Raw genomic sequence first — 115,343 nt, forward strand, 5'->3', positions numbered from 1 at the left:
TGCTTCTACATCCTAGTCTCTATCACCGTTTCGACTACTTTTGCCTAATGGATAGCTTGACAAGGGGGGGATCCAGTTCCCCCCTTATTAAGGGGGGCTAGGGGGGATCCAGAGTAGTAGCGACATAGCCAGTAAAGGAAGTGAAACAGGTCTTCAACAACCCGAAGAGAATCCTTTTTGGTTATTTTACTAGAACTATGGGCGGCTAAGTTACCTAATTTGTGAATCAGGCGAACTTTGGGAAATAGTCCGGGTTTGAGATTGTCTTTAAAGGTTTGCTCGTGGATAAGTGCGCCCAGCTTATTCTCATAGGGCGGTTTGAGATAAGCATCGTTATCGTAGAGCCAAATCACTGCTTGTTCTAGGGTGAAACGGGCATAGAAGCAACTGGCGCGGGGGGCTGAGTAAGTTAGACTTTCGGCCTGTTTGGCGTAGTTGTGGAGTTGGGGGAATTGGTTGCTGAGAAAGTCAAAGTTAGATGTCATTGTTTTGTTCTTGTTGTTTTATTACTAGAGTTCCCGAAATCGAATCAAACAATATCTTGTTTTTGTTGTAATTTGGGTATTTCGCTGGCAGGAATAACTTTTACGTTCCCTTGTTCGTCACTGATAGCAATAGATTCACCTTTTTGACGGTGGTTTTCGATGGCTTTGTCTACTGCTTGTTTAAATAGTTGACTGATTTGGTTAATATCAGAAAAATTGAGTTTATTCATAGTTACAGTTCACCTCGGAAGGCTTTTTGGAGCAGTGATTTGAAAAGGTTGTCTGAATTTTCAAGATGGTTTTGTTCTTTTATTATGTGATCACTAATCGTTTTCTTAAGAGTTAAGTATCTTTTCTGTTTATCCATCGGCGGACAAATCAGCTTAAGACGGCTTAATCCTTGGATGTTAATGTTATAATTACCTGCTGTAGTCCGAGCTTCTATTACTAGACGATAACGGAAGCTAGGAAATGAAATTATGTCACGTATAAAGCCAGGATATAATTGAGCATCTGGTTTGATTCGCGCTCTTATTAAATAAGAAGCATAGACTGCTTGTTTACCATTTGCTTCAACTAAAGCACATCTACCGATATATTCAGGATTACCGTTAGACCTTACAAATAATAAATCATCTTTTTTAAGAATCAGCTTTGATATTTCTTTTGATTCAAGTTTTGTATATTTTAGTTCATCCCAGGATAGTTTATCTCCAACAATATTTGGAATTCTCAGAACTGGAATATCTTCTTTTCTTTGTATATTGCTACACTTTGAATTTGTTCCATACTTAAGTTCTTCAATCTGCGACCCTAATTTAACTATTTCCCACCCCTTCGGATTAGTTACAGGATCGCCGAACATATCGAGGAAAGTCGAGCGCAAGAGTTCTTCTGTTAGTGCGATCGCTTCTTTTCGCTTCCGTCGGATTGAATCAGCTTTATCCAGTATGGCAGCTATGCGCTTTTGTTCTTCTAGGGGAGGAAAAGGTATTTCAATATTTTTGAATTGACCTTTAGGTAATAGGGGTAAAGTCGTAGAAGCCCCCATATGCCGAATTAACTTTTCTAATGTTCGACAGTAATAAAAAACATATCGAGGATAGAGAATATTTTTATCAGGAACTAAAGCATTTATTTGCTGATTGGTTGCTAATTCTGTACCAGAAAATCCTACTTTTCCGATAGTTGCGCCGATACAGCATATTAATGTTGACTCGGCAGGTAATATTCTAGCTTTACTTGCTCCAAGAGAGGAAAGCCACTTAGCGCTTCGGTTAATCGGTTCAGTTTTGCCAAGTTCTGTTGGACCAACGAAAGGTATAGAACCTCCGTAATATTCAGGATGTTGAGTAGAGGGAGTTGTACCTGTAACAACATTAGCTACTTTGTGAAAAGGGCATATTGACCATGAAGACGGAAATAAATATTTCATTCCAACATCCCCTCCAGCCCATCAATATCCATCCGAATCTCATATAAAAGCAATCTACTAAGCATAAAGTAACCTCCCTTTAGGAGTAGGAATATCACGCCCCAACTCCTGAGCCGTTTCGATCCATTCTTGAATTACCACCTCAGCATTAGTCACTGCTTCTACATAAGTTTGACCATCTGCCATACATCCAGGTAATTATGGCACTTCTACAATAAAAGCTTGGTCTGATTCACTCCAATAGATAATTAATTTGTAGTTAACTAACATCGCAATATCCTATAGCAGTTTTCAATTGGTTGAGGGACAAAGTTATCGGTTTTAGGGAGCAGGGAATAGGGCAAAATTTGTGTGTGCCTGATTATGCTAAAAACCGCTATACTCTTCACCTATTTAAGTGATAACGATCCCCCGTTGGTTTTTAACAAAAGGGGGACACTCACCATATTAACCACACTCCCTGCTCCCTCAAAAAAAATTTGTTACAAAATTTAAAAAATATGCTATAATATGCAAATTTTTATGCTAAACTGAAATCGTGGACAATAAAATCCACGGGAAGAGCCAGCCTTAGAGTTTTCCAAGGCCACAGGCTGGCTCTGGGTCCCCTTTACAGGAGATAACTTAATATTATGTCCCATCGCCTATACCCATGGGTGGTTGTTAGGTTGTTACGACCGATGCCACCAGTGCTTTTCGCTCGGTTCGAGAACCCTACTGATGCGAAGGGCTATATGCAGGTACTGAAACTGCTGATGCCTGGTGCCAAGTTTCTAATTTTTTTTGACCTTCAGCAATAATCATGATTGACGAACAAATTCAGAACTTGATTCTGTAGCTAACAAGCCATGGTTTTGTTTAAATTCAGCCAACAACCGAAAAAAATATTCAAAACCTACTTTTTCATCATGACAAGAAAGCATAATTAACTTAGCCCATGAGGTAACCGACTTAACCCCCAGTTTTTCCTGTAGCCAAGGTTGAAAGTCCTCATAAAATTTTGCTTCTGCTTCAGTCAACTCAATATCCATCTCACTGCGAGCAAATTCATAGCCAACTAAAAACATAAATAAATCGGTTACCGAAGGACGACCAATATACATACCAGGGCATTTTTCGATTTTTTCTAGAACATCAAATAATCCATTCATAACAACACTACTATTCACCTATTTAAGTTATAACGATGTTAATTCGTCCACAATAAACTTGCCACTAGGACAATGAAAGTCATTCAACCAAGCTTCTCTCGATAAACCCTCCCTAGATAAATTATCAAACACTTTTCCGAAAACCTCTACACCATAATGAATTCCATTTTCTGTAATTGACTCCCCTGTTCCATAGCGATCGCTGATGATAAAGACTTCATTTCGTCTTTTTGTTCTTAACCTGATAATTTTGCCTTCTACTCCATTCTGTCTTAACCACTCCATCACCGACATAGCACAACGATCGCACTCTAGCAGAGGATAACCCGCTACAATTTGACTAACACCTTGCCAAATTTCCTCTTTTGTTTTCATTCCTCAGATATTAATTACATTTTGGTTTCAATGATAAAAGAATTCAACTGTGTTGCAACTTATCCCAACATCCCCTCCAGTTCATCAAGATCTGCCCGAATTTCATCCTCAAGCGTCCGCAATTTTTCTAAAATAACCTTGGGTGGTTCATACTCCACCTCTTCATACTCAATTTCCTTGTAGCGATTGATAGATAAATCATACCCATTTGCTTTAATCTCATCCTTGGGTACAAAGAATGCCTTAGCCTTGCGATCCGACTCTTGACTGCTGTCCCGCTGCTTCCACTTCTCCAACAGATCCGGGATATCATTATCTTCCACGGGCTGACGTTTATCATCTAATGACAACCCATCAGCCTTCATGTCATAGAACCAAACAAAATCCGTGCCATCCGCCTCTACTCCAACCTTAGTAAAAATAATCACCGCTGTTGAAACACCTGCATAGGGTTTGAACACTCCAGAAGGCATAGATATCACCCCTTCTAGCTTGTGATTCTCTATTAAAATACTGCGAATCTTCTTATGAGCCTTAGATGAACCAAACAATACCCCATCAGGTACAATTACAGCAGCTTGTCCCCCAATTTTCAACAGCCGCAAAAACAAAGGTAAAAACAGTAACTCTGTCTTAGTAGTAGAAATAACTTTAGTTAAATCTTTAGCAATAGTAGACTTCTCTACCGAACCCTTAAACGGTGGATTAGCTAGAATTAAGGTAAACGCTTCTTTACGATCAGCATAATCCTCTGATAGAGAATCCCGCGCCTCAATAGACGGGTCTTCAATACCGTGTAACATCAGGTTCATGCTACCGATGCGCAGCATTGTGCCATCAAAATCAAACCCGTGGAACATCTCCTTATTAAAGTGTTCTCTGTTTCCTGGGGCATTAAGAACCTTGTTACCATCAGAATCTTCCAACTCTTGTAAGTACTCAGCAGCAGCAACCAAAAACCCCCCAGTACCACAAGCAGGGTCACAGATCACATCCCTGACTCCTGGGTTCATCAGTTCCACCATCATCTTAATAATGTGGCGGGGAGTGCGAAACTGTCCGTTAGTTCCTGCTGTAGTCAGCTTAGACAGCATATACTCATAGAGGTCGCCCTTGGTGTCCCGATCCTCCATCGGAATACTATCGATCTGAGTCACTACATTAGCCAATAATGCCGGACTAGCAATTAAAAACACGGCATCCTTCATGTGGCGAGTGTAAGCATTCCCGCCCCCAGTAGTCCCCAGAGTCTTGATAAAGGGAAATGCTTCATCCCGAACAATGGCCAACATTTCCTCTGCATCGCTCTTGTTCTTAAATTGGGACCAACGCGATTGCTGTTTGTCCTCTGGGAAAATTGGATCGTTGACTGGCTTTCCCAAACGCCTTGCTTTCTTTTCCTTCAGCAGTTCCAGGTCATCCAGACGTTTGATAAACAGTAAATAGGAAATCTGTTCGATCACAGAAAGAGGGTTGCTAATGCCATTATTCCAGAAAGTTGTCCAAAGCTTATCAACCTTGGATTTCATCTCACCTGTGATCGTCATATTATCCTTTTAATTTTGCCTAATATCCCATATTACTTGAATAAACAAGGGTTGGGCACGGGGAAACTCCGCACCCAACCCTTGTAATCCTTGCAATTGAAAATTGCGATTAAACGACAGCAGGCTCCTGCTCGGCAGACTTAACTTTACTCAAAAGCTCTTGCAATTTGTCACCCTCAATTACTTCCGTGTCCAATATTTCTTTAGCAATGGTTTCGAGCAACTCCCGATTCTCGTTCAGAATCGCTAATGCTTGTTGATGACCTGTTTCGACAATCTCTTTGACTTCATCATCAATCGCCTTAGCAGTTTCATCGCTGACATTGCGGCGGGGATTCATCATCCCATCTCCGAGAAAGCTTGACTGCTGACCTTTCTGGTAAGCTAACGGTCCGAGAACTTTACTCATGCCATAGGTGGTTACCATCTGCTCCGCTAAATCCGTAGCTCGTTGGAGGTCATTGGAAGCGCCAGTGGTAATGCTATTAAACACAATCTCTTCTGCTGCCCGTCCACCAAGTAAGGTAGCAATCTGACCTTGGAGTTCTTTCTCGTCCATTAAGAAGCGGTCTTCTGTAGGCATTTGCAAGGTGTAGCCTAGTGCTGCCATCCCCCGTGGCACAATCGAGATTTTAGCGACTTTACTTCCACCAGGCATCAAAGCACCAACTAGAGCATGACCGACTTCATGGTAAGCAACGATGGTTTTCTCTTTGTCATTGAGTACCCGGCTTTTCTTCTCTAGACCAGCCACTACTCGCTCAATCGCTTCCGCAAAGTCTGCCTGGGTTACTTTTTCTTTGCGGTTGCGGGCAGCTAACAGCGCTGCTTCATTAACCAGATTAGCAAGGTCAGCACCAGCAAAACCAGGAGTACGAGTTGCGATCGCTTTTAGATCCACATCCTCCCCCAGCTTCACTTTCTTAGCATAGATTTCTAGAATTTTCAAGCGACCGGATAAATCGGGACGGTCTACTAACACTTGTCGATCGAATCGTCCTGGTCGTAACAGAGCTGGATCTAGGGTTTCAGGGCGGTTAGTGGCTGCTAGCACAATTACCGTAGCATCACCAGCAGCAAACCCATCCATTTCCGTTAGCAACTGGTTGAGGGTTTGTTCCCGCTCATCGTTCCCACCAACAAAACCAGAACCACTAGCACGGGATTTACCAATAGCATCCAACTCATCAATGAAAATAATACAGGGAGCTTTCTTTTTGGCCTGTTCAAATAAATCCCGGACTCTGGCAGCACCAGCACCAACAAACAGTTCTACAAACTCAGATCCAGAAATACTAAAGAATGGTACACCAGCTTCCCCAGCTACTGCTTTAGCCATTAGGGTTTTACCCGTTCCAGGAGGTCCAACTAATAGCACTCCTTTTGGAATTCGTGCTCCTATGTTAGTAAACCGTTGGGGCGTTTTAAGAAAATCCACAATTTCCTGTAATTCAGTCTTGGCTTCTTCTACCCCAGCCACATCATTAAAGGTAACTTTAGTGGTATCATCTTGCACATAAACCTTAGCTTTACTCTTGCTAATAGACAAAGCACCTTGGGGTCCACCACCACCAAAACGCCCTGCAAAAAACTGCAAAATGCCAACAAAAATTAGTGGAGGTATCACCCAGCTGAGCACGATGGTAAACCAGCTTCGTTTAGGGGGAGGAGCAGCAGCAAATTCTACTCCTTTATCTTCTAACCGTTGGGGTAACTCTAGGTCATAGATTGGGGTCGTGATCAGAATTTGTCCTTGCTGTTCAGTATCAGCTTTGAGCTGATATTGGATTTGGTCTTGCCCAACATAAACCCGCGCTACCTTTCCATCTTGGACTTGGTCAATAAACAAGCTGTAGGGTACCCGAGGGATTTTCGGTCCAAAAAACCCAGGCAAGAATAAGTTAGCTACGAGAAATAAACCCCCTAAAAACAAGAGAATATTGCCAATTAGGCGAGATCGAGGGGGTTGAGGTTTGTCTTTAATACTCATAGATGCAACGTAGTCTTTGTTTAAAATCTTTTTCTTATAGAGGGTGAAAGCCCTCATTCTTAGCCTACCAGGGTAGGGTTAAAAGTTATACAAATTGTTCAAAGCAGGACTACAGATTCAGATGGGGTGATGGGGATATGAAATTGACGTGTAGCGGTGTCAGCCCTGAGAATTGGTATTAACTCTAAAATCCGTGACTTACTTGCTCAGCGGTATTCCCATCTTATTTTGAAATACCTACGATAAGTATTTTTGCTTACTAGTTGTGAAATCTTTTCTTAGTAAGGCTTCTAAAATTTAGATGGATTAGATAAGTATTTATGCTTACTAGTTATGCAATCTTTTGTTAGTAAGGCTTCTAAAATTTAGATGAGTTGATCATAGAGTGATCATATGGTCAACTCTAGGCAAAGCTTTCTATTCAGAAATAGACTTAGACGGCTTCCAACCAATCAAAGATTTGATCTAATTGATCTAATGTAATTAGTCCGTATTGCCAAAGAATCATGGGTAAAAAGTTTGGGCTTGGTTCGCCCTGGCGTAGGGCCAGGGCAATGGAAGCCCCAGGAATCTGTAACTCTTCCTGTAACCAGCGAATCAATTTAGTGAGCACTGAAGACTGCATCGACCTCTGGTTTAGGAATTGGGCAGAGAGTTGCTAGCAAAAGCATCCATGGCATAGGCCGGAGTGCGATCGCTATAGTCAGTTTCTTGACCAGTGACGGATTTAGCCAGTTTGTTGAAAGACTTACTACGCCAGTTGCGCTCATGGATGGGCTTGGTTTGCTCACCACGGAAGTAAGCTTGAGTACCAATTAGCGCCCCAGCAGTCCAACCAACAATTAACAGTGCAATTACAATAGTCATCATTTTCTCCTTTGTGTTTTTTACAAGCTTTGGGTCAAACCGTTAAAGCATTGCTTAATCTGTCAAATGCTTCAAGATTAGGAATTGGGCAGAGAGTTGCTAGCAAAAGCATCCATGGCATAGGCCGGAGTGCGATCGCTATAGTCAGTTTCTTGACCAGTGACGGATTTAGCCAGTTTGTTGAAAGACTTACTACGCCAGTTGCGCTCATGGATGGGCTTGGTTTGCTCACCACGGAAGTAAGCTTGAGTACCAATTAGCGCCGCAGCAGTCCAACCAACAATTAACAGTGAAATTACAATAGTCATCATTTTCTCCTTTGTGTTTTACGAGGTAGTGGTCAAATAAGTAACGAATGGTTTAGCTGATACCGAAGGCGGTCAAAATTAACAAGCTGACTAAGAAGCTAGCAATAGCACCTTGGGAAATATAATTACGCTGCTGTTCTACTGAAGGGAAATCTGCGTAGTAAATCTCGGTTTCAGGAGCGTAGTTGTTGAGCACTCCGGTTTCATCAACGGTGGTGTACATAGTGGACTTGGTAATGGTGTCAGTGCTGAAAGTCATTTGGTTTTTTCTCCTTTCGTCTATGTTTTACGAGGTTTGGGTCAAACCCTTAAAGCATTGCTTGATTAAAGTGTCAAATGCTTTGTTATTAGGAATTGGGCAGAGAGTTGCTAGCAAAAGCATCCATGGCATAGGCCGGAGTGCGATCGCTATAGTCAGTTTCTTGACCAGTCACGGATTTGGCCAGTTTGTTGAAAGACTCACTACGCCAGTTGCGCTCATGGATGGGTTTGGTTTGCTCACCACGGAAGTAAGCTTGAGTACCAATTAGAGCTGCAGCAGTCCAACCCACAATTAACAGTGCAATTACAATAGTCATCATTTTCTCCTTTGTGTTTTACGAGGTAGTGGTCAAATAAGTAACGAATGGTTTAGCTGATACCGAAGGCGGTCAAAATTAACAAGCTGACTAAGAAGCTAGCAATAGCACCTTGGGAAATATAATTACGCTGCTGTTCTACTGAAGGGAAATCTGCGTAGTAAATCTCGGTTTCAGGGGCGTAGTTGTTGAGCACTCCAGTTTCATCAACGGTGGTGTACATAGTGGACTTGGTAATGGTGTTAGTGCTGAAAGTCATTTGGTTTTTTCTCCTTTCGTCTTTGTGTTTTACAAGCTTTGGGTCTAACAAGTAAGGAATGGTCTTAGCTGATACCGAAGGCGGTCAAAATTAACAAGCTGACTAAGAAGCTAGCTATAGCACCTTGGGAAATATAATTACGTTGCTGTTCTGGTGAAGGGAAATCTGCGTAGTAAATCTCGGTTTCAGGAGCGTAGTTATTGAGCACTCCAGTTTCATCAACGGTGGTGTACATAGTGGACTTGGTCATGGTGTTAGTGCTGAAAGTCATTTGCTTTTTTTCTCCTTTCGTCTTTCTGTAAATAAATATAACACTTTGTAAATTTTTGTTGCAATAGCTTGACAGGGACTGGCTGTAGGGTTGACCGTACAGGTTCAGGTGTAAAAACCCGACAAAAAGGTAAAAAGCCTAAGGTGTGAATAGTAAACAGCAGTAAATAGGCGTAATTAATCCTAATTACGCCTATAAAACCAAATAATGGCTGATAATCCTTATTTATAAGTGTTTAAATCTAAGTGTTTACGTCTAAGGGTTTAAGTGTGATTGTTTAAGTTATTACTTTCGGCCTATATCTTTAGGCATAGATGGCATCCCCCCAGCCCGATCCTAGTCAGCCTTTAGATGAGGAGTTTATAGGCTGATCCGATGTGTAGCAAGATATTTGGACAGGACTGACTGGGTAATTCCTGTTGGTATAAGCAAATATTTTGGCAAAGGGGGGCAACCATCATGCCCTACCCTTTTGATTACTCCTGCAATTGATCACTCTTGTAACAGAGTCTTAGACACAATTCTGGTTTTCTTACGATCAGCTTCTGAGAGCTCTTCCCCAGTTTGCAAAATCGTAGCATTGGTTTGCAGTACCGTTGCAGCTCCTTTATCCCCCATCTGGATAGCGGTTTTTGCCGCAGTTTGTAACATGGTGGCAGCCCCAGCGCGATCGCCCTGCTGTAATTTTGTTTCCGCAATTTGAGTCTGACGGTATTTAGCTAAAGCTAGAATATGCTTCTGTACCTCAGGATTGGGAACTGGTTGATAAGCCTCCTGGAAATTCGCCTGAACTGGCACGATTTCCGAGAGTAACTCTTGGGCACCACTGGATGGGTCATCATATTTGACTTGTACATGGGCAATGGTTTGACGACCCTCTGGCATTTTACCAACATACAAGTTAGCGAGAATCACCCGTTTTGAATCAGTCATCAAGTCTCCCAAACGTACCATGAAGCGATCGCCTTGTGATTGTGCTGGCAGTTCAATCGCATCTGGTTCTACTTGGGCGATGGGTTTGAGTTCTGCTAACCGCACTTTTGGCATTAAATCCAACAACAGATAAGCATTAGTTAAGCCCACAGACTGCATGCGGTTGAACAAACGTGCAAACTCACTCAGGGCTTGCTCTGGTTCTTCAATGTAAGACAAGCTACCAGTAGCAATATCCGAAATTTTTTCCAAAATATCTTGGTTCCAGTTGGAACCGAATCCCAGACTGTTGATAGTCAAGTTATTTTCAGCAGCCAGTTCAGCTAATTTTATGCAGCTTTCATTATTTCCATGTTCGTTTTCCCCATCAGTGAGCAGAAACACCTGAGATACCGTGTCTTGTTTAGCTTTAATTAATTCTTTAACCCCTAGCTTTAGACCTTCATCAATGGCGGTACCCCCATCAGCCGCAAGTCGGTTAATCTTTCGTTTGATTTGGTCTAGGTTGCCCATCGGTTGATTGCGAACTAGCACTTTGGCTCTGTGGTCAAAGGCCACAATCGAGAGGCGGTCATCCGGTTGCAGGCGCTCAATTAACCCCACTGCTGCTTGCTTGACAGTTTCCAGGGGCTGCCCATGCATGGAGCCACTGTGGTCGAGTACCAGACACAAATTCAAGGGTACACTTCGACTAGAGGAAGCAGCGATCGCAGAAATCGCCACGGATAATTGACGCTGACTACTCGGTTGATTAGCATCAATATTAGTATCGTTAAGGGCTGGGTGCAAACCAACTTTCATTTTAGATAGCTCCTCAGGCAGCAAGGGTAATTGATAATGGGTGTAGAGGCTATCGCTCAGCATGGCTGTAGCCATTGAGCTGCTTACAATAAGCCCCAAATAAGGAAGTTTTCCCCTATGTTACAGTTTTAACCTTTAGGGGGCTAACCGACACGAAGAAAATCACGAAGAAAGTATGGCAAGCTACACTGGTTAAAGATAGTGCCATTATTGCAGCCCCAAATATCATGAAACGACCCATCCAGGCTGTTCAATCTACCTACTATGGTAGACCTGCCTACCGCACACCGCCACCAGACTTACCCTCGCTGTTGTTAAGTGAGCGGATTGTATATTTGGGTATGCCCTTGGTGAGTGCGGTAACTGAATTAATTATTGCCGAACTGCTGTATTTACAGTACGACGACCCAGACAAGCCCATTAAAATTTACATCAATTCCACCGGCACATCCCGTTACGATGGCCAACCTGTGGGTTTTGAAACCGAAGCGTTTGCCATCTGTGACACCATCAATTACATCAAGCCCCCTATCCACACCATTTGTATTGGTTCAGCCCTCGGGATGGCAGCGATGCTACTCTCCGCAGGAACTAAAGGCTGTCGGGCAAGTTTACCCAATGCCACTATTGTCCTACATCAGCCCAGGAGTTATGCCCAGGGTCAAGCCACGGATATCCAAATTCGTGCTCAAGAAGTTCTGACCAATAAGAAGACGATGCTGGATATCTTGTCTCGCAATACCGGTCAAGCCCAAGAAAAAATTGCCAAGGATATGGATCGGTTCCTTTACATGACACCTCACCAAGCCCAAGAGTATGGTCTGATCGACAGGGTGTTAGAACCTCAAGAGCTTGATACTCCAATTCCTGCTGGTATTACTTAAGTTGTAAGCATTCAGCTATCAGCTATCAGCGTGTCGCGTATCAGCTATTAGCTATCAGCTTCCCATAATCTATTAATAACTCGGAGCAAATTATGCCAATTGGTGTGCCCAAAGTTCCCTACCAGATGCCAGGAAGTCAGTATACTGAATGGATTGACATCTACAACCGTCTCTACCGGGAACGGATTATTTTTCTAGGCAAAGAGGTTGATGACGAAATCACCAACCAGATCATTGCGGTGATGCTATATCTCGACTCTGAAGATAATAGCAAAGATATTATCCTCTACATAAACTCTCCTGGTGGTTCAGTCACCGCAGGCATGGCTATTTATGACACCATGCAGCATATCAAATCCGATGTAGTAACCGTTTGTGTTGGTCTAGCTGCCTCCATGGGGTCTTTCCTGCTAGCTGCAGGTAAGAAAGGAAAACGGATAGCTTTGCCTCACTCCAGGATTATGATTCACCAACCCTCTGGGGGAACCCGTGGACAAGCTACGGATATTGAGATTGAAGCTAGAGAAATTTTGCGGATCCGCCATCAACTCAATGAAATCTACGCCCAAAATACTGGTCAAGCCCTAGAGAAAATTGAAAAAGACATGGATCGGGACTTTTTCATGTCAGCCGATGAAGCCAAGGAGTATGGCTTGATTGACCAAGTCATTGACCAGAGAGCTCTCTAGAGTTTTGGTCTGGTCAATTTGATCAGAACTTACACTGCCAAGGCGGTTATTAACCGTAATTGCACCAATTGCAGCCTTTGATTGATCATCCTCTTGGTGCCCTTTCACCCTTAGCTTTGAAAAAGTGCGGGGCCGCACCGCAAAAACTGGGTTGTAACCGTCTTGGTGGTTGACACTCCCCGCTTTAAAAAGACGGGGATTCTTAGATCTACGACCGGCCTTAAACCTCCGTGTCCAAATGGCAATATCTAAACCGAAATCCCGTCAAGACTAAGATTTTAGTTCAGTTCACGAAAGACCCAGCGGGCTAGTCTCCTTAAGCGTTCGGTTATTTTTTGAGAAGTGCCTTATCAACTCCGTTGCTTCCCTGTTTCACCTGGTTTCGGCGTGCCCCGCCGTACCGTTGTTTTCTCAAGTTGTGATCTTGCTGGGTTCACACACCGATTGTTAGTCGATGGTTGGGTTTTTAAGGAGGATTTTCCCTACCCTCCGGGCATTACTACTTTCAGGTCGGTAAGTTACGGGTCTCTCTCCCGGCTCAGCCTGCGGTTTTTCAGCCTGTACCCTATACTTCAATTATACTGTGGCGCTAATGTAGCGACAACCTCTTGATGGAAGTTTTTTTTACGGCGACTAAACTCGCTGGTCACTTTCATCCCCGATAATCGCGATGCGGGGCTTTCAGTGTTGGGATTTCTAGTAAGGGCTGTTTGATGATCTGGTGATCAAGTAGTATAAAGGGAAAAGTAGTGACATTATTGAACAGGGTACTCTATATATAGGAAACAGAGAAACAGGTAAGTCTGTCTAAACGCTTATTGATTGCTTATCCCATTGATGAATCTGGCTGATTGCTATCGCTTATTGGGTGTCGGTCCAGGAGCGAAGCAGGTTGAAGTAAAGGAGTCTTATCGGCGTCTGGCACGTCGGTATCATCCTGATATTAACCCTGGAGACAAGCTTGCCCAAGAAAAGTTTATTCGGTTTACGGAGGCTTATAAGCTTCTCCTCAGTGTTATCAAAGAGTCTGACCGTGAACCAGTATTAACCTCCGCCACTAGCTTTGGTAATCAGAGTAATCAGCCTGAGGACTCACATCCCCCAACTTCAACTTGGGTAACACCTAAGCCACCATCCGTTGAATTCAATCAACCCCTATCAGCAGTTGAACAACAGCTGAAGTGGGATTCCTATCATCAACTCCAGCAATTGCTTCGAGAGCGACGGTTGATGAGAGCGATCGCATTAGTCGAAGCCTTGGCCCAAAGAATGCCCCAAGACCCAGAAGTGCGCCAGTGGCAAGCGATCGCTTATCAAAGTTGGGCAAGACACTTGCTTAAACAGCACAAGCTCGATAAAGCTAGAAATTATCTCAGAAAAGCCCTCAAGACTGACCCCTACAATAAGTCTCTGTGTGCTCATATAGAACAGGATTTTCTTGCGATCGAGCAGATGATCTAGCTTTAATAGCATTTATCAATTGCACGAAGTACCTTGTGGTTTAGGGAGTCGGGAGTCGGGAGTCGGGAGTCGGGAGTCGGGCTAATAAAATTGACTTTACCTTATAAGTATTAGAAACGCTATAGCATTTACAAATAGGTCATGAACAATCTGGCTGATTTTTCATAACATGAAAAACTCTTCGGAGCGCTTTGCTAATGTTTCCTGTTCCCTGTTCCCTGTTCCCTATTACCTACTATTTATAAATGTTCAACCGAACATTATATACTAGCTTAATAAATATCTTTAGAGTTAGCATTCAAGTAAGGACGCTTCAGGTCAATTCCAAGCAAAGAAAAGTTGTGGAGGATAAAATTCATCCGACCTTCTGGGGAGTCGTGACCTTGTAGCCAAGCTTCTAGTAACGCATTAGCAACAATTTGGCAGCGATTCATCCCAAAATCTTCTTTAGGCGTAAATTTATAATCCGGTTCTTCTGATAGAGCCAGTCCTGGTAGCAGCTGCTTGGTAAACAGAGGCACCACTTCATCTGGAAGTTCCAGGGGTTTGTACTTTGGATGAGTAATATAGAAATTAGATTGAATCTGAACATTGTTAAGAATATCATAAAAAACATCAAACAATCCAGGTATAGAAGAATCCAGTCGTTGATTTCGTAAAGCATCCAGTAATTCCATAATCAAAACCTTAGGACTTAGGCAGGAATACGGCTAGGACAAGTGAGTTCAGAGAATTATGAACAGGTTGAAAATGTTAACGTTTTGATTAACGATTGCAGTACCACCGTTTTTAGCGATCGCGATTCGTTCTAAATCCACCTCATTACTAATGAGAAAAGGCTGGCCTGCGCCGACAAAGTCTTTGGGAATAATGCGAGGGTGTCTGTTGTCTTCGCCTCCTTCAATCTTGTCGAGCTGATATTCTGACACATCTGTCATGAAGTCCAAATCTTTGATGGAATCCATAAAGCTTTCCGAAGTTGAAAACAGAGCAGAACCAGCAGGACGCTAATTATAAATTTCCATCTCATCCATATTGAGTACTCTCCCTTTTCAAAAGGTTTAATTTGGTTGGGTAAAATTAGCTCTAGAGAATCAATCCAGTAATGACCATTATGGATAGGCATTAAACATCAGGGCAATCATATATATATCGCCCAAAGTTTAGTTATTCGTTCCGCAGCCAGTAAAGCAGTTTTTCGTCCCAGTTATAAATAGTTTTTTCCTAAACCCTAGAGGTTTGGCGAAGGATAAAGTAGACTTTGCCAATCCAGAGTAAAATCCTTCACCTATTCTTCCTGGATCAACTCTCTAGTGCCAAATTCATTGATGCAATGATTGGTTGTTGAAACCAACCTAGTTGTATGTAATTTAAGATAACTATATAAATTGCTGCTGTCTCGCCATTGTGGCGCAAAGGTTTGTTTAAGGTTAACAAGTTGAAGGTTAACAAGTTGAAGGTTAACAAGTTGAAGGTTAATCAGTTGGAGGTTGAAGGTTGAAAGTTAACCGGTTGTTCGCGTAGCGTGGCCAAAGGCCAAGGTTAAGCAGTTGAAAGTTAACCGGTTGTTTGCCCTTGGCATCCCTTGTAGGGTAGGTTGAAAATTATTCACTGTTGAGGGAACAGGGAACAGGGAACAGGGAACAGGGAACAGGGAACAGAGGGTTCACAACTGGAAGATTAGAACCTCCAACCTCCAACCTTGGCCAAAAGGCCACGCTACGCGAACAACCTGCAACCTGCAACCTGCAACCTTCAACATGCAACCTTCAACCTTCAACCTCCAACCTTCAACCTTCAACAACCTTCAACCTCCAACCTCCAACCTCCAATCCAAATAACATTAAATCTTGCAAGTTAAATCACCAGTCTTTTGGCTAAAGCGCAGGTTTTCGCCATAGTCCACCGGACAATCAATCACCGCAGGCACATCTTGAGCTAATGCTTCTTCTAGGATAGGAATCAACTGATCCACTGAATTGACACGATAGCCTTTTAGTCCCATACTTTCAGCAAATTTGACAAAATCTGGATTGCCAAAATTCACGAAGGCCGACTCACCAAAGTGATTTTGTTGCTTCCAATCAATCAAGCCATAGCCACCATCATTGAAAATCAGTGTCACAAAGGCAGTCCCTACTCTGAGTGCTGTTTCAAGTTCCTGGCAATTCATCATAAAGCCCCCATCACCAGTGACTGCCACGATATTCCGATCCGGATAAACCAGCTTAGCCGCTAGTGCTCCTGGCAAAGCAATCCCCATCGCTGCGAAACCATTAGAAATGATACAGGTATTGGGACAATCACAATGATACTGACGAGCCATCCACATCTTGTGAGCTCCTACATCAGAGATCACAATATCTTCTGGTTCCATGACTTGGCGTAGGTCATAGATCAGTTTTTGCGGCTTGATCGGAAAACCTTCATCATTAGCATACTGTTCGTAGTCCTCTCGGATTTCCGACCGAAGTTCAGCAGCGGATGGTATCGGTTTACCTTCCCGGTCTCCCTGCTTCATAATTTCCTTAAGAGAGTCAGAAATATCTCCCACTACCTCCACTAAAGGAATGTAGCTTTTATCAATTTCTGCTGGACTGGCACCGATATGAATAATGGGAATCTTGCCCTCTGGATTCCACTTTTTCGGAGAATATTCAATCAAATCATATCCCACCGCAATCACCAAATCCGATTGCTCAAAAGCACAGGTGATGTGGTCCCGTTGTTGTAATCCCAAGGTCCACAAGGCCAGGGGATGAGTATAAGGAATACACCCTTTACCCATGAAGCTATTGACCACTGGAATATTCATCCGGGTGGCAAATTCGGTTAAGGCTTCAGCAGCACCAGCACGAATTGCGCCATTACCCGCCAAGATTAGGGGATTTTTTGCCTTAGAAATTGCCACAGCTGCCTTACCCAAACTACGGAAAGACGCAAAGGTTTTTTCCCGACCATCTTTGCCTAGGGGTTGACTATTGACTGGCATAGCCGCAATGTTTTCTGGCAAATCTATGTGTACCGCTCCTGGTTTTTCGGTCTGAGCGAGTTTAAACGCTTTACGGACAATTTCTGCTGTGGTGTCAGGGCGAACAATTTGCCGGTTCCACTTAGTCACTGGAGCAAACATTGCCACCAAATCCAAGTACTGGTGGGACTCAATATGCATCCGGTCCGTTCCCACCTGACCAGTGATGGCCACTAGGGGTGCTCCATCCAAATTGGCATCAGCAACTCCAGTCATTAAGTTAGTTGCCCCTGGACCGAGGGTAGACAGGCAAACTCCAGCCTTTCCTGTCAGCCGTCCGTAAACGTCTGCCATAAAGGCTGCTCCCTGTTCATGACGAGTGGTAATAAATTTAATTGAAGAATGTCTGAGAGCTTCTAGAACATGGAGATTTTCTTCTCCAGGTAGTCCAAAAACGTACTCGACTCCTTCGTTTTCTAAGCAATGTACCAATAGTTCAGCGGTATTCATGTCACCCATATCTAATCATCCCTGGTATATAGGTTTTTGGTATCAAAATAATCTTTGATTGTAAAAAATAATTTTTAGATTTATTTTGAGATTCCTTTTTAGCTTTTTCTATTAGCTTTCGTCCATATTTGTTATTATTTCATGACAAGCGATGCAGCGCGGTCTTGGGGGTTTCCCCCATGAGCGACTGCATCAAGACAAAGATTTAGCATTTGATATCCGGTGTATGCCAATTTATCAGAAGTTAAGTGGGGTTGGGGCAATGTTAAAGTAGCTTTTGATAAGCTTTTGATAACCATGAAACAAGCAGAGTACTGAGTTGTATGGCAATTCTGGCTTCTATCTGGGTAACTTTAATAAAAGTTAACAGTAAAAAGTTGATATAAAAAAGTTAAAAATGTTACCTAAAAACTTTTTATTTTCCCCTTCACCAGCACCACAGGGATAGAGACGGATACACAGATAGCTTCACCAACAAGGTAAATTTTAAGAATAGTGCTGAGTCCTGAGTCCTGATTCCTGAGTCGGAGAATCCGTCAGTAGTAACTGTCACTGTTCAGGATTTAAATAGAATTGCTATAGGCTAATGGTTGTAAGCATTCAGCAGTCAGCCGTCAGCTGTCAGCTTATTTTATTCAAAAGTACCTCAACTAGTGTGGCACAGGCTTCGACGCTGGGACTTGACCCATAAGCACGGCTGATAGCACCTCAAGTAGCGTGCGCGTAGCGCATAGGCTGATAGCTGATAGCTGATAGCACCTCAAGCAGCGTGCGCATAGCGCATATGCTTACTAATGGTTTTAGCCTAATACCTAGAATTTTTACTTCACCCAAACAGTTTTGATGTTTACGAACTCATGTATCCCTTGAATGCTTAGTTCTCGCCCATACCCAGAACGTTTGATCCCACCGAAGGGTAAACGGGGGTCGGATTTGACTAAGCCATTGATAAAAACTGCTCCAGCTTCAAGTTCATCAATCAGCCTGGGGATTTGCTCCTCATTGGTTGTCCAGGCACTGGCTCCTAATCCAAATACTGTGGAATTGGCAAGCTTAATAGCAGCATCAATATCCGGAACTCTAAACAATAGGGCAACAGGGCCAAAAAATTCTTCGTTATCAGCTGGAGTGCCTGGTGGGAAGTCAGTTAGAATTGTGGGGGGGTAGAAGTTACCAGCGCGATCGCTTAAAGGATGGCCACCGATAAGAACCTTTGCCCCTTGTTCAATGCAGGCTTTTACCTGTTGGTCTAAGTCTCTAAGAATACCAGGGGTTGCCAACGGACCAATATCCGTATCTTCCACCATGGGATCTCCCACTTTCAGGGCTTGGAATTTTTCCAGTAGGCGTTGCTGAAATTCATCGGCTACTGCGTCCACCACAATAAACCGTTTCGCTGCAATACACGATTGACCGTTATTGAGCATTCTAGCAGTCACACCCGTAGTAGCTGCTGCTTCTAAATCGGCACTTTCTAGGACAATAAACGGGTCACTTCCCCCTAGTTCCAGGACAGTTTTCTTGATTTGTGTCCCAGCCGCAGCGGCTAAAGCGGCTCCTGCTAGCTCACTACCAGTTAGGGTGGCAGCTTTGACCCGTGGATCCTGAATTACTGGCTCTACTTGGTCAGCACCAATCAGTAAGGTCTGAAACACCCCTTCCGGAAATCCTGCTTCAGCAAAGATTTGCTCAATGGCTAAGGCGCATTGAGGCACATTAGAGGCATGTTTGAGCAACCCCACATTTCCCGCCATCAATGCTGGAGCAGCAAAACGGAAGACTTGCCAAAATGGAAAATTCCAGGGCATTACTGCTAGAATTACTCCTAGAGGTTGGTAGCGCACAAAGCTTTGGGTGGCATCGGTAGAGGCTGGGACATCTGCGAGGAATTCAGCTGCGTGTTCAGCGTAGTACCGACAAACCAAAGCACATTTTTGCGCTTCTGCGATCGCACTTTTGAGGGGTTTTCCCATCTCCGTGGTCATCAGCTCGCCGAATTTGACTCGATCCCGCTCTACAATCTCCGCCGCTGCGTTTAGCCACTCTGCTCTTTGCTCCATTGATGTTTGGCAGTATTGCTCAAACGCCTCTTGGGCAATTGCTAGCTTGGTCGCAATGGACGACGGACTCTCTGGCTCAAAGGTTTTGATGGTTTCCCCGGTTGCTGGGTTAACTGTAGCGATCCCCATGGCTTCCTCCTCCCCCCAATGGGGATAGTACTTCCAATTCTTTGATTATAACTAAGTATTTACACTATGACTTATTTTTGCCAAAATGGCTTAATAGTTTGATATACTTTTAAAAAGCGTCAACCCATTGCCCTAGAAACTACCAGTCAAGGAAGTGTTAACCTAATCTCAAGTTTTATCCTACTACCACAAAATTTATCTCACCAGTTTTTAAAACAGTTATCAACCCAATTCTATGGATTAGGGATTAGAGCTTAGGGGTTAGGGATTACAGCTTAGGGGTTAGGGATTAGAGCTTAGGGTAATGGTGTCAGGTATTAGGTATTAGTTAAAACAGGGGCATTTGATTACCTCCTTGCTAAAAAAGGCGCGCTTCATAGGCTTATCATAATACCCTTAGCCATTAAACCTAGATCCTAGAACCTTAAATTAGTAGTTTTATAATTTAGATTATACTCTGATATAGAAACTAATGACGAGAGCTAGATTGTGCCGTATTTAATTGCTAAATCAGAGCCGAATAACCAAGAAAGTTATAAATTGAGCAGTGGAGCCAATACCATAGGACGGGAAATAAATAATAGTATTACCGTAATTCATAAAAGTCTTTCCCGTCATCATGCTCAGGTCACACTCACGAATGATCGGGTTATCCTAAAAGACTTAGGTAGCCTAAATCACACGTTTGTTAATGACGCCAAAATTGACCAGTGTGAGCTCAAAGACGGAGACTTAATACGTCTGGGCAGTGTAATCTTTGAATTTGTGAGTGATGATGGCAGAATCACCCCAAATATCTTGAAGGATAATGATTCCAACTTTTCGATTGTCAGCAGGTTATCCCCAGAACAAACCCGTGTCGAAATTCAGGAATTACTGCACCATGACAGTTTAACTTATAAAGGCTCAGCCCTGAAGCTGCGAGAGCAAGATACAGGTCAACGCTCAGTAGACAAGTTAAAAATCTTATTGGAGGTGAGTAAGCAACTTTCCTCTCCCGATGAGCCTGATCACTTGTTGAGAAAAATTCTTGACCTGCTGTTCGAGATTATGAATGTAGACCGGGCAATCATCCTCATGGTTAATCAAGACACGGGAATGCTAGAGGAAAAAGCTGTCAACTCCCGAACAGGCATACCCACCCATGAGCGATTTTATAGCAAACGAATCACCAATTTCGTACACCAGAAGGGGGATGGGGTTTTAATTGCTGATGCTGCCATTGACCAACGATTCAGCAATTCCCAGTCAGTGCTCCAGCAAGAAATCCATGCCTCCATGTGCGTACCCCTAAAACCGAGAGACCAAGTGATTGGGGTATTGTATGCGGACAATCTCTCTAGAGCCAATATTTACTCTCAAGAAGACTTGGAGTTTTTGACGGCTCTGGCTAACCAAGCTGCGATCGCAATTGACAATGCTCAACTTTACCAGAAGATGCAGGAAGAAGCAGTAATGCGGAGTAAATTTGAGCTTTTCTTTCCAGAAGCTGTGAGTAAAAAGCTCAAGGAAGAAGGCCACTTGGAAATTATAGATACCGAAGTAACCGCTCTGTTTGCCGACATCAGTAAATTTACCCAAATGTCCTCTCGGATGAAGCCACGCCAAGTAATTGAGATGCTCAATGAGTACTTCCAGGTGATGGTAGAGGATATTGTGTTTAAATACGAAGGCACTTTAGAAAAATATATTGGGGATGCCTTACTGGCTGTGTGGGGAGCCCCCTATTGCCAACCAGACGATGCTGACCGAGCCGTCCAAGCTGCGATCGCAATGCAACGGGCAGTTATTCACCTGAATCAGGATTGGTTCAAGCGGCGCAATTTAGAGATTGAAATCCACATTGGACTCAATACTGGGAAAGTCGCAGCAGGTAATATCGGTTCACAGAAGCTGATTCAATACGCTACTATCGGTGACACTACCAATGTTACTAGCCGCATCTGTAGTGCTGCTCAGGAGGGAGAGATTCTAATTTCCCAAAGCACCTTCGACAAGCTGAGGGATAAAACTCTACCGTTGGAAAAAATGTCCCCGGTTAAGGTTAAAGGTAAAGACCAGCCCCTCCAACTGTACCGCCTAGGGTGGGATACTTAATTCCAGGGAAGCTAGAAAAGTTACAGGTTGAAGGTTGAAGGTTGAAGGTTGAAGGTTGAAGGTTGAAGGTTACAGGTTGAAGGTTACAGGTTACAGCTTAGAGGTTACAGCTTAGAGGTTAGAGGTTGAAGGTTACAGGTTAGAGGTTGAAGGTTAGAGGTTACAGGTTGAAGGTTACAGCTTAGAGGTTAGAGGTTAGAGGTTAGAGGTTACAGGTTACAGGTGAGTGAAGTACCCCAACCTGCTTTGGCCGTAGGCCACGCTACGCGAACGCTGAGGTTGGGGCTTCCAATTCTCAACTCAAATCAGGGACGGTCTTATTCGTCTTATCGGCAAAGCCGACGCTACGCGAACGGGTTTCCCGCGCGCGTCCCCGACGCCTCAAAAAGCTGCGCTAGAATTGGTCTTACTCAGCGTCCACAGGCAGACATCCGCCTTCTATCGATGTATAGTTTGACGACAGACTCACCTTGGAATTACAGCATCTATGGCTAACCAGCCGGGGCAAGTCTCTTCCCGGAGACGAAACCTTAGTAGAGGGTCGCCTTTATGGTTGGTCGGCTATGAATAAAAGGGTTAAAACTGTCTGATTAAGGCTCCACTCTACTTACGGTAACTTCAAACCCTGAGCTCTGAAGCGTACTTTTACACCTTTAAGGTAGCCTTTTAGTCAGTCAGGCGGGTCATCGACCAAGTTTATTATATCACGAATCGTTGTAGGTTATCGTCTCGCTATCCATCCCCACCTTTAAAGAAGGTGGGGATGGATAGCGAGTTTTGTTAAACCTTCAACCAAACAACCTTCAACCTTGGCCAAAAGGCCACGCAATCGCGTTCAACCTGCAACCAAACAACCTTACCTTCAACCTTCAACCTTGGCCAAAAGGCCACGCAATCGCGTTCAACCTTCAACCAAACAACCTTGGCCAAAAGGCCACGCAATCGCGTTCAACCTTCAACCAAACAACCAAACAACCAAACAACCATCTCGTCAGATTGGAAACGTGATAGCTCCCACACTGACCTTTCAGTTTCAGTGTGGGCAACAAGCGCCAAAGTAACTCGCTGAGTTAATTGGTCCGATGGCTACCATTGTCTGCCAGCGTACTCTTATCCAGAATCCTAACTCTTCCGCCCAAGAATTTGTAAAAGCTTTATCTCAAAAAAATCCCAATCAAAAATATGCCCAAGACTTTCAACGGCGTTTCCTGTCATCGGGTCAGTTATAAGTACTACTTTATAAGTACTATTTATAAGTACTAGTTGAGAAGTAATAATTAGTAATCCTTCAGCCATCAGTTGAGCAAGCAATTAGTAATTTGGGATTACTAATTAGTTTCTGAATTCAGCATATTCATCTTTATAAACTAACTTTCATCCATCCGATTCAGAGATTTAGCTAATATACCAATTTCGTCCTCTGAATCATGGTCAAATTCTCCACCAATATTGCCAGTACTAACTTCCTTAGCTAATTGAGCCATCTGCTTAAGAGGTTTGGTCACCGATACCTTGATGAAACGATTAATCAACAAAATGGCTACTAGTAAAAAACCAGTAATAATCCCAATCACCAATACCTGTAACTGCTTAGCCGAATTAAAGATTTTAAACGCTGGAACTGATACAATTTTAGCACCAACAATTTCATCGAGCTTCCAACCAAAACCATGCTCATCACCGTAGGTAGCAATTTGGCTAGCAGGGGCGGCTTCAGGAGTACTATGGCATCGTAAACAGCTTTTTTCAGAAATGGCGAGAGGACGGGCAACATCAAAAATTTTTCCACTAGGAAGGGAGCGAAAACCGTTTTTTTCTGTTAGCTCTGGCTGCTGTCGAAAACTCTCCACAATTTTGGTCTCGAAACTATCAGCCTTATCTCTGAGATTAGTTGGATTAAGGGTCGCTTCTTTATAGAAAAAATCACCATATTGCTCACGTTTACGTAAATTATCAAAAACTTCCCGAGCTGAATAAGCAGGTACTGTTTGAGGTAAAAATTGCTCTTCATTTTCCAGTCGCTCAGCTAATTCTGGATTCACTTGATTATTGGTATACTCCCTTACCGAACCCATAGTTTCGATCAGAATTAGGGCTTGGTCAGTTACGACTTTTTCCGCATAGCCTTTTAAAAGTTGAGACAAAACTAAGCCACCAGTCAGTACAAGTCCTATAAAAATGAATAGCAGTAGTAAGTTGAGCTTGATTCCTAAATTAAGTTTTTTTAACATTAGCCATCTCCCATAGTATCATGAGTGCCACAGCTGTTTTAGTTCTTAAGGTAATTAATTATGTTTTCCCGCCGTCTATTCTTGTTGAATCTTATATTGATTTTTACAGCTTGTAACTTACCTGATACCCCTATGCTAGGGAAATTAAGTATTGGGATCGTAAGTTACGGGGAAAGCGATCGCTTTATAGAGCCATACTCAAAGCTAATCGAATATCTTGGTGCTCGACTTAAGATGATTATAGAATTAGAACCGATTTACAACGAGCGCAGAGCACTAACTTTGATTAAGCAGAGCAAGTTGTCTATCGTGTTTGCTCCTCCTGGTTTAGCAGCCATCGCCATTGCTGAGGCACAGTACATACCAGTGCTACCTCTCGAAGGACTCAAAAAGTCACGCTCAGTGATCGTAGTCAAACTCGAAAGCCCCATCCAAGACTTGAGTGGACTAACCGGTAAAGTCATTGCTTTAGGTCAACCCGGTTCTGCCACAGGATATTATCTGCCAATCTACAATCTCTACGGTCTGACCCTAGCGGAAGTGCGTTTTGCCCCCACACCAAAACAAGTCTTAGAGTGGATTGCCTCTGAGGAGGTAGTCGCTGGAGCGTTGTCTTTAGAAGAGTTGGAACGCTACCGCCTAGACTATAGTCAAACCAGGTTCCGGATTTTATATATAGATTCTCATCAAATTCCCAGTGGTTCTATCCTGATCGGACCAACAGTGGAGAGAAATCTACAACAGGAGATCCACAAGGCACTAGAATCTGCCTCCAGCAGCATGGCAGCATCAGTAGGATACATCCCCAATGCTAAAGCACCTGATTATGATTACTTAATTGAGGTGGTTCAGAAGGTTAGACCGATTGCCGAACGGATTCAAGAAAAACCATTCCCTTTATACAGCCTTCCATTTGAGTTGTCAAACTTCCAAACAAGGTGAGAGACCGGCAGTAGCAGAAGAGAATCGATTATATTACCATTGGGGATTTTTAACAAATAATTTAGGATTGCTACATAAGCGGTTGGCAATGTGAATAGTGGCTAGGTAATCGCCTTTGCCTACTTAGCAAGTTTGCAGTTATTTAAATATAATCAGCAGGATTACCTATCTTTATTTTTAGTAAAGGTAATTGCCATCAGAATTCGCTCAATAAGATTAATGGCGGTAAATAAATAACTTATTAAGATTAGAATAATCTTTATATGATAAGAATTACATTGGGTGCATATCAATGCATGCAATTAGGCAAAAATTCTAATAAAATCTCCATAATTCCCACACTAACCGCGCCCCCGCCCCACACTACCCGCGCCCCCGCCTTAGATTTGCTAGCTTGACATAATTTATTCAACTATATTTTTTTTGAATAAAGAATTTCACTAGGAATTTACAATATCGGTATTTTTTTAAAGTTCGCTTATAGTTTATATTTTTTCCTGAACCATTACCGAGCAATATGTATCAGTAATTAGAGGAACATTGATACGGATATCGGTTATGCGAATTTACACTCCTATTGCTTTACTTACTGTTTTAACCATCTGCTTTGGGGTTAATTTACCGATGATTGCCCATGGCTCAAATTCATCAATAAACTACATTAATGATTGTCCCAGTGTAGTAGAAAAAACAGGACAAATTTTTTCTTATGGGAGAAAAGAAAACCACAAATTTGTCTCATCACCAGTAATTCCAACTACCATGATCGCCCATCGTGGTAGCGGACGTCTGTCTCTTGTGTGAGAGTCAACTGACTGGATTCAGTTTGAGGGCAGATCTGGCGGCATTTCAATCCCACTGTTGGGTACGAGTAGCGGTCTACAGTGGGAAAGTGCCAATTCAATATAGTTTACTTGTACTTGGCTTATTTTATATAATATATTGGAAAAGACATGATTAGGGTGCTTCTTAATTCGTCAATTTTCTACCAAGCAACCTCAGCTCGCTTTCTTAGATGACAGTGAGTTTGTCCTAGTGTGGAAAAATGAAAATAAATAAGCTTGATAACCAACGGAAGTAGATGTGATTGCCCCTAAGATGATCAACCAATCCGATCTGATCAAAACCCTAAGCCCCAGTGCAATGGATCAGATCATGCTATACCTGGCTTTCAGCGCCCTGCGGACTAGTGGACACCGACATGGGGCTTTTCTAGATGCAGCAGCAACCGCTGCCAAATGTGCCATCTACATGACCTATCTGGAGCAAGATGGCAATATCCGCATGACTGGGCATTTGCATCACATTGAGCCAAAGCGGGTAAAGGTCATTGTTGAGGAAGTTCGACAAGCGTTAACAGAAGGGAAACTGCTCAAGATGTTGGGGTCTCAGGAACCTCGCTATCTGATTCAGTTTCCCTATGTCTGGATGGAACACTATCCCTGGCAACCAGGGCAATCTCGTATCAATGGCACCAGCCTTGACCTGGAAGAAAAGCGCAATCTTGAGATCAAGCTGCCAGATCACCTGCCGGATGCCCAGATCATCAATTCCTTACAATTCTTTGAATTAATAGAATTTCTCCACCGGAGATCCCAAGAAGACTTACCACCAGAGCGACGTCTGCCCTTGAGTGAAGCTCTAGCTGAACACATCAAGCGTCGCTTAACCTATTCAGGAACTGTCACCAGAATCGATCACACCGGTGGCTTACCCTACTACGCTCTAACCAGTGCATATTACTCACCAGTAGATGACAAAGCCCGCACCTACACCATGATTGACGAAACAGCGCGATACTTCCGGTTAATGAGAAACTGGGCAGAGCGTCAGCCGCAAGTCATGCGAGGGTTGGAGGAACTAGATATCCCGCCAGAGAAAATCAATCAGGCCATGGAAGAGTTAGATGAAATTATCCGCCAGTGGGCAGATAGGTATCACCGGGAAGGTGGTGAACCAATGGTTCTACAGATGGTCTTTGGACCACTATCTGAATAAATTATAAAGTATGAAGTATGAAGCTATGAAGTGGAAACTTGGAAGTAGGAAGTCTCACCCTATCTCAATTTATTAAATCTATTAGTTGCTTGAGCTTGTTGTATGTTTTTCTCCTTAATGTTTCAGACTTCACGCTTAACACTTCATACTTCATTCTTCATACCTAGCTGATCCACTGCCATGCTAGAGCTAACAGCACAACAGCGATCGCACCAATCATAGTATTAATAATATTCACGACTTCATTGGTCAGCCATTCCAATTTAGATTGCAGTGTCGCACCAATCACACTCTCCAGATTGGTAGCGATGAAGGCAGCAATAACACAGAAAAATACTCCTGTTAAGTTAACCAAAGCAACGCCCCAACCGACAAATGCGATCGCAGCTGATGCAATTACTCCAGCTAGGGTTCCCTCAAGACTTACAGCTCCTTCTGTTCCCCGGGCTACTGGCTGTAAAGTAGTAATCAGGAAAGTCCGTTTGCCGTAAGCCTTACCCACCTCACTGGCAGTGGTATCGGACAGCTTAGTAGCAAAACTAGCGACATAGCCCAGTAATAATAACTCCTGGTAAGGAGCATCCACTAGTAGGGTACCCAAGGCACAAATCGCTCCAGTCAGTGCTGAACCCCAAACATTCTCTGGTCCCCTAGCACCAGAACGCTTTTCCGCAATTCCTGCCGCTTCCTTTTGCGCCATGCCAATGCGGGTGACACCAGACCCTACCAAAAAGTAAAATCCCACTACTGTGTAACCTGGCCAGTTCAGAGTACCCCAAATCAGTACCCCTAATATCCAAGCGTGGATGATTCCAGCAGGAGTGAGTAACTTTTTGGGAGCAATCCATACCATTGCCAGGAAAACTGTGTTCACTCCAACAGCAACTAGCCAAGGATTTAAATAAAGACTATCATCAAGCATAGCCAAATCGTTATATTAATAATTGGTAATTGGTAATTGTAATTGCTTCCGAGCCATTACTCCACCACTCATTCCCTATTCTCCATTATCCAAAAAACCAACAACAAAGCACACTACTAAAGTAACCGGATACCAGATTACGTCAGATTATCCTTAAATAAAGTTGAATTTCTTCAAAACCTTGGCCTTTTGGCCAAGCGATCGCTGAAAGCGGGACTTCGTCCATCGCGTTCAACCTACCCTACACCGGACCCCTGGGCAAAAACAACCTTGGCCAAAAGGCCACGCGATCGCTGAAAGCGGGACTTCGTCCATCGCGTTCAACCTACCCTACCGGAACGCCAAAGGCGAACAACCTTGGCCTTTTGGCCACGCGATCGCTGAAAGCGGGACTTCGTCCATCGCGTTCAACCTTCAAAACCTTCAACCTTCAACCTTCAACCGTCAAAACCTTCAACCGTCAAAACCTTCAACCTTCAAAACCTTCAACCTTCAAAACCTTCAACCGTCAAAACCTTCAACCTTCAAAACCTTCAACCGTCAAAACCTTCAACCTTCAAAACCTTCAACCTTCAAAACCTTCAACCGTCAAAACCTTCAACCTTCAAAACCTTCAACCCTTTTGCCTTCAAATCAAAACTTATGAAACCAGTCCTATTTCATCTCGCATTTCCCGTTACCGACATTGAGCAAACTAAAGTTTACTACGGTGATGGACTTGGTTGCGCAATCGGTAGAGAATCTCGCCATGCCGTGATTCTGAATTTATACGGTCATCAACTCGTGGCTCACCTAACCAAAGAAACCCTGACACCTCAGCGGGGTATTTATCCTCGACATTTCGGGTTGGTTTTTACATCCCTGGCTGATTGGGAAGCCTTACTTTACCGTACTCAACAAAAACAATTACCCTTCTACGACCAACCCAAGACCCGCTTTCCTGGTAAACTTACAGAGCATCGCACCTTTTTCCTCCAAGATCCATTTTATAACTTAATGGAGTTTAAGTTTTACTCTCATAGTTCAGCAATTTTTGGTGGACGTGAGTTGGCAGAAATTGGCGATCGCGTTTAAGCCAAATCCTTTTGAGGAATTCTAAAATGGGAAACACACCCAAGAAGGCTTGATCAACAGGAAGGTTTAGAAACATAGAAAAACCCCTTACTCAGCAAGGGGTTTTTTCGGCTCAGCTCACTGGAACTACTGATACCAATTCCGCTGTTTCAGGGTGGTAGTTCTGATGTTTAATCAGCTCAGGTTATGACCCTGTGCAGTATACCTTAGATAAGGTTGGGGTTGAAGCCACCCTGGGGTTGCTCCTCGATGAGCATTGGATTGGTCAATTCAGAGCCATCCAACTCCCAAACAGCAATAGTATTATCGTTGTTCCAGAGGATATCATACTGGCCGTCCTGATTTACGTCTGCAACACCCTGAATGGTCCATTCATCTAAAGGTAGTATTGATAAGGGCTGACCATCCCGTGTAATGATATTACCTTGGACTAGTTCCTTATTAGACATCTGCCATGTGGCAATGTATCCATTATCCGAGTTGTACCAGAGAATCTGCTGTTGCCCATCGCCGCTGAAGTCCGCCACAGCTTGGATTTGCCATCCAGTTGATGATGGTGCTAGTACAGGATCATCGTCTCGTGTAACAAATGCAGCATCCGCTAGTTCGTTGCCATCTATCTCCCATATGCCAACCTCTCCAGTATTCTGGTTGTGCCAGAGAATCTGATCTGGACCATCATCACCATTGAAGTTCCCGGCACCCTGGATTTGCCATCCAGTGTCTTCGGTTATCAGTAAAGGCTGACCATCCCGTTCAATGGTACCCTGATTCACCAGCTGGTCACCATCTATTGTCAAGATAGCAATCTCTCCAGTGTCTGCCTTGTAGGCGAGAATATCATCTTTGGAATCACCGTCAAAGTCAGCAAACTCTTGGATTTCCCATTCCAGGAGGTTGACCTCACCGGCATCAAGCACCATCTCGTTGATTTCCTCACCTTGCACTTGCCAGTATTGAATAGCTCCGGTTACTGTGTTCAGCAAGAACACATCTTGGTTGTCACCGTTGCCATCAAGGTCTCCACTACCTTGAATTTCGAAATTGAGATCCAATGTAGGAAGGGTAACTGTATTTACTTGCTGAGTAGCATCTATCTTCCACAGGATATTCTCTCCTGTGAGTGGATTATTCCAGACAAACCTGGTACTGTTGTCAGGAACTGACGAGGTGTCATCAGCAATGGTAATCTGAGCAAAGGTTTTGCCAACTAAGTTATAGTCCTGACTGGTGTTTAAGATCAGGTTAACCGTTTCATCACCTTCGTCGATTAGGAAATCGATTTCTGGAGTAATTTTCAGCTCGACGGAGGACTCACCAGCGGCAATAGTGACTGATCCATTGAGGGTTTCACTGTAGTCATCTGCGGTAGCAGTGCTACCAAAGGTCATGTAACTGACAGTGAGTTCTTCAGTAGTGTCCCCGGAACGAGTGATGGTTATGCTGCCTGGGTCTTGGTCTTTTTCCGCTGCCTCAAGGTCACTAGCACTGATCGTGACAATGGGGATATCATTATCAAAAATACTGGCAGTTACTAACCCAACATCCCCCAGGGGATAGTTCACAGTGTCCTCGGATCTGGTAATCTCGTGGCTGATAGTACTTTCGTGATCCCCTTCAACCTCTTGATCATCCAGCCCTCGCACTGTGATAGTTTGAAGTGTTGCCTCATTGAAGGTAAGCACTTGCTCTGAAGCAAAGGTAGTTCCATCTAAACTGATTTCAGTTTGATCATCAGCTTTGATGGTAATTTCTACTTCTCCGGTGGGATTGTTAGTTAAGGCAACAGTGTAGATACCAGTACCACCCTCAAATAGTATCGGGCTCTCACTGATAATAATCTCTGGGGTTGTGGTAACACTCTCATTATCAGTAATAGTAATCTCGGTGGATGGGATATTGAGAGTATCAGGATATTTGACCTCATCCCCAGTGCTGGTAATCTCGTAGCTGATCGTGGTGTTATGGTCACCTTCGACAACGGTGTCATCCACTGCCTGTACCGTAATGGTTGTGGCAGTAGTATCCTCTAGGGTCACCATCACTTCGTTTGAGAAGGTCTCCCCATCGAGACTGATTTCACTCTCGTCATCCGCCATAATCTTGATTTCTACTGGTCCGGCTGGCTCAGTGTCAAGAGCAATGGTATAAGTACCAGGCTCTCCCCCTTCCGTGAGACCAGAAATCTCGCTGATCAGAACTTGACCAACATCATCTGCGTCATTATCAGTAATGGTGATCTCGGTGGCTGGAATTTCGAGAGTATCAGGATATTTGGCCTCATCCTCGGTGTTAGTAATGGCGTAGCTGATGGTACTAGTGTGCTCACCTTCGGGTAAATCGTCATCCACTGCCTGTACCTTAATAGTTTTGGCAGCAGTATCCTCTAGGGTCACCATTACTTCCTTCTCGAAGGTTTCCCCATCAACACGGATTTCACTGTTATCATCCGCAGTAATGGTGATTTCTACTGGTCCAGCTGGCTCAGTGTCGAGAGCAATGGTATACTCCCCAGACTCTCCTCCTTCGGCCAGAGGGGCAATCTCGCTGATCAGAACTTGACCAGGAACAACTGCGTCATTGTCAGTAATGGTGATCTCGCTGGCTGGGATATTGAGAGTCTCAGGATATTTATCTAAATCCCCACTGCTGGTAATCTCATAGCTGATGGTGCTGGTGTGGTCAGCTTCGATAATGGTGTCATCCACTGCCTGTACCGTAATGGTTGTGGGAGTAGTATCCTCTAGGGTCACCATCACTTCTGTGGAGAATGTCTCCCCATCGAGACTGATTTCACTGTCCTCATCCGCCATAATCTTGATTTCTACTGGTCCGGCTGGCTCAGTGTCGAGAGCAATGGTATACTCCTGTGCCTCTCCACCTTCGGTTAAAGGGGAAATCTCACTGATGATAACTTGACCAGGGGTGACTGGGTCATTATCAGTAATGGTGATCTCGCTGGCTGGGATTTCGAGATTCTCAGGATATTTGGCCTCATCCCCAGTGCTGGTAATCTCGTAGCTGATGGTGCTGGTGTGGTCACCTTCGATAATGGTGTCATCTACCGCCTGTACCGTAATGGTTTTGGCAGCAGTATCCTCTAGAGTCACCATCACTTCTGTGGAGAAGGTCTCCCCATCGAGACTGATTTCACTGTTGTCATCCGCAGTAATCTTGATCTCTACAGGTCCAGCTGGCTCAGTGTCGAGAGCAATGGTATACTCCTGTGTCTCTCCCCCTTCCGTCAGAGGAGAAATCTCTGTGATTATGACTTGACCAGGAGTGGTGTCATTATCGGTAATGGTGATCTCGGTGGCTGGGATATTGAGAGTATCAGGATATTTGACCTCATCCCCGGTGTTAGTAATGGCGTAGCTGATGGTGCTGGTATGCTCACCTTCTATACTCTGGTCATCCACTGCCTGTACCGTAATGGTTTGAGCAACAGTATCACTTAGGCTGACCACCACTTCGTTGTTAAAGCTCTCTCCATCAACACTGATTTCACTGTTCTCATCCGCAGTAATGGTGATTTCTACTGGCCCATCTGGAACAGTGTCGAGAGCAATGGTATACTCCTGTGCCTCTCCCCCTTCGGTTAGAGGGGAAATCGGGGTGATTACCACTTGACCAGCAGCATCTGCGTCATTATCAGTAATGGTGATCTCGGTGGCTGGGATTTCGAGAGTATCAGGATATTTGGCTTCATCCTGAGTGTTAGTAATGGCGTAGCTGATGGTGCTGGTGTGCTCACCTTCAACAATCGTGTCATCTAGCGCCTGTACCGTAATAGTTGTGGGGTTAGTATCCTCTAGGCTCACCACTACTTCGTTCCCGAAGGTCTCCCCATCGAGACTGATTTCACTGTCTTGATCTGCAGTAACGGTAATTTCTACTGGTCCAACTGGCTCAGTGTCAAGAGCAATGGTATAAGTTCCAGGCTCTCCCGCTTCTGTCAGAGAAGAAATCTCTGTGATTAGGACTTGACCAGGAACAATTGCGTCATTATCAGTAATGGTGATCTCTGTGGATGGGATATTGAGAGTATCAGGATATTGGGCCTCATCCTGAGTGTTAGTAATGGCGTAGCTGATGGTGGTGTTATGGTCACCTTCGACAATCGTGTCATCCAGCGCCTGTACCGTAATGGTTGTGGGTGTAGTATCCTCTAGGGTAACCACTACTTCGTTATCAAAGCTCTCCCCATCAACACTGATTTCACTGTTGTCATCGGCAGTAATGGTGATTTCTACTGGTCCGGTTGGCTCAGTGTCTAGGGCAATGGTATACTCCTGTGGTTCTCCCCCTTCAGTCAGAGGAGAAATCTCTGTGATTAGGACTTGACCAGGAACAATTGCGTCATTATCAGTAATGGTGATCTCTGTGGATGGGATATTGAGAGTATCAGGATATTGGGCCTCATCCTGAGTGTTAGTAATGGCGTAGCTGATGGTGGTGTTATGGTCACCTTCGACAATCGTGTCATCCAGCGCCTGTACCGTAATGGTTGTGGGGTTAGTATCCTCTAGGGTAACCACTACTTCGTTGTCGAAGCTCTCCCCATCAACACTGATTTCACTGTTGTCATCCGCAGTAATGGTAATTTCTACTGGTCCAGTTGGCTCAGTATCGAGAGCAATGGTATAAGTTCCAGGCTCTCCTCCTTCCGTGAGAGAGGAAATCTCGCTGATTAGAACTTGACCAGCATCATCTGCGTCATTATCAGTAATGGTGATCTCGGTGACTGGGATTTCGAGAGTATCAGGATATTTGTCTGAATCCTGGGTGTTGGTAATGGCGTAGCTGATAGTGGTGTTATGGTCACCTTCGATAATCGTGTCATCCAGCGCCTGTACCGTAATGGTTGTGGGGATAGTATCCTCTAGAAGCACCACTACTTCGTTGTCGAAGGTTTGCCCATCAAGACTAATTTCACTGTTGTCATCGGCAGTAATAGTAATCTCTACAGGTCCAGCTGGCTCAGTGTCGAGAGCAATGGTATACTGTCCAAGCTCTCCCCCTTCAGCGATCGGGGAAATTTCCGTGATCAGGACTTGACCAGGAACAACTGCTTCATTATCAGTAATGGTGATCTCGGTGGATGGGATTTCGAGAGTATCAGGATATTTGTCTAAATCCTCGGTGTTAGTAATGGCGTAGCTGATGGTAGTGTTATGGTCACCTTCGACAATCGTGTCATCCAGAGCCTGTACTGTAATGGTTGTGGGGGTGGTATCCGTTAGGCTCACCACCACTTCATTGTCGAAGGTCTGCCCATCAAGACTGATTTCACTGTTGTCATCGGCAGTAATAGTGATTTCTACTGCTCCAGCTGGCTCAGTGTCGAGAGCAATGGTATACTCCTGTGTCTCTCCACCTTCAGTCAGAGGGGAAATCTCGCTGATCAGCACTTGACCAGGAGGAATGTCATTATCGGTAATATTGGTAGTGAATTCTGCAACTAAGCCAACAGCATAGCTTGGATCATCGGAAACCGTAATTTCGTGCCTGATTTGACTGCTGTGATCCTCTTCAACTTCGGCATCATCTACCACCTGCACCGTGATTTGTTTTTCCAGAGTCTCAGCGTTGAAAGTAATTTCTTGCTCCGAAGCAAACTCTTCATCATCTATCTTGATTAGACTCTGGTCATCAGCAGTGAGCTTAACCGTTACATCCCCAGTGGGTCGGGTACTTAAAGCAACTGTGTAGACTCCTTCTTGTCCCTCTTCCACAGACACAGGACCATTGATGAAGACGATTCCAGGGTCATCGTCTACAATATTGGCAGTATATGATGGTCCTTCTCCGATAGGATAGTTCTCAGAATCTTCGGTATCGGTAACTGTGTGAGAGATTGTGCTAGTGTGAACGCCTTCTACCAGAGCATCCTGAGCTGCTCGTACCGTAATGATTTGTTCAAGTGTAGTTGGGTTGAGGGTAATGATTTGCTGAGAGTTAAAGTTGGTGCCATCGAGACTAATTGTACTCTGGTCATCAGCTTGGATAGTAATTTCTACTGCTCCAGTGGGAGGAGTGTTCAAAGAAACTGTGTAAGTGCCTGAACCATTGTTTTCAGTGATCGTGATTGCCTGGCTGAAGATCAGCCCAGAGTCATTATCAGTAATATCGACAGTGACCTCTTCTGCTAGCTCGCCCAGATCATAGTCTAGGTCTTCGGAAGCAATTTCATGGCTAATTTTGCTAGTGTGGTCACCTTCGACCTGATCATCATCCAACCCCTGTACTGTAATTTCTTTCTCTAAAGTCTCAGCATTGAGGGTAATAACTTGCTCAGGGGCAAACTCTCCGTCACCCACTTTGATTAGACTCTGGTCATCGGCTGTGATAGTGACTGTTACGTCACTAGCTGGTACAGTGCTTAAGCCAATTGTGTAAGTATCTTCTTGACCTTCCTCCGCAGACAAGGTAGTTTCACTGAAAACAATCCCAGGGTTATTATCTGTAATTGTGGCACTAAAGGAGCCGCTAGTTCCTATAGGATAGTTAGTGGTATCCTCGCTATCAGTCACTTCGTGGCTGATAGTGCTGGTGTGAGTTCCTTCTACCAGACTGTCATCAACGGCTTGTACACTAATGGTTTCTTGGAGTTTTTCTGGGTTGAGAGTAATGACTTGCTCGGAGGCAAACTCCCCTTCACCTACTTTTATCTCACTATCATCATCAGCGGTCAGAGTAACAGTTACCTCTCCAGTAGGTACAGTATTTAAAGCAACTGTGTAAGTCCCTTCATCACCGCCTTCTGTGATTGCGATCGCATCACTAAAGATTAGTCCAGGGTCATTGTCAGTAATGTCGATAGTAACATCCTCGATCTCCTGGCCTAGAGGATAATTGGTGGTATCACTTGAACCAGTAATTTCATGGCTGATAGTACTGCTGTGGTCGCCTTCCACAGCGGTGTCATCAACCACCTGGACTGTGATAGTTTGCCGTGTAGTTCCTTGGAGCTGGATCGGAAGGCTAGGAGCAAAGTTTGTACCATCTGTGCTGATTCTAGTTTGTGGATCAGCGGTAATAGTGACTTCTACTGAACCACCCCCCACAGGAGGAGTGTTTAAACCAATTTCGTAATTCCCGATACCCCCTTCAGTGAGATCGAGATTACTGATAATGACTACTCCAGGCTCATCATCAGTAATCTCAGCTATAACATCTGGAATTTCCAGATCCAAGGGATAGTTTGTGTTGTCTTGGGATTCAGTAATCTCGTGGGTGATGGTGCTGTCCCGAAGACTCCTAAATTCACTATCATCCTTACCCCGCACGGTAATGGTTTGAAGGGTGAGGTCATTAAATGTAACATCTTGACTAGAAGCAAAGCTAGTACCATCAATACTGATTTCAGTCTCATCATCAGCTGTGATAGTAACTTTGACATCTCCGGTAGGCTGAGTGCTTAAACCAATTTCATAGGTATCAGTACTGCCTTCAGTGACCTGAGGAGTACCAATGATAACCACTCCGATATCATTATCAGTAATGGTGGCAGTGACGTCCTCAATGGGTGTGTTCTCATTAGAATAGTTTGTATCCGCTGAAGCAATGCTGTGGGTAATGATGCTGCTGTGAATTCCTTCCGGCGGATCATCATCTACCGCCTGCACCTTGATTTCTTTTTCCAGTGTGCTTTGGTTGAGGGTAATCACCTGCTCTGATCCAAACTCTTGACCATCAACACTGATCAGACCTTGCTGATCTGCTGTAATGGTAACCGTTACATCCTCAGTAGGCTCGGTGGTTAAACTAATGGTGTAAGTACCCTCTTCACCCTCTGAGAGAGACAAAGACTGATTGGAGATAATGACTCCAGGGGTACCATCTTTAATGTCGATAGTAGTAAACTCTGTTCCCTGTCTTTCAGGATAGTTCGGATCCACAGAATCGGTAATTTCGTGTCTGAGGGTACTGGTGTGAAGACCTTCTACATCGTCGTCTATTGTACCTCGCACCGTGACAGTGGTTGGTGTAGTGTCACTAAGTTGAATATTTCGACTGGGAGCATAGTTTATGTTATCCAGAGCAAGTTCACTTTCCCCATCTGTGGTGATAGTAACTGTTACGTCACTAGTGGGGGTAGTACTTAAAGCCACTTGATAGGTTGTCGAGTCTCCACCTTCCTCAGTGGGCTCGGTTGCTGGAGTGATGATCAGACCTGGGTCATTGTCAGTAATATTTACAATTACATCTCCAGCCTTACTGTTTACTTTATAATCTGAGTTCTCTGGAGCTTCAGTAATGGTGTGGCTGATGGTGCTAGTGTGAGCTCCTTCTACGGTTGAGTCATCTATAGGCTTGACGGTGATAGTTCTTGCCGATGTGTCACTGAATCTAACTTCTTGGCTTGCAGCAAATGTGCTACCTCCGTCAATACTGATTTCAGTCTCATCATCAGCGTTAATAGTAACTCTTACATCTCCACCAGGAGACTCTGTTAATCGAAGTGTGTACTCAACTTCATTACCCTCTTCAACAGATGAGGGAGTACTGAAATCGAAAAGGCTGGAGCTATCATCAATAATCTCAATGGTAGCGCTATCAATTGTTGTGTTTGTAGGATAATTGTCGGTATCGTCTGTAGCAGTGATTGTGTGGGTGATTGTACTTTCGTGAGGACTCCCTTCTGATGCCCCGTCATTTTCTGTAGCTTGAACTTTAATGGTTTGGGGTGTAGTATCGGTAAGGGTGATAGTTAGCTGGTCTTCAAACTCAGTTCCATCCGGCAATTTGATATCACTATCGTCATCAGAATCAAGGGTGATTGTTACGTCCCCAGTAGGATTGGTGCTTAACGCAATGGTGTATTCATTTTCGTCACCTTCTTGAATCTGACCAGTAGCTTGAGTGATGATTACCCCAGGATCATTGTCAGCAATCTTGAGAGTGACATCCCCAACCTTACCAAGTGGAAAGTTTGAACTGTTTGAATTAGTAATTTCGTGGCTAATGCTGACTTCTTGAGGTCCTGTGACATCTGAGTCTTCAGTAGCCTGCACCGTGATAGTTTTTTCAAATGTGGTGCTGTTGAGGGTTATGACTTGCTCGGAAGCAAATTCTTGGTCATCTTCTACCTTGATTAGACTCGATCCATTGGCTTTGATGGTGACTGTTATGTCTGCATCAAGCTCGTCTGCTTTAATCGTGTACGTACCTTCTTCACCCTCTGTAATAGACAACATTTGGTTATCGAAGGTGAGCAGATCTGGGTTATTGTCAGTAATCGTGGCAAAGACCTGTCTAGTTTGACCTTCAGAATATTGTCCTTGTGTTGCCTCGGACTCAGTAATGGTGTGGGTGATGGTGCTGCTGTGCAGACCTTCTAGGATGTTGTCCTCAATCCCCTGCACCGTGATATCCGTAGTGAAGTCCGTTGGGGTAAAGGTTTTTTCTGCGGAAGAGACAAAGGTGTTGCCGCCATCTAAACTAAATTGACTCTGACCATCGGTAGTTTCGATTTGGACTGTTACATCTCCATCGGGTGCGGTACTCAACCCAAATTCATAGGTACTATTTTCACCCCCTTCAATGGGTGTAGGCGTGCCTTGGATATATAGCCCTGGATCATTATCGATAATTTCAAGGCTGACACCAGTAAGTTCAGTATTTACGGGATAGTTAGTTTCGTCATCTGTGGCTGTAACAGTGTGAGTGATGGTGCCTGGGTGAACACCTTCAGGAGTGCCATCATCTATAACGCGCACCGTAACAGTTTTTGGTGTGGTGTCACTGATTACGACGGTGTCTTGGGTCGTGAACCCCTGACCATCCACATTGATTTGACTCTGCCCATCAGTTGCGAGTCTAACAGTGACCGGTCCAGTTGGGTTGGTATCTAAGGCAATAGTGTATGACTGGTCAGCACTAGTTTCAGTAAGCTGGATAGTTGTCTGTGAAAGAGTAACGTTTGCCATAGTGATTCAAAATGTTTAGTTAGTTATCTATAGCGATAGCTAGTACCAATTGCTAATTAGGGATAGCTGGATCAGAATTGGCTTCGGGTTTGGGTCAATAGGAATTGGCTAAAGGGATTTCAGACACCCACTGGTATGGGTGTTGATCTGAGTTATCCATCCTCTGGCAATACAAATGCCCGACCGGGTTTCAATTTCTCTTAAAACCTTTCCCCACTTAATTTGACCCAGCGATTTTATTCTCTTACCCTTGACCTACTACTGTTCACCGGGAAAGTACCGAACTTACTGTGGCGCTAACTAGGGATTTTACATAGACTTCTCGAAAACTTTGCGTTTATAATAAATTACTGGCTTACCCCCCTTGAAAACTGCCCCACACCCGTCAGAGACTGGAGTTGTTCAGGCATGAGCGTTTCAGAGGTGTTTTGTGAAAAAAGTTTTAGGAATCATTCTCGGTGGTGGCGCAGGAAGCCGGTTATATCCCTTAACCAAGCCCCGGGCTAAACCAGCGGTGTCATTGGCAGGCAAATACCGCTTGATCGATATTCCTGTCAGTAACTGTATTAATTCTGAGATTTACAAAATCTATGTACTAACCCAATTTAACTCAGCATCTCTCAATCGCCACATTACCCGTGCCTATAATTTCTCTGGCTTCTCAGAAGGGTTTGTTGAAATTTTACCAGCCCAAAAAACTGCGGAAAACCCAAGCTGGTTTCAGGGAACAGCAGATGCAGTTCGTCAGTATCTCTGGCTATTTGATGGCTGGGATGTTGATGAATACCTAATTTTATCAGGAGACCACCTCTACCGGATGGACTATCGGTTATTTGTCCAACGTCACCGGGATACTAGAGCGGATATTACTCTGTCGGTTGTGCCTATTGATGAGACACGGGCATCTAGCTTTGGCTTGATGCAAATTGATGATCGGGGCAAGGTGATTGACTTTCGCGAGAAACCTACAGGGGAATTGCTTAAACAAATGCAAGTGGATACTACTGTGCTTGGACTTACGCCAGAACAAGCCAGAAATAGTCCTTACATTGCTTCTATGGGAATTTATGTATTTAGTAAAGCAGTGATGAAAGAACTGCTCGAAGCTAATTCTGAGCACACAGACTTTGGTCACGAAGTTATCCCAGCTTCGATGCAAAAGTATAATATTCAAGCTTATTTATTTAATGATTATTGGCAAGATATTGGCACCATTGAGGCATTCTACAATGCTAATTTATCCCTGACTCGTCAACCTAAGCCATCCTTTAGCTTTTATCAGGAAGATGCTCCGATTTACACCAGGGCTCGTTATCTACCGCCCTCAAAGCTTTTAGACTGTCGGGTAACAGAGTCAATTATTGGGGAAGGGTGTATTCTCAAAGATTGCCGCATTAATAACTCGGTATTGGGATTGCGATCGCGAGTGGAAGCTGGAACAGTTATCGAGGACTCTTTAATTATGGGTGCTGACTACTATCAATCTTTAACAGAACGTCTATCAGCCCAAGAACAAGGCCAAGTGAGTTTAGGAATTGGTAAGGATACCGTTATTCGTCGTGCAATTATCGATAAAAATGCTTGTATCGGTAACAATGTCAAAATCTTCAACAAGGATCGTGTGGAAGAAGCCAACTGCGAAAGTGAGGGGTTTTATATTCGTAATGGCATTGTTGTAGTGATCAAAAATGCCGTAATCCCCCATGGAGCCGTGATTTAGTCCTATGGGGTGGAAAGGGTAAGCTAATCCACATCAAAATTAGCCACACTGTAAGCATATGCGCTACGCGCACGCTACTTGAGGTGCCGTCAGCTATCAGCCGTCAGCCCTTACACCCTTACCCTAGACAGGCTTAGCCTAAGGATTAGGGCTTAGACATGCTTAGGCTAGGTATTAAGTCCATTAACCATTAACCATTAACCATTAGCCATTAGCCATTAGCCTAAGACCTTGCTACCTAACACCTTGCCAAAACCGCTGAAAACACCTTTGACAGAGTATGCACCCATGTACGGAAATTGCGATCGCAGCAGTGAGGAAGAACCGAACTAAGTTTAGTTGAAAGCTTTGTTACCCTAGCGTTGAGGTAGATAAACCATAATCCAAGGGCAATAACTTACCCGTTACGATCTTAGACGATTAGGAGACACTCTTGATGGCTGCGACCGACTTCAAAGACTATTACTCCATCCTAGGAGTCAGCAAAACTGCTAGTGCTGATGACATTAAAAAGTCCTTTCGGCGTTTGGCCCGTAAGTACCACCCAGACTTGAATCCTGGGGACAAACAAGCCGAGGCTCGCTTTAAGGAAGTCAATGAAGCCTATGAAGTGTTATCTGACTCGGACAAACGCAAGAAATACGATCAATTTGGTCAGTACTGGAAGCAAGGGGGACAAGGATGGTCTGGTCGTAGTGGAGTCGGTGTTGATGTTGGTGGCTTTGATTTTAGCCAGTACGGCAGCTTTGACGAGTTCATTAATGAATTGCTGGGTCGCTTTAGCACTGGTGCCCCCGGTGGTGGGAGCAGAAGTAGTCAGAGCTACTCCTACCGTACAAGTACTTCTAGCTCTAATGGGTTTAATGATTTTGGTGGTTTTGGTGGCTATAGCAGCACGTCAGGCTTTAACAACACTACGGGAGCAAGTGCTGACCGGGAAGCAACCATTAGCCTCAGTTGGTCTGAAGCCTTTAATGGTGTCCAAAAACGTTTCAGCCTAGGTAGTGAAACTATAACTGTCAAGATTCCCCCTGGTGCCAAACCCGGTAGTCGTATTCGGGTGCGAGGCAAGGGTCAGGTCAACCCCCTGAATGGGCAAAAGGGAGATTTGTATTTAAAAGTAGAACTCAAATCTCACTCTTTCTTTGAGTTCGATGGTGAGAATCTGGTTTGCGAAGTGCCAATCACACCAGATGAAGCGGTTTTGGGTGGGTCAATCGACGTACCAACTCCAGATGGCTCTGTGAGTATGAATATTCCTGCTGGTATTCGTTCTGGTCAATCTCTGCGCCTGCGGGGTAAAGGCTGGTCTTTACCTAAGGGTGGACGTAGTGATCAGTTAGTGCGAATTACGATAGTAACTCCGAAAAACCTCACCAATCAGGAGCGGGAGTACTATGAAAAAATCCGTGAAAGTCGCCGCTTCAATCCCCGGAGTCACTTGTCCCAAGTTCGACTATGATTATATCTAGCAGTGCTCAATGGGGCTAGGGACTTTCCTCCTGGGTTCATGGGAGTAGGGAGTAGGGGTAAGACAATTGACTGTACCTCATAAGAGGGTATCGATGGCATTTAACAGTGTCTCTACTTCAGCATTTGAATTTAGGAAAGAAAATAGATGTTGAAAGCGGAGTTTTCCTAGCTGATCTAAAAGAAATTGAGCAGGTAGAGGAGCACCAAGTGCTTGACCAAGGTTATAGGCGCGAAAGGTTCTACAGTTGGGGTCGCTCAGCAGTGGCATTTGTAAACTGAGATCCTTAACAACTTGTTGGCTTTGCCTGATATCTGTACTCGTAATCATTAACACCTCAACCCCTTTCTCAGTGAAACGTTGGTAGTTCTCATTGATGTTTTTGATGTGAGGGAAGCACAGGGGACAGTAATGCTTTTCTGTGAAAATTCGGGTGAATGCCAAGATGACCGGTTGTTTACCCTGATAATCGGATAATTTGGTCTGACGGTTATTGGTAATATCTGGTAGCTCAAAATCAGGAGTCCTTGCTCCGAGTTGTAGCGCGTTAGTTGCTGGTACAGGAACAAAATTGTGGAAGAAGCGCTGATTGATTAAGCCACTAAAGTTCAGGTCTCTGAGCATCAGGGGTTCAATTGTCCTAGACAGGGAATAGTTTATGGTTACTGTTATAGTTTACCGATAGGCACCCTCAACTGTAGCTAGTTCAGGGAAAGAAGAGCGATCGCTACCCATAAACCACCAGGACTTACGAAAAACTAGACCCATCTTCCCATCAGTACCGATTCACAATTTCAATGCGTGACAGCTTATATGGATGTTGATAGAGATAAGTGTCTGTTTTTTGGTAATGGGTAATAGACATCTCCAGGAATTGCTAAGCAATTCCTGGAGATGTCTACAGAACAGTTGATTGTCTTTTCTAACCCATTGCATTTAATCCTATATAAATTCCTGCCAATCTTGAGCCTTGAATCCGGGCATCATATTCTGCTTCTATATGCTTGCGCCCTGCCTGAACCAAGTCATACCATTGCTCAGGATAAGCGACTAGGTGTTGCAAATGGCTCACTAGTCCATCCACATCTCGTTCCTCTGCGAGTAAACCTGTAACACCATCAATAATTACTTCAGGAATGTCACAGTGCTTGGTACTAACAATGGGCATTCCTGTAGCAGCCATTTCAATTAGAGATACCGGTGCGCCCCCTTCAGTATCGCCGTCACTCGCTGTGACGCTGGGGGAGAGAAAGATATGGTGCTTATAAGCCTCTTCAAATAAGACTTTATGTGGTTGATAGCCAAGCAGGCGAACTTTTGACTGGAGATTGTTCTTCTCGATAGTTGCCAGAATTTTTTTCTTTTGAGCCTGATTTCTGGCTTGACTATTGGCATCCCCAATAATAGTAATTTCTAGAGAAACCTGGTGCTGTAGTTGCCCTAGGGCTTCCAAAGCATAGGGAATTCCTTTCTTTTCAGTGAATGATGAGGCAATCAGTACCCGTAGAGGTTCAGTAGGATTCCAGACTCTGGGCTTAAAGGGAATTTCCTCGATACTAATGCCCAGATGCTGAACTTTAACTTTATCTGCTGGGCATCCTAGATTAATGATGCACTGTGCCATATGGGGGCCCTCGCAGAGAATTCTATCTACCTTGGCAAACAGTTCCTGATATCTTTTCTGCCAGTGGGGGCTACTTTTAGGCAAGGAATTAACATCCCAACCGTAGAAAGTCACTACCTGCCTAAGTCCTGCTAGCTTCGCTGCATCTAGATCTCCCCAACCAATATCACCAAAATGAGAATGCAAAATGCTTGCACCTTGCCGTTTGGCAACTTCTACTAAAAATCCCAGGTGACGGCGAAACTGTAGTTTGCGCACACCCTTATCCCAGAAATAGCGCCATTTGGAACTATCACTCAGTGTGTGGATATTGGGTAGCCAAAACTGCTCCAAATTTTCTGTGCGTTCGCAGACAATATGATTTTCTACTTCATCAGGCAAGTAGCGAACTTGGTTATACATCCAAGTTTGCGTCTGTGGTAGCCAGAAGGGATAGCTATGAATAACCTTAATTTTTCTCTTGTCCAATAGCTGAATACTCATTTATTTATTTAGCCCTACCATGACTAATAATTGCTGTATCTGTTCTCGATTGATACACCAGCTTGCCAACAGGTAAGAAATACCTCCTATAGGTATCAGTATGCCTAACACCCAGCCACTAGCTAGACCGGTGGGTAACAAAAACTTCAGCCCTACAAGCACAAGTAGCATTAGGAGACTAGCAACAAGTGGTCGCCAAAGCACTGCCCCAAAGTCACGCATCCGTAAATGAATGAGACTAAAAGGAATATTAAAACTTGGGTAACACCAAAGAAAAGACGCGATCACGTAGGCAACTGCAACCCCAACAATCCCCCATTGCAAACCGATCACGAAAGCAGTAAGTATCAATATTCCAGAAACAATTCCCCATCGAAACTGAAGGTCTGGACGACCTTTCGCCTTATAGATTGTGCCTACTGTTGTTCCCAGAGATTGCTCCATTCCTACAGGAGCCAGAATCATCAGTAGCAAAATGACAGGCTGCCACTGTGACCCAAGTAATGTCAGAACAAAGGGCTCAGCAGCTACCCAAAGACCAACCATCATTGGAAAAGAAATCAGAGCAATTAAACCGATAACTTTGAGATAGGCACTTCTAAATTTTGCATTGTCATCTTGTATTTGGGAAAATACAGGAAACATCACCCGAGCAATCACATGAGAGATATTCTGCAAGGGGTAAAGCATGATGCGATATGCCAAGGTGTAGTATCCCAAGTCTTGGCTTCCTAAAACTCGTCCAATTAGGAGGTAGTCTGCATTTCTCTTAAAATAGCGCCAGATACTAGCTGCGGTTAAATTCAAGCTGTAACTACTAACATCTTTGACCTCACTCCAATCAAAAATCATTTTTGGTCTCCAGCTAGTGGCAGCCCAAAGCATAACTGTTGTTACTGTCACTAATACTAATGATTGGTAGACCAAGCTCCATACCCCAAATCCTAGAAGAGCTGAACCAATGCCAACGAAGGAAGCAGACACGATCGCACAAATTTCTATTTTGGCTAAGGTATTGAATGCTAAATTTTTTTCTAAAATGGCTTTCTGTAAGATGCTGATACCAGAAATAAAAAAGTTCAATGAGAGGAATCTCAGAACTGAAGTGACCCTCGGTTCCTGATAAAAACTGGCAGCCAGTGGTGAGATAACAAAGATAACAAATATCCCTAAGATTCCCAAGGCTACATTGATCCAAAAGAGGCTATGCAAAAGTGCATCAGAAATATTTTTCCGCTGAATTACTGCTGATGAGGTGCCCAAATCCTTAAACAGGTCTATAAATGCGATCACAATCATCGCCATGCCCAGTAAGCCAAAATCAGAAGGTGAGAGTAGGCGGGCAAGGATAGCAGTAGTGACAAACTGCATCACCTGCCGCCCGACTTGGGACACTAAAGACCACTTTACTCCAGATGTGGCAACTCGTTTAAGGGACATTAAATCTTCCTCTGCAAAGCTCTTTGACTATTTATTCAACTTATTCAACAGATGTACGTCTCACTTAAAAATTACTACCAGCTAGGCATAATCTCTAAGAGCAGACTTGAAAAATTCAATGTTCTTTTTGTATTCATTGCTGTTTTTTAGCATTTTTTTATAAACCCAAATCCAGAAACTATCGTATATTACTTTGGAAAGATGAATGACTTTTGCTTCGACACCTATTAGAGCACAACAAGCGGCGGTATGCTTTCCATCAGCAATAAAGTATCGCCCATCAACATTAAATACTTTGATTGGTTCATAATTACCAATTTTTATTGAATTCATTTTTTCTTGATATTTTGTTTTGAGAAATGCTATATAATTATGGTTGACTTTGCGAGGTGATCGAAAATCTAATATTCCTCTATTCACTCTTTTTACATAACTAGAATCCATGACATCTTTGTTATTTTTAAGATTTTTCATTAAATCAAAATGTGGAGAGTCAACAATATTAGTGTTGACAAGAGTATGTGAGTCTTTTAATCCATCGGCACAGAGGTATAAGGATTCCAATTGTAATGATTTAATCTCGCCAACACAAAAATATTTTAATATGTCGCTTGAGAGAAGTTGGTTAAAACATTTAATACCAACTTCAGATTGATATAAGATGGAAATATCTAATTTGTAGCAGATTCCATTAACTTTATTTAAAATAACTTTATTTAAAAGCATATAATACTCCAATTATCCTCTATACTAATCCAATTCAAATTATAGAAGAAATAACCTGAACTTTTTCATGGTGAGTGGATCCATAAAATATTGCCCGAACAAAAGCATTAATAGTTCAAGTTATTTTTTATAGTTTGCTTATTTTGTTTCCGATTCAATGAGTACCTCGTAATACTTCATAGTCGATAGATAGTCACTACTTACTTTTTTAATTTTCCGAATCTCCCGTTGTGCCAAATAATCTAAAGAGACATCAAAAGCCCAGGGAAGAAGTTTAGCCACGCGGAATGAAAGATGTGACACCTTAGACAAATAACCACCGCGAACTCTACAGACTGACTTGACAGAAAAACTATTAGATATCTCATTCTTGTAGTCAAGTTCAGTTAGCACAAGCATTCCTGACGCCGAAGTCTGATTGGAGAGACTGACCTGCTCATCCATAATTAAACATCCCCCCGGAACTAGGACGCGGCGTATTTCAGATAATATTTTCTGGCAATTAGGTTCCTTGATCAGATACTGAAATACGCCACTGGAAAGGCAAGTATCAAAACTGTTATCTGGGAAAGGAATTTCTACACCATTGAAATGAATAAATTTTAAAATAGGTGACTGATGAATATCCTTTGCCACCTGAATCATGTTTTCAGATGAGTCAATTCCTGTATACTCAATTCCCAAATTTGTAATCCTAGGAGCAAATCTGCCAGTACCGCAGCCAAAATCCAAAAGTTTTTTTGATTTTTTCAACTTTTCCTGAATCAAGCGCCACTGAATCTGATCAATCAGGCGATTCTTGAAGCCTTGATTGTCAGACGGATCAATAACTGCTTGCAGAATTCCTAGTTTAGCATATGTGTCCCAATCTGTCATCGAAATGAATCTCCTATATAGAATATTTTTTGCTTACAATACGTGTTTTATCTAAGCTTGGATTTGACTGCTGCAAGAACACGGGTGATTGAATCTTCAGCAGTTACAATGGGACATGACAGAGCTTCACTTCCAAACCTTTGCTTGAATTCTTTTACTCCCTCATGCCCACCACTAGGATTAAAATCAAAGCAGTCATACTTCTGCTCACAAGCATCTTTGATGCTCTCATACATCAGAAGATTGACTGGACGAAGATGAAAGAAATCTTCCAGAGTTGCACCATGCCAATACACTACATGTTTTTTTGCGTAAAAACAGAGTATTCCAGAAACAACTTGCTCTTGATAAATTGCTAACCAAAGCTTGGTGTTAGCTGAATGTCGCTGAAAAATATCATTAAACAATTCCCATTCATATTTAGAAGAAGCCTTATCTCCCCATCGCCTCAAGGAGTCTTCGTAAACCTGATAATAATGGCTCCAATCATCGAGCGTAGAGGCTGTTTTTACTAAAAAACCGGCTTTTTTTGCCTTTTTGGTCGCAGATTTATGCCCCCTTGACCATTTCTTGTAGATAGCCTCAAACTCAACTTGCAGCTTGATGGTATGAGTTTCATCATCTTGGCTATTGATTAATCCTAGTTTCAAGGCAAGCTGATCATAAGGATTCATTCGCCAATAGAGATTACCAAGTTTGTTACTTAAAAAATCAACTAATAAATTGGCATGTTTGACATCAAGCTGATCCACACAAATCCAACCACCAAAAGTTCCTGCTGGAGAAGAAATATATTGTTTACCCAATCCTTTGAATCTTTTCTGCGATGAAAGCGGAAGCAATGCCTTTTTTCCGTCTGAGAATAAAATTAGCTTAGGCTCCGGACGCATCTTGCCCTTGGTATAAACATTCCAGATTTCTGCCCACTCTCGGGAGTGAAAGTAGGTTGCATAATCGCATTCTTGCCAAATTAAATCCCACTCATCCGCAGTGGCTGTACGGATCCTCGTAATCGAAATACTCATTTTTGTGGACTTTATAAATTTATAATTTGATGAATTTTCCTTTAACAGAAAGCTTTAAACTGCGACAAACTTTCACTCCTACAGATGTATTATTTGAGCAAATTTTTAACCGCAAAAATTACATCATTAACATCCTCATTCGTCAACTTGGCTGACAAGGGCAAACTCACTGTTTGCCTTCCAATAGCCATCGCTTTTGGATAATTTTCTGGCTGCCAACCAAAGGTTTGTTGATAGTAAGGATGTTCGGGAATACTTAGATAATGCACCCCAACCCCGATATTTTCAGCCGTCATACCATCAAGAAACTCATCCCGGCTGTGCTACTTTCGGATCAGTACCCAACCAACCTGTTTGCATACTGGCAACAACTTCCTGAATTTCTGCATCTTCGATAGCAGGAGATCGAAATACTAAGAACCATTCTTTGGGGCGAATAGGAAGAGAATTTTTGATACTAACGTTAGGAGTTATGTTTTCCAAAAACAGTAATCAGATTTGTTTATCGTGCAAAACTTGATAGACGCCGACGCAGACTGTAAAATACCTCTAGAAATCTGCTGTAGCCCTTAGGTCCGAAGAAGTGCATCAGTGCGATCGCAACACTCAAACGGATAAAGTTTAGAGAGAAGCGCATCTGAGGATAGTGTAGAAGCACTTGCTGACGATAATAATTTGCCTGTCGGTAATCACTCTCAACCGTCTGCAGAGATTTCCAAGCTAAGTTGAGGTTGGCATAACCATAGCTATGGCTTTTGAGATAAAGTAGCTCAGAGGGTACAGATTGAAAGCTTTTCTCGATGATCCTAGTCAGAGATTTTTCTACCAATTGGCAATTTTTGGACTTACTACTAGAAAGCTGTCGATAGTAAGCTAAAGGTTGCTTGATTAGAGCAAAAGGGTAATTAGCAGCAATGCGAATCCACAGATCCCAATCCTCAGCGGAGCGCAAGTTAGGGTCAAATCCTCCAGTCGTTTCAAAACAGCAACGACGTGCCATTACTGAAGAACAAGTGATGGGGTTGCACTCAAGCAGTTGCTGCCAGACATCCCCTTCTGCAGTAGGAATAAAAAATCTACCTGTAGGCTGACTGTGCTCATCTACCAAAGCAACCCAACTATGCACCAAGCCTACTTTGGGATGGTCATCGAGACAACGCACCTGTTTTTCCAGCTTGGTTGGTTCCCAGAGGTCATCAGAATCTAACAATGCAATATATTCCCCTTGAGCTTGAGCAATTCCTGTATTACGGGCTACGGATACGCCTTGGTTGGCTTGGGCAATAAATTTCACCCGTGAGTCTACTAGTTCAGCAGCCCATTGCTCAACACCATCCGAGCTACCATCGTCAACAATTAATATTTCAAAGTCAGTAAAGGTTTGCCGAAAAACACTATCCACCGTTTCCGGGAGATAGTTCATGGAATTATAGGCAGGAATAACAACAGAAACTTTTGGCATTTTGAAGTTTACATATAAGAATTAGCAATACTTTAGTTAATTGATACTGATACTAGTTTTTACTTATTAACTTTTTTGTCACAAACTTTACGAATAAATTTTGCCGATTTTCCTACAAATACAGAACTCTCATAAACATCCTTTACAACTACATAACCAGCACCAATTACAGCATTATCTCCAATCGTAATCCCACCAACCAATAATCACCACATTGGAGCCGATATCTACATTATTGCCATTTTTTTTTTCAACCGCTATAGGAACCATATGGTAATTTTTTAATTCCCAAATTATAACCAAATTATTAGCTACATTATAGTACATAAATGCCGAAACAACGAACCATATTCCATCATTTTTTTAGATATCAAATAACTTAAAGTTTAAGACTTACCCGTAGCGAAACTAGTTAAAAATAACTTGCTTGTGTTCCTCTGTAAAGAGTTATTAGTTCTGTGTATGAAAGTTTTTTATCACTCTTTTTGCCCATAAAGTAAAAACCTGATGCCGAATCAAATGTACCCGATTTATTAATTAGATAGTCGTCAAAATATTTCAACCAAAAAGATGTCAGTCTGGCAATAACCTTAATCAAACCTCTTGCCATAGGGCTCTTAACAAAACTTAAAATAAAGTATTGATATGACCAGGCTAATGCCATTCCTGGTCCACACACAGCACCACTACAAATTTCTTCAAACTTGCGGAATAAACGACGATGTCCTAAGTGAGTGAAGCGAGTAAAATCATATCTTCCTAGGTGTACTTGTTGCATAAACGGAGTTTCTGAATAAACTAAACCATCTTTTTTGAGCACTCGATGAATTTCTTCAACACAACGGGATGGATCTACAACATGTTCAAGGACAGCTTGGATTATGACTCCATCAAATGAATTATCTTTAAAAGGAATATTGTGGGCGTCAAAAATTACTGCTATACGGGAATCAAAAGCAACGTCACTTTCGATAATTTCAATGGCAGGTACTGATAACAGCTCTTCCATACCTTGACCAATCACACTACCTCCAATGATCAGTACTTTAGGAGTATCAGTCTGCTTGAGCAGAAGTTCTGTGAATTTTTTGTAATTCCTCTTACCTTTCAAATTCAGGATAATGCTAGGAATTAAATTGATGGCAATTCTTTCTAATTTTGGTTTTGGGTTAAGCTCAGCATTTTCCGGATTTATAAAATTTTTAATCTTAAATACACTAGATGATTCATTGATCAAAATTGGTTTACCCTGAACAACAGGATAAAAAGTATTGCATTATAATTTTGTACATTTAAGCTTATTTTGGTTTATTATAAGCTAGACAAGCAACAGGGACAGCCAAGCAATTATTGAGTACTTGATGATAAGTTAATTTGAGCATGATTTGTAATGTTTTGATTAGTCATGGTGTTTTATTGCTATTGGTTAAAGTCTCAACTATTTCGTGAGTGAAATAATTTGGGTCACTCCTATAAAAGCTAGAGTTACCCTGATCAAAAAGGTGTAAGCCGTGCAGGACGACTAACCGGTGCGTGACTTTCTGAAGGGGGCAGATCATCCCAATTCCAACCCACCACTGCCAACAAGGTATACCAGTAGAAAAAGAGAGTGGTATGACTCCAGATATTTTCGGTAATCATCCCCACAGGTACAGCCAGAAGAATCGCCAACATGGCCAAACACAGAGTCCCTTGTCCACTGCCAGGAGATGCCTGTCGAAATAATTGAACAAGACGCCCAACCTGAACTCCGAGGAAGACCAACCAAGTTACCAATCCTACGATTCCTCCTTCTACCAGGGCTCGAATGTAATCATTGTGGGGTTCGAGCCCATTACTACTGATCAGTTTGTTAGTTCCGAGACCATAACCAAGGATTGGGAAGTGTTTCCATTGCTCTAGGAGATAGGTCCATTGAGCCAGCCGCCAGTTGAAACTATTGCCATCTCCCTTGGACAGCAGAATTGCCTTCCAAATATCGATATCTGGATTACCCAGTGGTGTTTGAGCGATCGAGCCGAGACGTTCTTGACCAAACTCTGAGCTACCAAACAAGATGATAATACCGACAAACACAACTATGCCACCGATTAGGTTGACTATGCTCAATCTAGGGGCGATTAAAACCACAATAAAGGTACCAAGCATCATCAAACCAAATAGAGCCTTAGTACTCACATACAAAAGGGTAAGTAAACCCAGCAATAGCATCCAGATCCAGCGTGGATTTGACTGGGTTAGCCTCCAATAGGTCAGACCCATGAACAGCAATAACCAGGTTACAAAGCCGTTAGGGTGACCAATAGTCCCTTTGATGCGAGATACTTCTTCTATGCCGGTGGAGTGACCGCCGTGAGGAGCGAAAAAGGGAGGTAAAACCGAAGGCAATAACATCTGGAGCAACGCTACTGTAACTGGTAAGAGCAGAGCCCAAAACAGCCCGTAGACAACTTGCTTAGGTGGAAGCCTGTCCTTGAGTTGCATTACCAGCAAGTAGACCATTAGCCAAGAAAATAGACGTATCCACTCACGGATGCTTCCTAGCAAAAACGAAGCATCTAGCCCCAGCCCTCCCAGAGGCAAAAGTATCACCCACAAGCCTTGTAGCATCACCCAACCAGCAAAGAACCACCAAAACTTATCGGTGCGTACAGTTTGCCCCCTCAGTAACATCACTGTCACATAAAGCAAAGTCAAGCCGTCGAGTCCGATCGCAAAAGCTGCTGGTACCTGTTGATCTGAAAACGGATCGAGACAACTACGCAAGATCAATAGTCCCAGTACGGCTTGCTCAAATCGGGCAAAGAAGTAGACCATCACCGCTACTGCCACCAACCCTAAACCAAGCAAACGGGGCTGAGTACCTGCGAGTAAGCCAACGGCTAGACCAATGGGCACACCTGCCAGTCCCAGCCAAAAGGTCAGAGCAGAGGAACGATGCCAGGGGTTATGAATCTGCATGATCAACCTCCCTGGATACAAGAGCACAATTGTTGCTGGCTTCGTTGCCATGGGTCTGCCTGGATTGGGATTGAGGCTGGTAACTATAGAAGGAATCGGAATAGTACTGTCGAGTCCGATCGCTTATGCCATTGACAACAAACCCCAGTATCGGAGTGCTAGTATCTTTCAATTTCGATACTGTCTGTAGTAGGATATCTTTCTGGGTAAAGTTGGCACGTGTCACCATCACCAACCCATCACTATACCGACTCAAGGTATGGGCATCAGCAAAACTACTAACTGGTGGCGTGTCTACAATCACTAGGTCATAATGATCTCCGGCTGCTGCCAAAATAGACTTCATCACCTGTGACTGTAGGAAGGTAGCCGGACCAGAGGGCTGGTCACTACAGGTCAAAATCGAAAGGTTTGCGATCGCTGTGGGTTGCACCGCCTCGAGGCAGGTTTGATTGCTGTCCATTAAATCTTTAACCTTTGGCTGAGGGGGTAAGCCAAACAAATTGTGCTGCATTGGGTGACGCCAGTCGGCATCAATAATCAATGTCCGCCTGGAAAATCTTGCTGAAACCGCAGCCAAGTGGGAAACTACCACTGACTTACCCTCTCCGGAAACAGCACTGCTGACTACAATCAGCTGTAACCTCTTCTGAGCACGCAACTCCATGGTTGTCAGGAGCAGGCGGTAAGGCTCCATTAACCTCATATCTTCCAAGAATCCTTTCGGTTGCTCAACACTGAGTGCCTGAGCAGGTATCGTCGGTAATACCCCCAGCCTAGGCAGCTTCAGGAGTGCCTCCGCTTCCGAGCCATCGTGTAGGGTATTATCCATCACCTCCAGCAGCAGCACCATACCGACAGCTAGGGCAATTCCAGCAGCACTAGCAATCAACAGCACCACTTTTGGATTGGGTTCCTTGGGTGATGAAGGAAGTTTTGCCCGCTCAATAATTTGAATATTGTTAACTAGTTGGGTTTCTGCAATCCGTGCTTCTTCCAGTTTGTTTTGGAGGAGTTTAAGAGAGGCAATTGCTTCGTCTTGTCGGCGAACTAAGGTACCAAAGGGTTGCTGTAGAACTGGTATTTGACCAAGACGATTCTGGAGTTTAATGCGCTCAGTCTGCACCAGGTAGAGCTTCTGTTCCAGTGCCGACCGTTCTGTTTCAGCTAAAATAAACCTAGAGGTAAAGTCCTGGCTCAACTGATCAGAGGCCACATCAGCAGGGGGAATAATTTGATTAGTGAGCTGATTAGTGGGCTGATTAGTGGGCAACAGACGAGAAAGTTTTTGATTGTACAGGGTAAGGAGTTCATAGCGCTCCTGAACCAGTGATATCATCGCTGGATTCTGATCAGTTAGACGCGATCGCATTTTGGCTAACTCCCGTTCCAAGTTGACCAGCTGAGCTCGTAAGGCTTGGAGTTCTTGATCTTGACCAATGCGTCCAGCGATGTAAGCATTCTGAGTATTATTCAGACTGGTTATGGTCTGGAGTTCTTGGCTACGGGTTTTAGCGTCTTGGAGTTGAATAGACACAGCACGTTCTTGGTCTTCTAAAGTTGCTAAACTCCTGACTAAGAGTTGTGTTTGTTCCTCGGGAGAAACTAAACCAGTGGTTTGTTTAAATTTGTTTAACGCTGCTTCTGTTGCTTCCACCTCCAAACGCCGTAATGGTACTTCTTTCTCCAAAAATTCCCGCACAGCTCTAGCTTCTGACCGAATCCCTTGAGCACTTTCAGAAACCATTGCGTTAGCGACAGCATTGAGCACCGTGGTTGCCAATTCTGGATTTTGACTCTGATAGCTCAGCTCAAGAATATTGGTGGCAGGCACAATTTTTACCTTTAAATCCCTACGGAGTGTGTTTATGGTCAGTCCTTCAGGTGAACTGCCTAGTATACCAATCTGGTAAAGTGCTCCCTGAAGAACCCGTTGTGACCCCACTAGTTCTGCTTGAGTTGCGATCGGGCTAGCTTCACCGGGTGTATTAGCAGGGACTTGGCTGAGGTTGCGACCCAACTCAGACACACTCACCTTTTTATTTTCCAGCATCAGCCGTGCTTTCACTTGGTACACTGGTGGGGTAACAACCAAATAGGCCATCCCTCCACCAATTACAGATGTAAAGGTAGCAAGGGCTGCCAAAAGCCGCCGCCTTAAGGCTAATGGTAGTGATGAAAGGCTTGTCTCCATAAGGTTGACGAAACTCTGTGGTTTTACTGGTTTTTGAAAAAGGGGAGCGTGACACTGAATTTTGCATCAGACGACGACGCACAGAGTTTTTGATACAGTCTCAAGTTATCAGCAGTAATTTTGTCCCAGTTATAGTAAGTGGCTACATGGTCTTGTGCCTTCTTTGCCATATCTGCTAACTCTTGAGGTTGACGGATCGCCCTCTCTAGAGCTTGGAGACAAGAGTCTACGTCTCCTGCTCGGAACAGTAGACCTCGTTCTTGACCAATCAATTGCTGATGGGGAGGGATATCACTAGCGAGGACTGGAATCCCTTCTTGCATTGCCTCTAGCATCACCAGGGGTAATCCTTCTAAATCCGAAGGCAGAACAAACAATCCTGCGCCCCGAACAATCTCGGCTAAGGGACTTCCATGGAGTTCACCAACGAATAACACGTCTTGATTTGTGCCTGCCAAGTCATGTAGGTTGGCGATGTAGTTATGAGTGTCACTATCACCACCAGCAATCACCAGTTTCCAACCGTTAGATTTGAGCCGTTGGAAAGCTTTGATCAGTAGATCAGGTCGTTTTTCCGGTACAAGCCTGCCCAAGAACAGAATGTAACGCCCCGAGTTTAGACCTAGGAATTTACCATAGGGAAATTTGGGGTCTGACTCTGGGTAACTCCCTGGAGCATTGGGAATATTAATTGTATTCTTGCTATAGGTGTTGAGAAAGTAATTTTGGAGTGCTTGTGAGACTACGACTAACTCATGGGCAGAGTAAACCGCGTTCCTTTCCCCCAAACGAATTAAGCCACTCGACCATGCCCCCCACTTGGCTCGTTGCCAGTCCAATCCCTGACAGGTAACCACAATCTTTGCAGAAGAGGCAATTCTGGAGAGCCAGGAGAACACAGCTGGACCTAGGGCATGGAAATGAATGATATCGTAGCGTTTGCCACTGGAGATAATCGCTGCCAGGGCAGCATTAGCCAAAGCATCTATTCCTCTGAAGCGTATCGAGGGTAGAGAGATCACTCGAACACCTTTGTAGTCAGAGGATGAAAAACCGGTAGACTTGGTGTAAGACGACCGTGCAAATAGGTCTACTGAATGACCTTGGGCAACAATTCTGGGATAGAGTTCTGTGCAGTAACGTTCAATGCCACCTTGCTTAACAGGTACTCCTTTGGCTCCAATTACAGCAATTTTCATTACTTCTAGTTTTCTGTTTTACGATACTCTTCGGCAGACTAATTAAGTGGTGATGACAACCTGAGTATGTAAGTTTGACTGCTCTAAAATTTGACTGCTTTATCTTGATTCAAGGCAGCCGATTAAACAGAGATTAGGCAGACCGTTGCTGAGCACGCTTGAGCATTTGCTCATAAACACTGCTAACAACTTTGCGAGCACTATAGGGTTGAGCGGTGCGCACACAGGAGCAAGCTGGATAATGCTCTGGATGGTGCAGAACCTTGCCCAAAGCATCTGCGATCGCAACTTTGGTACGCTCCTTGCAAACAATCCCACTGTCAGCACCGAGAAATTTGGGGGTTTCACCACAATTCGTAGTCACTACAGGTGTCCCACAGGCGAGAGCCTCAAGGACAGTCAAGGGCAGTCCCTCGTAAACGCTACTCAAAACAAAGACACTACAGACACGGTATAAGTTTGCTAGTTTTTGTTGACCTACTGCTCCGAGCATAGTCACTCGGTTAGACAACCCAAGAAAGCAAATTTCACCACGGAGTTCATCTTTTAACTCCCCATCCCCAGCAATCAGTAAGTGAACATTGGGAATATATAAAGCTGCCATTGCCCGTATCAGTAACATCGGGTCTTTTTGAGGATGCAGACGACCGGCGAACAGGAGAAAACGGGTCTGTTCAGGCAAATTATGCTCCTGTGCTAGAGCTTTGCGTCTTTGTTCTCGTTCCTTTTGGTCTAGGGCATAGAACACCTCCTCATCAACGGTGTTTTTCAGGTAAGCAACACGATTTGCGATCGCTGGATAACGCTGTTGATAAAACTTAGCTGATTCAGTATTGCAGGAAAAAATTTGGCTAAATTGCTTCACCAGTAAGCGTTCGAGGGCAAAATAGCTTGCAGAAAAACGCTGCCAAAGAATGCCATTATTACCCGTTGCAGGATTCATCTGCTTGGCAATGTCATTGTGTACAAACAGCGTCTTCTCTCCAGACCAATTGAGGGCTGCTAAGCTAGGTTCGATGCGATGAAAATGCATGAAATCCGATGCCAAGCAACGACCGAACAGCGCAGTCGTATACTTCACCGTCGTGGGTATCAAGGGCCTAACATTGTCATCTTCGAGAGGAAACAAGGGCATAAATTGAATGGCTCGACCGGCTAGTTCCCCTTCTTGCCATACACCGGAAGGTGAAGCCAGGTCTCCTGTTCCCACCAACCGCACCTCGAACTCACTCGGAGCATATTTGATAAAGGAGCGGATCACGGTCTGAATCCCACCAATGCTGCTATGCCAAGGATTAAACTGATAGAAAATAGTTAAAATTAGTTTCTGCATTACTTTTAATAATAAGTACAACTGTTTGATAGTCAGTAATTTAGAGTTTATATTTCAGAGATTTTACTATCAATAATATATAGTATTATTCAATTAATTGAGGTACTTGTATGCTGAATTTTAGGGAGTAGGGAGTAGGGAGTAGGGAGTAGGGAGTAGGGAGTAGGGAGTAGGGAGTAGGAGTAATAAAATTGAATATAACTCATAAGTATGATCAACGCTATATAGCATTAATCAAATAGGGAAGGTACACTTTTTTTGATTTTATGGAACCGAAAAAAATGAATTATTGGGAGTTTTTTTAACAACCATAAATAATTGGTTAAATTTAGGTTAAACCCTGATTATAAACTACACCTTCACAACTCTAAATCCGGATAGTTTTTTGACAAGTTAACAGCTACTGAATTTAGAAAGCCCTACCACTAGTTTGTGACTTTCTCTCAACTTAAAAAAGCGTAAAATTCTTTCCAGACAAATTTTCCAGACAACACTTAACAATAGCGAAACAACCGGACATGATATTAGATCATGTCCGCTTAATTACTTACCAACCCAAATAGTCCCTGAATTTTTGGTAATGGGTAATAGGGAATTGGTAATTGTCAACTACTTTGTCTTGATGCAGTCGCTCATGGGGGAAACCCCCGCGTGAAGGCGCTGCCTCCCCAAGACCGCGCTGCATCGCTTTAGCAATTAAGCACTCGGAGATAATTTTTTTTAATTGTGTTAAGAAACTTAACGCTGCTCAAACCCTGTATTGATGCATCACTTTCTGTTCCCTGTTCCCTTGTCCGAAGTTCCCTGGTGTTAACAGTCAACTTTAATGGTTTCAGACTACTTACCAATTACCCGGGAAGGGATCTGATAATTAGTAAACGGAATAAAATATAAGTTATTAATATTTTGGACTTTAATAGTCTTGGTAAAAAAACGCAGCACGATATTGATGGGAAGCATCATTCCAATCAAGATGATATTGGTAACTAGTAGATAGGGATTGTTTGGTATCCCACATTCCGCACTTGAAAGTGTAGTTTGGAAGCTACTGCATCCTGCTACGGGAACACAAACAACGAGAACAGCTTAAGTGAGAACACCTTCAGTATTTCTCATCAACAATATCGCCAGCATCCCCAGAGTATAGATACTAAAATCTAAATACTACACCAAATATTACAAACTGACGTGGGGACTATCGCCTCACAGTCTATCCCTCTGAATCTGATTCCTGACTCCCAGAGCCACTGCATCTAGACCGTGATACACCCATGATTTTGCACCCAAAACCTATATTTGCAAATGTGACCTCGGAATGTCAATAAAAAGCTGTAGCCAATGTCCAGAGTATTTGGCTACATCGTGGCACCTATCTGCTGGGCATTTAGCCCACTAATCTACCGCTTTATTGAGACTATTATCAATTAACCCGAAATTTTACGGCAAAATTTGCCCAAAAATTATTTCAAGAATATTATTATACTAAATTTATCTATATTGTCAAGTGTTTAATGTAACTAATTGACGATCCGGCCACCTAAATATCCATTCTGTGCCATACTGGAATAAAGCTAAGTAGTCGGACAAAAGTAAATTTAACTGTTGAAATAGGGAGCAGGGAGCAGGGAGCATAGGGACTTTTGGCAACTTTACAAAAGTTAATAAAGTAAGGTTTATTTTTTTCCAGCTACTAACCTGATCAGATCAGGTTAGTGAGCCCTAAAAGCCTGTGTGACACTTAACTATAGAATTTCCATTTGAGTTGTAAACCTAATTGCTTAGGGAAAGCCAAGAGGCAATACTCAAGAAGCAAGAGCTAATAAAGTATATAAAGATTTTTGGTAATCGAAAAAATTTTAATACTTGTTTACAATTCATTGGGACATTCTATAGCAGTTATCAATTGGGTGAGGTACTTTCGTCCTGGGTTTTAGGGAGTAGGGACTAGGAATCCCCGCGCGCAAGAGGGTAAGAAAATTGAATCTACCTTATCGGTATGATCAACACTCTATATTCCTTATAGAACCCATTTGAGATCTCAGAGCTGATTTGTAAACTCGCACTCAACCTTGTAGGATAAAGTTTGCTTCAAAAAAGTACATTTGAAGTAACTGCTCACCGCAAGTGAGCAATTCTATTGAGAAAAAGACAATCCCCTAGTGGATAGCTGCTCCTTTGGTACACAGTGTGTCAGTTCCAGCAAGATTCCACAACCCGAATTGGAAGGCTCGGATCAACAACATACACTCGCGAGATTGAGAATTGGGCGGTGGCCAATGGCTGGCTTGAGTGCGAGGAATGGGCGTTTTGTCTTTTGAATGATGTATATTAAAAGCTATGACTATGACTTACGCACTGACCGGCAACTCCGAGCATGGCCATAGCCCTTGAGCAGATGGCAAATACAGTGCTGCGAATTTATGAATGGCTAATCGAGCAAGAGCAACAACTGGTCAAAAAGCAAAGTCTGATTGAGGCGCAACAACGCCAAATCTCCGCACAGCAACAGGAGATTGAACAACTAAAAGATTCTCTTGAGAAGCTCAAAAACCGTGACTCTCATGCGCAGTTCCGTTCCTCCTTGATCGGATCAACTGAAAAAGCCCAGCGACAAAAAGAAACGGAGAAAAGGAAAAAAACGTGGTCCATAGTACAATCATCCCGGGAAAACCCGCAATGGATTTGGTACTCCCGATCGAGTAATCACTTTGGAGCTGGAAAACTGTCTGGTCTGTGGAAGTTCTTTAGAGTCACTCAAAGGAGCAAAGCGAGAAAGTCCAGCAGGTAGCTGAAGTCGTTGAGCAACCAGTAGAAATCAGAGAATATCGCCGCCCCTTGTATAAATGCCCAAATTGTAGGTGGTCTGGTTACAGTTTGATGCCACCGGGAGTTAAAGAAGGATTCAGCTATGGGGGAAGACTTTGTAGTATCGTGGGCTGGTTGGGTTATGGCGGAAACCTGACATGGCGGAAACAGGAGTATTTTGCCTTTATATGTCTTGGGGGTTCCCATTTCTCAGGGGAGTCTGGCAAAAATGCAGCGTTGGTTCCAACAGAGCAAGTAACCTTCTTATCAACAGTGGCGCTCCTTACATTAAACAGCCGGGAGTTAGGTGATAAGATCAAACAACTTATTGTATAGATGGCATCAAGTATTGGTTATGGGTCGCTACCAGTGACCAAGTTTGCGCCTTGATGTTAGCCCCGACCCGCAGTTCTGCCGAACTAGAAAAATTGCTGGGCTCAGATTTTGAGGGAATACTCAGCAGTGATTGTTAATGTGCTTACTCTCCACAAGGTGCAGCATCCTTCGCAGAAGTGTTTAGCACATCTCGAGAGGGACTTAAAAGCCAATGAGACGTGTAGATTTAAGGGCAATCGTGAGGAAAGCAACTATGGTCGAAGCCGTTTTGTGGCAATCAAGAACGGTTCATCGGGACTATCAACAGCGGATTATTGAGTCGAGAAGAGTTAGCAGGGTACAGAAGTGTCATAGAAACAAAATTAAAAGAGGTTTTGTCACCAGACAGTTACCCAAAAGCCGCCATCAGATAAGTTCATGTTTATGAGGCGACTTGAACGTCATTGGGATGAGTGGTTTACTTTTTTGTCTGATCCAGAAGTCAAACCTGACAACAATGATGCTGAAAGAGCTTTACGCCCTATTGTTGTTGATCGAAAAGTTAGTGGTGGGGCTTGAAGCGATTGGGGTGCGCAGTTAGTAGCCCAAATGTTCAGCTTTTTGGAGACGATGCGATGGCAAGGAAATAACGCGTTCGCGAAGCGGTTCTTTTGGAACATCTCCCAATTGTGTGAATTATTGTCTTTGGCTGGTCGAAGTCCCCCTGGTCTGAGGGGGTGACATGCAAGCTAAAATCCTTATTGGGTAATACTTTCAGCCGATATGTTACAAAAAGATACATACTAGTTTGGCCTGACCTTGGACGTAGTTATAAGGGTTTTAGCTTCTAGAACATCATTCCTAGGGTCAATTGCCCAGTTTATCTTAGCAAAGATAAACTGGCATCAAAGCATTATCTAGTAAGCTTTTAAGGGCTCATGTCACCCCCTCAGCCCCCAGGCAAACGAGTTTTACTCAAAATTAGAGTCTACTTAAAAACTCGAGAATAGGAGAATTGCTTTCGTGTTCTACCCCTTTGGTTGAGGTTAGCGTACAGCCTTGCGCTAACCGGTGTTTCTCAAGCTCATTTCTCAAATCCGCTGAAGTTGCACATATAGCAAAAAAAGGGATGGTTAGGACATAATTGTCACATAATATGGAGTGTAGCAAGGAGGGATAAATGCCATCACCATATAGCGATGCAGAGCGAGCAAAAGCAGTAGCAGCAGTAGATCGTGGAGAGAAAAAAACCCAAGTGTGCCGAATGCTGCTTGCTTAGCCGTAATACGTTAGACCTTTGGCTAAAAGCCAGAGAACAAAGAGGAACATTCACACGCCTTGAGAAAGTATCAAAGGGGTCCACAGCCAAAAATCCGAGATTTAGAGGAGTTTCGCCAATTTGCGTGCATAAACGGTGGCACAACTCAAAAACAGATGGCAAAAAAGTGGCCAGAAGAAATAAGTCACACGACCATCGGCAAAGCTTTGAAACGTATTGGATTTACCCGAAAAAAAAACTTATGGATACAAAGAAAGAAATGAAGAGGAACGAGGGGAATTTCTCAAATACAAAGCGCCAGTATGCCAAACAGCGAATAGTGTATGTGGATGAAGCGGGAGTTGATGACACAGAGGACTACTATACAGGTTGGTGTGAGAAATCGAACACGATATTACGACCTCAAATTAGGACACAAAACGGAGCGAATCAGTATGGTAGGAGCAACTTTGAGTGGTCAAATTATTGCTCCGATGACTTTCGTGGGATACTGCAACACCAATAGAGATAGAAATGTGGGTAGAGTTTTTCCTAATGCCAGAATTGTTACCGGGGCAGATAGTAATCATGGATAGGGCAAGTTTTCAGCGATGCAGCGCCGCCAAAGGGGGTTTCCCCCATGAGCGACTGCATCAAGACACAGCTGACGCTTACATCAAGAAATTAATCGAGCAGGCAGGGTGTGAGCTTCTGTTTCTGCCTGCTTATTCACCTGACCTAAATAAAATTGAGAAATTTTGGTCTCGACTGAAACATCATTTACGGAAGACCATTGAGGAATTTGATTGTTTGCAGGATGCTCTGGATAATGCTTTCAGAGTATTGTCCTAACCAACTCTTTCTCTGCTATAGTACGGATTTACTAACCACAAGGGTTATACCTGATTTTTACTGGGATTGTTTAACCGGATTTGATATGACGCAATAGGTTTTTTGGAGCGTATTGGTGGTGATGGGCTCCCCCAATTGTCAGGAATGTGGGCGCAAAGCTGGTCGAATTCCTCCTGGTGTTCACTTGACCATTATTTCAGCCCTCGCTTTGGCTTTTCATTTTCAATAAGGCTGTTCACCTGCGGTGAGCAGTTACCATTTGAACTATGTAATATCCAGAAGACAATCATAGCAACCCTTTCAGGCTTTTTAATATTTACTTGACAAATTAGCTGTCAGTAATGGAGTAAAATAGGTGAAAAATGCCGTACTCAAGTAGTCGAGCGTGATCTTGAATGGGAAATAATCGAGCCTCTGTTGCCCAAAAAGAAGCAAACTAGGCCACCAAAGTGGAGCAAGAGGCAGATATTAGATGGTATCTTGTACCAACTCAAGAATGGTTGTAATTGGTGCGATTTACCTAAAGACTTACCTCCTTATTCCACAGTGTTTTGGTACTACAAACAGTGGCGAGAACAAGGAGTAATTGAAAACCTTAGGGACATCCTACATCGTCGAGTACGTGAGCAAGTAAAAAAAAAGGGCAATGGACAACCCTGATGATTATCGACTCCCAAGCAGTGAAAAACACCTGCAATGCCAGCATCTCTTCCAAAGGATTTTGTTTTTACAAAGCTACTAATGGCATCAAAAGACATCTAGCAGTAGATACCTTGGGTTTCCCATTTTTTAGTTACTGTACCAAAGCATCGGTGTCTGACGATGTGGGATTAATTGAAATGTTATCTAACAACATTGATTACTTCAAATCTAAACCCGTCAATATTGCCAAGATTACCATCTTACAAGACCGGCGGATATCACCCAGAAAAGCTGACACAGGAATTCGAGAAAATTTATCCTCAGATTATGACCAAAATTAGAGTTGAACTTTCGGCGAAACCATCCAAAGCTCAGAAGGAAAAAGAAGGGAAAAGTGGCTTTGTCCCAGTCAAAGCTCGGTGGGGAATCGAAAGAACGAATTCGTGGATGGAAAGATGCAAGAGGTGCGACCCGTGGCGAATTTAATTCGCCGACGGAAAGCGCACCTTAGTTTGGTGAAGAACTTTGAAAGAACTCTTGAGCATGCGAACACCAAGATAAGTCTCTGTTTTGTTCGACTGATGTTGAAAAGATTAGCTGCTGCTTAAAAAGATTTCAAATGGGTTCTATAATTATTCAAACAATGGATATTCCTTGGTTTTGGTCATCTCTGACTCAAGACCATCAGCAAAAGGTTCACAGAGTAAGGCGATGACAGTAGATCAGCTCATAGATGTACTCACAGTTATGGGGTACACTAAATTGACTTCCCTTCAGGAATGGATTCTGTACCAAGCCTGGGAAGAAAAAACCTATGCCGAGATGGCGGAGGAGATACACTACGGTAGTGAATATCTCAGGAGAATCGCTTCTAAGTTATGGCTATTGCTCAGCAAGATTTTTCACAAACCAATCACCAAGGGCAACTTCAAACCAGTTTTAGCTAGCATTCCTCTGAATCCCTTACACCAAGAGCGAATCAAGAAATATTACCAATCCTTGAGCCAATCTCCAACCTTTCCCATTGGAGTAGTCCCACTCTCATCAGCCTTTTACATTAAACGTCCCCCTGTCGAAGAAATGGCTTACCAAGCCATTGAGGAACTCGGAAGTCTAATCCTGATTAGATCCCCGAAAGAGACCGGTAAAACCTCTTTGATGCTGCGGATAGTAGACGGGGCAAAATCCCTGGGTTACAGAACAGTATGGATTAATTTTGCCCAAGCAGAAAGAACGATTTTAAGTAATTTAGATCGGCTATTACGTTGGTTGTGTGCTAATGTATGTAATCAACTGGTGCTTGCCAAGGAATTGGATGACTATTGGGATGAGGACATCGGCAGTAAAGCAAGCTGTAGCTCTTTTTTTGAAGGACATATCTTAGCGTCCCTTGAACAGCCCCTAGTTTTGGTGATGGATGAAGTGAATTTGCTCCTTGAGCATAAGCAAACAGCTCTTGACTTTTTTATTCTGTTGCGATCTTGGTCTGAGGCTGCCAAATACATGACACCTTGGCAAAAGCTGCGGCTTGTGCTGGCTTACTCCACAGAAGTTGATATTCCTGTTAAAACGTTCGACTATTTATCGAAGTTAGGATTGCCCATTGAATTACCGCAGTTTAACCCTCAACAAATTCAGCAGTTAGCCCAGCTTTATGGACTCGATTGGTTTAGAGGTCAAGCTAGCGAGAAATTAATGGCTATGGTGGGGGGACATCCGAAATTAGTTCAGCTTGCTCTCTATCACTTGGCTTGTCAAAACCTTAGCCTAGAAAAACTTCTTGAGCAAGCACCTACCCGAGAGGGAATTTATAGGGATCATCTGCTGCTAAAATTAACTAGACTTAGGCAAAATGCTGAGTTAGCAACTTTCTTCAACAAGGTGATTCAAACCGATAGAGGTGTTGAGTTAGATTCAATCTTAATCAATAGATTAAAAAATATAGGTTTGATAACCTTTGACGAAAATCACGTCATGCCAAGTTGTGATTTATATCGTCAGTATTTCTTAGCACAGCTTAATGAGAAGTGATTTATCGCCAAGGGAGCATTCAGCCGTCAGCCGTCAGCCGTCAGCCTTGGCCTTTGGGCGACGCTACGCGAATGGCTACGCTACTGTTCGCGCAGCGTGCGCGTAGCGCAATCGGTGCTATCAGCTATCAGCTATTGGCCGTAGGCCACGCTAGTTGAGGTGTTTATGGGAGGAAAGTTCCAGCGTCGAAGCCTCTTCCAGGCTACTGTTCGCGCAGCGTGCGCGTAGCGCAATCGGTGCTTTTGAATAAAATAAGCTGACGGCTGACCGCTGAATGCTGAATGCCTGAGCTTGTTCAAGCAATTGTTTAAGCTGTAGGCTATTAACTAATGAGTAGTAAAGGAGGTGGGCTTGAGCGGTAAGCTAATTGTTTTCGAGGGAGTGGAAGGTGGTGGTAAAACTACCCAACTACAGCGATGCTCAAATTGGCTTCGAGCTGGTGGCTTACAAGACTGTCTAGGTAATGTTTGTTTGGGAAATCAAACCATGCCCGTTGTAGTCACAAGAGAACCAGGGGGAACATTATTAGGCGCTAAGGTTCGCCAACTGCTACTGGATAGAGATTCCTCACCCATTCACCCTCGGGCTGAACTTTTACTCTATGCTGCTGATCGGGCTGAACATGTTGAAGAGTTGATTAAGCCACAGTTGGTCAACGGAGCAATTATTTTATGCGATCGCTACACGGATTCGACAATTGCCTACCAGGGTTATGGGCGAGGTATTGACTTGAAATTGATCGAGGAGCTTAATCAAATTGCTACCGCTGGACTAGAAAGTGACCTCACCCTGTGGCTGGATATTGATGCGGAAATTGGTCTGGAACGGGCGCGACAACGGGGAACCGTTGACCGCATGGAGCAAGCTGACTTAGCATTTCACCGACGAGTGCAGCAGGGATTTCAGCAGTTGTATCAACAAAATCCCGATCGGATTGTTCGGGTAGATGCTAGTTACAGTGAGGAGGAAGTCCATAATTCCATTCAGAAGATTTTCCGTGAACGGTTTAGATCATGGTTCTAGGAGCCTTCGATTTTATCCTAGGGCAAGACCAAGCGATCGCATTATTGCACGGAGCAATTACCACCAAGCGCATTGCCCCTGCCTACCTGTTTGCTGGTCCATCTGGGGTGGGGCGGAATCTGGTAGCACGGGCTTTTATTGAACAGTTGTTTTGTCAAGGTATCCCAGCTGATGGGCAAGTATCAATTAAAAAACGACTGATTCAGGGCAATCACCCGGATGTATTGTGGGTAGAGCCAACCTATCTCCACAATGGTATACTTGTTTCTGCTACAGAGGCTGTCCAAAAAGGAATTCAGCGTCAGGCACCCCCCCAAATTCGGTTGGAACAAATTCGGGAAATTGCTCGGTTTCTGAGTAATTCTCCTCTAGAAGCATCGCGCAAGGTGGTGGTACTAGAGCAGGCAGAAACTATGGCAGAGCCAGCAGCCAATGGTTTGCTGAAGACTCTCGAAGAACCGGGAAACGCTACGTTGATTGTGATCGCACCTAGCACTGAGTCTTTGTTGCCGACCCTAGTGTCTCGCTGTCAGCGGATTCCATTTTATCGCCTGGGGCCCGAAACTATGACAACAGTGCTGCGGCAAACCGGTCATCAACAGATTTTACAGGAACCATCAGTACTCGCCATTGCCCAGGGAAGTCCAGGGGAAGCGATCGCTGCTTTTGAACAACTCCAAGCTATGCCCCCAAAGTTACTCACCCAACTTACCCAGTTACCCCACACATCCCGTCAAGCGTTGGAACTGGCAAAGGAAATCGACAACAACCTGGATACCCACGCTCAGCTTTGGTTAGTGAAGTATTTACAACACTGCTATTGGCAATCACACACTCAACCAGACATGATTAAAAAGCTAGAGCAAGCTCGGCGATACCTGCTCAGTTATGCTCAGCCGCGATTGGTTTGGGAGGTAACCCTGTTGGAATTGAGTATTCTTGAAGCATGAAGGGTTAAGAGTAAATTATAAAGCATGAAGAATAAAATGTAAAAGAGTAATTGGGAAGGATCAAGGATAAAGCTCCATCAAGTATTTCCTAATACTGGATACTTAGGTGCGCTCTTACCATTAAGAATTCAATTCGCCACGGGTCGCACCTGAAGGAAATCCTACTAATCAAAATCGTTATGACTATGATATATTTGTAAAGGTTCGTAAATAATCAATTAGATTTGATACCATTTGTGTGGTTGGTTACAGATCATGGTCTGGCCATGAAAATCGGATATTGGGTAGATCATTTTCTTATCCATGAACTCCCTCTCAAGATGTATGTATTTAGCCAGCACTTTGAGAAATAGTATGAGTAGCATGGTTTGAGGTGACCACCACTTGATCAGCAATCTGTAGCCAACTGACACCCTACACACTTTAAGGAGCATAACTATATGACTACAACAGAAGGATGTCTCCGGGTAGGCCAACTGGCTCCCGACTTCACGGCCACTGCTGTATTCGAGCAAGAGTTCAAGACAATTAAACTGTCTGACTATCGTGGTAAATACGTCGTTGTGTTTTTCTATCCCCTAGACTTCACTTTTGTTTGTCCTACCGAAATTACTGCATTTAGCGATCGCTTTGAAGAATTCAAAGAACTAGGCACCGAAGTCCTTGGCGTCTCTGTTGACAGTGAATTCTCTCACCTAGCTTGGATTCAGACTGACCGCAAGAATGGTGGTGTAGGCGATCTAGCTTATCCTCTGGTTTCTGATATCAAAAAAGAAATCAGCACAGTTTACAACGTTCTTGACCCGGAAGCCGGTATTGCCTTGCGTGGTTTATTCATCATCGACAAGGAGGGCATAATCCAGCACGCTACTATCAATAACCTCTCCTTTGGTCGTAGCGTTGACGAAACCCTGCGTACCTTGAAAGCGATTCAATACGTTCAAGCTCATCCCGATGAAGTTTGCCCAGCAGGGTGGCAACCAGGTGACAAAACTATGAACCCTGACCCTGTTAAATCAAAGGTTTACTTTGCTGCGGTATAACCGAATCGCAAATATCTCAGCCCTCCTACCTTGAAGACGGAGCTTTAATACTGGGAAATTGATTGGGTATAATACCTCTTCAATTTCCCATTAACATTATGGGAACATTTTGACCGAAAAATTGGGGACTGTGAGGGGTGAGGTGCTATAGATACGGGGTTAGCCTTACCCCTGACATCAACTTGCTTGAGCAACGCGAAACCGACATATAGTGAGTAAGGAGGAGTGTTAATCCATTGAATCAACAAATGGCGCTGCCTGGGAGGAATTACAATGTCAGAAGAGCAAAAACAGCAGCCAGAAGCGGCAAAGGATGAACCAATTCAAACGCCGCCGACACCATCAGTGACAGATAAATCCGAAGACAGCTTGGAAACAACAAGTCCATCGCCTCAGACCACTGGCAAAGGAAAGTTATCGTCTTCTGAGCCTAAGTCTGGATTAATGAATCGCTTGCTGCCGATTCTTAGTACTCTTGGCCGGTTTTGGGATGGCACCTTAAAAAAAGTCCGCTCCTTGCTACCGGCAGCTTGGAATGAAAAACTGTCTGATTGGATGTTGACTGGTGCGATCGCAAGCGTGGTAGTAGTCATTCTATGGACAACACTAGCGCTTCTACCAAAGACACCAGCACAGGTGGCACAAGTTCCTGGTGATACCATTAATTCTCCAGAAAATTTGGAAGTGGCTGAGGAATCACAACTTGTGGAATCGGAACCCATACCCACACCAGAGTTAACTCCTGAACAAAGCCTGATTGTAGCAATTCAAAATCAAATTACGGGTATTACGGCTCAGTACGGTAATGACCTGATTCAAGCAATTGAGGCCAACTTTCTCAGAAGTATGCTCTTGGTCAAGGTCAGTGATGAATGGTACCAACTCAACGATGGTCAGCAGAATACCTTAGCTCAAAGGATGCTGAGCCAGTCTCAAGAATTAGACTTTAGCAAGTTGGAAATTACTGACCTAGAGGGAACGTTAGTTGCCCGTAGTCCTGTGGTGGGGTCAAGTATGGTCATTTTTACCCGACATTAATTCTGTTATATGTTAACGATTGAGGGTTGACCCTTGACTGTCAACCCTCAACAACCCTAACTATTTAGCTGATCTATTTAGGTGATAAAACACGTAATCAAATCAATGATCTGATCACTATTATCCACCGCTTAATGGGTTCAAGCGCTTCATGGCACGATTGACCACATCGGAGTAGCGTAATTCCCCACAGAGAATGTTGAGCATGATTTGAGTAGCAACGGGTTTTTTAACGCCGACTTTGTAGGCAATTCCAGGAAAGCGGTAGAAAGCTCCAGCGAGCTTAGCAGCCCAACTCATATCAGTTCCCCGTTCTTCCTGCATCACCTGGGTATAGTTTTCTAAGGCATCAGCTTGACCTGCCAAAGCTTGTTGAATGGCCTCAGCTGCTTTCATGCCACTGAACATGGAGGGTCGAATTCCCTCAGCAGTCATGGGATCGACCACACAGGCAGCTTCCCCAGCTAATACAGCATTTTGTGTATGGAGCTTTTCCTGACCTTCCCAGACACAGATGGCACCTTCGTGCTGTTTACAGCTACTTAAGTCTAAGCCGGATTTCTCCGCATAACCTTTGACTATCTTTTCCATGTCTTTGAGGTCACCACCCCGTAAGGAGCCAAGACCAATGGAGTAGCCTTCGGGTTTAGGAATACTCCAGATAAAGCCATTTTTGACCTGACCAAAGTCAAAATGGATCTCCTTACTATTGGTGTCCGATTTGGCCACCTCTAGGGCTAATGCCAAACGTGATTTACGTTCTTTGAATCCCAACCATTTTGCCATCGGTCCAGTAGCACCGTCAGCTGCAATCACGTAGCGACCTTCAACAGTGCCATTGACAGTGTTGACCTGCCAGTGGTCCCCCTTAAACTCCACCCCTGTAACTGCTGTATTATCTCGAATTTCAGCACCTTGTTTTTGGGCTTGTTGGATGAGATAGTGATCGAAAACATCCCGTTGCACCATCCAAACTGGTTCTTGAGTGTCCAGTTTCACCTCTACTGGATCATCCATTTTCCAGGTGTAGCGTACACTCTCAGCTTTCAGAGATATCGCAGGTGTAAAGTCGAAATCAAACCACTGTTGCACTTGTGGGGAAACCGCACCACTACAAGCCTTGTACCGGGGTAAGGATTCTTTTTCTAGAACCACCACAGACTTTCCAGCTTTAGCCAGGTGATAAGCAGCCGTTCCACCAGCCGGTCCCGCACCAACGATTATGCAGTCAAACATGATGTTTCTACTTTACTCCTCAAAGATTTATCGATTGAATTTCAAAGACTAACGGCCCAGTGTGTCAGCCTACTATCCAAGTTGAGTGACCAATTTACCAGGACTTACTCACGCTTGATGCCCAGCAATTGAGACAAACTAACATTCGGGAATTGTAAAATCACTATCAATTCATAATAATGACCCTACAAACATTGCAGGGTCGAGATTAGGCTATTACCAAAATGCTTACCCTTAATCGATAACATCCTGAAAACGCCTAATCAGTTATTATCTGGATGCACCTCTACACTGATAGTTTTTGTCTCTTGTTCATTCAATTTTTCAGTCATTAGACTCGTTAATCCGGATAGTTTAGTTGGCTAATTATTAGGGTAATCATTAGTTTGTATAACCATTATTGACCTATAATTTTTGAAACATGTAGAGTTTTGAGGAATCTTTATTAAAGTTTCACGAATTCACAGCTAAAACTATAGCCAAAACGATTAGTGTATTTTTTCCTTCCCCATCCTCTTTCCCTATGAGCGTCTTCTCAATCCTCAGTCTATCTCAAATCGGTTGGTATCGGTATTGAGGAGTTCAACCAAGGTAGGAGAGATTTTGTTATAGCAGATTTGGGTAGACTTGGTAATTTATATCAGATGGCCATTATCTTAGAAGTCTAATGCCGTCAGAAACAAAATCACCACTAGCCCTAATTTTCTACCTAGCAAACTCAAATCCACGCGCTCAAGCTATTATCTCTATAACTTCGGTTTTGGTCTTTAGGAATTGTTAGGGTCTTGCTGACTCCTAGTCTTACCTGAATTCACTAACCAACCAAACCCCTGGCATAATACCACTAACCTTACTAAGGGAAAGTAAGCCATAGCAATGACTTATTTGACCTAACCTAAGATCGTTCGGTGCTCAAGTCCCGCCTAATATGGATTTTGATGAGTTCTGAAAACTACCTCAATCACCCCAATTTTGGTCTACTGTTTCGAGTTTGCATTGTTGAACCACAACAAGAGTTGTTCACTACGATCTATGCCCAGAGACTTTTCTTTTTGGTGAAAAGTACTACCAATGGCATTGCCTTTGAGCCAATCAGTCGTTCTGAGGCTCGGCTGTTGGTAGAAAATCGCCTGCGCTTACTTAGGCGCAGTGGTTCATCGGCTGATTATGAGCAGCTTAGAGTTATCCATCAGCAAACCTTCCAATAAGTTCCATAAGGAAACCTTCCCATGATTGGTTTAATTACAGAACCCATTACCAAGATTCGCCAACAAATCCCACCCAATTTACCGCTGAAAGCAGTTACTAAAACTAGGTCCCTAGAAGCTAGGGGAGGGGCTGATGCTGCGCCATCTGCGGGATTGCCTCCAAAAGTGGTTACGACCTGGGGCTTCTTTTGCTGGAAGCTAAATTTGAAGTACCCACAACCAAATCGAAGGTTGTTGAATGGGTTGGTCTTACCGCCAAAAGTAAGTCCCAACGACCATTGTGAGCGTCTGGTGAAATGAGATTATCGGATGAGGAAGTAATGGGGTAGTATATACCCAACCACATCCATCATCAATATTGCCCTCTTATATATAATGGCATAGCCTTCTGAAAGTTGCTTTTTTCGAGAACTACACCCCGATCAGAAGGCAGATCTATCTTTTATATTGATAACCTTGTGGTGTTCTCAAGGGTGAAAATTATTAAGTAAGCTCAGGGGTAAGTTAGACTGTTTAAGTTCTAGTCTAAGCATCTACTAAAGACTGCTGCCCTAGAGAAGGTCGATTATCGGCTTTGCAGAAGCTTACACTAAAGTTGTGATGGAGAGTTGACTATGAGCGGTATTTTTAATAAGCTGCGCGATTTCGTCGGTCTGAATGAGCCAGTGGAATACGAATACGAATATGAAGACATTGAGGGGGATGCCTACCCAACTCCCTACCCACAAGAGCAACCGGTTCAACCGCCACCAGAGGAGGAACGTCCGACCAGACGACGTTCTCGGGAGCGGACAACGGTATCAGAAGCAGGGGTAGGGCCATCTCCGATCAATAATGTGATTGGCATGCCTGGAGCAGTCAATGGCATTTCAGAAGTGGCAGTGATTGAACCTCGTTCCTTTGAAGAAATGCCCCAAGTGATTCAGGCACTGCGGGAACGGAAGTCGGTGGTCTTAAACCTGACTATCATGGATCCAGACCAAGCACAACGAGCGGTGGACTTTGTGGCTGGTGGGACTTACGCTATTGATGGTCATCAAGAGCGTATTGGTGAAAGTATTTTCTTGTTCACACCAAGCTGTGTTCAGGTAAGTACTCAGTCTGGTGTGATTCATGAGATACCTACTCCCCAAGTCCCTAATCCCCGTCAGACAGCTCCGTCACCAGCCTGGGGTTCTGAGCCAGATCAGATGGCTCAGTAAGCGTCAGGACTTGACAAGTGTATAGTGTTTCATGAATAACATTAATAGTTGAAAAGAGAGGTGTTGGGTTGCCTATAAAACTTGGCATAATTGGTGGCGGTGTCATGGGAGAAGCCCTCCTATCCCGTCTACTTGCCCAACAACTTTACCACCCTGATCAGGTCTTGGTGAGTGAGCTGCTGGAGCAGCGCCGTGATGGTTTGGCGCAAAAATACGGCATAAGGGTCACTGCCAATAACCAAGCGGCAGCGGCAGCATCAGAGGTTTTGTTACTGGCAATTAAACCTCAGGTATTTGAAGCGGTAGCGGCAGAACTGGGAATGGGTAGAGGTGACAACGGTCACAGCTTAGGAACGTTGCCAATGGTGATTTCAATTATAGCTGGAGTGCCTCTGGAACGACTGGAAACCGCTTTTGCCTCCCAGCCAGTGATCCGGGCAATGCCTAATACTCCTGCAACAGTTGGGGCAGGAATCACAGCCCTAGCGGCCGGAAAATGGGTATCGCCTGATCAAATGGAGCAAGCAAAGACAATTTTTAGGGCTGTTGGTGAAGTAGTTGAGATTCCGGAACACCTGATGGATGCGGTGACCGGTTTATCTGGGTCAGGCCCAGCTTATGTGGCGATTTTGGTGGAAGCCCTAGCAGATGGGGGCGTGGCAGCTGGATTACCCAGAGCGATCGCATTACAGTTGGCCCTGTCTACAGTATTGGGGACAGCCCAGCTGTTACAAGAAACTCAAATGCATCCAGCTCAATTGAAGGATAAGGTGACTAGTCCTGGGGGAACCACAATTGCTGCGATCGCTAAGTTGGAGAAGGCTGGTTTTCGATCAGCTTTGATTGAGGCGGTTTTAGGGTCTTATCAGCGTTCTCGGGAGTTGGGAGGTTGAAGGTTGAAGGTTGAAGGTTGAAGGTTGAAGGTTGAAGGTTGAAGGTTGTTAACCCTTGGCTTCCCTTGTAGGGTAGGTTGAACATGGATCAGAACTGATTGATCAAGTGAATTTTAAGATCCATTAGGCTAGGCCGTTGTTAGTTGGTCTTGGCTAACCCCATCTGCATCTGTAGTATTATGGGGGTGTGATTTCAATGGGCAAAAAAAAACTATTGTGGGCGTCATCTAATTCTGTCATCTAGTTCTATAATAATAGCAGCTAGAGGATTTATCCCACTGGTCAAAATTGTTTAAAAGCACGGGATCTGAACTACAATCACAAAATATTCATAATTTAGTCTGAATGTAAATTTGTGGACTGCATCTATTCTGATCACAGACGATGACAGAATCTTCAATTCCGATTCGAGCCTTACCAAAAGCACGCCAACGTTCTCGACCCAATGGGTTGAAATGGNGGTTGAAGGTTGAGGGTTGAAGGTTGAAGGTTGAAGGTTGAAGGTTGAAGGTTGAAGGTTGAAGGTTGAAGTTTGAAGGTTGAAGGTTGAAGGTTGAAGGTGGAAGGTTGAAGGTTGAAGGTTGAAGGTTGAAGTTTGAAGGTTGAAGGTTGAAGGTTGAAGGTTGAAGGTTGAAGGTTGTTAACCCTTGGCTTCCCTTGTAGGGTAGGTTGAACATGGATCAGAACTGATTGATCAAGTGAATTTTAAGATCCATTAGGCTAGGCCGTTGTTAGTTGGTCTTGGCTAACCCCATCTGCATCTGTAGTATTATGGGGGTGTGATTTCAATGGGCAAAAAAAAACTATTGTGGGCGTCATCTAATTCTGTCATCTAGTTCTATAATAATAGCAGCTAGAGGATTTATCCCACTGGTCAAAATTGTTTAAAAGCACGGGATCTGAACTACAATCACAAAATATTCATAATTTAGTCTGAATGTAAATTTGTGGACTGCATCTATTCTGATCACAGACGATGACAGAATCTTCAATTCCGATTCGAGCCTTACCAAAAGCACGCCAACGTTCTCGACCCAATGGGTTGAAATGGTTTTCCTACATAAGTTTGGGGATTTTGAGTAATGCTGCTATTTTGGGTTTAGCTTTTTTTGTGCTCGAGCAAATCCCTCCAACTTACACCAGTAAGGCAGCAGCAATTATACCTGGTGTGGGTTCTCAAGGATCTGTTCAACTCCCTGGAGTCGGTCAAGCTTCCTCCAATCCAGGTGAGAAGTCTCCTTACGGATATCTTTTAAAGGTAGATCCACGAGAAAACTACCAGTATATCGCCATGAGTGACGTCGTATTAACTGAAGCTGCTGCTGCTGTTAATACCTCAGTCAAAGATTTTGAAGAGTTTGCCAAGCCAAGGGTTTCTTTGGATAGAGGTACCACTATCATAGAATTTGAAGTGGATGGCAAAAGCAAACTGGAAGCTCAGCGAAATACTCGGGCTTTTTATCAAGCCTTAGTCAAGCGGATTGATTACTTAAGAGCAGAAGAATCAGCTCGTCAGGATAACAAGACGTTGTTAGCGTTAGACTCTGCTAATAGTAACTTAAAAAAAGCCCAAACAAAGCTTTCTCAATTCAAAAAGAATTCACCGCTCAAAATTTCTGAACAAATCAAGAACCTTTCAGAAGAAGTAGAGAGCTTGCGAGTGGAGCGTGCTAATTTATTGGCTCAGCAGCAAGCGGCTACCTCTGGATTAAGGCAGCTAGAAGCTAACCTAAGGTTGTCAACTGACCAAGCAGCCGATGCTCTGATGCTTCAGGATGATGAAGTCTTTAAAAAGCTTTGGCAAAACTATAGCGATATCAGCGCTAACCTAACGATACTCAATACTCAATGGACACCAAATAGCCCTCAGGTGATTAATCTCAAAGCTAAGAAGCAAGCGGCGCTTGAGGCATTACTTGCTCGTAGCCAACAGCTATTGGGCAAGCGGATGGATCTTCAACGTTTGGATAATCTCAATTTAGGCTTAGATGCCCAGACAGGTCGAGCAAATCTGGCACAAGTGTTAATTAACCAGAGAGCTCAACAACAGGGACTAACCGGTCAAGTTAACACCTTGGCAGAACAAATTGCTCAGCTAGAGTCTAGACTTCAGACCTTGATTCAGGAGCAGTTAACCCTGGCTGAGCTTGAGCGAGAAGTGCAAATTTCTGAAGCTATATTTACGGCCAAGTCGGCTCAGTTAAACGTGAATAAATCGGATCATGCTACTGCTTATCCAACCCTGCAATTGTTAGTAGAGCCGAACTTACCGAAAGAACCTGTTGGTAATACCAAAAAAACGGTGATCCTCGGAGCTGTGGCCCTTTGCCTTTTAATGACAACTGGCCTGGTTATCCTGGCCTGGGAAAAACCCAGTTCTAAAACAGACGCTCCCAAAGATTCCACTAAAGATTCCACTCCGGTCCTTCAACCCGAGTCTTAAACTAGTAAATTCAAAAGCACCAACAATTTGGATCTACCAACAATTTCGTAATTGTTGGAAACTACTAGCACGGACAATCCAATTGGGAAAAACTCCAACTCTGCTAGCTTAATCAGGTCTAGGCAGTAAGTAATAGTAATGAACCTATCCAACCGTATAATCAAAGGGTGGAAATCTCCCACGCTGCGAGTGATGTCTCTGACCTTCTTCGGTATGCTACTGGCGTGGGTTGCAGACATCTTGATGGCGGCGAAACTGGGGACTAGTCAAACCACAGATGCCTTGATTGTTGCCCTGAGCTTACCGCGACTAATTGATACCGTGAGCCGGGAGGGAACCAGACAAAGCTTGGTTCCAATGTTCATGGAGCGCCGAGATGCTCTGAGTCTCAGGGAATATCATCGCTTGGTCAGTGGCATTGTCAACTTAGCTTTAGTACTCGGTGTTAGTCTTACTATTCTGTTGGAAATTCTAGCGCCATTGATTATAACTGGGTTAGCCCCAGGATTTTCCCCAGAGGGTAGAGCACAAGCAACGTTTTTATTTCGGGTCTGTGCGCCAATGGTTTTGTTTGCTCCTGGGATTGCGGTCTTTAGTGTAATCCTCAACAGCCAAAGGCGCTTTAGTGCGGTAGCTCTGCGGAATGCGATCGCACCAGGTTTCGTAGTGGCTGCCATTGGGTTGGCATGGCATCAGTCTAGTATTGCTCTGTGGATAGCGTACGCTTATACCTTGGGATTTGGTGGATTCTTTGTGCTGGTATTTCTAGATGCTTTTAAAGCGGGACACCAGCATCAATGGTTGGCCTGGGCTGGCAAAGATGACCTCCTGCGTCTGTGGCAAGCAGGTTCTTTACCCACTATCGGTTTTGTTATTAAGCTCGCATCTAATCTAGTCAAGAGCCAGATGCTGCCTTCCTTAGTAGCAGTTGGTGGGGTGTCCACATTCTACTTTGCGATTCGGATCGTCTCCGCTGCTCAAACGATTATTGGTGTCAGTATTGCTACAACCAGCTTGCCTGCCATGACAGAGCATGACTTAGCTGGGCATAAATCCCGGTTGGGATCGGCTTTGCGCAAAAACCTGACCAAAACCCTATTAGTAAGCTTACCTGCAGTACTTTTCATTGTGGTATCCCATGGGGAAATCATTCGTTTGCTATACGGACACGGTTCTTTTGAAGCTACCTCTATTGATCAGACCTCTCAAGTCTTCTTTTGGTTAGGGCTGTCGTTGGCATTTATTTCTCTAATCCCCGTGCTTGAAGCTGGCTTGTATGCTCAGAGAGCTTATGGTTTGGTTGTCTGGAGTATGGTGACCATGGCATTTGTAGGGGTTGCTCTGAGTTGGTTATTTTGGCAAGTTTGGGGATTGATTGGTATTGCTATGAGTTGGCCTGTTATGGCTATTATCTATGTGATACTCATCATCTATCTACTCCATCAAAAGGGTGTTTCGGTGCTCAAAAACCATCCTAGTTAATGAGGAGTAATAAACTCTATGAATAGTTCAAGGGTGAAACAGCACTCTTACTTAATTATTGGAGGCACAACAAAAGCGGCAACAACATCATTATTTTATTATCTAGCTGATCATCCTGAAGTTTGTACATCTAACCTCAAAGAAATTCGCTTCTTTTTGGATCAAGATTATCCAGAAGCTTCTAACTATCGATATGAAGATGGTCTAGAAAAATATGATGATATTTTCTGTTCTGCTCAGTGTTACCATGTCGAAAAAATTCGCATGGAGGCAACACCAGACTATCTTTACTCATCAGGGACACCCCTTAAAATCAAAGAATCTATACCAAATGTGAAACTTATTTTTATCCTACGGGAACCGGTTTCTCGCTTAATTTCTTGGTATAAGTTTGCTAAACAAAAAGAGTATCTTCCTCAAGATATCAGCTTTGATAACTATGTTGACAAGCAATTAATTAATGATAATTTTGATCACGAAAATACCTATACCTATATGCGTTCCCTTGAGCAAGGGCGTTATTCTGTCTACTTAAAGCCTTACTTTGAGTTATTCGGATCCGATAGAATTTATGTTAATTTTTATGAAGAACTATCCCCTAATCCCAAATCTGTGCTTGAAAAAATCTGTGGATTTGCAGAAATTGATCCAACCTTCTATGGGGATTATCTATTTAAAGTGTATAATCCCAGCAAGGCAGTAAAAAATTGGTGGTTTCACCGGAATTATGAGCAGTTTTTAAAGTCGATGCGTCAATATACTCAAAACAAACCCATCCACAAAGTTTTGAGGAAAATTCGACGAGCTCTGGATCCGATATATTTACGCCTTAATGTGCAGCCTCAGGAAAAGGTGTCAATTTCACCAGCTATCAAAAATGCTCTTACTAAGTATTATAAACAGGAAGTTACAGCATTGGAAGAACTACTTGGTCGCTCAGTTCCATGGGAGTCATGGAATTAATTTATAAAAAAACAATAACAAAGAACACTAAGGAAACAACGGAACAGGATATGATCAAACTCATGAGAGAAGAACACTCATTGAGGAGAATATCGATTATGAAATATGTCTGTACCGCTTGCGGCTATGTATATGACCCAGAGGTAGGGGATCCAGATAGCGGCATTGCGCCGGGAACACCCTTTGAAGATATTCCAGATGACTGGGTATGTCCGGTTTGTGGAGTCGGCAAAGAAGATTTTGAACCGGAAGAAGAGTAAGATTTATATTATCGTAATCGGTGGCACTGCCACCGTTTTTTTGATCAAAAATCGTGGAAGGCAAGAACAACCGGTCTCTTAGCAAAATCGCATTCTTGGGAATTAGCAATCTGATACTCCATAGCGCTGCTGAATTTCCAGCAATTTTACCCTGGCCTCCCCAGCATTATCGGCCAACTCAGCAAACTCCACAAATCGCTTCAATTCCTTTTTCAACAAACTCCGTTCCACTTCCCAAGTTTCCCGTCCCAAATCTGGGGGCAAAACAATCATGTCAAATAACGTTGCCCGTTCTTTACCTGGGTGCGGTCGCAACACTCGCCCGCGCCGCTGAATAAATTGGCGGGGATTGCTACTACTTGCCAGAATTACCGCAGTTTCAATGGATGGAATATCCACCCCTTCATCTAAACATCGAATTGCTACTAACCCCTGCAACTCCCCCCGTTCAAATTGACGACGTAATTCCTCCCGTTCTGCCAACGGTGTCTGAGCAGTGTACGTGTTGACCCGATACCCCAGTTGAGAACCTAGTAACTGGGTTACTGCTGCTAACTGACGGTTGCTTTCATTACTCACTTGCCCATCTACCGAACCATCCCCACAATAAAACAAGGTATGGTAGGTGTTCAGACGCTTAACCATTAACCGCTGCAACGCCCTTAACTTGTTTGCAGCGGCCCCAACTAAGCGAGCTCGTTGCATCAATAACGATGTTAACGTAGTGTCATTTTCTATATCGTCTGCTTCCCCTAATGCCCAACCAATCCGTTGAGTTAATTTAGCATAGGCAATATTTTCCGCCTCTGTTAATTCTACGAACACCGGATAGTAGAGGTAACGCACTAGCGCTCCTTGGCGAATCGCATCGGCTAAGGTCAGTTCTGGTTGTAATACTGAACCAAAATAGTCAAACAAGGCTTCTGTGCCAGCTTCATCAAAATACCGTTCCGGTGTAGCTGACAGAGCAAGGCGCAGTCCAATGTTACGGGGTAAACTCTTTTCGATGCGGGTAGTCCCCAAATTATGGGCTTCATCTCCCACTATCAGGGTTTTATCAGGAAAATACTTCAGCTGAGACTGGAAACCATCCTTAATCAGGGTAGAATTGGTAGTTATTAAGGTAATAAAGGATTGTTTCCCAACCTGGAGGTTGTATAGCTGGGCAGACAGTTTACTTTGCCAGCTGTAGACACTCTCGAAGGCTAAGATCGGTTCTAGATTAAAGTGTTCGCATTCTCTTGCCCACTGGGTGACCAAGTGGCGGTAAGGGCAAACCACCAGCAACACCTGTAAGCCGATTTTTTGATACAGTTCCGTTGCGATCGCTAAAGCAGTAATCGTTTTACCACTACCCGTTGCCATTTTCAGGGTTCCTCGTCCCCGATGAGCAAACCAATTGGCCACCGCTTGCCGCTGATACTGCCGCAACTGAATATCCGCTGGTATCCTAGGACATCCCTTGGGTAAGTTAGTCTCAAAGGAGATGGGTAATTGGTAAGCTCCTCCCGATTCAGCTACTTTGATATTACGGGAGGGCTGATAGTATCCTCCTGCTAAACTTCCCCAGTTTCCTGATAGCACGAATGGGAATTTCTTGTTCCTCATTGGTCATTGGTCATTTGGTATTTGTTAATTGGTATTTATTAGTTTTTATTGGCTATTTTTTATTTAGTATTTGCTGTTTTTTATTGGCTATTTACTACTTGCTATTTTCTAGTTTCCTGGATGCAAGCAAGTCTTTTTCATTTTCTTTTTTACCGTTTTCCTTGGTCAGCAAACACCTCAATTTCCCCTGCCCTAGAGGGTTGGCATTGCACATTACCAATTGGTTGAGAACCTAACCCGGATAGCCCATCCACCTGCTTAATGCGACAAGACTTGGTGAAGGAATAAGAGTCAGGTTTGGTGTCAGGATTTGAACGGGGGCCGTTCCAATTGGCCTGCAAGTCTAAGTTATAGTCAGACCCAGACTCCCTGGATGAAAATTTATAGGTCACTTTCCATAGAGGATCTTCAGCAACCGGTGAGTTTTGCTTAGCTTGATATTCAATCCCCTTCAGCAATTTTTTGTGATTTACTTTAAGCAGGGATTTCTCAACCTCTGACCAAGATTTTTCATTCAACTCTTCTTTCAATTGAACTTCCATCCCCTCTAAGATCGATACACCTCTAGATAGGACAGTGACTTGGGCAGAGGGCAATTTCCACACAAAGGAACTATGGATAAAATCATCACTCAGTAAGCTAGGATATTGCACTAGCCAATTTTGAATCACAAAATAAAACTGTATCCAGCAGCTAATCAGGAGTTGGCTACCGAATAATATAACTAGATATTGACGTTCTGCTGGGGACGGTTTTTTTACCTTAAATTCTACTGCTAAAATATAGGGTAAAGCCGCAATTATTGCTGATATCAATGGCAAACTAATGAACGTCAAGGATGATAATTCCCCTGAGTCGATGCCTAATAAATAGGTACTGATACCATCAATTCTGAGCTGGTATTCTCCAACGTTCCAACTGATTCCGAATAGATAAATACTAGTTAATGCGCCAGTAATCCAGGCACCTAGGGGCAAGCTCTTCTTGGCAATTCTTAGCTTAGCCGCCGCTGCTGTTACCCAGTAGACAAATAAAATAAAGAAAATACCACCACAGCTTGCTATCAGCCGTTGTACAAATCCAGTGGCTAACCCTGCCATTACATAGGAAAACACAGTTAGCCACATTATAGCCTGCCAGGAAAATGCCTTGGGAGGTTTCAGTACCTTTACCACCCAGTCTACCACTGCTAAGCCAATGACAAATTCGAAGAAGGATGTGAAAAATTTCACGACGCTAGTTATCCACTAATGGGGTTGACATAAAGGAAACGCAGAAACAAAAGCAGTAAGATAGCGCTATAGCTACAGGAATTAGCAATGAGGACGACCATAGCTCGATTTTCCCCACCCGATCCTCTCTGACCAGAGCGCCTAAAGGATAATGATTTTTCCTCATCAGAAGCCGATTTGGAACCAGTTGCCTGATCTTCAGCTAGTTCTAAAAAGATTTTGAGTAACCTCAGCCCTGCCAGCTTAATAATAAAGGAAATAAAGAAAATTGCGATCACACTGATAGCGATAAGAGCATAAAAATTGTCTGGCTTATCCTCTGAAAAGTGATCGAAAAAGATATAACTAATCATCTGGCCTTGAAATGCCGCAGGGAGTTGGTCGTGAAGGGCAAAAAAACACCACCAACCTACAATGGTGGAAAGTAGATTAATCGATGCTGCTTGCTGCATGCTGGTTTTGCGGTTGAGTTTTAGCCCTCGTTGTAAGACTACCCCTTCCACCGCAATTACCACCAGCAGGAAGAGAATTTGAAACACGACCGTCTGTAGGGGCCATACAGGTGCCATAATTTTAGGTTTGCTGCTCCATAAAACTTATACAAAACTCGCGCTTAGCTCGTTAAAGCTGTTTACTTCCTGCTTCTTCCGGAACTGTCGGCAGCACTCCGTCCACAGGCAGACACCGTAGAGCCTACGGCGTTTCTCAAATTAATTGCTGCGTTTAAATCTCTGTCGAGACTTAACCCGCACTCAGGACAGTTATAAGTCCTGATTTTCAGTGGCATCTTTTGACGATGCCCACAGCTTGAACACAGTTGAGATGATGGGTAAAATCTGTCAACCATGACTAACTGTGAGCCATACCATTGACATTTGTATTCAAGCTGTCTCTTGAACTCGTAAAACCCTTGGTCAGCCATAGAGGCAGCTAGCCTATGATTAGCCATCATTCCAGATACATTTAAGTCTTCAATCACTACCGTGCCGTGGTTCTTAGCTAAATAAGTAGTGAGTTGGTTTAATGTATTTTTGCGGATATTAGCTACTTTTTGATGTTTCTTACCTAGTCGATTGACTGCCTTGTACCAATTGTTTGAACCTTTAATTTTTCTCGATAGGTCACGCTGGCATCTGACTAGTTGCTTCTGGGCTTGACCATAGGGCTTAGAACCTGGGAACACAATGCCAGTACTGAGTACAGCTAATTCCTTGATTCCTAAATCTACCCCTACCACATCTTTTAATTTGGGGGTCGCTAATGGTTCGTGTTCATAATGACAACTCACATACCAACCGTCAGCTTGCCTAGAAATAGTTATTTTCTTGGTCGTTATCTCTGGTAATGGCTCATAAGTTCTCACCCAACCTAACTTGGGTAACTTATGTCTTATGCCTGATAAATTAATCGACTTACCAGAGTTGTCAATCGTAAAACTGTCATTTCTCCCTTTCTTTTTGAATTTTGGATATCCTCCTAGCCCCTTGAAGAAACGTTTATAGGCAACGCCTAGGGCAATAAAAGCATATTGATAGACTTTAGAGGATAGTTCATTCATCCAAGGGTACTGGGGTTTGACATGGTTGGTAAAAAGCTTCCTCAGCTTACTTGCTGATGGTTTTAGACCTTCTGAGTAAGCTTGCTGCCATAAAGCCAGTCCCCAGTTATAAACCCACCGAGAATAGCCAGCGTGTTTAGCCATCAAAGTTTTTTGCTGATTATTCAGTTTTAGTTTGGTCTTGATAGCTTTGTGCATGTTTAATCACCCTTAGTGATGTTTTTCGTGTTTTTGTTGCCACTCCAACGTAAGAATTTGCATTAAAAACCCTTTGAGCCACATTTTACCTGCACGATTCGGTGAAACTTGGTTTTGTTGACACCTTATGTTGACACCTTATGTTGACACCTTGTGTTGACACCTTATGTTGACACTTTACAGTTGATTATTGTGTGTCAACCGTCAACAGAAATGGAGCAACTAAACGGGAGCAGGTCTGATGTTCATTAAATTAGACTACCAGTAATTTTCGGATACTGGTAGTGAATTTGAATGAGGGGTCTTACCCCTAAGCCTTTTCTGGCGGGTTTCCTGTTAAACTCCTTAACCACAGGCTATACATTGAAGCACGACAAGGAACATCTGTAAAGATGCGATTGGCCGTAGGCCACGCTAAGCGATGCTCCTAGGTCGCCGCTACGCGATTGACCTTTGGTCACGCTACACCAACGCATTTTGTTACATATTTTCTCTCTTAGATACCTGTTTGACCTGCGGTCACGCTTCGCGAATATAATTTAGGGTTTAGGCTCTAGGGTTCAGGGTTCTGTTGTAACTTGGCGATCCTCTCGGTTAGCACGAAAGTTGTCAAGTACCCCTGTTGTCCCTCATACCTAATACCAAATGCCTAATACCTAGAATTTATGGATTATTGCTGTATGACTTTGCCGTCAGTGTCTGGTAGTTGACTCTTGGGGCAATGCTATGGTTGATGGGTGTACCCCACACCTGACAGAAAAGCCAAAACTAGATCTTTACTATATCTTTGCTGATCAACTCCCATCATCATGGCGCAAACCTATGACACGACATCACTATGAACCTGAACTCAAACTGCATTCTGAAAAAGGATTAGACTACACTAAACTGCGAGATGTACTAGCAGCAGGCAAGTGGAAAGAAGCCGACCTAGAGACAGCCAGGGTACTATTGGAAGCAGCAGGTCGAGAAGCTGAAAAATGGCTAGATGTAGAGTCTCTCAAAACATTTCCCTGTGCTGACCTGCTGACCATTGACCAGCTTTGGGTAAGATACAGCCAAGGACACTTTGGGCTTAGTGTTCAGCAGTCCATTTATCAAGAGGCCGGAGGAGACTGCGTTAGGCTAGGTGAACGCATCGGTTGGAGAGTCAGGGGAGAGTGGATAGCCTATAGTAAAATCAAATGGAATCTAGATGCCCAGATGGGACACCTACCCGTCTGTATGGCATTCATCTGGAGTAATCATCGGTCTGTATCCGGTATCGTGTGGTTATCTCGGGTAGGGTGTGAGGCGTGGTATACTTCATTGATGCAAAGACTTTTAGAGTGTAGCATATAAGCGTTACAGCCCAAGGAAAAATTCTTTAAACAAAAATTTTAAACAAAAATCTTTGCTACAAATTATATAAAGATTTTAGGGATTTCAAGGTTAGTTTGATAAATCAAAACTACCAGGTCTATTGTTTGGAGCACGCTTTGTACAAACTAGGAATAATTTGTTAGTCTATGGGTTAATCCCCACGCCCTACTGCTGGTGCTGGAAGTCGATAAATCGTTTCCGTTTACCATAAACAAACATAATTATGTACAGCTATGAGATAGGCTGTATCTGGATAGACAACAATGCAGTATTGAAACTCTGCCCTCTTCCATAGGCGCAGATTCTTCGGAGGAGTTAACTAACAAATGTTAGCCATTGCTCGAAACAACCACATCAACCTAACCTTCCGTAACACCAAAAGGCTTGCAGTCCATCAGGCAGTGCCAATTACCGCTACTCTCTCATGGTGGTGGGGGTTGAGGTTACCTTTAAGTATGTGGTTTGTAAGTATGTGGTTTGTAAGTATGTGGTTTGTAAGTATGTGGTTTGATTCACTAGCCTTAAAGCCTTTGCTGGCAGGGGCTAAAACTAGACTACGTGCCTGTAGCCAATCAATAATTTCGATTGATTGTCTTTTGAGTGGAATTTCCCACCACTGGGAGTCCCAGCCAACCTTAAAGTTTTTTTTGTATAACTATTATTGTAGTACTTTGACAGCGGTTAAAATCGCCTACTCGCGTTTCCTCAACCACAGAAATGACCATATAAATAATAGTAGTTTGCACTCTCCCGTGAGGCTTTAGATGACCAGCGCTTATATCCTGATTGCCTCAATTTTGGTGTTGGGGGGGTTACTCGCTACCTTAGGCGATCGCATGGGTACACGAGTAGGAAAAGCACGGTTGAGTTTATTTAATCTACGTCCCCGTACTACTGCCACGGTAGTAACAATTATCACCGGTGGCTTAATTTCCGCCTCGACCTTGGGGATTTTGTTTGCCACCAGCGAGTCTCTACGGGATGGCATTTTTGAACTTGATAATATCCTCAAAAAACTTAGAAGTGCTCGCCGGGAGGTCAGCCAATTAGAGGATGAGAAAAATCGAGTAGAGCAGCAGTTAGAGGACGCCAGAGCAGAGCAAATAGAGGTTCAGAAGCGTTTGGATGAAACCAATCGAAATTTCCAACAGGCTCAAAATCAACTGAAAGATGTCTCTGCTCAGCTTGGGGTGCTGCGTACTGAAATTAAGTCACTCCTAGGGGAACGTCAGCTGCTAATCCAACAGCGGAATCAACTCAATGAACAAATTACCCAACTCCAGAGCCAAATCACTCAATTAAAAGAATTGGTGAAGAAACGGGATCAGGAAATGCTGGAGCGAGACCAAGCTATCCAAGAGCGAGACCAAGCTATCCTCAAACAAGACCAAACGATCCAACAGCGGGAGCAAGAGCTGGCTGAGAAAGACCAAGCTATAAAACAATTTGACCGCAAAATTGCGGAACGGGATAAAGTCATTGCTCAGCGTGAAACGTTCCTAAAACAACTCGAACAAGAACTTAAAGAACTTGAACAACAACTTAAACAAAAGGAGCGTCAACTTGCTGAACGTAATAAACAACTTGAATCACAAGAAAAACAACTTGCTTTTTTAAAACGGGAACTAGAAATTCTAGAACAGTACTATCAGAATTATCAAGTACTGCGTCAGGGAAATGTTGCTTTAATTCGTGGTCAGGTACTCACTTCCGGAGTAGTACGAATTGTCGATCCAACAGCGGTAAATCAAGCCGTTGATCAACTGTTGAGCCAAGCCAATAAGACAGCCGTAGACATTACCCGTGCTAGTAGCAGTAATTCCCAAGAGCCACTGGTGCAAATTACTCAAGCACAAGTGGATCAGTTAGTCCAGCAGATTCAAGATGGTAGAGACTACGTGGTGCGAATTCTTTCAGCAGGTAACTACGTTGAGGGGGAAAAACCAATACAAGTATTTGCAGATGCAGCCCTCAATGAGGTTGTCTTTAAGGGGGGTGATATCCTTGCTACCATCTCCACTAATCCCTCAACTATGACCAATGAACAAATCCGCAAGCGCCTCGATCAGTTATTGGCAGCCTCTGAGTTCCGTGCCCGTCGCGCTGGGATTTTGGGTGATATTCAAGTTGGAGATGGTCGGCTGACCACCCTCATCAACTTTATTGAGCAGCTGGAGAAGTATGGCCAACCCCTTAATGTCAAGGCTATTGCCCAAGAAACTGCCTACACAGCTGGTCCTTTAAAAATGCAGCTGGTAGCGAGCTACAATGGAGAAGATGTTTTTAAAACTATTGTTAACTAGCTAGGTTGTTAGCAGTCAGCAGTCAGCAGTCAGCGGTCAGCCGTTAGCGGTCAGCCGTCAGCTGTCAGCCGTCAGCTGAAAATAAACCTCGTTCGAGGTGGCACAGGCCACAAGCGCTGTGAGGTAACTCAGCATTATTCGAATCCTTACCTCTTTTCTTCAAAAGCTATTCAAACGCTGATTGCTGATTACTTACTTTTTAAGTAGCTAGCTCCTCCGCAACTTGCCAATCGGGATTGTTATTAACTGCCTCCTGAAGTAGCTCAAACATTTGCCGACAATGGTTATTAACCTGTAGAGGTAACTCTTCATTTTTGACGACAAAATTGATGGGCACTTGTTGAGCAGTGGCTTTCGATTTGTCAATCAATACGTCCACTGTAACCAGCTTGGTAAAGGATATATTACCCGGACTCTCTCTTGCCATTATATAGTCATCACTCTCGTAGAGAATTTCAAAATCGCAGGATTTTAGAACCTCAATGAGTAACGGCAGAAGACGATCAAGGGGAATAGTGATTTTAATGGAACGAGTGTAGCGAGCCATATAGACCTGGGGCTTGCTGATAGCTAAACTTTTCTATCTTGACATTCCCCCGTGCTAGGGATTGCTCGCACGGGGGATTATCGGTTGATATACTCGCCATAACCTGAAAGGTTTATACCAACCAAGCTAGAGGGCAAATCTCCCGAAGGGTTTTAGGTCTTATTGACCCAGTTTTCCGCATTCCCTGCTGTAACTTGTTTATCAAAACGGCTGTTGATAGCTAACTAGTTTTTTGCTTCTAAGCCGACCTAGGTGACCAAATTGTTAGGCAAGGATTACGCAGTACCCTATCTCTGGCGATACTTTTTACTTTACTCTACGGACGAAGGATTTGGGCAATAACTTATTGTTTTTTTAATTTATTTTTAAATTATTGGTTTAACCAATAGGTTAAACTTGTTGGTTTATTACTTTATTAGTTGATTAACTTATTTTTTTTTAACTTTTGTTACTTGCTAAATTTTGCGTTCCTACTCTTGTTAAAACTTTCTGTTAATCCTAGATTATTTTAACGCAATTAGACCCAGATGTCAAGAAAACTATCCATGGCGGTTAAAATCACCCTACACGCTCAGGTTTCACCCCCGTTTTAAAAAGGCAGAGTTTTCAAGGAAAGACCCAAGGGGTAAAGCTTACGCGAAGGTAAGATTTTTTATGGGAATTCCCACAAGCCAAAACCCCGCGTTTTTAAGAGGCTGTTTGAAAAGGGGTAGGGGTGTAGCAAATTATGCTAAGCGCCGAACCATGAGACGAATCATGGCGATGTAAATCATGGTCTCGGAGTTTTGAGGCAAATACTCATAATCTTGAGATAGCGCGTCGATACCAATTCCACTTTCCCTAGGTGCGCTCGAACACCACTAGCTTTTTGAGGAGAATGAAACCAAAGGATTCTTCGGGACGCAGCACGAGTTGCACAATCATTCCGTTGGTATCCTAGACTTACCGTAGAAAAGGCTCACCGCTATATCCTCCGGACACCACTACCAGATAGAGGCGACGAACCTGCTCTCCCAAATGCTGTTTTCGGCCATTGACTTGCTTGCCTGCTTCCCTTTCCGGAACATTGGCTGCTGTGACCTTAACGCACATTACTAGCCCCAAGGTATCCACTACCGTGTTGCGTTTTCGTCCCTTGGTTGCAATGTATGTGTCGTAACCCACAGCTTTATTCACCCGGAGTGCTAGTGGGAACACTCTGACTATCCATGGCGCACCTCCCTCGGACTTTCAACTCGACATGACATGACTCGGTTCAAACTTCGTAAACGTTGATGAATCACATCCCAAGTTCCATCCAAGCGCCAGTTACGGTGCGGAGGTGTAGACTGTCTGCCAGGCCGGAAAATCATCCGGCAGATCTCGCCATTTACACACTTAGACCACGTAGAAAATGGCGTTGATGACTGAGAACATGCAGACACGGCTTCGACGACCCCCTTTCAAAGCTGGAGGCAGCAGTGGCTTAATCAATTGAAACGGATCATAAGTCAGATTACTCGTATATACTTTACTCATTGCTCTCACGGCCTTGTGTGTATTTTTCCTTAATCACACTTTACCCCGTGTGAGCTTTTTTACTCTCTCTCATACTTTTCAAACAGCCTCTAAACCGGGTTAGAAGTTACCGCAAGAATAGGCCAGCCTTTATGGTTGGTCGGCTATGCATAAAAGGTTTAAAACTTTATGATTAAGGCTGCCCTAATAAACAGGTTTCGTCTCCGGGATGTAGGCTCGCTGAGACTTTAGTCGCCTAGACCGAATATTGGCAAAAAGTTGACAATACATTAGCGCTAGGGTATAAGTGAGATATGGGTACAGGCTGAAAAACCGAGGCGCAAACGGGAGAGAGACCCGCCACTGCTCGACCTTAAAGTAGTAATGCTCGGAGGGTAGGGAAAGTCCTCCTTAAAAACCCAACCATCAACTAACAATTGGTGTGTGAACCCAGCAAGACACAACTTGAAACTAAACGGTACGGCGGGGTTAGAAGTTACCGTAAGAAGAGTGGAGCCTTTATAGTTAGTCGGCTATGATTAAAAAGTTTTAACCTTTTTGATTAAGGCTCCACTCTTCTAAGGTTTCGTCTCCGGCACGCCGGAACCAGGTGAAACAGGGAAGCAACGGACTTCATAAGGCACTTCTCAAAAAGTAACTAAACGCCTAAGGAGACTAGCCCGCTGGGTCTTTCGTGAACTGAACTAAAATCTTAGTCTTGACGGGATTTCGGTTTAGATATTGCCAAACTTCTGACAGAGTTAGAGACTTGGACACGAAGGTTTAAGGCCGGTCGTAGATCTAGGAATCCCCGTCACAAAGCGAGCGGAGAGTGTCAAAATAATCGAATTTTCAAACATACTAACTATGAATGTAGCAATCATTGGTTGTGGATACGTGGGTAGTGCCGTTGCTCACCTTTGGCATCAAGAGTTAGGGTTATCCACTACAGTAACCACTACTACCCCTGAGCGCGTCCCAGAACTAAAAACAATTGCTGACCGAGTGGTTGTGGTTAAAGGAAACGACCCGATTGGTTTAGAATCGGTAGTGAAAAACCAGGAGATTATTCTTCTGTCTGTGGGTGCTGCCAATGGTAAGGTCTATCAAGAAACCTACTTAGACACAGCCCAAACCTTAGTTTCTGTGCTCAAAACCGCTCCTACGGTACGACAGCTAATTTACACGGGAAGCTATGCTGTCTACGGTGATCGACAGGGAGGCTGGGTAGACGAAACATCACCGATTGCTCCCCCTAGTCCCAATTATGAAATTCTGGCGGAAACCGAGCAGGTATTACTATCAGCATCCAATCCTAATCTGAAGGTTTGTATCCTGCGTCTGGGAGGAATTTATGGTCCGAAGCGGGAACTACTCAAAATATTTGGTCGATTCGCAGGTACTACTCGTGAGGGTTCGGGTCAAGAAGTCACCAATTGGATTCATCTAGATGACATAGTTGGTGCGATAGAATTTGTCCGTTCTCACCAACTGCAAGGGATTTATAATCTAGTAGATGACCAAATACTGACTTATCAAGACTTGCTTGAAAAAGTATTTAAACAGCACAACTTACCCTCTGTATCCTGGGATTCCTCCGTTACTAAAGCCCGACCTTACAATGCCCGAGTGTCAAATAAAAAGATAATTGATGCAGGTTACCAGTTTATTCATCCAGAAAAAATTTTCTAATCTGATTACTCGGTGGGATTAGTTTACTGAAAACTAGCCTAAATATAAGGAACGAGGCGATTGGTGCATGAATCGCCTCTAGCCAAGATTCAACAAATACACTATCTAAAATAAGTGTGAATTTTTTGTGATAGATAGGATTTGGGATTTTAGGGAATCGGGAATTGGGAATTGGGAATCGGGAATTGGGAATTGGGAATCGGGAATCGGGAATCGGGAATCGGGAATCGGGAATCGGGAGTAGGGAATCGGGAGTAGGGAATCGGGAGTAGGGAATCGGGAGTAGGGAATCGGGAGTAGGGAATCGGGAGTAGGGAATCGGGAGTAGGGAATCGGGAGTAGGGAATCGGGAGTAGGGAATCGGGAGTAGGGAATCGGGAGTAGGGAATCGGGAATTGGGAAAAAATCTTGTTTATCTTATTATTATCAGAAAATTACTATGAGAACCGCTAGATATAATGTCCGGATAATTACCTTTAATAAAAATCTCCCCATCTCCCCATCTCCCTATCTCCCTATCTCCCCATCTCCCTATCTCCCCATCTCCCCATCTCCCTATCTCCCCATCTCCCCACACTCCCCTCTCTTTTCTATTTCCCTGGGCGCAGCCCTATGAGCTGATCGGTGGTACGGTCAACCCTTTAAGAGCCATCCGTTCTGCTGATGGCGTTAATCCCTTACTTTGAATTAAAACCCCAAAGCCACCCAATCCGGTGGGATCGATCAACTGGTGTAACCGTTGGCGACGCTGCATAATCCTGATAACATCCTGTGCTGTTGCGTTCGCGTAGCGTGACCTACGGCCAATCCCATTTCCCCCTTCTGTCGGATCAGAAAGGGCAGCTATGCGATCGCCTAATCCCAATGCCATTAGAAACAAACCTTGCTTGGTGAAACCTACCTTACCCAAACCACATAACTCTCCTTGTCGCTCTAGGGCAGTAAAATCCACATGAGCAGTAATGTCTTGTTGGCCGATATAACTATAGGGGTTATTGTGGTGCCGGTGGCGATAATAACACTGTAGTGTTCCCTGATCACGGGCTGGCAAATAATACTTTTGGGCTGGATAGCCATAATCAATAGTTAGGACAAATCCCTGGTTTAACCGTTTCGCAACCGTTTTTTTCCAATCCAGTGCTGCTAGATTCACCTCAGAGCGATAACCCTCTGGATAGGAACCAGAGAACAAATCAATACCTACCAAATCAAAATACTCTCTCAGTTGCGGTGTAGAAGGGGTATCTAAAACTTCTACAAACTTAATGTCATCGCCATCCTGATCAACAGTTGCGATATAGATTTCTTTGAGATCTCCTGCTTGCAGCACAACTTGATGTACCGGTAACGCATCAACCAATTCGTTAGAAAAACAGCAACCAGTCACGGAATTGTCTTGTATTTCTTCCCAAGAACACCACCGCACAGGTAACGAGTGTTGGTGATTGTCGAGTTTAGGTAGGTTTAGTTTCAACAACAGCTGCTTCTGTTGAGCAATCATTGCTGTTGCCTTTTCCACAATGATGTAATTTACGGCACCATAGCAATCTGGGTAGTGCTGGTGCAAGTAAACTAGAACATCTGCTGCTAGGAGTCCCTGTCCTGCTCCCATTTCCATCAAGGTAAAGGGATTAGGTTGTCCGAGGATATCCCACATTTGGGCAAACTGTTCAGCAAGTAATTCCCCGAAGTCTTTTCCTAGGTGGGGTGAGGTGAAAAAGTCTCCTGATGAACCAATGTTAACTGCACCACTGGCGTAGTAACCTAGCTGTGGATGGTATAGTGCTAAGTCCATGTACTGGGCAAAGGTAATTCGCTGGTTGGGTGCTGTAGCAATGTGATTAGCAATTACCTTGGATAGGGGTTGAGTAGATGGAAGGTTTGAATTCAACATTTTACATAGTATTGAGGTACAGTCAATTTTCTTCTCCCTACTCCCTACTCCCTACTCCCTTTTTTATAGCTTAAGTAGACACTTTTTTATTAGCCGTGAATACGCCATTGGGTTGAGTAATCACTGCTTGAGTTACAACCCCACCATTATCGATAGTGAAGTTAATACTAAATCCTGATAAATCTTTAAGATTAAATTCGGTTCCTTGGTAAGGAACTAACTCTATCTCTGGCTGACCAGCTAATAAGGCAACTAGTTTATTATCTTTGATCAAGATAGTCAGGGATTGACCATAAAAGTCATAGTCACCCACAAATTTTTCCATAAAACTAGTGGTTAAAATGCTTTGGTCAGGCATCCGTTCAAATACAATATCCTTCACCGTCGGCTCTAGAGGTATGGATAGTTTTTGAATAGTTCCTTTGGGGTCATTAAAGAAAGATAATAGTTGAAAATAATCATCAAGCATTTCTGATAGTAATTCAAAACTATCATAGTGGTAGTGCTTTAGTTCATAAACAATTGAATTATGAGTTGCCGTTAACTGCTGATCTTTGATCGCAATTGAAACTATTCCGTATCCGGGATGCTCAAAATCTCCTGTGTAATCTTCTAGGGGATGTGAGGGTTGAGTGTCAGTTTTACGCTGTGCTTGGGTGTTTTGTTTGCCTTGAACAGCCGCTTGTTTAGCTTCCTCAACCTTACTCTTAATCCTTTCATTCCAAGGAACTTCGTCGAGACCGAGTAAGCGATCGCAAATGTGATAAGTGATAATACTTGGCAATGGGGTTCTTTCGAGATTGGTGAGAACTACCACACCAATTTTATCTTGAGGCATCAACGTTGTTAGGGCAGAAAATCCGTCAATACCACCCCCATGCTGAACGTGATTATGACCTCGGTAGGCAGTGAGCATCCATCCTAATCCATAAGAGGAATGCCAGATTTCCGGATATTTAAGGGATGACGGCATCACCATTTGTGGCGTATACATCTGAGTCAAAATACCAGGGTTGATAATCTGCTTATCTTCATAGTTTCCCTGGTTTTGATGGAGTAGAAGCCACTTCGCCATATCAGTAACATTGGAATTAATAGAGCCAGCAGGACCACTGGTGTCAACATTGCGAAATGGGATGGCTTTAACTACGTCATCTTTCTCTCGATAAGGAAGGGAAAAATTCTCAGTATCCTGGGATTTTACAACGGAAAAATTGCTGTCTCCCATCGACAAGGGATTAAAAATTTCCTGCTGAACAAATTCTTCCCAGCTGCTCTCAGAAATTTCACCGACTAAGTAGCCAGCCGTCATGTACATCAAATTTTGATACTGATAGACACTCCGCAATTCATGATTAGGTTCGAGATACTGTAAGCGCTCAACTATTTCTTTACGAGTCAAAGAACTGTTATACCAGATCGCATCGTGACGGGGTAAGCCAGAACGATGAGTGACTAGGTCACGGAGAGTCATGTGTTCACTAGCATAGGAATCGTATAATTTAAACGTGGGCAGATAATGTCTAACCGGTTTATCCCAATCTAATTTTCCTCGCTCAGCCAAGATGCCCATAGCCATTGTGGTAAACGCTTTAGTGCAAGACCCAATGGCAAAGAGGGTTTTAGAGGTTACTTTTAAGCCTTTTTCTACATCCCTAAAACCAAAGCCCTCACAAAAGATGATCTCGCTATCGTGAACAATAGCGACTGCCAGCCCTGGGACTTTCCACTCTTCCATTCTCTCGTTGATAAAATCACTAAGACCTTCCATTAGTTGCTCTCCATTGATGTTAATTTCAGAAGTTTCGACGTAAGCATTCAGCCGTCAGCCGTCAGCCGTCAGCCTTGGCCGTTGGCCACGCTACGGGAATGGCTGAAAGTTGTTCGGTGTAGCGTGCGCGTCGCCCATAAGCACCTCAAGTAGCGTGCGCGTCGCCCATAAGCTTACGTTCCGACGCCAGTTGCTCATCTAACTCCCCACACTTCCCACACTTCCCACACTTCCCACACTTCCCATACTCCTCCCACACTTCCCACACTCTTCCCACTCACCTTTCCGCAATTCCTCCTTGTCCGGTTTACTGATAATCTGTTAATTCACCCATAGGAGATATCGTGAAGCGGTTCACCGTTGGCGGTAAAATTAGATAAGATAGGTATATCTACTAGAGAAAAATTACTTATGGCTAGTGGTAAATCCCAGACTCCCGCAATTCTGTCTTACCGCGAATTGCAAATCATCGAACATGTAGCGGCTGGTTTAACCAATCTCGAGATTGCTCACCAGCTGGCAATCAGTAAGCGCACTGTTGATAATCATATCAGTAACATTCTGACCAAAACCTGCACTGATAACCGGGTGGGTTTGGTTCGTTGGGCCTTAAAGTGGGGCAAAGTTTGCTTGAATGATGTCAATTGCTGTCCTTTACCAGCCCCCGGTCAAACTCAGTGAGACCACTCACTATATCCAGTCCCGGAGATTATTGAATCATTACTTACTGACTGATAGTTTTCAGAGTCGGCTTGAAGCTAGGATTAGGCAGTTTTGCTCAGGTTGCTTTGCTCAGGTTGCTTTGCTCAGGTTGCTTTGTTCAGGTTCCTTTGTTCAAGCCACCAGTTCAGCAACTCAGTGCCACTCGCAACCGCCCAGCTACAGAGCAAGAAACCAATGATTATATAAGTCGCACTGGCATAATTAGTTTAGTTGTCCAGAGTGACTTCTAGGCTTTTGGCTGACTGCTGATCACTAAAAGCTGATCACTCAAGGTATATCTTAAGTATATCTTAAGATATTTTTAGCGATCGCAGGCAATCTTTCTCTAGGATCTCCCATACCTGTTTAGGCGTTAGGGTAGATATCTACGGTATCTAGACTGCTATTCCTTTCGTTCTACCACTACTTTCAATCGAGCCGCCAATGCCCCGATCGCTCCCAGGGCGAGTAACCAAGGAGCCAAGAAAATAGCAGTAACTCCTCCTAATACTCCAAAAGTTAGCGGAATCTCCAACAAAATCCGCTCCTGGTCATTTTTGATGATAATTCGGCGAATATTACCCTGATCAATTAGGTCTTTAACTTTGTCAATCAGGTCATTACCACTAATACTGAATTCTTCGACACTGACCTTTGGCTGAACATCTGGCTCTACAGAATTGGAGTGATTGTTAATTTGTTGATCAGTTGGTTCATTCATGGTAATCTACTTAGGCACCGACTTGGTCATTATGGTGATTACTTTTCTACATTAACTCAAAAATAATTGTTAATGTTGATACAAAATGCTTAAGGACTGGTGGTAAGGGATTTTGGGTTTTATAATAAATAGTCGAGATGTTCGTTCTAGAAATTGTGTAACACCGCTGTGACTAAAACACCCCTACCCCTTAGTATCGGTGACCATAGGGATCACCAGACCCAACAACCGGACGCTTTGGGACGTTTTGGGAAATTTGGTGGCAAGTATGTTCCAGAAACCCTGATGCCTGCTCTAAGTGAACTAGAGCAGTCTTTTGAACAATACCGTAATGACCCGGATTTCCAACAGGAACTACAACAACTGCTGCGAGACTATGTAGGACGTCCTAGTCCTCTCTATTTTGCTGAACGTCTGAGTAACTACTATACCAAATCTGATGGTAGTGGACCACGGATTTATTTAAAACGGGAAGATTTAAATCACACCGGTGCTCACAAAATTAATAACGCTCTCGCTCAGGTATTGCTAGCCCAGCGCATGGGTAAGCGGCGCATCATTGCTGAAACGGGAGCGGGTCAGCATGGTGTGGCTACCGCAACAGTATGTGCTCGATTTGGTCTCGAATGCGTCATTTATATGGGCGTTGAGGACATGGAACGGCAATCCCTGAATGTGTTTCGGATGCGGCTACTGGGAGCAACGGTGCAACCAGTATCGGCAGGGACGGGTACTCTCAAGGATGCCACCTCGGAAGCGATTCGAGACTGGGTGACAAATGTCGAAACTACTCACTATATCCTCGGGTCAGTGGCAGGTCCTCATCCTTACCCAAGGATGGTACGGGATTTCCATGCTGTGATTGGGCAAGAAACTCGCGCTCAATGCTTAGAAAAGTGGGGAGGTTTGCCAGATATTTTGTTAGCTTGTGTAGGCGGTGGCTCCAATGCCATGGGCCTGTTCCATGAGTTTGTTAATGAACCCTCTGTGCGGTTGATTGGCGTGGAAGCAGCAGGCGCTGGTGTGGATTCTGCTAAACATGCGGCTACCCTAACTAAGGGACGACCAGGAGTGTTGCACGGGGCAATGAGTTATTTGCTGCAAGACCAGGATGGTCAGGTGCTCGAAGCTCATTCTATTAGTGCTGGCTTGGACTATCCTGGTGTCGGTCCTGAGCATAGCTATTTGAAGGATAGCAGTCGGGCAGAGTATTATAGTGTTACAGACCAAGAAGCGGTGGCTGCGTTTCAACGGTTGTCTGAGCTGGAGGGAATTATACCGGCACTGGAAACATCTCATGCGATCGCATATCTCGAAACTCTGTGTCCCCAACTCAGTGGTAATCCCCAGCTCGTGATTAACTGTTCCGGTCGGGGTGATAAGGATGTGCAAACTGTTGCTAAATTTATGTCAGCTCAGACCTCGAAAGATTAAAAAAATAAAAAATAATTAGGACATGTGGAATGTCAAGGGTAAATTGTAAACTACGATACAGTAATTCCTATAAATTAGAGCCCAGATTTTAGCCAGCCTGCTCATGCCAACACCATTGCTCAAGATTAGTTTGGGAATGCTGATCTTTACTGTGGAATTAACCCAAGTTTTTATCAAGGGTCGTTAACTATAGTAACCACTGTGATTTAGTTGCTAGTTATGGTGCTATAACATCACTTTAAAGGGATAACTAACACTACTAACTAACACTACTAACTAACACTACTAACTAACACTACCGGTAGTGGTTAGTCTCAGTGGTTACTGTCATCTTCACGAATAACTATGCCGTAGACTTTCTGATCATGGGAACAGAAACGGTACCCCATAGGAGCATCGAATAAACCAAATTCTGGGAGTTATCCCTAACAATACTATCCCATCAAAAATTATCCCATCAAAACTATCGCATCAAACACTATCCCATCCAACAAGCTTCTAGAAACAACAACCCATAACCTTTGAAACAATGACCAACACAACTGTAATCGAAGAATTGAAGGATTTTCAAGTTTGCGATCGCGATTTACCCGAATCTATATGTCAACAGTATCTAACCGCAGATTCCCTCGCCGTGGATACGGAAACCATGGGACTGATTTACCAACGCGATCGCTTATGTCTTGTACAGCTGTGTGATCCACGAGGACGAGTCACCTTTGTCCGCATTGACAAAGGACAAACAGAAGCACCCCGATTAAAACAGTTGTTAGAAGCGACTAATGTGCTCAAAGTCTTTCACTTTGCTCGGTTTGATGTCGCTATGCTTAGGCAAAATCTCGGTATTGAAGTCAATCCTGTATTCTGCACCAAGATTGCTAGTAAATTAGCCCGCACCTATACTAGTAGCCATGGTCTCAAAGAATTGGTCAAAGAGCTAGAACGGATAGATTTGGATAAAAGTGCTCAGAGTTCTGACTGGGGTAATGTTGCTAATCTCTCCGATCAGCAGTTGGAATACGCTGCTAATGATGTACGCTACTTGTTAAATGTGCGGCAAAAACTGATCAATATGCTGGAACGGGAAGACCGTTGGGAACTAGCTCAACAGTGCTTTGAGGCGTTACCAACTATGGTATCTCTCGATTTGTTGCACTATCGAGATGTATTTGAACATTGAATAATCAGAGACTGTTTACAAAGTAAATCTAATGACCGCTTAAGTAGCTCAATATTGGTGGGTTACGGTGGACAGCTCTGTGAAAAGGTGAGCTTTTCTCTTGGTGCGCGTTCATGCTTGTCGGGAAACCCGACCGGGGTCGCACCGCTAAAGTACTCACCGCCTAATCCACCCTAAGGGGCTGATTTAAGCAAAGTTTAACAAACAGTTTCCAAGCTCCTTGATCCAACTTAAACTAGTAGAGGGGGGTCTCACCCATAGCCCCTCCAGCAGATACCAGTGAAACGTATGTTTAGTTGGAAACGTGCCCAAATCCTCTTGTGTTTGGGCGCTTTTTTGATATCAGTACTGATTAGTCTATTAACCATCGCACCTAGTCAAGCACAATCTCAGGCATCTAAAACCTTGCCGCCATTGGAGATTACCAAAGGATGGCACTATCTCTGGGGTGATGTTTCTATCAATAACCTCCGGAATGCCAAGCTTTGTACTAAGGTCGAGATTGCCAAGAGCGACCCTTGCTGGCAACCATTTACATTTCCAGAAAGACTATGGAAGTCACAGCAAGATCAACAGCAAAACAATGTTTGGTTAGGGGTTAGGTTACCAGAGGGTAAATGGCAATCTCCCACTCTTTATCTCGGAGCAGTTCCGAATATACTAGAAGCTTATTTAGATCAGCAACTGATTTATACCCGATTATCCCCCAACTCATTGCCTCCAGCTAATGGTGACGGGTATCAATGGCCAATTGTTCCTCTTGATTCAAATTTTTCCGGCAAATCATTGTTCATTAATGTTTATGTCGGGACTGATCAGTCTATTTACATCGGATTTTTCGACCGGATAGTTATTGGTTCTAAATTTAACGTAATTCGGTGTTTGTTCAAAGACGAAATCAGCACCGTTTTAGGATGTATTTTTATTTTAATTGGGCTGTGGTTTAGTTTAACCTGTTTATTCAGGTCTCAAGATAAAGGATTAATTCTAGCCTTTGGATTATTAGCCATAGCTAGTGGCGTTTACAACCTTAGCCAATCAACCATTATTCCCTTATTATTTAAGGATTCCCTGAATTGGGAGCATACTCGATATACGGCTTTTTGTTTTCTGCCTATTCTCACCCTTATTGGTTTTGAACAAATATTTGGCTCAGGCTATTTTTCCATTATCCAGCGGTTATGGCAAATTCACCTAATTTATTCCGTAATTTCTTTAGGATTAATTGTTATCTACAACAGTTCCTGGTTGTATGACATATATATTGATCACTACCTGATCCTGACTAGTACAATAATTTTATTGCTCCATGCTATTCCTATAGCTATCACTCAGAAAAACTATTATGCGAAACTATTTATTTCAGGATTATCTATCCTGGTTTTAGGAGGAATGCATGATATTTTAGTTTATCGCTTTGAACTGGAAAATTGGTATCAGCGATTCTATCCTTGGGGAATGTTGCTGTTTATCTTATCCTTAGGATTAATTTTAGAACGACGATTTGCTGAAACCAGGCGACTGCTACAGGAATATAACCAGAAGCTAGAAACTAAGAACGCTGCTCTTCAGGAAATGGATCAGCTCAAAAATGAATTCTTAGCCAACACATCTCATGAACTTAAAACGCCTCTGAATGGTATTATTGGCATTGCTGAATCCTTGATTGATGGAGCAACAGGTGAGTTATCCCATTCAACAGCATCGAATCTTTCTCTGATTGTATCTAGTGGCAAACGGTTAACTCAGCTTGTTAACGATTTACTAGATTTTTCTGCCCTCAAGCATAAACAAATTAACCTTAAAATAAAGCCAGTGGGGATGCGAGAAATAACAGAAGTTGTTTTATTGCTATCTCGTCCCCTTGTGGCTAATAAAAATATACAATTGATTAATCAAGTTTCCTCATCTATTCCCCCTGTGGATGCTGATGAAAACCGACTCCAACAGATTCTCTATAATTTAGTGGGTAATGCCATTAAATTTACTGAACGTGGTATGATTAAAGTATCAGCAGAGGTGGTAACGTCTTATATTAAAATTACCGTTTCTGATACAGGGATTGGTATCCCACCTGATAAATTAGACCGAATTTTTGAAGCTTTTGAACAAGGAGATGGCTCCATTAATAGGAAATATGGAGGAGTGGGGTTAGGTTTAGCCGTTACTAAAAAACTGGTGCAGCTCCACGGCGGAGATATTGATGTGGAGTCTACCCCAAACCTTGGCTCACGGTTTAGTTTCACCCTACCGATATCAACAGGTAAAGTAGAGAGGAAACAGCGAGAGGAAGTTTCCAAGGTTCAGAATTATTTGGCAATGGCAAGTGACTCTGAGCACCTGATATCTGAGCACCTGATGTCTGATCACCTGATGTCTGATCACCTGATGTCTGATCACCTGATGTCTGATCAGACCTTATCACCACCAACTATGAAAGCATTGAAAATCTTGATTGTAGATGATGAACCAGTAAATCTTCAGGTTTTGGTCAACCATCTTTATCTGCAAAACTATAAGATTACTAAAGCAGTTAATGGCGAAGATGCATTCACAAAAATTACCCAAGGATACAAACCAGACTTGATTTTACTGGATATTATGATGCCGAAAATGACCGGCTATGAGTTCTGTAAAAAAATCCGTGAGAAATATCTACCGAATGAACTCCCCGTAGTCTTGTTAACCGCTAAAAATCAGATCTCAGATTTGGTAGCAGGATTTGCAGCAGGAGCGAATGATTATTTAACTAAGCCCATATCCAAAAATGAATTGCTAGCACGAATTAAGACCCATCTTCAGTTAGCCAAAATTAATGTAGCTTATGGACGCTTTGTGCCTCGGGAGTTTCTGCAATTTTTAGAAAGGGACAGTATTATTGATGTCCAATTAGGAGACAATGTCCAAAAAGAGATGACAGTACTTTTTTCTGATATTCGCTCCTTTACTAGTTTATCAGAGAAGATGTCACCGCAAGACAATTTTAATTTTATCAATGACTATTTAAGTCGAGTCAGTCCAGTGATTCGTAATTATAACGGCTTCATTGATAAATATATTGGTGATGCCGTGATGGCGTTGTTTCCCGAAAAGGCTGATCATGCCCTAAAGGCAGCCATTGAGATGCAAAAGCAAGTTTATAGTTATAACTCCCATCGGAACAATAGTGGTTATGAACCGATTGCGAGTGGTATTGGTTTGCACAAGGGGAGTTTAATTTTAGGAACAGTGGGGGAATCTCAACGGATGGATACAACCGTGATTGCTGATACTGTAAATTTGGCATCCCGTTTGGAAAGTTTAACCAAGATTTATGGAGCAGAGATTTTGATTAGTAAACCAACCTTGACTGATCTGGATAATCGAGAAAGTTATCATTATCGGTGTCTAGGGCGAGTTAAGGTCAAGGGTAAAAGTCAACCAGTGGAAATCTTTGAAGTGTATGATGCTAATCCCGAGCATTTGATTGCTTTCAAGTCCGACACAAATCCTCGGTTTGAGGAAGCAGTTGCCTATTATGTAGAAGAAGACTTTGCTCAGGCGCAACGGATTTTTGAGCAACTTTTACAGAGTAATCACCAAGACCGGGTGGTTGAACTTTATATTGAACGGTGTGCTAAAGCCAGGGTGTTTGGGGTGTCGGAATTGGATATTGTGATTACTTGAATTGGTATTAGAGGGAACAGGGAACAGGGAATAGGGAATAGGGAGATGGGGAGATGGGGAGTGTGGGGAGATGGGGAGATGGGGAGATGTAGATGTAGGGTGGGCAGTGCATCAGACAGATTGATGTGCTTACCATCGGCTGGCTCGGCACTGCCCACCAAGGATTAACCACAATAGATGTAGGGTGGGCAGTGCATCAGACAGATTGATGTGCTTACCATCGTCTGGCTCGGCACTGCCCACCAAGGATTAATCTAACCCAAAAAAAGTAGCCGCAGAAATACCTTCCACGGCTAGCAATTGTTACTTATGTCTTAACTTTGTAAACCTAATCAAACATAATCCGATCACACCGTAAGCTAATGCGCTACCTCACAGGCTAGAAGCCTGTGCCACACATGCTACACGAACAGATCTGATGCTTTTGCCAGGGGGCTTTGCCCCCTGAAATTTAAGCCCTTAACCCAGCATTAAATACTTTGTCATTACCGTGATGAATTCGCCAGGAATCTCAGTCGGCTGAAGGGGGCTCCACTCGTCAACTTGGGCGTAACCCCGTGCATAAAGGGTATGGATGGTGTTGTTTATTGCCCGGCGGGAGCCCTGTCTTGATGCAGTCGCTCATGGGGGAAACCCCCAAGACCGCGCTGCATCGCTTCAAAATGTGCTTAATGGGGTATTTTTTTGGAGACCGTTCCTGAGGAGTATTACTAGGAGTGATATCCTCAGGATTGTTTTCTGGGTTAGGGCGGAAGTTGTCAGACATAGTAAAAAAAACGTTTTAAGGTTTACAACTATAATCATAACGATAATATTTTATTTTATCAAGGAATTTTATATTTTTTTAAGAGGTTTATTGATATAATATGTACGTTTATGGGATAAAGTATTTTTTTTGTAAAAAGGTAATTTTAAATTCTAAATTCTAAATTCTAAATTTCCGACTCCCTGGATTTTTTTTGTTAGACTAAATTGAGATTGGGTTTCATGCATCTACATATGGTTAAAGCTATATAGATAACTGGAGGGTAATCGGTGAGTGATTCAACGGGCTTAATCGAAATCTCAAGCCATCAGGACTTAGTGCCCAGTGCCGATGTGGTGTTTGTTCACGGGCTGGGAGGGGATGCGATAAGCACGTGGCATCCCCAGGGAAAACGGGATAATGATGACTACTGGCTAGGTTGGTTAGGAAAAGATAATTTATGCGTTAACATCTGGTCCTTTGGGTATAGCGCTGAAGCCACAAACTGGAAAAACCACAGCAGTATGCCCCTTTTCGATCAAGCTAGTAATTTATTAGATTGGTTAGATATCCACGAGCTCGGCCAACGTCCATTAATCTTGATTGCTCACAGTATGGGCGGGCTTTTAGTCAAAAAAATGCTCAACAGTGCCTTGACCTTTCAAAAGCAAGCTATTCTTGAGCAGACGAAAGGGATTGTATTTCTGGCTACTCCCCACACTGGGGCTCATCTCGCTAATTTAATTGATAATATTAGCGTTCTGACACAAACCACCGTAAGTGTAAAGGAACTCAAAGCTCATTCCCCTCAGTTACGGGAATTAAATGAATGGTATCGAGAAAATGTCCGGAGTTTAGGCATTGCCACAAAGGTCTACTATGAAACTCAGCCTGTCAAAGGGATTTTGGTGGTAGACCCAGATAGTGCCAACCCCGGCATTGAAAAAGTGAAGCCGGTTGCCATACCAAAGAATCACATTGACCTATGTAAACCAGAGTCTCAAAACAGTCTGCTCTATCTTGGTGTCAAGAGATTTATCAAGGAGTGCCTCAACACTCCTGGTTGGCTGGATAACATTAATAGAATAGAGGTAAAAAAAAATGGGACAAATTAAATTCCCCCACTAACATTACTAATCGTGGTACTCCTAACTTTGTCGGTAGGGACCCTCAACTTGAGCAGCTCCATCGGGAATTTCAACAGACCGATCAATTAGTGATTTGTGCCATTGCCGGAATGGGTGGTGTGGGCAAAACCGAATTAGCTCTACAATATGCTCTGAGATATCAGCATAACTACCCTGGGGGTTTGTGCTGGCTGCCAGTGCGGGGGGCAGATCTCGGAACTCAACTTATTAGTTTTGGGCGTACGGAATTAGGATTAACCATTCCAGATGACCTAGAGTTCAACGAGCAGGTAAGATACTGCTGGGGGCATTGGCCAGAAGGAACAGTATTGATTGTGCTGGATGATGTAGTAGACTATCAAGCCATTCATCCCTATTTGCCTCCAGCCCAATCCCGCTTTAAAGTACTGATCACCAGCCGTCAGCGTCCAGGGAATTCTTACCGACGAATTGACCTGGATGTAATATCCCGAGATTCAGCCTTAGAATTATTGCGTCAGCTTGTTGGCAAAGAGCGCATTGAGCAAGAACTAAACGAAGCAGAAGCCTTATGTGAATGGTTGGGTTATCTACCTTTGGGTTTGCAGTTAGTAGGAGGATATTTAGATCTACATCCGAGGTTAACTATCGCTAAAGTTCAAGAACGTTTAAAGAAGCAAAAATTAGCAGCCCAGGCATTACTTGATCAAAAACAAGGGCAAATCACAGACCAGTTGGGTGTAGTAGCAGCATTTGAGTTATCTTGGAACGATTTGCCACTACAAGCCCAGCAGTTAGGATGTCGTCTGAGTCTGTTTGCTCAAGCTCCTTTTGATTGGTCACTGGTAGAGTCTTGTGTTAGAGAAACTGAAGATGAGGATGACTGGGAAGAAGAACAAGAAGAATTGGAAGAATTACGCGTTCGCGTAGCGTGGCCTACGGCCAATCGCTTTCTGGTCAATCGTAATCTGTTGCAACTCAGTGAACAGCAAACCTATCGGCTCCATCAACTAATTCGAGAATTTTTCCAGACCAAGCTGGCTCAATTACCAGAGGCCGATAGCTACAAGCGAAGCTTTTGTCAGGTAATGGCGGCTGTGGCAGAAGAAATTCCCAAAACACCAACTCGCGATCAGATTGCAGCAGTTACCCCCGCCATCCCTCATTTAGCCGAAGCTGCCACAGTTCTAACTGACTGGCTCAGGGATGAAGATTTAATCTGGCCCTTTGTTGGCTTAGGAAGATTCTATTACGGTCAAGGTACCTATGACCAGGCTGAACCCTTGTATCAGCAATGTTTAGAGATAACTAGAAGCCGCCTGGGTGAGAACCATCCCTATGTAGCCAACAGTCTCAACGACCTGGCAAATGTCTACTCGTATCAGGGGCGCTACGATCAGGCAAAACCCCTTTATCAACAGGCATTGAACCTGTTGAAGCAGCGGCTGGGTGAGGAGCATCCCGATGTGGCCACCAGTCTCAACAACCTAGCAGCACTCTACCATTCTCAGGGGCGGTACGATCTGGCAAAACCCCTCTATGTCCAAGCATTGGTGATTGCCGAACTGAAGTTAGGGTCAAATCATCCTAAAACTTTAACCTACCGTAAGAATCTGGAAAGGTTGCGCTATCCTTGGAGGGTGATACGTAAAGCCTATTTTCGGTTAAAGTCCTGGTTTGCTGACTAGACCTCGGAGCATTAGGAATAGATGTTGCATTGCTGAGGGGCGGGATGAATATCAGTAGAGCGGGCATCCTGCCCGCCCGGAAATCTAAGGAACGGGCAAGTGAATTGAATTTGGGAAAACTAAAATATGATGAACATGCTCATGAGACTGTTGTATGAAACCTGTTCTACATCAAGGAAAACTGATAACCTGGAAAGACGATAGAGGCTTTGGTTTCATCAAGCCGAATGATGGTGGTAAAGACGTTTTCTTACATATCAGTGCTTTGAAAGGAGCAAGTCGTCGCCCAAAGGTTGGAGATAGGATTTTATACGAGCAAGTTACTGAACTCGATGGCAAAATACGCGCTGCCAGAGCATCCATTCAAGGTGTTGCACCTCGACCTTTCCCAACTAAAAGAAAACCGAGGAAAAGAAATTTACTCGAAACCGTTCTTGGTGTCGTAATTCTAGCTGCTATGGCATTGTTTACAATCCAGTTCAGTCGTAGTCGTTCTCCCTCATCAATCACATCAAGTACGAAGCCAGGATGTATGATAAAAGGCAATATTTCTGTCACAACAGGCAAAAAGTTGTATCATCTTCCAGCCATGGAAGATTATGAATCGACAGTTATCGATCTATCCAAGGGAGAAAGGTGGTTTTGCACGGAGTCAGAAGCGATCGCAAATGGTTGGCGTAAAGCACCAAGGTAACCACAGCCGCCCAACACTTAAAATATAGATATCAATTAAGAAAGCGATATATATGGCTCCAGTTTCTAATAGCAAGACAGCTATAATAATCCGCACAGAATGGGGATTAACCATTGCCGGAACACGTATCACTCTCTACGATGTGATGGATTATGTCACGGCTCAGTATCCACCCAAGTGTATTGCGGATGTTCTTAACCTAAGTAAAGAACAAGTAAGCGCTGCTCTATCATATATTGAAGAAAATCGTACCCAAGTCGAAGCAGAGTATCAAACTATTTTGCAAGAGGAACAGGAAAACCGACAGTATTGGGAACAGCGGAATCGAGAACACTTTGCTCGCATTGCAACAATGCCCCCTAAACCCGATCGAGAAGCGTTGTGGGCAAAACTCCAGCAACAGAAAGCAAGACACGCACAGAAAGCATGATTTTCTTGATTGATCACAATCTTGAGAGACATGCAGCCCGAATAATCAATATCAGTAGAGTGGGCAGTGCATCAGACTAATTCAAAAGCTGATAATCCTAAAATTAAGCACTGCCCACCGACAGTAAATTAACTATAAAATTAATCCTCTGGTGGGCAGTGCATCAGACTAATTCAAAAGCTGACAATCGTTAAAGTAAGCACTGCCCACCCTACATCTTTCTACTGCCCACCCTACATCTCTGTGGTGGGCAGTGCATAAAACCAATTGAAAAGCTGACAATCCTAAAAGTAAGCACTGCCCACCCTACATCTCCTACCGATTCCCGATTCCCGATTCCCGATTCCCGATTCCCGACTCCTAAAAAATATCCTTCTGCTTCTGTAATTTAAAAGCGATTATTAAATAAACCCCTGTGTGTAAGCACAGTAGTAGCCAATTAAGAATCAAATTTTGCCAAGTAGCATCATAAACAGGTGTTGCTTCAAAGGGAGGAGGGGGAAGCTTTAATCCAAACCGGGAAGACTGTTCTGGTACCATACTATTCACATTTACCAGGGCACCGTAAGCTCCCATTGACCAACGACTTACCATCAGCCAAGATAGTGTACTGGCTAATCCTTTTAGTTTAAAAATAACACCAGAAAAAATAATCTGGGGTAGCAAAATTAATGGTATAGTATTATTGGCTTCACTTTCATTTTTAACCAATGTCGATACCATTAGACCTAAACTGGTAGCAGCGATAATGGTTAAAAAAGTCGTGATTCCCAAGCCAATTTTCCAATCCAGTAGTTCAGAGGTAGGTGACTTAAACCCATAGAGCACAATAGTAACAATCAAGATAGTTTGTAAAAGAGCTAAGCCAGACCGAATCAGTACTTTGGAACCGAGATAGGGAAATAACCCTAAATTAACCAGTCGCTCTCTGGCATAAATACTGGACTCTTTCACAATTTCTTGCAGTGAACTAGATAGTCCTACCCAAAGGGCAGCACAGGTAAAAATAAACAGTACTTGTAGCGCTAGAGGTGCTTGGGTGATGTCGGGAGAATTCAGTTGAGCTAAAGGGTCTTGCCCTGACAAGGTCAGAATAATCAAGCTAATCCCAATCGGAGCAGTTAGTAAGGCTAGGGCAACACTCCGCATATCCCGCACTACTAGTTTTAGATAGCGCCGACTGAGCAACAGCAGTTGCTTGAGTTTGAGTTGCTTGAGTTGCTTGAAAACAGAAATACCAGCACTTTTGCTAGGGCTTGAGGTCGATAGCAACCGTTGACCAGGACTGAGGTGGGCTGAAATGTAAGTCTTGTAACCAGGTGAGCTGAGAAACCGCTGATGCCAGTTTTCACTATTCTGCTCAAGTTCCTCCGGTGTTTCCCCTTGCTCTAGCTTCAGGTAAATATCAGGGAAGTATCTTAAGTCTGGAGATGGCATCTTAAAAAAGTCCATGGCTTCTGTGGGAGGACCAAAGTAACACAACCGTCCACCCCGACCCATAAAGGCAATGCGATCGCATACGTCAATATTCGCAGTAGCATGAGTCACTAGCACTACTGTTCGTCCCTGATTCGCTAATTCTCGCAATAGCTGCATCATTTCCTTATCCAGTCCTGGATCTAGACCAGACGTAGGCTCATCCAGAAAGAACAGTTTTGGATCAGCCAATAATTCCACAGCAATACTGACTCGTTTCCGTTGTCCCCCACTGAGATTACCCACAAGAGTGTTTCTCACAAAATCCAGTTTGACTTGTGACAAAGTTTGCTTCACCACCTGTTTCACATCAGTATCTGGTGGTAATCGTAATTGACAGGCATAGGTTAGTACTTCTTTTACCGTTAAATCCCGATGCACAATATCATCTTGAGGAACATAGCCAATTTGTGACCGGTACTGATTAAAATGCTGTCGTAAATCTTGGCCATTAATAAATACAGTACCATTAGTAATTGGTGCAATTCCTAATAGCGTTTTCAGTAACGTAGATTTCCCAGTGCCACTACCTCCTACCAACGCCACTAACTGACCTGGTTCAATGGGCATAGAAACCTGATTCAGGATAGTGCGTTTTTTGCCTAATTTATTGTTAACCTGGCGCAGCAATTTATCAGCATCAATCCGAATTTGATTCCCTTGGTCAACTAATTCTAAAGTATCCTGCCTCAACAGTAATATAAACGGACCAATCCGAATCGTATCACCATCCTTAAGTAAGACAGGTTTATGGATTAACTTGTCATTAATAAAGGTACCATTTCTGCTATAATTATTAATCTGATAATTGCCTTCGGAAATCTTGATAAGGGTAGCGTGAAGGGTGGAAACCGTCGGTGCATCTAATGGCCAAGAGTCGGAAAGTTCAGGATTAGGAGAACGACCCAATTGCAGTGGCCACTTTTGGACACTTGCCAAAGAAAGCTGCCGTTTATTTGGCGTCACCCTTGCTTGACTATGGTCAGGATTAAAGTAACTGAGGCGAATGTAATCCCGAGGATTTTGTCCAATAGTCAACTCCGCACCATGTTTGAGAAGATACCCATCAGTGATGCGAGTGTGGTTAACAAATAGTCCATTAGTACTGGGATTTGCCCCATCACCATCAAAGATGCGATAATCCTCTCCCTCTTGAAGCAGAAAAGCATGGCGTTGGGAGACAATAGTCCAGCCTTTTTCAGGAATATCGAAATCTGACCAAGTGCGATCGCGTCCTAATCGATAAAATCCTTTCTCAAGAGAAAAACGAAGTACTTGACCTTGATTGTTTAGCTCTAGATAGCTCATTGTCATAGTTAGGAATTTTTTGATAATGTTTCCCTTTTATTATTTTAAATAAAAGGATGTTGAGTCTAAATGAGCTAACTTGGTCTCTAGTTTCAACCTGTTGATGACTAATAATGCAATTTTGATATAGCAATTCTCCCATGATATAGCAAAGGGAACAGCGGATCTGGGAACAGCGGATCTGGGAGCAGGGAGCAGGGAGCAGGGAGCAGGGAGCAGGGAACAAACATTCTCTCAAATGATTTAGGATTGCTATACTACATATGGCAATACAAAATGTGGGCTTGGTTCAAAAGGGGGTTTCTATCCCCATGACTTATAGCCTTTCTAGGACTCATGAGGTACAGCATTCTTTGACGTTGATTCCCTTTTAGGTGCGCTTGACCTATTAAGAATTAAATTCGCTTGATTGTCGCACCTCTTAATGCAGCGCATCGCTATTCTATATTCTCTATTCCCCTCTTGGGAGGGGTTAGGGGTGGGTTCCTGTTCCCTGTTCCCAGATCCGCTGTTCCCTAAAATCTAGAAATTGTTTACCTCACAAGTCGTAAAATTGCTATATCCATTTAACCTCTATTTTGTCAAGTATTATTTATAACAATAGGGACTATTAACCTGGGTATTATAGAAAATAATTTGATTTAAACGCTTTGCAAAAAAAGACTATGATTTGGTCAGCAGTGCCCATACCAGCAGTTTGCCCTGAGCGCCAAACTTGTCTATGAAGATTTTTGATATAGCAATCGTAAATCAGTTGTAAAATCTTAAAAATCTGAAATCTTTGCAGGGCTTGGGTTAGAGCATAGGTTCGGCTACTATAGCGTTTCTAGGACTCATGAGGTACACAAGATTGTTTCACTCTTGACTCTTGGCTCTTTCCTAATCCCTGCTCCCTGCTCCCTGCTCCCTGCTCCCTAAAACCTAGATATTTGTACCTCACCAGTTATATAATTGCTATATATTTGACAAATCAGATCGGATTTCTATAGAATCGCTTCATGGAATTTACATAAATCCTCGTAATATGGTATTACTAGGGTTGATTAGTATGGCTTGCTCTGAACCTTCCAATAGAAGGTTAACGGTTACCATATTTTTATAAAATTACTTTAAAATTAAGGATATTTTTTGACATGAGTACTTAGAAAACACAATTGATCGACATTCGCTTAACCGAACAGCAAGCCTACTGGCAAAAGCGACTAAGTGGCGAACTACCTGTTTTACAATAATTTTTAAGTGAGCCGCAATTGCCAGTTGATACAGTTATCATATCCAGGGAAGCTTTCCAACTAGAGCAACAGCTCTATATAGAGCGAACTAAATTTTGTAGCTGTGAAAATATCACTCTATTTACCGCGATTATAGCTATATTTAAAATTATTTTACTGCGTTAGACGGGGCAGAAAGATATCATTGTTGGTTCTCTATCTACAAATTCTGGGGCATTTCCAGACTTTGCTTGAGGGCGTCGTTGCTAATCCAGACCAGTGTATCTCCACTTTACCACTTTTGAGTGCAGCTCAAGAGCAGCAGCTACTGGTGAAGTGGAATGATACCCAGGTAGAAGACCCTCTGGATAAATGTATCCATCAACTATTTGAGGAGCAGGTAGAGAAAACCCCAGAGGTGGTAGCAGCAGTTTTTGAAGGAGAGCAGCTAACCTATTGGGAGCTAAACCAACGAGCTAATCAACTGGCTCACTATCTGGGCTCGCTGGGGGTAGGAGCAGATACGCTAGTGGGTATTTGTGTGGAGCGGTCTCTGGAGATGCTCGTGGGATTGCTGGGTATTCTCAAAGCTGGTGGCGCTTATGTGCCCTTAGATCCAACCTATCCCCAAGAACGTTTAGCTTTCATGTTATCCGATGCTCAAGTGTCGCTGCTGGTAACTCAAGAAAAATTGGTGACTCAATTGCCACAGCATGGGGCAGATGTGGTTAGCTTGGATAGAGATTGGACGGTAATCTCCAGCCAAAGTGAAGAAAATCAAAATCCCGTTAGCGATGCCACAGCCGAAAACTTGGCTTATGCGATCTACACATCCGGTTCCACAGGCAAGCCTAAAGGGGTGCTGGTAACTCATCAAAACCTAGTTCACTCAACTCAGGCTCGTATTGAGTATTACTCCGAACCCCTAACTAGTTATCTGTTGTTGTCTTCCGATACTTTTTAGCTACCAAAATCTACAAAACGAAGAGCTTGGCTCACGCTTTGCAAGCTGGCATTTGCAGCCAGGGGGTATCTCCCAAGGCTAAACCCAGACTACGCCCGGCTTAGCGCATAAATGAAACTCCACTCTGGACAATTAACGTAACTACCAAAACCTTGGTTATCGGCTTTAATTTAAGTTACAAAGTATCTTTAATGGAATTAAATCTATGCTTAAAGTCTAACTCATCTTTGTAGATATTGCAATGTTTTTGTAGAAAATAACCAACAGCAGCTAGCCTTCGCTTTTGATAGTTCAGTAGCAGGTATCTTTTGGACTTTGTGTGAAGGGGGAACCCTAGTACTCTCATAAGGGTAGGTTTTTTACAAAGACCTCAGGTGTGGGGTGTGGGGTGACCGGGTGTGGGGTGTGGGGGATAAGACAATATACTTAATTTGTCGTTAACAATCATCATTGTCTTGATGCAAAGCGCGAGTGGGGGAAACCACGAACCTATCCCACTATTATACCTGATAGAGTGAAAATTCAGTGATAACGAAAACTTGAACCGGTAAATGCCAGGAAGATTTGAAGGATTAAGTGACTATGAATGGGAACTGTTTAAAAATCTCGAGCCGACGTGAACCACAAAAGCGAGGTAGAGGTATGCCCCATGTGCCATTCCGTTACGTGTTAAACACATTGCTGTACATTTTAATCACAGGATGTCGCTGGTGTGATGTACCAACAGGACAACAGTGGGCATCAAAAAGTTCAGCACATCGATGGTTGAAACGATGGCTTGAAAATGGAACTCTCGAAAAAATACAAGATAGAGTGTTAGCGTACGCGCACAACCAAGGTCTAATTAACTGGGATTATGGAGCCGTAGACGGCTCTTTTTCCCCCTGGCAAGGGAGGAGGTGAAGGAGTAGCCTATGGATATTTTGGCAAGGGAGTGCTGATACACACCATCACAGAGGGTAATGGCATGCCTTAGGCCAATTGCACCACACCAGCCAATGGAAGTGAAAGGGAACAGGTGATACCGTTACTCGATAGCATCAGGGTTCTTACGGGCAAACGGGGGCGTCCGAAGAAAAGATTCCGAGTGTTAGCAGCAGACAAGGGTTACGACTGTAAGCAGAAACGTTCACTACTGAGAAAAAGAGGTATTAGACCACAGTTGCCAAAAAGAGTTTACCAGTCATTGAAGCATCGAGGTAGACCCATAAAAGAGGACACCCCACGGTATCAACTTTAACGTTGCTTTGCTTGGTATCAAAGAAAATATCGACGTAGGGTTGTTCGTTGGGAACGCGGCTTGTGTTGTGTTCGATGCTTTTCTTACCTTAGCCACCATTCATATGTGGATTACTAAAATTCTATTAGTGGGATAGGTTCTACTGATTTGATCTAGTCAAAAGAGGCATTTACTTCTATTGTGCTTCCATCCTGCCATCGCTGTTAGATCAAAAGCATACATACCAGGGTACAGAGCAATGTCTATTCCACAAATCAGCCAGGAAATTATTCGTTCTTATGCCAGTAGTAAATCTTGGCAAAGAGGACAAGCTTATTATCACGATGGCCATGTGAGAAGAGTAGTTCAACGGGGGAAATTAATTACAGCAGAAGTTGAAGGTAGTGATATTCGCCCTTATCAAGAGGTGCGACCCGTGGCGAATTTAATTCGCCAACGGAAAGCGCACCTATTAATATTGGTTTTGAAGAAGATGAATTAGACACCGGTTATTGTAGTTGTCCTTACGATCATGGAGGATACTGCAAACATATTGTAGCAACATTATTAGTATGCTTGCACCAACCAGAGCTAATTGAACAGCGTCCTAGTTTAGAGGAAATTTTAGACCGCCTTAATCAGGTTCAAACACAAACTTTAATTCAAGATTTAGTAGCCAATAACCCTCAATTAATAGATGATATTGAGTATTATGCTGACCAGGTTGCGCCCCTATATGTGATTACATCATCCCCAGAAACCCTCCCCCAACGGCAAATTACTGTAGATGCTCATAGGATTAAAGCGAAAGTTAGATATAGTCTCAGAGATACAGTGCGTTATATTGAAGAGGGTTGGGACGAAGAGATCGGTACAGAAGAGATTTCCAGTTTAATTGAAGATGCTCAAATGTATACTCAACGGGGAGATACCTGGAATGCGTTCGCGTAGCGTGGCCGAAAGGCCATCGCTATGCTAACTGCTATTACCGAGTCTTGCATCGAAAACTGGGATTTAGTAGATGAGTATGGTATCGACAATGATGAGATTGCTTGTGAATTAAATACTGTTTGGTGCGAAACAATTCTCAATACCGATATAGCTAAAGCGGAAAAAGTAGACTTAGATGTAAATTTTGAATTTTGGCAAAACGAGTGGGGTAGCTGTTTTGACATGGCCAGAGCTGCTTTACAGCAAGGTTGGGACTATCCACCATTACAACAGATACTTGAAGGAAATATTAATTAAACTAGTTTATGGGAAGGATTTCCACCAGATTACGCTGAGGATTTAGCCTTAATTAGACTACAAATTTTAGAACGACAACAACGCCACGAAGAATATCTCTATTTAGCTCAAGCAACAGGGCTTTTAACCAAGTATTTGATCATGTTAGTTCGTTTAGAACGGCTTGACCTCGCCATGGAAGCTGCACGGTCACAAATGACTACAATGGAACAAGCGTTAGCCCTTGCTACTGTCTTAGTTGACGAACAAAATGCTCAAATAGAGGCTTTATAAATTGCTGATATTGGCTTAAGCTTACCTGGCAGTTGTCAATATAGGCTAAGTATTTTTACAAGTGAAATTGCCTTAGAAGTAGGGGATGATGTTTTAGCAACAAAAGCCAAAGTTGCAGCCTTTAAAACACAACCAAATTTTGCAGATTATCGTAAAATAGAAAAATTAGCAGGAGATACTTGGTCAACGATTAAGGAAGAATTACTAGAAGCTTTAGCAACTTATGATAGCTGGGGTGAAGAAAAAGTAAAAGTTGATATTTACCTCTATGAAAAATTAGTTGATCAAGCCATCGCTACTCTATATAATAGTTATTATCATTCCCATGAAATAACTCAAAGGGTTATGGATGCAGCCATAGAAATCAATCCTGATTGGGTAATTCGTAATGCTTGTCGTCGCGCCGAGTCAATTATGGATGCAGGGAAAGCAAAATACTATGATGAAGCAGTAGAATGGCTGAAAAAAGCCCGTGATGCTTATCTTGCTTCGGATAAAGAACAAGAATGGTCAGATTATCGTAATAAATTAATCACTATTCATGGCCGAAAGCGCAAA

General features: G+C 43.5%; 101 protein-coding genes and 10 pseudogenes (1 of these 111 only partly in view). 60 read left to right on the forward strand and 51 right to left on the reverse strand.

Annotation, left to right across the window (positions count from 1 at the left end; translation table 11 throughout):
• Nucleotides 1–113 precede the first annotated feature (113 nt).
• The 4 genes and pseudogenes from BJP37_RS16280 to BJP37_RS45045 form a co-directional block, all read right to left on the reverse strand.
• Nucleotides 114–485, reverse strand: a pseudogene (locus BJP37_RS16280) (DUF4145 domain-containing protein); the annotation flags it as partial.
• Between the two features lie 44 nt (nt 486–529).
• Nucleotides 530–715, reverse strand: coding sequence for a hypothetical protein (locus tag BJP37_RS16285; RefSeq protein WP_075900307.1), 186 nt, complete (start codon nt 713–715; stop codon nt 530–532).
• Nucleotides 716–717: 2 nt separating this feature from the next.
• Entirely contained in the window at nt 718–1,920 is a 1,203-nt protein-coding gene (locus BJP37_RS16290) for a restriction endonuclease subunit S (RefSeq protein ID WP_075900309.1), read from the reverse strand.
• Between the two features lie 57 nt (nt 1,921–1,977).
• Nucleotides 1,978–2,190 (reverse strand): annotated as a pseudogene (locus BJP37_RS45045) (type II toxin-antitoxin system HicB family antitoxin).
• 362 nt (nt 2,191–2,552) lie between these two features.
• Here BJP37_RS45045 and BJP37_RS41130 point away from each other — a divergent pair.
• Complete coding sequence (locus tag BJP37_RS41130; RefSeq protein WP_198954067.1) at nt 2,553–2,720, forward strand: hypothetical protein; 168 nt, start codon at nt 2,553–2,555, stop codon at nt 2,718–2,720.
• Here BJP37_RS41130 and BJP37_RS16300 read toward each other — a convergent pair whose 3' ends face one another.
• The 12 genes from BJP37_RS16300 to BJP37_RS16355 all read right to left on the reverse strand — a co-directional run bounded on the left by BJP37_RS16300 (nt 2,721) and on the right by BJP37_RS16355 (nt 11,000).
• Complete coding sequence (locus BJP37_RS16300) at nt 2,721–3,071, reverse strand: hypothetical protein (RefSeq protein WP_075900311.1); 351 nt, start codon at nt 3,069–3,071, stop codon at nt 2,721–2,723. It abuts the gene before it with no gap.
• A gap of 27 nt (nt 3,072–3,098) precedes the next feature.
• Nucleotides 3,099–3,446: a papain fold toxin domain-containing protein gene (locus tag BJP37_RS16305; RefSeq protein WP_075900313.1), complete on the reverse strand. Its 348-nt coding sequence runs from the start codon at nt 3,444–3,446 to the stop codon at nt 3,099–3,101.
• 59 nt (nt 3,447–3,505) lie between these two features.
• Nucleotides 3,506–4,993: a type I restriction-modification system subunit M gene (locus BJP37_RS16310; protein ID WP_075900315.1), complete on the reverse strand. Its 1,488-nt coding sequence runs from the start codon at nt 4,991–4,993 to the stop codon at nt 3,506–3,508.
• Between the two features lie 109 nt (nt 4,994–5,102).
• Nucleotides 5,103–6,983 carry an ATP-dependent zinc metalloprotease FtsH4 gene (ftsH4, locus tag BJP37_RS16315; protein ID WP_075906153.1) on the reverse strand — a complete coding sequence of 627 codons (1,881 nt, stop codon included), beginning with the start codon at nt 6,981–6,983 and terminating at the stop codon, nt 5,103–5,105.
• Nucleotides 6,984–7,416: 433 nt separating this feature from the next.
• Nucleotides 7,417–7,608, reverse strand: a complete 192-nt coding sequence (locus tag BJP37_RS16320) for a DUF2949 domain-containing protein (RefSeq protein WP_070393413.1) — start codon at nt 7,606–7,608, stop codon at nt 7,417–7,419.
• Nucleotides 7,609–7,619: 11 nt separating this feature from the next.
• Entirely contained in the window at nt 7,620–7,850 is a 231-nt protein-coding gene (locus BJP37_RS16325; RefSeq protein ID WP_198954068.1) for a photosystem II protein, Psb35-related, read from the reverse strand.
• A gap of 77 nt (nt 7,851–7,927) precedes the next feature.
• Nucleotides 7,928–8,158, reverse strand: a complete 231-nt coding sequence (locus tag BJP37_RS16330) for a photosystem II protein, Psb35-related (RefSeq protein ID WP_198954069.1) — start codon at nt 8,156–8,158, stop codon at nt 7,928–7,930.
• Nucleotides 8,159–8,210: 52 nt separating this feature from the next.
• Nucleotides 8,211–8,381, reverse strand: coding sequence for a photosystem II assembly protein Psb34 (gene psb34, locus BJP37_RS16335; RefSeq protein ID WP_143727996.1), 171 nt, complete (start codon nt 8,379–8,381; stop codon nt 8,211–8,213).
• A 124-nt stretch (nt 8,382–8,505) separates the two neighbouring features.
• Nucleotides 8,506–8,736, reverse strand: coding sequence for a photosystem II protein, Psb35-related (locus BJP37_RS16340; RefSeq protein WP_198954070.1), 231 nt, complete (start codon nt 8,734–8,736; stop codon nt 8,506–8,508).
• A 52-nt stretch (nt 8,737–8,788) separates the two neighbouring features.
• Nucleotides 8,789–8,959 carry a photosystem II assembly protein Psb34 gene (gene psb34, locus BJP37_RS16345; RefSeq protein ID WP_143727996.1) on the reverse strand — a complete coding sequence of 57 codons (171 nt, stop codon included), beginning with the start codon at nt 8,957–8,959 and terminating at the stop codon, nt 8,789–8,791.
• A gap of 100 nt (nt 8,960–9,059) precedes the next feature.
• Entirely contained in the window at nt 9,060–9,266 is a 207-nt protein-coding gene (psb34, locus tag BJP37_RS16350; protein WP_075900327.1) for a photosystem II assembly protein Psb34, read from the reverse strand.
• Between the two features lie 492 nt (nt 9,267–9,758).
• Nucleotides 9,759–11,000 (reverse strand): vWA domain-containing protein, encoded by a 1,242-nt coding sequence (locus tag BJP37_RS16355; protein ID WP_075906155.1) that lies wholly within the window; start codon nt 10,998–11,000, stop codon nt 9,759–9,761.
• Nucleotides 11,001–11,227: 227 nt separating this feature from the next.
• Here BJP37_RS16355 and BJP37_RS16360 point away from each other — a divergent pair, with 227 nt between their 5' ends.
• The 3 genes from BJP37_RS16360 to BJP37_RS16370 all read left to right on the forward strand — a co-directional run bounded on the left by BJP37_RS16360 (nt 11,228) and on the right by BJP37_RS16370 (nt 14,034).
• The gene (locus BJP37_RS16360; protein ID WP_075900329.1) at nt 11,228–11,884 is read left to right on the forward strand and encodes an ATP-dependent Clp protease proteolytic subunit; all 657 of its coding nucleotides are present in this window, start codon (nt 11,228–11,230) and stop codon (nt 11,882–11,884) included.
• Nucleotides 11,885–11,976: 92 nt separating this feature from the next.
• The gene (locus tag BJP37_RS16365; RefSeq protein WP_075900331.1) at nt 11,977–12,573 is read left to right on the forward strand and encodes an ATP-dependent Clp protease proteolytic subunit; all 597 of its coding nucleotides are present in this window, start codon (nt 11,977–11,979) and stop codon (nt 12,571–12,573) included.
• A gap of 837 nt (nt 12,574–13,410) precedes the next feature.
• Nucleotides 13,411–14,034, forward strand: coding sequence for a J domain-containing protein (locus BJP37_RS16370; protein ID WP_075900333.1), 624 nt, complete (start codon nt 13,411–13,413; stop codon nt 14,032–14,034).
• Between the two features lie 272 nt (nt 14,035–14,306).
• Here the strand turns inward: BJP37_RS16370 and BJP37_RS45050 are convergent.
• Nucleotides 14,307–14,561: pseudogene (locus BJP37_RS45050) on the reverse strand (T3SS effector HopA1 family protein); the annotation flags it as partial.
• A gap of 198 nt (nt 14,562–14,759) precedes the next feature.
• Complete coding sequence (locus tag BJP37_RS16380; protein WP_143727642.1) at nt 14,760–14,972, reverse strand: hypothetical protein; 213 nt, start codon at nt 14,970–14,972, stop codon at nt 14,760–14,762.
• Nucleotides 14,973–15,736: 764 nt separating this feature from the next.
• Between BJP37_RS16380 and BJP37_RS16385 the strand changes: the two genes are divergently transcribed.
• The gene (locus BJP37_RS16385) at nt 15,737–15,895 is read left to right on the forward strand and encodes a hypothetical protein (RefSeq protein ID WP_158069614.1); all 159 of its coding nucleotides are present in this window, start codon (nt 15,737–15,739) and stop codon (nt 15,893–15,895) included.
• On the opposite strand, the gene BJP37_RS16390 is transcribed toward BJP37_RS16385, so the two are convergent.
• Nucleotides 15,878–17,524, reverse strand: a complete 1,647-nt coding sequence (locus BJP37_RS16390; RefSeq protein ID WP_075900337.1) for an acetolactate synthase large subunit — start codon at nt 17,522–17,524, stop codon at nt 15,878–15,880. The two genes, BJP37_RS16385 and BJP37_RS16390, sit on opposite strands and share 18 nt — an antisense overlap.
• Before the next feature lie 142 nt (nt 17,525–17,666).
• Here BJP37_RS16390 and BJP37_RS43585 point away from each other — a divergent pair, with 142 nt between their 5' ends.
• Nucleotides 17,667–17,789, forward strand: coding sequence for a hypothetical protein (locus tag BJP37_RS43585; protein WP_269087008.1), 123 nt, complete (start codon nt 17,667–17,669; stop codon nt 17,787–17,789).
• Nucleotides 17,790–18,336: 547 nt separating this feature from the next.
• Here BJP37_RS43585 and BJP37_RS16395 read toward each other — a convergent pair.
• Nucleotides 18,337–19,704: an NAD-dependent succinate-semialdehyde dehydrogenase gene (locus BJP37_RS16395; protein WP_075900339.1), complete on the reverse strand. Its 1,368-nt coding sequence runs from the start codon at nt 19,702–19,704 to the stop codon at nt 18,337–18,339.
• Nucleotides 19,705–20,193: 489 nt separating this feature from the next.
• Here BJP37_RS16395 and BJP37_RS16400 point away from each other — a divergent pair, with 489 nt between their 5' ends.
• The 4 genes from BJP37_RS16400 to BJP37_RS36670 all read left to right on the forward strand — a co-directional run bounded on the left by BJP37_RS16400 (nt 20,194) and on the right by BJP37_RS36670 (nt 23,030).
• Nucleotides 20,194–21,801: an adenylate/guanylate cyclase domain-containing protein gene (locus BJP37_RS16400; protein WP_075900341.1), complete on the forward strand. Its 1,608-nt coding sequence runs from the start codon at nt 20,194–20,196 to the stop codon at nt 21,799–21,801.
• 222 nt (nt 21,802–22,023) lie between these two features.
• Nucleotides 22,024–22,296, forward strand: coding sequence for a hypothetical protein (locus BJP37_RS39320; RefSeq protein ID WP_158069615.1), 273 nt, complete (start codon nt 22,024–22,026; stop codon nt 22,294–22,296).
• A gap of 314 nt (nt 22,297–22,610) precedes the next feature.
• On the forward strand, nt 22,611–22,862 hold the full coding sequence (locus tag BJP37_RS16405) for a hypothetical protein (RefSeq protein WP_075900343.1): 252 nt from the start codon (nt 22,611–22,613) through the stop codon (nt 22,860–22,862).
• A 12-nt stretch (nt 22,863–22,874) separates the two neighbouring features.
• Nucleotides 22,875–23,030: a DUF8082 domain-containing protein gene (locus BJP37_RS36670; RefSeq protein ID WP_499884393.1), complete on the forward strand. Its 156-nt coding sequence runs from the start codon at nt 22,875–22,877 to the stop codon at nt 23,028–23,030.
• A 138-nt stretch (nt 23,031–23,168) separates the two neighbouring features.
• Here the strand turns inward: BJP37_RS36670 and BJP37_RS16410 are convergent, their stop codons facing one another.
• Nucleotides 23,169–24,032, reverse strand: a complete 864-nt coding sequence (locus tag BJP37_RS16410) for a Tll0287-like domain-containing protein (RefSeq protein WP_075900345.1) — start codon at nt 24,030–24,032, stop codon at nt 23,169–23,171.
• Between the two features lie 60 nt (nt 24,033–24,092).
• Between BJP37_RS16410 and BJP37_RS16415 the strand changes: the two genes are divergently transcribed.
• The 3 genes from BJP37_RS16415 (at nt 24,093) to hetR (ending at nt 26,972) form a co-directional block, all read left to right on the forward strand.
• Complete coding sequence (locus tag BJP37_RS16415) at nt 24,093–24,974, forward strand: phosphate/phosphite/phosphonate ABC transporter substrate-binding protein (protein WP_075900347.1); 882 nt, start codon at nt 24,093–24,095, stop codon at nt 24,972–24,974.
• 558 nt (nt 24,975–25,532) lie between these two features.
• Nucleotides 25,533–25,778 (forward strand): hypothetical protein, encoded by a 246-nt coding sequence (locus tag BJP37_RS16420; RefSeq protein ID WP_075900349.1) that lies wholly within the window; start codon nt 25,533–25,535, stop codon nt 25,776–25,778.
• 294 nt (nt 25,779–26,072) lie between these two features.
• Nucleotides 26,073–26,972 (forward strand): heterocyst differentiation master regulator HetR, encoded by a 900-nt coding sequence (gene hetR / locus BJP37_RS16425; protein ID WP_075900351.1) that lies wholly within the window; start codon nt 26,073–26,075, stop codon nt 26,970–26,972.
• Between the two features lie 163 nt (nt 26,973–27,135).
• On the opposite strand, the gene BJP37_RS16430 is transcribed toward hetR, so the two are convergent.
• Nucleotides 27,136–27,894: a TIGR00297 family protein gene (locus BJP37_RS16430; protein WP_075900353.1), complete on the reverse strand. Its 759-nt coding sequence runs from the start codon at nt 27,892–27,894 to the stop codon at nt 27,136–27,138.
• Nucleotides 27,895–28,259: 365 nt separating this feature from the next.
• Here BJP37_RS16430 and BJP37_RS36675 point away from each other — a divergent pair, with 365 nt between their 5' ends.
• Nucleotides 28,260–28,583 carry a hypothetical protein gene (locus BJP37_RS36675; protein WP_143727643.1) on the forward strand — a complete coding sequence of 108 codons (324 nt, stop codon included), beginning with the start codon at nt 28,260–28,262 and terminating at the stop codon, nt 28,581–28,583.
• Complete coding sequence (locus tag BJP37_RS16435; protein WP_075900355.1) at nt 28,537–28,968, forward strand: VOC family protein; 432 nt, start codon at nt 28,537–28,539, stop codon at nt 28,966–28,968. The genes BJP37_RS36675 and BJP37_RS16435 overlap by 47 nt, the downstream gene beginning before the upstream one ends.
• A 206-nt stretch (nt 28,969–29,174) precedes the next feature.
• On the opposite strand, the gene BJP37_RS16440 is transcribed toward BJP37_RS16435, so the two are convergent.
• Nucleotides 29,175–38,900, reverse strand: a complete 9,726-nt coding sequence (locus BJP37_RS16440; protein WP_075900357.1) for a Calx-beta domain-containing protein — start codon at nt 38,898–38,900, stop codon at nt 29,175–29,177.
• A 430-nt stretch (nt 38,901–39,330) separates the two neighbouring features.
• Between BJP37_RS16440 and BJP37_RS16445 the strand changes: the two genes are divergently transcribed.
• Together BJP37_RS16445 and BJP37_RS16450 are read left to right on the forward strand one after the other, a co-directional pair.
• Complete coding sequence (locus tag BJP37_RS16445; protein ID WP_075900359.1) at nt 39,331–40,620, forward strand: glucose-1-phosphate adenylyltransferase; 1,290 nt, start codon at nt 39,331–39,333, stop codon at nt 40,618–40,620.
• Nucleotides 40,621–41,056: 436 nt separating this feature from the next.
• Complete coding sequence (locus tag BJP37_RS16450) at nt 41,057–42,082, forward strand: DnaJ C-terminal domain-containing protein (RefSeq protein WP_075900361.1); 1,026 nt, start codon at nt 41,057–41,059, stop codon at nt 42,080–42,082.
• A gap of 87 nt (nt 42,083–42,169) precedes the next feature.
• Here the strand turns inward: BJP37_RS16450 and BJP37_RS16455 are convergent, their stop codons facing one another.
• The 16 genes and pseudogenes from BJP37_RS16455 to BJP37_RS39330 all read right to left on the reverse strand — a co-directional run bounded on the left by BJP37_RS16455 (nt 42,170) and on the right by BJP37_RS39330 (nt 58,099).
• Nucleotides 42,170–42,715 (reverse strand): peroxiredoxin family protein, encoded by a 546-nt coding sequence (locus BJP37_RS16455; RefSeq protein ID WP_075900363.1) that lies wholly within the window; start codon nt 42,713–42,715, stop codon nt 42,170–42,172.
• A 298-nt stretch (nt 42,716–43,013) separates the two neighbouring features.
• A complete protein-coding gene (locus tag BJP37_RS16460; RefSeq protein ID WP_075900365.1) occupies nt 43,014–44,198 on the reverse strand; it encodes a glycosyltransferase in 1,185 nt (394 codons plus the stop codon).
• Nucleotides 44,199–45,638, reverse strand: coding sequence for an MOP flippase family protein (locus BJP37_RS16465; protein WP_075900367.1), 1,440 nt, complete (start codon nt 45,636–45,638; stop codon nt 44,199–44,201). It abuts the gene before it with no gap.
• An 81-nt stretch (nt 45,639–45,719) separates the two neighbouring features.
• On the reverse strand, nt 45,720–46,364 hold the full coding sequence (locus BJP37_RS16470) for a hypothetical protein (protein WP_075900369.1): 645 nt from the start codon (nt 46,362–46,364) through the stop codon (nt 45,720–45,722).
• 138 nt (nt 46,365–46,502) lie between these two features.
• A complete protein-coding gene (locus tag BJP37_RS16475; RefSeq protein WP_075900371.1) occupies nt 46,503–47,240 on the reverse strand; it encodes a class I SAM-dependent methyltransferase in 738 nt (245 codons plus the stop codon).
• A 47-nt stretch (nt 47,241–47,287) separates the two neighbouring features.
• A complete protein-coding gene (locus BJP37_RS16480; RefSeq protein WP_075900373.1) occupies nt 47,288–48,265 on the reverse strand; it encodes a GNAT family N-acetyltransferase in 978 nt (325 codons plus the stop codon).
• An 89-nt stretch (nt 48,266–48,354) separates the two neighbouring features.
• Nucleotides 48,355–48,585: pseudogene (locus BJP37_RS16485) on the reverse strand (DegT/DnrJ/EryC1/StrS family aminotransferase); the annotation flags it as partial.
• Nucleotides 48,575–48,748, reverse strand: a complete 174-nt coding sequence (locus BJP37_RS39325; RefSeq protein WP_158069616.1) for a hypothetical protein — start codon at nt 48,746–48,748, stop codon at nt 48,575–48,577. The pseudogene BJP37_RS16485 and the gene BJP37_RS39325, both read right to left, overlap by 11 nt.
• Nucleotides 48,749–48,767: 19 nt before the next feature.
• Complete coding sequence (locus tag BJP37_RS16490; protein WP_075900375.1) at nt 48,768–49,727, reverse strand: glycosyltransferase family 2 protein; 960 nt, start codon at nt 49,725–49,727, stop codon at nt 48,768–48,770.
• Nucleotides 49,728–49,901: 174 nt separating this feature from the next.
• Nucleotides 49,902–50,054 carry a hypothetical protein gene (locus tag BJP37_RS41955; protein WP_214607764.1) on the reverse strand — a complete coding sequence of 51 codons (153 nt, stop codon included), beginning with the start codon at nt 50,052–50,054 and terminating at the stop codon, nt 49,902–49,904.
• An 85-nt stretch (nt 50,055–50,139) separates the two neighbouring features.
• On the reverse strand, nt 50,140–50,964 hold the full coding sequence (locus tag BJP37_RS16500) for a class I SAM-dependent methyltransferase (RefSeq protein WP_229415332.1): 825 nt from the start codon (nt 50,962–50,964) through the stop codon (nt 50,140–50,142).
• A gap of 257 nt (nt 50,965–51,221) precedes the next feature.
• Nucleotides 51,222–52,688, reverse strand: a complete 1,467-nt coding sequence (locus BJP37_RS16505) for an O-antigen ligase family protein (RefSeq protein ID WP_075900377.1) — start codon at nt 52,686–52,688, stop codon at nt 51,222–51,224.
• Entirely contained in the window at nt 52,675–54,882 is a 2,208-nt protein-coding gene (locus BJP37_RS16510; protein ID WP_075900379.1) for a GumC family protein, read from the reverse strand. Before BJP37_RS16510 ends, BJP37_RS16505 begins: the two co-directional genes overlap by 14 nt.
• A gap of 23 nt (nt 54,883–54,905) precedes the next feature.
• Nucleotides 54,906–56,081 (reverse strand): glycosyltransferase family 4 protein, encoded by a 1,176-nt coding sequence (locus BJP37_RS16515; protein ID WP_075900381.1) that lies wholly within the window; start codon nt 56,079–56,081, stop codon nt 54,906–54,908.
• Between the two features lie 133 nt (nt 56,082–56,214).
• Entirely contained in the window at nt 56,215–57,414 is a 1,200-nt protein-coding gene (locus tag BJP37_RS16520) for a glycosyltransferase family 4 protein (protein ID WP_075900383.1), read from the reverse strand.
• A 547-nt stretch (nt 57,415–57,961) separates the two neighbouring features.
• Nucleotides 57,962–58,099, reverse strand: a complete 138-nt coding sequence (locus tag BJP37_RS39330) for a hypothetical protein (RefSeq protein ID WP_158069617.1) — start codon at nt 58,097–58,099, stop codon at nt 57,962–57,964.
• A gap of 1,689 nt (nt 58,100–59,788) precedes the next feature.
• Between BJP37_RS39330 and tnpC the strand changes: the two are divergent.
• From tnpC to BJP37_RS16580, 11 genes and pseudogenes are all read left to right on the forward strand, one after another.
• A pseudogene (gene tnpC / locus BJP37_RS34515) lies at nt 59,789–61,275 on the forward strand (IS66 family transposase).
• A 779-nt stretch (nt 61,276–62,054) separates the two neighbouring features.
• On the forward strand, nt 62,055–62,318 hold the full coding sequence (locus tag BJP37_RS41135; protein ID WP_198954072.1) for a hypothetical protein: 264 nt from the start codon (nt 62,055–62,057) through the stop codon (nt 62,316–62,318).
• A gap of 8 nt (nt 62,319–62,326) precedes the next feature.
• Nucleotides 62,327–62,644: a transposase gene (locus BJP37_RS41140; protein ID WP_198954073.1), complete on the forward strand. Its 318-nt coding sequence runs from the start codon at nt 62,327–62,329 to the stop codon at nt 62,642–62,644.
• 417 nt (nt 62,645–63,061) lie between these two features.
• Nucleotides 63,062–63,304: a transposase gene (locus BJP37_RS41145; RefSeq protein ID WP_198954074.1), complete on the forward strand. Its 243-nt coding sequence runs from the start codon at nt 63,062–63,064 to the stop codon at nt 63,302–63,304.
• Nucleotides 63,301–63,894: pseudogene (locus tag BJP37_RS45055) on the forward strand (transposase). The gene BJP37_RS41145 and the pseudogene BJP37_RS45055 overlap by 4 nt, the downstream one beginning before the upstream one ends.
• 139 nt (nt 63,895–64,033) lie before the next feature.
• On the forward strand, nt 64,034–65,317 hold the full coding sequence (locus tag BJP37_RS16555) for an AAA-like domain-containing protein (protein ID WP_229415335.1): 1,284 nt from the start codon (nt 64,034–64,036) through the stop codon (nt 65,315–65,317).
• Complete coding sequence (locus tag BJP37_RS39335) at nt 65,314–65,475, forward strand: hypothetical protein (protein ID WP_158069618.1); 162 nt, start codon at nt 65,314–65,316, stop codon at nt 65,473–65,475. Before BJP37_RS16555 ends, BJP37_RS39335 begins: the two co-directional genes overlap by 4 nt.
• Nucleotides 65,476–65,668: 193 nt before the next feature.
• Nucleotides 65,669–66,340: a dTMP kinase gene (gene tmk / locus BJP37_RS16560; protein WP_075906157.1), complete on the forward strand. Its 672-nt coding sequence runs from the start codon at nt 65,669–65,671 to the stop codon at nt 66,338–66,340.
• Entirely contained in the window at nt 66,331–67,290 is a 960-nt protein-coding gene (gene holB / locus BJP37_RS16565) for a DNA polymerase III subunit delta' (RefSeq protein ID WP_075900387.1), read from the forward strand. Before tmk ends, holB begins: the two co-directional genes overlap by 10 nt.
• Before the next feature lie 440 nt (nt 67,291–67,730).
• A complete protein-coding gene (locus BJP37_RS16575; protein ID WP_070393460.1) occupies nt 67,731–68,333 on the forward strand; it encodes a peroxiredoxin in 603 nt (200 codons plus the stop codon).
• Nucleotides 68,334–68,606: 273 nt separating this feature from the next.
• Complete coding sequence (locus tag BJP37_RS16580) at nt 68,607–69,371, forward strand: hypothetical protein (protein ID WP_075900389.1); 765 nt, start codon at nt 68,607–68,609, stop codon at nt 69,369–69,371.
• Nucleotides 69,372–69,491: 120 nt separating this feature from the next.
• Here BJP37_RS16580 and BJP37_RS16585 read toward each other — a convergent pair whose 3' ends face one another.
• Nucleotides 69,492–70,607, reverse strand: coding sequence for a geranylgeranyl reductase family protein (locus tag BJP37_RS16585; protein ID WP_075900391.1), 1,116 nt, complete (start codon nt 70,605–70,607; stop codon nt 69,492–69,494).
• A gap of 938 nt (nt 70,608–71,545) precedes the next feature.
• On the opposite strand from BJP37_RS16585, the gene pipX reads away from it, so the two are divergent.
• From pipX to rd, 8 genes are all read left to right on the forward strand, one after another.
• Complete coding sequence (gene pipX, locus BJP37_RS16590) at nt 71,546–71,815, forward strand: transcriptional coactivator PipX (RefSeq protein WP_070396730.1); 270 nt, start codon at nt 71,546–71,548, stop codon at nt 71,813–71,815.
• A gap of 21 nt (nt 71,816–71,836) precedes the next feature.
• On the forward strand, nt 71,837–72,115 hold the full coding sequence (locus tag BJP37_RS16595) for a hypothetical protein (RefSeq protein ID WP_075900393.1): 279 nt from the start codon (nt 71,837–71,839) through the stop codon (nt 72,113–72,115).
• Between the two features lie 314 nt (nt 72,116–72,429).
• Nucleotides 72,430–73,017 carry a cell division protein SepF gene (locus tag BJP37_RS16600; protein ID WP_075900394.1) on the forward strand — a complete coding sequence of 196 codons (588 nt, stop codon included), beginning with the start codon at nt 72,430–72,432 and terminating at the stop codon, nt 73,015–73,017.
• Between the two features lie 68 nt (nt 73,018–73,085).
• Nucleotides 73,086–73,910 carry a pyrroline-5-carboxylate reductase gene (gene proC, locus BJP37_RS16605; protein ID WP_075900396.1) on the forward strand — a complete coding sequence of 275 codons (825 nt, stop codon included), beginning with the start codon at nt 73,086–73,088 and terminating at the stop codon, nt 73,908–73,910.
• Nucleotides 73,911–74,886: 976 nt separating this feature from the next.
• Nucleotides 74,887–76,353, forward strand: a complete 1,467-nt coding sequence (locus tag BJP37_RS16615) for a GumC family protein (RefSeq protein ID WP_075900398.1) — start codon at nt 74,887–74,889, stop codon at nt 76,351–76,353.
• Between the two features lie 138 nt (nt 76,354–76,491).
• Entirely contained in the window at nt 76,492–77,835 is a 1,344-nt protein-coding gene (gene murJ / locus BJP37_RS16625) for a murein biosynthesis integral membrane protein MurJ (protein WP_081431219.1), read from the forward strand.
• Nucleotides 77,836–77,853: 18 nt separating this feature from the next.
• A complete protein-coding gene (locus BJP37_RS16630; protein ID WP_075900404.1) occupies nt 77,854–78,798 on the forward strand; it encodes a sulfotransferase domain-containing protein in 945 nt (314 codons plus the stop codon).
• Nucleotides 78,799–78,896: 98 nt separating this feature from the next.
• The gene (gene rd / locus BJP37_RS16635) at nt 78,897–79,058 is read left to right on the forward strand and encodes a rubredoxin (protein WP_075906161.1); all 162 of its coding nucleotides are present in this window, start codon (nt 78,897–78,899) and stop codon (nt 79,056–79,058) included.
• 102 nt (nt 79,059–79,160) lie between these two features.
• Here rd and BJP37_RS16640 read toward each other — a convergent pair whose 3' ends face one another.
• From BJP37_RS16640 to BJP37_RS16655, 4 genes are all read right to left on the reverse strand, one after another.
• A complete protein-coding gene (locus BJP37_RS16640; RefSeq protein WP_075900406.1) occupies nt 79,161–80,666 on the reverse strand; it encodes a DNA phosphorothioation system restriction enzyme in 1,506 nt (501 codons plus the stop codon).
• Nucleotides 80,667–80,815: 149 nt separating this feature from the next.
• A complete protein-coding gene (locus tag BJP37_RS16645; protein WP_075900408.1) occupies nt 80,816–81,898 on the reverse strand; it encodes a DUF5357 family protein in 1,083 nt (360 codons plus the stop codon).
• Nucleotides 81,899–81,906: 8 nt separating this feature from the next.
• On the reverse strand, nt 81,907–82,467 hold the full coding sequence (gene fraC, locus BJP37_RS16650; protein ID WP_075900410.1) for a filament integrity protein FraC: 561 nt from the start codon (nt 82,465–82,467) through the stop codon (nt 81,907–81,909).
• Between the two features lie 62 nt (nt 82,468–82,529).
• Nucleotides 82,530–83,654, reverse strand: coding sequence for an RNA-guided endonuclease InsQ/TnpB family protein (locus BJP37_RS16655; RefSeq protein ID WP_070393471.1), 1,125 nt, complete (start codon nt 83,652–83,654; stop codon nt 82,530–82,532).
• Between the two features lie 726 nt (nt 83,655–84,380).
• Here BJP37_RS16655 and BJP37_RS16660 point away from each other — a divergent pair.
• A complete protein-coding gene (locus BJP37_RS16660) occupies nt 84,381–84,995 on the forward strand; it encodes a GUN4 domain-containing protein (protein ID WP_229415336.1) in 615 nt (204 codons plus the stop codon).
• A 785-nt stretch (nt 84,996–85,780) separates the two neighbouring features.
• Nucleotides 85,781–87,319 (forward strand): DUF3084 family protein, encoded by a 1,539-nt coding sequence (locus BJP37_RS16670; RefSeq protein ID WP_075900414.1) that lies wholly within the window; start codon nt 85,781–85,783, stop codon nt 87,317–87,319.
• Between the two features lie 199 nt (nt 87,320–87,518).
• Here BJP37_RS16670 and BJP37_RS16675 read toward each other — a convergent pair whose 3' ends face one another.
• The gene (locus BJP37_RS16675) at nt 87,519–87,866 is read right to left on the reverse strand and encodes a hypothetical protein (protein ID WP_075900416.1); all 348 of its coding nucleotides are present in this window, start codon (nt 87,864–87,866) and stop codon (nt 87,519–87,521) included.
• Nucleotides 87,867–88,591: 725 nt separating this feature from the next.
• Nucleotides 88,592–89,384, reverse strand: a pseudogene (locus BJP37_RS16680) (IS5 family transposase).
• An 846-nt stretch (nt 89,385–90,230) separates the two neighbouring features.
• Here BJP37_RS16680 and BJP37_RS16685 point away from each other — a divergent pair.
• Nucleotides 90,231–91,055 (forward strand): NAD-dependent epimerase/dehydratase family protein, encoded by an 825-nt coding sequence (locus BJP37_RS16685; protein ID WP_075900418.1) that lies wholly within the window; start codon nt 90,231–90,233, stop codon nt 91,053–91,055.
• 164 nt (nt 91,056–91,219) lie between these two features.
• Nucleotides 91,220–91,327 carry an AraC family transcriptional regulator gene (locus BJP37_RS45060; protein ID WP_143727645.1) on the forward strand — a complete coding sequence of 36 codons (108 nt, stop codon included), beginning with the start codon at nt 91,220–91,222 and terminating at the stop codon, nt 91,325–91,327.
• Nucleotides 91,328–91,665: 338 nt separating this feature from the next.
• On the opposite strand, the gene BJP37_RS16690 is transcribed toward BJP37_RS45060, so the two are convergent.
• The gene (locus tag BJP37_RS16690) at nt 91,666–92,949 is read right to left on the reverse strand and encodes a class I SAM-dependent methyltransferase (protein ID WP_075900420.1); all 1,284 of its coding nucleotides are present in this window, start codon (nt 92,947–92,949) and stop codon (nt 91,666–91,668) included.
• 70 nt (nt 92,950–93,019) lie between these two features.
• On the reverse strand, nt 93,020–94,720 hold the full coding sequence (locus BJP37_RS16695; RefSeq protein ID WP_075900422.1) for a serine hydrolase: 1,701 nt from the start codon (nt 94,718–94,720) through the stop codon (nt 93,020–93,022).
• Between the two features lie 3 nt (nt 94,721–94,723).
• Between BJP37_RS16695 and BJP37_RS39340 the strand changes: the two genes are divergently transcribed.
• From BJP37_RS39340 to BJP37_RS41960, 3 genes are all read left to right on the forward strand, one after another.
• Nucleotides 94,724–94,873, forward strand: coding sequence for a hypothetical protein (locus BJP37_RS39340; RefSeq protein ID WP_158069620.1), 150 nt, complete (start codon nt 94,724–94,726; stop codon nt 94,871–94,873).
• A gap of 258 nt (nt 94,874–95,131) precedes the next feature.
• Complete coding sequence (gene pedR / locus BJP37_RS16700) at nt 95,132–95,401, forward strand: photosynthetic electron transport-dependent transcriptional regulator PedR (RefSeq protein WP_075900424.1); 270 nt, start codon at nt 95,132–95,134, stop codon at nt 95,399–95,401.
• Nucleotides 95,402–95,472: 71 nt separating this feature from the next.
• Complete coding sequence (locus BJP37_RS41960; RefSeq protein ID WP_075900426.1) at nt 95,473–95,673, forward strand: hypothetical protein; 201 nt, start codon at nt 95,473–95,475, stop codon at nt 95,671–95,673.
• Nucleotides 95,674–95,825: 152 nt separating this feature from the next.
• Here BJP37_RS41960 and BJP37_RS16710 read toward each other — a convergent pair whose 3' ends face one another.
• Nucleotides 95,826–96,143 (reverse strand): DUF4342 domain-containing protein, encoded by a 318-nt coding sequence (locus BJP37_RS16710; RefSeq protein ID WP_070393480.1) that lies wholly within the window; start codon nt 96,141–96,143, stop codon nt 95,826–95,828.
• A gap of 168 nt (nt 96,144–96,311) precedes the next feature.
• Between BJP37_RS16710 and trpB the strand changes: the two genes are divergently transcribed.
• The 4 genes from trpB (at nt 96,312) to BJP37_RS43590 (ending at nt 102,591) form a co-directional block, all read left to right on the forward strand.
• Nucleotides 96,312–97,577, forward strand: coding sequence for a tryptophan synthase subunit beta (gene trpB / locus BJP37_RS16715; RefSeq protein ID WP_198954075.1), 1,266 nt, complete (start codon nt 96,312–96,314; stop codon nt 97,575–97,577).
• 529 nt (nt 97,578–98,106) lie between these two features.
• Nucleotides 98,107–98,757, forward strand: coding sequence for a ribonuclease H-like domain-containing protein (locus BJP37_RS16720; RefSeq protein ID WP_070393481.1), 651 nt, complete (start codon nt 98,107–98,109; stop codon nt 98,755–98,757).
• Between the two features lie 288 nt (nt 98,758–99,045).
• The gene (locus BJP37_RS16725) at nt 99,046–102,423 is read left to right on the forward strand and encodes an ATP-binding protein (protein WP_075900428.1); all 3,378 of its coding nucleotides are present in this window, start codon (nt 99,046–99,048) and stop codon (nt 102,421–102,423) included.
• A 45-nt stretch (nt 102,424–102,468) separates the two neighbouring features.
• The gene (locus BJP37_RS43590) at nt 102,469–102,591 is read left to right on the forward strand and encodes a hypothetical protein (RefSeq protein ID WP_269087009.1); all 123 of its coding nucleotides are present in this window, start codon (nt 102,469–102,471) and stop codon (nt 102,589–102,591) included.
• A gap of 291 nt (nt 102,592–102,882) precedes the next feature.
• Here BJP37_RS43590 and BJP37_RS42575 read toward each other — a convergent pair.
• Nucleotides 102,883–103,189: pseudogene (locus tag BJP37_RS42575) on the reverse strand (hypothetical protein).
• Nucleotides 103,190–103,458: 269 nt separating this feature from the next.
• Between BJP37_RS42575 and BJP37_RS16735 the strand changes: the two are divergent.
• The 4 genes from BJP37_RS16735 (at nt 103,459) to BJP37_RS16750 (ending at nt 107,086) form a co-directional block, all read left to right on the forward strand.
• Nucleotides 103,459–104,283 (forward strand): esterase/lipase family protein, encoded by an 825-nt coding sequence (locus tag BJP37_RS16735; protein ID WP_229415337.1) that lies wholly within the window; start codon nt 103,459–103,461, stop codon nt 104,281–104,283.
• 101 nt (nt 104,284–104,384) lie between these two features.
• Nucleotides 104,385–105,962, forward strand: a complete 1,578-nt coding sequence (locus BJP37_RS16740) for a tetratricopeptide repeat protein (protein WP_229415338.1) — start codon at nt 104,385–104,387, stop codon at nt 105,960–105,962.
• A gap of 154 nt (nt 105,963–106,116) precedes the next feature.
• Complete coding sequence (locus BJP37_RS16745) at nt 106,117–106,656, forward strand: cold shock domain-containing protein (protein WP_075900430.1); 540 nt, start codon at nt 106,117–106,119, stop codon at nt 106,654–106,656.
• 52 nt (nt 106,657–106,708) lie between these two features.
• The gene (locus BJP37_RS16750; RefSeq protein ID WP_075900432.1) at nt 106,709–107,086 is read left to right on the forward strand and encodes a DUF433 domain-containing protein; all 378 of its coding nucleotides are present in this window, start codon (nt 106,709–106,711) and stop codon (nt 107,084–107,086) included.
• A 360-nt stretch (nt 107,087–107,446) separates the two neighbouring features.
• Here the strand turns inward: BJP37_RS16750 and BJP37_RS16755 are convergent, their stop codons facing one another.
• A complete protein-coding gene (locus tag BJP37_RS16755; protein ID WP_081431222.1) occupies nt 107,447–109,870 on the reverse strand; it encodes an ATP-binding cassette domain-containing protein in 2,424 nt (807 codons plus the stop codon).
• Between the two features lie 1,434 nt (nt 109,871–111,304).
• On the opposite strand from BJP37_RS16755, the pseudogene BJP37_RS16760 reads away from it, so the two are divergent.
• From BJP37_RS16760 to BJP37_RS41165, 9 genes and pseudogenes are all read left to right on the forward strand, one after another.
• Nucleotides 111,305–112,000, forward strand: a pseudogene (locus BJP37_RS16760) (AMP-binding protein); the annotation flags it as partial.
• A 687-nt stretch (nt 112,001–112,687) separates the two neighbouring features.
• Complete coding sequence (locus BJP37_RS44595; protein ID WP_198954076.1) at nt 112,688–112,948, forward strand: transposase; 261 nt, start codon at nt 112,688–112,690, stop codon at nt 112,946–112,948.
• A gap of 115 nt (nt 112,949–113,063) precedes the next feature.
• Nucleotides 113,064–113,285, forward strand: a complete 222-nt coding sequence (locus BJP37_RS44600; protein WP_366510746.1) for a hypothetical protein — start codon at nt 113,064–113,066, stop codon at nt 113,283–113,285.
• A 238-nt stretch (nt 113,286–113,523) separates the two neighbouring features.
• Complete coding sequence (locus BJP37_RS41150) at nt 113,524–113,766, forward strand: SWIM zinc finger family protein (RefSeq protein WP_198954077.1); 243 nt, start codon at nt 113,524–113,526, stop codon at nt 113,764–113,766.
• Nucleotides 113,742–113,804: pseudogene (locus BJP37_RS44605) on the forward strand (hypothetical protein); the annotation flags it as partial. The gene BJP37_RS41150 and the pseudogene BJP37_RS44605, both read left to right, overlap by 25 nt.
• A 36-nt stretch (nt 113,805–113,840) precedes the next feature.
• The gene (locus BJP37_RS41155; RefSeq protein WP_229415339.1) at nt 113,841–114,215 is read left to right on the forward strand and encodes a hypothetical protein; all 375 of its coding nucleotides are present in this window, start codon (nt 113,841–113,843) and stop codon (nt 114,213–114,215) included.
• A gap of 21 nt (nt 114,216–114,236) precedes the next feature.
• Nucleotides 114,237–114,512 carry a hypothetical protein gene (locus BJP37_RS41160; RefSeq protein WP_198954078.1) on the forward strand — a complete coding sequence of 92 codons (276 nt, stop codon included), beginning with the start codon at nt 114,237–114,239 and terminating at the stop codon, nt 114,510–114,512.
• A gap of 141 nt (nt 114,513–114,653) precedes the next feature.
• Nucleotides 114,654–114,785 (forward strand): hypothetical protein, encoded by a 132-nt coding sequence (locus tag BJP37_RS43595; RefSeq protein ID WP_269087010.1) that lies wholly within the window; start codon nt 114,654–114,656, stop codon nt 114,783–114,785.
• A gap of 345 nt (nt 114,786–115,130) precedes the next feature.
• Nucleotides 115,131–115,343, forward strand: partial view of a hypothetical protein gene (locus tag BJP37_RS41165; RefSeq protein ID WP_198954079.1) — the 5' portion only. The gene runs 30 nt beyond the window's last position; 213 of the gene's 243 nt are visible here — the first part of the coding sequence; the start codon lies at nt 115,131–115,133; the stop codon falls past the right edge of the window.

The organism is Moorena bouillonii PNG (genome assembly GCF_001942495.1).
Lineage (GTDB): Bacteria > Cyanobacteriota > Cyanobacteriia > Cyanobacteriales > Coleofasciculaceae > Moorena > Moorena bouillonii.

Coding starts and splice junctions, on each gene's coding strand:
- BJP37_RS16285 (WP_075900307.1), bottom strand. CDS start 715: ATGAATAAACTCAATTTTTCTGATATTAACCAAATCAGTCAACTATTT.
- BJP37_RS16290 (WP_075900309.1), bottom strand. CDS start 1,920: ATGAAATATTTATTTCCGTCTTCATGGTCAATATGCCCTTTTCACAAA.
- BJP37_RS41130 (WP_198954067.1), top strand. CDS start 2,553: ATGTCCCATCGCCTATACCCATGGGTGGTTGTTAGGTTGTTACGACCG.
- BJP37_RS16300 (WP_075900311.1), bottom strand. CDS start 3,071: ATGAATGGATTATTTGATGTTCTAGAAAAAATCGAAAAATGCCCTGGT.
- BJP37_RS16305 (WP_075900313.1), bottom strand. CDS start 3,446: ATGAAAACAAAAGAGGAAATTTGGCAAGGTGTTAGTCAAATTGTAGCG.
- BJP37_RS16310 (WP_075900315.1), bottom strand. CDS start 4,993: ATGACGATCACAGGTGAGATGAAATCCAAGGTTGATAAGCTTTGGACA.
- ftsH4 (WP_075906153.1), bottom strand. CDS start 6,983: ATGAGTATTAAAGACAAACCTCAACCCCCTCGATCTCGCCTAATTGGC.
- BJP37_RS16320 (WP_070393413.1), bottom strand. CDS start 7,608: ATGCAGTCTTCAGTGCTCACTAAATTGATTCGCTGGTTACAGGAAGAG.
- BJP37_RS16325 (WP_198954068.1), bottom strand. CDS start 7,850: ATGACTATTGTAATTGCACTGTTAATTGTTGGTTGGACTGCTGGGGCG.
- BJP37_RS16330 (WP_198954069.1), bottom strand. CDS start 8,158: ATGACTATTGTAATTTCACTGTTAATTGTTGGTTGGACTGCTGCGGCG.
- psb34 (WP_143727996.1), bottom strand. CDS start 8,381: ATGTACACCACCGTTGATGAAACCGGAGTGCTCAACAACTACGCTCCT.
- BJP37_RS16340 (WP_198954070.1), bottom strand. CDS start 8,736: ATGACTATTGTAATTGCACTGTTAATTGTGGGTTGGACTGCTGCAGCT.
- psb34 (WP_143727996.1), bottom strand. CDS start 8,959: ATGTACACCACCGTTGATGAAACTGGAGTGCTCAACAACTACGCCCCT.
- psb34 (WP_075900327.1), bottom strand. CDS start 9,266: ATGACTTTCAGCACTAACACCATGACCAAGTCCACTATGTACACCACC.
- BJP37_RS16355 (WP_075906155.1), bottom strand. CDS start 11,000: ATGAAAGTTGGTTTGCACCCAGCCCTTAACGATACTAATATTGATGCT.
- BJP37_RS16360 (WP_075900329.1), top strand. CDS start 11,228: ATGAAACGACCCATCCAGGCTGTTCAATCTACCTACTATGGTAGACCT.
- BJP37_RS16365 (WP_075900331.1), top strand. CDS start 11,977: ATGCCAATTGGTGTGCCCAAAGTTCCCTACCAGATGCCAGGAAGTCAG.
- BJP37_RS16370 (WP_075900333.1), top strand. CDS start 13,411: ATGAATCTGGCTGATTGCTATCGCTTATTGGGTGTCGGTCCAGGAGCG.
- BJP37_RS16380 (WP_143727642.1), bottom strand. CDS start 14,972: ATGACAGATGTGTCAGAATATCAGCTCGACAAGATTGAAGGAGGCGAA.
- BJP37_RS16390 (WP_075900337.1), bottom strand. CDS start 17,524: ATGGGTGACATGAATACCGCTGAACTATTGGTACATTGCTTAGAAAAC.
- BJP37_RS43585 (WP_269087008.1), top strand. CDS start 17,667: ATGCAGCGCGGTCTTGGGGGTTTCCCCCATGAGCGACTGCATCAAGAC.
- BJP37_RS16395 (WP_075900339.1), bottom strand. CDS start 19,704: ATGGGGATCGCTACAGTTAACCCAGCAACCGGGGAAACCATCAAAACC.
- BJP37_RS16410 (WP_075900345.1), bottom strand. CDS start 24,032: ATGTTAAAAAAACTTAATTTAGGAATCAAGCTCAACTTACTACTGCTA.
- BJP37_RS16415 (WP_075900347.1), top strand. CDS start 24,093: ATGTTTTCCCGCCGTCTATTCTTGTTGAATCTTATATTGATTTTTACA.
- BJP37_RS16420 (WP_075900349.1), top strand. CDS start 25,533: ATGCGAATTTACACTCCTATTGCTTTACTTACTGTTTTAACCATCTGC.
- hetR (WP_075900351.1), top strand. CDS start 26,073: ATGATCAACCAATCCGATCTGATCAAAACCCTAAGCCCCAGTGCAATG.
- BJP37_RS16430 (WP_075900353.1), bottom strand. CDS start 27,894: ATGCTTGATGATAGTCTTTATTTAAATCCTTGGCTAGTTGCTGTTGGA.
- BJP37_RS16435 (WP_075900355.1), top strand. CDS start 28,537: ATGAAACCAGTCCTATTTCATCTCGCATTTCCCGTTACCGACATTGAG.
- BJP37_RS16440 (WP_075900357.1), bottom strand. CDS start 38,900: ATGGCAAACGTTACTCTTTCACAGACAACTATCCAGCTTACTGAAACT.
- BJP37_RS16450 (WP_075900361.1), top strand. CDS start 41,057: ATGGCTGCGACCGACTTCAAAGACTATTACTCCATCCTAGGAGTCAGC.
- BJP37_RS16455 (WP_075900363.1), bottom strand. CDS start 42,715: ATGCTCAGAGACCTGAACTTTAGTGGCTTAATCAATCAGCGCTTCTTC.
- BJP37_RS16460 (WP_075900365.1), bottom strand. CDS start 44,198: ATGAGTATTCAGCTATTGGACAAGAGAAAAATTAAGGTTATTCATAGC.
- BJP37_RS16465 (WP_075900367.1), bottom strand. CDS start 45,638: ATGTCCCTTAAACGAGTTGCCACATCTGGAGTAAAGTGGTCTTTAGTG.
- BJP37_RS16470 (WP_075900369.1), bottom strand. CDS start 46,364: ATGCTTTTAAATAAAGTTATTTTAAATAAAGTTAATGGAATCTGCTAC.
- BJP37_RS16475 (WP_075900371.1), bottom strand. CDS start 47,240: ATGACAGATTGGGACACATATGCTAAACTAGGAATTCTGCAAGCAGTT.
- BJP37_RS16480 (WP_075900373.1), bottom strand. CDS start 48,265: ATGAGTATTTCGATTACGAGGATCCGTACAGCCACTGCGGATGAGTGG.
- BJP37_RS16490 (WP_075900375.1), bottom strand. CDS start 49,727: ATGCCAAAAGTTTCTGTTGTTATTCCTGCCTATAATTCCATGAACTAT.
- BJP37_RS41955 (WP_214607764.1), bottom strand. CDS start 50,054: ATGTACTATAATGTAGCTAATAATTTGGTTATAATTTGGGAATTAAAA.
- BJP37_RS16505 (WP_075900377.1), bottom strand. CDS start 52,688: ATGCAGATTCATAACCCCTGGCATCGTTCCTCTGCTCTGACCTTTTGG.
- BJP37_RS16510 (WP_075900379.1), bottom strand. CDS start 54,882: ATGGAGACAAGCCTTTCATCACTACCATTAGCCTTAAGGCGGCGGCTT.
- BJP37_RS16515 (WP_075900381.1), bottom strand. CDS start 56,081: ATGAAAATTGCTGTAATTGGAGCCAAAGGAGTACCTGTTAAGCAAGGT.
- BJP37_RS16520 (WP_075900383.1), bottom strand. CDS start 57,414: ATGCAGAAACTAATTTTAACTATTTTCTATCAGTTTAATCCTTGGCAT.
- BJP37_RS39330 (WP_158069617.1), bottom strand. CDS start 58,099: ATGCAGCGCGGTCTTGGGGAGGCAGCGCCTTCACGCGGGGGTTTCCCC.
- BJP37_RS41135 (WP_198954072.1), top strand. CDS start 62,055: ATGGATACAAAGAAAGAAATGAAGAGGAACGAGGGGAATTTCTCAAAT.
- BJP37_RS41140 (WP_198954073.1), top strand. CDS start 62,327: ATGTGGGTAGAGTTTTTCCTAATGCCAGAATTGTTACCGGGGCAGATA.
- BJP37_RS16555 (WP_229415335.1), top strand. CDS start 64,034: ATGGGGTACACTAAATTGACTTCCCTTCAGGAATGGATTCTGTACCAA.
- holB (WP_075900387.1), top strand. CDS start 66,331: ATGGTTCTAGGAGCCTTCGATTTTATCCTAGGGCAAGACCAAGCGATC.
- BJP37_RS16575 (WP_070393460.1), top strand. CDS start 67,731: ATGACTACAACAGAAGGATGTCTCCGGGTAGGCCAACTGGCTCCCGAC.
- BJP37_RS16580 (WP_075900389.1), top strand. CDS start 68,607: ATGTCAGAAGAGCAAAAACAGCAGCCAGAAGCGGCAAAGGATGAACCA.
- BJP37_RS16585 (WP_075900391.1), bottom strand. CDS start 70,607: ATGTTTGACTGCATAATCGTTGGTGCGGGACCGGCTGGTGGAACGGCT.
- pipX (WP_070396730.1), top strand. CDS start 71,546: ATGAGTTCTGAAAACTACCTCAATCACCCCAATTTTGGTCTACTGTTT.
- BJP37_RS16595 (WP_075900393.1), top strand. CDS start 71,837: ATGATTGGTTTAATTACAGAACCCATTACCAAGATTCGCCAACAAATC.
- BJP37_RS16600 (WP_075900394.1), top strand. CDS start 72,430: ATGAGCGGTATTTTTAATAAGCTGCGCGATTTCGTCGGTCTGAATGAG.
- BJP37_RS16615 (WP_075900398.1), top strand. CDS start 74,887: ATGACAGAATCTTCAATTCCGATTCGAGCCTTACCAAAAGCACGCCAA.
- murJ (WP_081431219.1), top strand. CDS start 76,492: ATGAACCTATCCAACCGTATAATCAAAGGGTGGAAATCTCCCACGCTG.
- BJP37_RS16630 (WP_075900404.1), top strand. CDS start 77,854: ATGAATAGTTCAAGGGTGAAACAGCACTCTTACTTAATTATTGGAGGC.
- rd (WP_075906161.1), top strand. CDS start 78,897: ATGAAATATGTCTGTACCGCTTGCGGCTATGTATATGACCCAGAGGTA.
- BJP37_RS16640 (WP_075900406.1), bottom strand. CDS start 80,666: ATGAGGAACAAGAAATTCCCATTCGTGCTATCAGGAAACTGGGGAAGT.
- fraC (WP_075900410.1), bottom strand. CDS start 82,467: ATGGCACCTGTATGGCCCCTACAGACGGTCGTGTTTCAAATTCTCTTC.
- BJP37_RS16655 (WP_070393471.1), bottom strand. CDS start 83,654: ATGCACAAAGCTATCAAGACCAAACTAAAACTGAATAATCAGCAAAAA.
- BJP37_RS16660 (WP_229415336.1), top strand. CDS start 84,381: ATGGTTGATGGGTGTACCCCACACCTGACAGAAAAGCCAAAACTAGAT.
- BJP37_RS16670 (WP_075900414.1), top strand. CDS start 85,781: ATGACCAGCGCTTATATCCTGATTGCCTCAATTTTGGTGTTGGGGGGG.
- BJP37_RS16675 (WP_075900416.1), bottom strand. CDS start 87,866: ATGGCTCGCTACACTCGTTCCATTAAAATCACTATTCCCCTTGATCGT.
- BJP37_RS16685 (WP_075900418.1), top strand. CDS start 90,231: ATGAATGTAGCAATCATTGGTTGTGGATACGTGGGTAGTGCCGTTGCT.
- BJP37_RS16690 (WP_075900420.1), bottom strand. CDS start 92,949: ATGTTGAATTCAAACCTTCCATCTACTCAACCCCTATCCAAGGTAATT.
- BJP37_RS16695 (WP_075900422.1), bottom strand. CDS start 94,720: ATGGAAGGTCTTAGTGATTTTATCAACGAGAGAATGGAAGAGTGGAAA.
- pedR (WP_075900424.1), top strand. CDS start 95,132: ATGGCTAGTGGTAAATCCCAGACTCCCGCAATTCTGTCTTACCGCGAA.
- BJP37_RS16710 (WP_070393480.1), bottom strand. CDS start 96,143: ATGAATGAACCAACTGATCAACAAATTAACAATCACTCCAATTCTGTA.
- BJP37_RS16720 (WP_070393481.1), top strand. CDS start 98,107: ATGACCAACACAACTGTAATCGAAGAATTGAAGGATTTTCAAGTTTGC.
- BJP37_RS16725 (WP_075900428.1), top strand. CDS start 99,046: ATGTTTAGTTGGAAACGTGCCCAAATCCTCTTGTGTTTGGGCGCTTTT.
- BJP37_RS43590 (WP_269087009.1), top strand. CDS start 102,469: ATGGGGAGATGGGGAGTGTGGGGAGATGGGGAGATGGGGAGATGTAGA.
- BJP37_RS16745 (WP_075900430.1), top strand. CDS start 106,117: ATGAAACCTGTTCTACATCAAGGAAAACTGATAACCTGGAAAGACGAT.
- BJP37_RS16750 (WP_075900432.1), top strand. CDS start 106,709: ATGGCTCCAGTTTCTAATAGCAAGACAGCTATAATAATCCGCACAGAA.
- BJP37_RS16755 (WP_081431222.1), bottom strand. CDS start 109,870: ATGAGCTATCTAGAGCTAAACAATCAAGGTCAAGTACTTCGTTTTTCT.
- BJP37_RS44595 (WP_198954076.1), top strand. CDS start 112,688: ATGCCCCATGTGCCATTCCGTTACGTGTTAAACACATTGCTGTACATT.
- BJP37_RS41150 (WP_198954077.1), top strand. CDS start 113,524: ATGTCTATTCCACAAATCAGCCAGGAAATTATTCGTTCTTATGCCAGT.
- BJP37_RS41160 (WP_198954078.1), top strand. CDS start 114,237: ATGCTAACTGCTATTACCGAGTCTTGCATCGAAAACTGGGATTTAGTA.
- BJP37_RS43595 (WP_269087010.1), top strand. CDS start 114,654: ATGTTAGTTCGTTTAGAACGGCTTGACCTCGCCATGGAAGCTGCACGG.